General features: G+C 71.9%; 101 protein-coding genes, 1 tRNA gene and 1 riboswitch (2 of these 103 cut by a window edge). Of the genes, 79 read left to right on the top strand and 23 right to left on the bottom strand.

Going from position 1 to position 115,343, the window contains the following annotated elements:
* The 6 genes from J8403_RS09275 to J8403_RS09250 all read left to right on the top strand — a co-directional run.
* Nucleotides 1-592: the 3' portion of a carbohydrate ABC transporter permease gene (locus tag J8403_RS09275; protein ID WP_425519888.1), read on the top strand. The gene continues 287 nt to the left of window position 1, outside the view; only the last 592 of its 879 coding nucleotides appear in the window; its start codon lies beyond the left edge, outside the window; it ends in the stop codon at nt 590-592.
* A 7-nt stretch (nt 593-599) separates the two neighbouring features.
* Nucleotides 600-1,211, top strand: a complete 612-nt coding sequence (locus tag J8403_RS09270; RefSeq protein WP_211122754.1) for a DUF624 domain-containing protein — start codon at nt 600-602, stop codon at nt 1,209-1,211.
* A 100-nt stretch (nt 1,212-1,311) separates the two neighbouring features.
* Nucleotides 1,312-4,059, top strand: coding sequence for an exo-rhamnogalacturonan lyase family protein (locus J8403_RS09265; protein WP_211122753.1), 2,748 nt, complete (start codon nt 1,312-1,314; stop codon nt 4,057-4,059).
* Nucleotides 4,060-4,091: 32 nt separating this feature from the next.
* Nucleotides 4,092-4,580: an SRPBCC family protein gene (locus J8403_RS09260; RefSeq protein ID WP_211122752.1), complete on the top strand. Its 489-nt coding sequence runs from the start codon at nt 4,092-4,094 to the stop codon at nt 4,578-4,580.
* Between the two features lie 67 nt (nt 4,581-4,647).
* Nucleotides 4,648-4,722, top strand: a tRNA-Val gene (locus J8403_RS09255).
* A gap of 135 nt (nt 4,723-4,857) precedes the next feature.
* Entirely contained in the window at nt 4,858-5,229 is a 372-nt protein-coding gene (locus tag J8403_RS09250) for a VOC family protein (protein ID WP_211122751.1), read from the top strand.
* Between the two features lie 88 nt (nt 5,230-5,317).
* Here the strand turns inward: J8403_RS09250 and J8403_RS09245 are convergent, their stop codons facing one another.
* Nucleotides 5,318-6,043, bottom strand: a complete 726-nt coding sequence (locus J8403_RS09245) for a 3'-5' exonuclease (protein WP_211122750.1) — start codon at nt 6,041-6,043, stop codon at nt 5,318-5,320.
* 162 nt (nt 6,044-6,205) lie between these two features.
* Here J8403_RS09245 and J8403_RS09240 point away from each other — a divergent pair, with 162 nt between their 5' ends.
* The 4 genes from J8403_RS09240 (at nt 6,206) to J8403_RS09225 (ending at nt 10,756) form a co-directional block, all read left to right on the top strand.
* Nucleotides 6,206-6,784, top strand: coding sequence for a DUF4365 domain-containing protein (locus tag J8403_RS09240; RefSeq protein ID WP_137968300.1), 579 nt, complete (start codon nt 6,206-6,208; stop codon nt 6,782-6,784).
* Complete coding sequence (locus J8403_RS09235) at nt 6,784-7,986, top strand: serine/threonine-protein kinase (protein ID WP_211122749.1); 1,203 nt, start codon at nt 6,784-6,786, stop codon at nt 7,984-7,986. Before J8403_RS09240 ends, J8403_RS09235 begins: the two co-directional genes overlap by 1 nt.
* Before the next feature lie 132 nt (nt 7,987-8,118).
* Nucleotides 8,119-10,098, top strand: a complete 1,980-nt coding sequence (thrS, locus tag J8403_RS09230; protein WP_211122748.1) for a threonine--tRNA ligase — start codon at nt 8,119-8,121, stop codon at nt 10,096-10,098.
* Between the two features lie 91 nt (nt 10,099-10,189).
* On the top strand, nt 10,190-10,756 hold the full coding sequence (locus J8403_RS09225) for an HIT family protein (RefSeq protein ID WP_211122747.1): 567 nt from the start codon (nt 10,190-10,192) through the stop codon (nt 10,754-10,756).
* Nucleotides 10,757-10,836: 80 nt separating this feature from the next.
* Here J8403_RS09225 and J8403_RS09220 read toward each other — a convergent pair whose 3' ends face one another.
* Both J8403_RS09220 and J8403_RS09215 read right to left on the bottom strand, forming a co-directional pair.
* The gene (locus tag J8403_RS09220; RefSeq protein ID WP_211122746.1) at nt 10,837-12,489 is read right to left on the bottom strand and encodes a hypothetical protein; all 1,653 of its coding nucleotides are present in this window, start codon (nt 12,487-12,489) and stop codon (nt 10,837-10,839) included.
* 234 nt (nt 12,490-12,723) lie between these two features.
* Nucleotides 12,724-14,931 (bottom strand): elongation factor G-like protein EF-G2, encoded by a 2,208-nt coding sequence (locus J8403_RS09215; protein WP_211122745.1) that lies wholly within the window; start codon nt 14,929-14,931, stop codon nt 12,724-12,726.
* 206 nt (nt 14,932-15,137) lie between these two features.
* On the opposite strand from J8403_RS09215, the gene pgsA reads away from it, so the two are divergent.
* From pgsA to J8403_RS09140, 15 genes are all read left to right on the top strand, one after another.
* Nucleotides 15,138-15,806 carry a phosphatidylinositol phosphate synthase gene (pgsA, locus tag J8403_RS09210; protein WP_093466127.1) on the top strand — a complete coding sequence of 223 codons (669 nt, stop codon included), beginning with the start codon at nt 15,138-15,140 and terminating at the stop codon, nt 15,804-15,806.
* Nucleotides 15,803-16,720: a phosphatidylinositol mannoside acyltransferase gene (locus J8403_RS09205; RefSeq protein WP_211122744.1), complete on the top strand. Its 918-nt coding sequence runs from the start codon at nt 15,803-15,805 to the stop codon at nt 16,718-16,720. The genes pgsA and J8403_RS09205 overlap by 4 nt, the downstream gene beginning before the upstream one ends.
* Nucleotides 16,717-17,877, top strand: coding sequence for a glycosyltransferase family 4 protein (locus J8403_RS09200; RefSeq protein ID WP_211122743.1), 1,161 nt, complete (start codon nt 16,717-16,719; stop codon nt 17,875-17,877). Before J8403_RS09205 ends, J8403_RS09200 begins: the two co-directional genes overlap by 4 nt.
* A gap of 144 nt (nt 17,878-18,021) precedes the next feature.
* Entirely contained in the window at nt 18,022-18,579 is a 558-nt protein-coding gene (locus J8403_RS09195; RefSeq protein ID WP_211122742.1) for a hypothetical protein, read from the top strand.
* Nucleotides 18,580-18,826: 247 nt separating this feature from the next.
* Entirely contained in the window at nt 18,827-19,747 is a 921-nt protein-coding gene (pdxS, locus tag J8403_RS09190) for a pyridoxal 5'-phosphate synthase lyase subunit PdxS (RefSeq protein WP_211122741.1), read from the top strand.
* A 90-nt stretch (nt 19,748-19,837) separates the two neighbouring features.
* Complete coding sequence (gene pdxT / locus J8403_RS09185; protein ID WP_246585767.1) at nt 19,838-20,458, top strand: pyridoxal 5'-phosphate synthase glutaminase subunit PdxT; 621 nt, start codon at nt 19,838-19,840, stop codon at nt 20,456-20,458.
* A gap of 222 nt (nt 20,459-20,680) precedes the next feature.
* On the top strand, nt 20,681-21,433 hold the full coding sequence (locus J8403_RS09180; RefSeq protein WP_211122740.1) for a YebC/PmpR family DNA-binding transcriptional regulator: 753 nt from the start codon (nt 20,681-20,683) through the stop codon (nt 21,431-21,433).
* 159 nt (nt 21,434-21,592) lie between these two features.
* Complete coding sequence (ruvC, locus tag J8403_RS09175; RefSeq protein WP_211122739.1) at nt 21,593-22,189, top strand: crossover junction endodeoxyribonuclease RuvC; 597 nt, start codon at nt 21,593-21,595, stop codon at nt 22,187-22,189.
* Complete coding sequence (ruvA, locus tag J8403_RS09170; RefSeq protein ID WP_211122738.1) at nt 22,186-22,806, top strand: Holliday junction branch migration protein RuvA; 621 nt, start codon at nt 22,186-22,188, stop codon at nt 22,804-22,806. The genes ruvC and ruvA overlap by 4 nt, the downstream gene beginning before the upstream one ends.
* Nucleotides 22,807-22,873: 67 nt before the next feature.
* Nucleotides 22,874-23,962, top strand: coding sequence for a Holliday junction branch migration DNA helicase RuvB (gene ruvB, locus J8403_RS09165; protein ID WP_211122737.1), 1,089 nt, complete (start codon nt 22,874-22,876; stop codon nt 23,960-23,962).
* Between the two features lie 223 nt (nt 23,963-24,185).
* Complete coding sequence (gene yajC, locus J8403_RS09160) at nt 24,186-24,713, top strand: preprotein translocase subunit YajC (protein ID WP_211122736.1); 528 nt, start codon at nt 24,186-24,188, stop codon at nt 24,711-24,713.
* A 152-nt stretch (nt 24,714-24,865) separates the two neighbouring features.
* Nucleotides 24,866-26,650: a protein translocase subunit SecD gene (gene secD / locus J8403_RS09155; RefSeq protein ID WP_211122735.1), complete on the top strand. Its 1,785-nt coding sequence runs from the start codon at nt 24,866-24,868 to the stop codon at nt 26,648-26,650.
* A 1-nt stretch (nt 26,651) separates the two neighbouring features.
* Entirely contained in the window at nt 26,652-27,773 is a 1,122-nt protein-coding gene (gene secF, locus J8403_RS09150; RefSeq protein WP_211122734.1) for a protein translocase subunit SecF, read from the top strand.
* A 16-nt stretch (nt 27,774-27,789) separates the two neighbouring features.
* The gene (locus tag J8403_RS09145) at nt 27,790-28,386 is read left to right on the top strand and encodes an adenine phosphoribosyltransferase (protein WP_211122733.1); all 597 of its coding nucleotides are present in this window, start codon (nt 27,790-27,792) and stop codon (nt 28,384-28,386) included.
* Between the two features lie 272 nt (nt 28,387-28,658).
* Nucleotides 28,659-31,190: a RelA/SpoT family protein gene (locus J8403_RS09140; protein WP_210566421.1), complete on the top strand. Its 2,532-nt coding sequence runs from the start codon at nt 28,659-28,661 to the stop codon at nt 31,188-31,190.
* Between the two features lie 102 nt (nt 31,191-31,292).
* Here the strand turns inward: J8403_RS09140 and J8403_RS09135 are convergent, their stop codons facing one another.
* Together J8403_RS09135 and J8403_RS09130 are read right to left on the bottom strand one after the other, a co-directional pair.
* Complete coding sequence (locus tag J8403_RS09135; protein ID WP_211122732.1) at nt 31,293-32,522, bottom strand: DUF349 domain-containing protein; 1,230 nt, start codon at nt 32,520-32,522, stop codon at nt 31,293-31,295.
* Nucleotides 32,523-32,730: 208 nt separating this feature from the next.
* Nucleotides 32,731-33,597, bottom strand: coding sequence for a peptidylprolyl isomerase (locus tag J8403_RS09130; protein ID WP_211122731.1), 867 nt, complete (start codon nt 33,595-33,597; stop codon nt 32,731-32,733).
* A 152-nt stretch (nt 33,598-33,749) separates the two neighbouring features.
* Here J8403_RS09130 and J8403_RS09125 point away from each other — a divergent pair, with 152 nt between their 5' ends.
* Both J8403_RS09125 and hisS read left to right on the top strand, forming a co-directional pair.
* A complete protein-coding gene (locus J8403_RS09125) occupies nt 33,750-34,466 on the top strand; it encodes an MBL fold metallo-hydrolase (RefSeq protein WP_211122730.1) in 717 nt (238 codons plus the stop codon).
* 13 nt (nt 34,467-34,479) lie between these two features.
* Complete coding sequence (gene hisS / locus J8403_RS09120; RefSeq protein WP_211122729.1) at nt 34,480-35,742, top strand: histidine--tRNA ligase; 1,263 nt, start codon at nt 34,480-34,482, stop codon at nt 35,740-35,742.
* A gap of 55 nt (nt 35,743-35,797) precedes the next feature.
* Here the strand turns inward: hisS and J8403_RS09115 are convergent, their stop codons facing one another.
* Genes J8403_RS09115 through J8403_RS09100 form a run of 4 tightly spaced genes read right to left on the bottom strand, consistent with a single transcriptional unit; the run spans nt 35,798 to nt 39,426 of the window.
* Nucleotides 35,798-36,418: a response regulator gene (locus tag J8403_RS09115; protein WP_211128151.1), complete on the bottom strand. Its 621-nt coding sequence runs from the start codon at nt 36,416-36,418 to the stop codon at nt 35,798-35,800.
* A 43-nt stretch (nt 36,419-36,461) separates the two neighbouring features.
* Nucleotides 36,462-37,739, bottom strand: coding sequence for a sensor histidine kinase (locus tag J8403_RS09110; protein ID WP_211122728.1), 1,278 nt, complete (start codon nt 37,737-37,739; stop codon nt 36,462-36,464).
* Complete coding sequence (locus tag J8403_RS09105; protein ID WP_211122727.1) at nt 37,697-38,557, bottom strand: ABC transporter permease; 861 nt, start codon at nt 38,555-38,557, stop codon at nt 37,697-37,699. Before J8403_RS09105 ends, J8403_RS09110 begins: the two co-directional genes overlap by 43 nt.
* The gene (locus J8403_RS09100; protein WP_211122726.1) at nt 38,554-39,426 is read right to left on the bottom strand and encodes an ABC transporter ATP-binding protein; all 873 of its coding nucleotides are present in this window, start codon (nt 39,424-39,426) and stop codon (nt 38,554-38,556) included. Before J8403_RS09100 ends, J8403_RS09105 begins: the two co-directional genes overlap by 4 nt.
* Nucleotides 39,427-39,610: 184 nt before the next feature.
* Between J8403_RS09100 and J8403_RS09095 the strand changes: the two genes are divergently transcribed.
* Both J8403_RS09095 and J8403_RS09090 read left to right on the top strand, forming a co-directional pair.
* Nucleotides 39,611-40,258 (top strand): vitamin K epoxide reductase family protein, encoded by a 648-nt coding sequence (locus tag J8403_RS09095; protein WP_211122725.1) that lies wholly within the window; start codon nt 39,611-39,613, stop codon nt 40,256-40,258.
* Between the two features lie 96 nt (nt 40,259-40,354).
* Nucleotides 40,355-41,743: a replication-associated recombination protein A gene (locus tag J8403_RS09090; protein ID WP_208520579.1), complete on the top strand. Its 1,389-nt coding sequence runs from the start codon at nt 40,355-40,357 to the stop codon at nt 41,741-41,743.
* A 102-nt stretch (nt 41,744-41,845) separates the two neighbouring features.
* Here J8403_RS09090 and J8403_RS09085 read toward each other — a convergent pair whose 3' ends face one another.
* On the bottom strand, nt 41,846-42,610 hold the full coding sequence (locus tag J8403_RS09085; RefSeq protein ID WP_211122724.1) for a DUF2470 domain-containing protein: 765 nt from the start codon (nt 42,608-42,610) through the stop codon (nt 41,846-41,848).
* 193 nt (nt 42,611-42,803) lie between these two features.
* Here J8403_RS09085 and rpsD point away from each other — a divergent pair, with 193 nt between their 5' ends.
* From rpsD to nusB, 14 genes are all read left to right on the top strand, one after another.
* Nucleotides 42,804-43,415 carry a 30S ribosomal protein S4 gene (rpsD, locus tag J8403_RS09080; RefSeq protein ID WP_059146792.1) on the top strand — a complete coding sequence of 204 codons (612 nt, stop codon included), beginning with the start codon at nt 42,804-42,806 and terminating at the stop codon, nt 43,413-43,415.
* A gap of 279 nt (nt 43,416-43,694) precedes the next feature.
* Nucleotides 43,695-44,141: a DUF948 domain-containing protein gene (locus tag J8403_RS09075; protein WP_059146791.1), complete on the top strand. Its 447-nt coding sequence runs from the start codon at nt 43,695-43,697 to the stop codon at nt 44,139-44,141.
* Nucleotides 44,142-44,149: 8 nt separating this feature from the next.
* Nucleotides 44,150-44,479: a DUF6167 family protein gene (locus J8403_RS09070; RefSeq protein WP_093466156.1), complete on the top strand. Its 330-nt coding sequence runs from the start codon at nt 44,150-44,152 to the stop codon at nt 44,477-44,479.
* Nucleotides 44,479-47,148: an alanine--tRNA ligase gene (gene alaS, locus J8403_RS09065; protein WP_211122723.1), complete on the top strand. Its 2,670-nt coding sequence runs from the start codon at nt 44,479-44,481 to the stop codon at nt 47,146-47,148. The genes J8403_RS09070 and alaS overlap by 1 nt, the downstream gene beginning before the upstream one ends.
* 5 nt (nt 47,149-47,153) lie before the next feature.
* The gene (gene ruvX / locus J8403_RS09060; protein WP_211122722.1) at nt 47,154-47,618 is read left to right on the top strand and encodes a Holliday junction resolvase RuvX; all 465 of its coding nucleotides are present in this window, start codon (nt 47,154-47,156) and stop codon (nt 47,616-47,618) included.
* Between the two features lie 91 nt (nt 47,619-47,709).
* Nucleotides 47,710-49,506, top strand: coding sequence for an endolytic transglycosylase MltG (gene mltG / locus J8403_RS09055; RefSeq protein WP_211122721.1), 1,797 nt, complete (start codon nt 47,710-47,712; stop codon nt 49,504-49,506).
* A 6-nt stretch (nt 49,507-49,512) separates the two neighbouring features.
* Nucleotides 49,513-50,340 carry a shikimate dehydrogenase gene (locus J8403_RS09050; protein WP_211122720.1) on the top strand — a complete coding sequence of 276 codons (828 nt, stop codon included), beginning with the start codon at nt 49,513-49,515 and terminating at the stop codon, nt 50,338-50,340.
* A 204-nt stretch (nt 50,341-50,544) separates the two neighbouring features.
* On the top strand, nt 50,545-51,729 hold the full coding sequence (gene aroC / locus J8403_RS09045) for a chorismate synthase (RefSeq protein WP_211122719.1): 1,185 nt from the start codon (nt 50,545-50,547) through the stop codon (nt 51,727-51,729).
* Nucleotides 51,730-51,863: 134 nt separating this feature from the next.
* The gene (locus J8403_RS09040; RefSeq protein WP_093470630.1) at nt 51,864-52,346 is read left to right on the top strand and encodes a shikimate kinase; all 483 of its coding nucleotides are present in this window, start codon (nt 51,864-51,866) and stop codon (nt 52,344-52,346) included.
* Nucleotides 52,343-53,446 carry a 3-dehydroquinate synthase gene (aroB, locus tag J8403_RS09035; protein WP_211122718.1) on the top strand — a complete coding sequence of 368 codons (1,104 nt, stop codon included), beginning with the start codon at nt 52,343-52,345 and terminating at the stop codon, nt 53,444-53,446. Before J8403_RS09040 ends, aroB begins: the two co-directional genes overlap by 4 nt.
* 290 nt (nt 53,447-53,736) lie before the next feature.
* Nucleotides 53,737-54,639 carry a Pro-rich N-terminal domain-containing protein gene (locus tag J8403_RS09030; RefSeq protein WP_211122717.1) on the top strand — a complete coding sequence of 301 codons (903 nt, stop codon included), beginning with the start codon at nt 53,737-53,739 and terminating at the stop codon, nt 54,637-54,639.
* 64 nt (nt 54,640-54,703) lie between these two features.
* Entirely contained in the window at nt 54,704-55,828 is a 1,125-nt protein-coding gene (locus J8403_RS09025) for an aminopeptidase P family protein (protein ID WP_211122716.1), read from the top strand.
* A gap of 63 nt (nt 55,829-55,891) precedes the next feature.
* On the top strand, nt 55,892-56,458 hold the full coding sequence (gene efp / locus J8403_RS09020; protein WP_059146782.1) for an elongation factor P: 567 nt from the start codon (nt 55,892-55,894) through the stop codon (nt 56,456-56,458).
* Between the two features lie 2 nt (nt 56,459-56,460).
* On the top strand, nt 56,461-56,913 hold the full coding sequence (gene nusB, locus J8403_RS09015) for a transcription antitermination factor NusB (RefSeq protein WP_161559374.1): 453 nt from the start codon (nt 56,461-56,463) through the stop codon (nt 56,911-56,913).
* A gap of 170 nt (nt 56,914-57,083) precedes the next feature.
* Here nusB and bldD read toward each other — a convergent pair whose 3' ends face one another.
* Nucleotides 57,084-57,584, bottom strand: a complete 501-nt coding sequence (gene bldD, locus J8403_RS09010) for a transcriptional regulator BldD (RefSeq protein ID WP_014056259.1) — start codon at nt 57,582-57,584, stop codon at nt 57,084-57,086.
* 222 nt (nt 57,585-57,806) lie between these two features.
* Between bldD and pyrR the strand changes: the two genes are divergently transcribed.
* The 14 genes from pyrR (at nt 57,807) to J8403_RS08940 (ending at nt 74,671) form a co-directional block, all read left to right on the top strand.
* Complete coding sequence (gene pyrR / locus J8403_RS09005; protein ID WP_198271584.1) at nt 57,807-58,388, top strand: bifunctional pyr operon transcriptional regulator/uracil phosphoribosyltransferase PyrR; 582 nt, start codon at nt 57,807-57,809, stop codon at nt 58,386-58,388.
* A 137-nt stretch (nt 58,389-58,525) separates the two neighbouring features.
* The gene (locus tag J8403_RS09000; protein ID WP_211122715.1) at nt 58,526-59,506 is read left to right on the top strand and encodes an aspartate carbamoyltransferase catalytic subunit; all 981 of its coding nucleotides are present in this window, start codon (nt 58,526-58,528) and stop codon (nt 59,504-59,506) included.
* Between the two features lie 2 nt (nt 59,507-59,508).
* Nucleotides 59,509-60,804 carry a dihydroorotase gene (locus tag J8403_RS08995; RefSeq protein WP_211122714.1) on the top strand — a complete coding sequence of 432 codons (1,296 nt, stop codon included), beginning with the start codon at nt 59,509-59,511 and terminating at the stop codon, nt 60,802-60,804.
* The gene (locus J8403_RS08990; RefSeq protein WP_211122713.1) at nt 60,801-61,415 is read left to right on the top strand and encodes a PH-like domain-containing protein; all 615 of its coding nucleotides are present in this window, start codon (nt 60,801-60,803) and stop codon (nt 61,413-61,415) included. The genes J8403_RS08995 and J8403_RS08990 overlap by 4 nt, the downstream gene beginning before the upstream one ends.
* Nucleotides 61,412-62,551, top strand: coding sequence for a glutamine-hydrolyzing carbamoyl-phosphate synthase small subunit (gene carA / locus J8403_RS08985; protein WP_211122712.1), 1,140 nt, complete (start codon nt 61,412-61,414; stop codon nt 62,549-62,551). The genes J8403_RS08990 and carA overlap by 4 nt, the downstream gene beginning before the upstream one ends.
* Nucleotides 62,544-65,855 (top strand): carbamoyl-phosphate synthase large subunit, encoded by a 3,312-nt coding sequence (gene carB, locus J8403_RS08980; protein WP_211122711.1) that lies wholly within the window; start codon nt 62,544-62,546, stop codon nt 65,853-65,855. Before carA ends, carB begins: the two co-directional genes overlap by 8 nt.
* A 110-nt stretch (nt 65,856-65,965) precedes the next feature.
* Nucleotides 65,966-67,066 (top strand): quinone-dependent dihydroorotate dehydrogenase, encoded by a 1,101-nt coding sequence (locus J8403_RS08975; RefSeq protein ID WP_211122710.1) that lies wholly within the window; start codon nt 65,966-65,968, stop codon nt 67,064-67,066.
* Nucleotides 67,067-67,173: 107 nt separating this feature from the next.
* The gene (gene pyrF / locus J8403_RS08970) at nt 67,174-68,037 is read left to right on the top strand and encodes an orotidine-5'-phosphate decarboxylase (protein WP_211122709.1); all 864 of its coding nucleotides are present in this window, start codon (nt 67,174-67,176) and stop codon (nt 68,035-68,037) included.
* A gap of 204 nt (nt 68,038-68,241) precedes the next feature.
* Nucleotides 68,242-68,565, top strand: a complete 324-nt coding sequence (locus J8403_RS08965; protein ID WP_009713618.1) for an integration host factor — start codon at nt 68,242-68,244, stop codon at nt 68,563-68,565.
* Between the two features lie 48 nt (nt 68,566-68,613).
* Nucleotides 68,614-69,180 carry a guanylate kinase gene (gmk, locus tag J8403_RS08960; RefSeq protein ID WP_211122708.1) on the top strand — a complete coding sequence of 189 codons (567 nt, stop codon included), beginning with the start codon at nt 68,614-68,616 and terminating at the stop codon, nt 69,178-69,180.
* 58 nt (nt 69,181-69,238) lie between these two features.
* Complete coding sequence (gene rpoZ, locus J8403_RS08955) at nt 69,239-69,499, top strand: DNA-directed RNA polymerase subunit omega (RefSeq protein WP_020867048.1); 261 nt, start codon at nt 69,239-69,241, stop codon at nt 69,497-69,499.
* Nucleotides 69,500-69,627: 128 nt separating this feature from the next.
* Nucleotides 69,628-70,836 carry a bifunctional phosphopantothenoylcysteine decarboxylase/phosphopantothenate--cysteine ligase CoaBC gene (gene coaBC / locus J8403_RS08950; protein ID WP_211122707.1) on the top strand — a complete coding sequence of 403 codons (1,209 nt, stop codon included), beginning with the start codon at nt 69,628-69,630 and terminating at the stop codon, nt 70,834-70,836.
* A gap of 332 nt (nt 70,837-71,168) precedes the next feature.
* A complete protein-coding gene (metK, locus tag J8403_RS08945) occupies nt 71,169-72,392 on the top strand; it encodes a methionine adenosyltransferase (RefSeq protein ID WP_211122706.1) in 1,224 nt (407 codons plus the stop codon).
* Between the two features lie 101 nt (nt 72,393-72,493).
* Entirely contained in the window at nt 72,494-74,671 is a 2,178-nt protein-coding gene (locus J8403_RS08940; RefSeq protein WP_211122705.1) for a primosomal protein N', read from the top strand.
* Between the two features lie 187 nt (nt 74,672-74,858).
* Here the strand turns inward: J8403_RS08940 and J8403_RS08935 are convergent, their stop codons facing one another.
* A complete protein-coding gene (locus tag J8403_RS08935; protein ID WP_211122704.1) occupies nt 74,859-75,371 on the bottom strand; it encodes a hypothetical protein in 513 nt (170 codons plus the stop codon).
* 299 nt (nt 75,372-75,670) lie between these two features.
* Between J8403_RS08935 and fmt the strand changes: the two genes are divergently transcribed.
* From fmt to J8403_RS08920, 3 genes are all read left to right on the top strand, one after another.
* Complete coding sequence (gene fmt / locus J8403_RS08930; RefSeq protein WP_211122703.1) at nt 75,671-76,603, top strand: methionyl-tRNA formyltransferase; 933 nt, start codon at nt 75,671-75,673, stop codon at nt 76,601-76,603.
* A 191-nt stretch (nt 76,604-76,794) separates the two neighbouring features.
* Nucleotides 76,795-78,780, top strand: coding sequence for an ABC transporter ATP-binding protein (locus tag J8403_RS08925; protein ID WP_211122702.1), 1,986 nt, complete (start codon nt 76,795-76,797; stop codon nt 78,778-78,780).
* A 44-nt stretch (nt 78,781-78,824) separates the two neighbouring features.
* Nucleotides 78,825-80,294: an RsmB/NOP family class I SAM-dependent RNA methyltransferase gene (locus J8403_RS08920; protein WP_211122701.1), complete on the top strand. Its 1,470-nt coding sequence runs from the start codon at nt 78,825-78,827 to the stop codon at nt 80,292-80,294.
* A 146-nt stretch (nt 80,295-80,440) separates the two neighbouring features.
* Here J8403_RS08920 and J8403_RS08915 read toward each other — a convergent pair whose 3' ends face one another.
* The gene (locus tag J8403_RS08915; protein ID WP_211122700.1) at nt 80,441-81,373 is read right to left on the bottom strand and encodes a serine hydrolase; all 933 of its coding nucleotides are present in this window, start codon (nt 81,371-81,373) and stop codon (nt 80,441-80,443) included.
* A 182-nt stretch (nt 81,374-81,555) separates the two neighbouring features.
* Between J8403_RS08915 and rpe the strand changes: the two genes are divergently transcribed.
* Nucleotides 81,556-82,230: a ribulose-phosphate 3-epimerase gene (gene rpe, locus J8403_RS08910; RefSeq protein WP_211122699.1), complete on the top strand. Its 675-nt coding sequence runs from the start codon at nt 81,556-81,558 to the stop codon at nt 82,228-82,230.
* 135 nt (nt 82,231-82,365) lie between these two features.
* On the top strand, nt 82,366-83,355 hold the full coding sequence (locus tag J8403_RS08905; protein ID WP_203348700.1) for a sugar-binding transcriptional regulator: 990 nt from the start codon (nt 82,366-82,368) through the stop codon (nt 83,353-83,355).
* Between the two features lie 93 nt (nt 83,356-83,448).
* Here J8403_RS08905 and J8403_RS08900 read toward each other — a convergent pair whose 3' ends face one another.
* The 3 genes from J8403_RS08900 to J8403_RS08890 form a co-directional block, all read right to left on the bottom strand.
* Nucleotides 83,449-84,744: a lanthionine synthetase C family protein gene (locus J8403_RS08900; RefSeq protein ID WP_246585766.1), complete on the bottom strand. Its 1,296-nt coding sequence runs from the start codon at nt 84,742-84,744 to the stop codon at nt 83,449-83,451.
* A gap of 38 nt (nt 84,745-84,782) precedes the next feature.
* A complete protein-coding gene (locus J8403_RS08895; RefSeq protein ID WP_211122697.1) occupies nt 84,783-87,935 on the bottom strand; it encodes a lantibiotic dehydratase in 3,153 nt (1,050 codons plus the stop codon).
* A gap of 110 nt (nt 87,936-88,045) precedes the next feature.
* Nucleotides 88,046-88,204 carry an FDLD family class I lanthipeptide gene (locus J8403_RS08890; RefSeq protein WP_161500536.1) on the bottom strand — a complete coding sequence of 53 codons (159 nt, stop codon included), beginning with the start codon at nt 88,202-88,204 and terminating at the stop codon, nt 88,046-88,048.
* A 473-nt stretch (nt 88,205-88,677) separates the two neighbouring features.
* On the opposite strand from J8403_RS08890, the gene J8403_RS08885 reads away from it, so the two are divergent.
* A complete protein-coding gene (locus J8403_RS08885) occupies nt 88,678-90,141 on the top strand; it encodes a GuaB1 family IMP dehydrogenase-related protein (protein WP_211122696.1) in 1,464 nt (487 codons plus the stop codon).
* Nucleotides 90,142-90,243: 102 nt separating this feature from the next.
* On the opposite strand, the gene J8403_RS08880 is transcribed toward J8403_RS08885, so the two are convergent.
* Nucleotides 90,244-90,894, bottom strand: coding sequence for a DUF2637 domain-containing protein (locus tag J8403_RS08880; RefSeq protein WP_425519761.1), 651 nt, complete (start codon nt 90,892-90,894; stop codon nt 90,244-90,246).
* Between the two features lie 614 nt (nt 90,895-91,508).
* On the opposite strand from J8403_RS08880, the gene J8403_RS08875 reads away from it, so the two are divergent.
* The 4 genes from J8403_RS08875 (at nt 91,509) to J8403_RS08860 (ending at nt 96,355) form a co-directional block, all read left to right on the top strand.
* Nucleotides 91,509-92,981, top strand: coding sequence for an amino acid permease (locus J8403_RS08875; protein ID WP_211122694.1), 1,473 nt, complete (start codon nt 91,509-91,511; stop codon nt 92,979-92,981).
* A 10-nt stretch (nt 92,982-92,991) separates the two neighbouring features.
* Nucleotides 92,992-93,447 carry an Lrp/AsnC family transcriptional regulator gene (locus tag J8403_RS08870; protein ID WP_059145749.1) on the top strand — a complete coding sequence of 152 codons (456 nt, stop codon included), beginning with the start codon at nt 92,992-92,994 and terminating at the stop codon, nt 93,445-93,447.
* Nucleotides 93,448-93,733: 286 nt separating this feature from the next.
* The gene (locus J8403_RS08865; RefSeq protein WP_211122693.1) at nt 93,734-94,534 is read left to right on the top strand and encodes a carbon-nitrogen hydrolase family protein; all 801 of its coding nucleotides are present in this window, start codon (nt 93,734-93,736) and stop codon (nt 94,532-94,534) included.
* A 111-nt stretch (nt 94,535-94,645) separates the two neighbouring features.
* Nucleotides 94,646-96,355: a flavin monoamine oxidase family protein gene (locus tag J8403_RS08860; protein ID WP_211122692.1), complete on the top strand. Its 1,710-nt coding sequence runs from the start codon at nt 94,646-94,648 to the stop codon at nt 96,353-96,355.
* Nucleotides 96,356-96,398: 43 nt separating this feature from the next.
* On the opposite strand, the gene J8403_RS08855 is transcribed toward J8403_RS08860, so the two are convergent.
* Nucleotides 96,399-97,124, bottom strand: coding sequence for a DUF5995 family protein (locus J8403_RS08855; protein ID WP_425519887.1), 726 nt, complete (start codon nt 97,122-97,124; stop codon nt 96,399-96,401).
* A 95-nt stretch (nt 97,125-97,219) separates the two neighbouring features.
* Nucleotides 97,220-98,104, bottom strand: a complete 885-nt coding sequence (locus tag J8403_RS08850) for an NAD-dependent epimerase/dehydratase family protein (protein WP_211122690.1) — start codon at nt 98,102-98,104, stop codon at nt 97,220-97,222.
* Nucleotides 98,105-98,233: 129 nt separating this feature from the next.
* Between J8403_RS08850 and J8403_RS08845 the strand changes: the two genes are divergently transcribed.
* A complete protein-coding gene (locus J8403_RS08845; protein WP_211122689.1) occupies nt 98,234-99,115 on the top strand; it encodes a helix-turn-helix transcriptional regulator in 882 nt (293 codons plus the stop codon).
* Between the two features lie 12 nt (nt 99,116-99,127).
* On the opposite strand, the gene J8403_RS08840 is transcribed toward J8403_RS08845, so the two are convergent.
* The 3 genes from J8403_RS08840 to J8403_RS08830 all read right to left on the bottom strand — a co-directional run bounded on the left by J8403_RS08840 (nt 99,128) and on the right by J8403_RS08830 (nt 102,769).
* The gene (locus tag J8403_RS08840; protein WP_211122688.1) at nt 99,128-100,510 is read right to left on the bottom strand and encodes a uracil-xanthine permease family protein; all 1,383 of its coding nucleotides are present in this window, start codon (nt 100,508-100,510) and stop codon (nt 99,128-99,130) included.
* A gap of 69 nt (nt 100,511-100,579) precedes the next feature.
* Entirely contained in the window at nt 100,580-101,467 is an 888-nt protein-coding gene (locus J8403_RS08835) for an isocitrate lyase/PEP mutase family protein (protein WP_211122687.1), read from the bottom strand.
* Between the two features lie 69 nt (nt 101,468-101,536).
* On the bottom strand, nt 101,537-102,769 hold the full coding sequence (locus J8403_RS08830; protein ID WP_211122686.1) for an MFS transporter: 1,233 nt from the start codon (nt 102,767-102,769) through the stop codon (nt 101,537-101,539).
* Between the two features lie 112 nt (nt 102,770-102,881).
* On the opposite strand from J8403_RS08830, the gene J8403_RS08825 reads away from it, so the two are divergent.
* The 11 genes from J8403_RS08825 (at nt 102,882) to J8403_RS08775 (ending at nt 114,605) form a co-directional block, all read left to right on the top strand.
* A complete protein-coding gene (locus tag J8403_RS08825; RefSeq protein ID WP_211122685.1) occupies nt 102,882-104,108 on the top strand; it encodes an ROK family transcriptional regulator in 1,227 nt (408 codons plus the stop codon).
* 218 nt (nt 104,109-104,326) lie between these two features.
* On the top strand, nt 104,327-105,631 hold the full coding sequence (locus J8403_RS08820; protein ID WP_211122684.1) for an alginate lyase family protein: 1,305 nt from the start codon (nt 104,327-104,329) through the stop codon (nt 105,629-105,631).
* Between the two features lie 486 nt (nt 105,632-106,117).
* Nucleotides 106,118-106,248, top strand: a riboswitch (FMN riboswitch).
* A gap of 154 nt (nt 106,249-106,402) precedes the next feature.
* Entirely contained in the window at nt 106,403-107,512 is a 1,110-nt protein-coding gene (ribD, locus tag J8403_RS08815) for a bifunctional diaminohydroxyphosphoribosylaminopyrimidine deaminase/5-amino-6-(5-phosphoribosylamino)uracil reductase RibD (RefSeq protein WP_211122683.1), read from the top strand.
* A 1-nt stretch (nt 107,513) separates the two neighbouring features.
* A complete protein-coding gene (locus J8403_RS08810; RefSeq protein ID WP_211122682.1) occupies nt 107,514-108,221 on the top strand; it encodes a riboflavin synthase in 708 nt (235 codons plus the stop codon).
* Nucleotides 108,218-109,549, top strand: a complete 1,332-nt coding sequence (locus J8403_RS08805) for a bifunctional 3,4-dihydroxy-2-butanone-4-phosphate synthase/GTP cyclohydrolase II (protein WP_246585765.1) — start codon at nt 108,218-108,220, stop codon at nt 109,547-109,549. Before J8403_RS08810 ends, J8403_RS08805 begins: the two co-directional genes overlap by 4 nt.
* Nucleotides 109,550-109,603: 54 nt before the next feature.
* Nucleotides 109,604-110,089 carry a 6,7-dimethyl-8-ribityllumazine synthase gene (ribH, locus tag J8403_RS08800; RefSeq protein WP_211122681.1) on the top strand — a complete coding sequence of 162 codons (486 nt, stop codon included), beginning with the start codon at nt 109,604-109,606 and terminating at the stop codon, nt 110,087-110,089.
* A gap of 36 nt (nt 110,090-110,125) precedes the next feature.
* Nucleotides 110,126-110,398, top strand: a complete 273-nt coding sequence (locus tag J8403_RS08795) for a phosphoribosyl-ATP diphosphatase (RefSeq protein WP_014056301.1) — start codon at nt 110,126-110,128, stop codon at nt 110,396-110,398.
* A 48-nt stretch (nt 110,399-110,446) separates the two neighbouring features.
* Nucleotides 110,447-111,295, top strand: coding sequence for an ATP phosphoribosyltransferase (hisG, locus tag J8403_RS08790; RefSeq protein ID WP_211122680.1), 849 nt, complete (start codon nt 110,447-110,449; stop codon nt 111,293-111,295).
* A gap of 53 nt (nt 111,296-111,348) precedes the next feature.
* Nucleotides 111,349-111,801, top strand: coding sequence for a PH domain-containing protein (locus J8403_RS08785; RefSeq protein WP_211122679.1), 453 nt, complete (start codon nt 111,349-111,351; stop codon nt 111,799-111,801).
* A gap of 315 nt (nt 111,802-112,116) precedes the next feature.
* Nucleotides 112,117-113,490, top strand: coding sequence for a hemolysin family protein (locus J8403_RS08780; protein WP_211122678.1), 1,374 nt, complete (start codon nt 112,117-112,119; stop codon nt 113,488-113,490).
* Nucleotides 113,487-114,605, top strand: coding sequence for a hemolysin family protein (locus J8403_RS08775; RefSeq protein ID WP_211122677.1), 1,119 nt, complete (start codon nt 113,487-113,489; stop codon nt 114,603-114,605). The genes J8403_RS08780 and J8403_RS08775 overlap by 4 nt, the downstream gene beginning before the upstream one ends.
* A gap of 137 nt (nt 114,606-114,742) precedes the next feature.
* On the opposite strand, the gene J8403_RS08770 is transcribed toward J8403_RS08775, so the two are convergent.
* Nucleotides 114,743-115,343, bottom strand: partial view of an AAA family ATPase gene (locus J8403_RS08770; RefSeq protein WP_211122676.1) — the end only. The gene runs 1,289 nt beyond the window's last position; the window shows 601 of its 1,890 coding nt (coding positions 1,290-1,890); its start codon lies off the right edge, out of view; the stop codon is at nt 114,743-114,745.

Raw genomic sequence — 115,343 nt, 5'->3', positions numbered from 1 at the left:
GATCGGCGTGCTGTTCTCCTGCTCACTGGCGGCCTATGCCTTCGCCAGGATCCGCTTCGCGGGGCGCGACGCGCTCTTCACGCTCATGATCTCCACCCTGCTGCTGCCGTTCCAGGTGCTGATCATTCCGCAGTACATCCTGTTCCAGAAGCTGGACCTGATCAACACGTATGTGCCGCTGCTGCTCGGCAAATACCTGGCGGCGGACGCCTTCTTCGTCTTCCTGATGGTGCAGTTCATGCGCGGTCTGCCCCGGGAACTGGACGAGGCGGCCCGGCTGGACGGCTGTGGCCATCCGCGCATCTACTGGAACATCGTGCTGCCGCTGTGCCGCCCGGCCCTGATCACCAGCGCGATCTTCACCTTCATCTGGTCCTGGAACGACTTCATCGGGCCCCTGCTCTACCTCAACGAACCGGACAAGTACACGGTCTCGCTGGGCCTGAAGCTCTTCATCGACCAGGACTCCGTCGCCGACTACGGAGGCATGGTCGCCATGTCGCTCGTCGCCCTGCTGCCGGTGCTGCTGTTCTTCCTGGCCTTCCAGCGCCATCTGGTCGAGGGCGCGGCCACCTCCGGGCTGAAGGGCTGAGGCGGCCATGGGAAGCGCTAGGGACCAAGCCGCCGTACGACGCACCGCGCGGCGGCCCGCCCGCGGCACACCGCGCTTCGCGCTGTTCGCCGAATGCCTGCTGACCGGCGTCTGGATGGTGCTCGCCGCCTTCCCGGTGATCACCCTGCTGCCCGCCTTCGCCGCCGGCTGTACGCACCTTCGCCGCCATCTGGACGGTGAGCGGTCCACCTGGCGGGACTTCCTGACCGGGCTGCGGGAGGCCACCCGCAGCGGCTGGCGGTTCTCCCTGCTGTGGTGGGCGGCGCTCGCGCTGCTCGCCTTCGATCTGCGGGTGGCCCGGACCGGAACCCTGCCCGGCGGGCCCGCGCTGATCGCCGTCAGCGTGGCCGGTCTGCTCGCGGTGCTCGTCCTCGGGCTGCGGACGGCGACCGTACGGCGGCCCGGCACCGCATGGTGGGCCGCCGCCCGTACCGCCTCACGCCAGGGCCTGGCCGCCGACCCCGGTGGATCGCTGCTGCTCATCGGCGGGCTCGCGGTGCTCGCCGTCGCCGCCTGGCAGCTGCTGCCGCTGATCGCCCCGGCGGCGGGCGCCCTCGCGGGCTGTGCGGTCGCCGTGGAACGCCGCGCCGGCGTCTGACCCGGACGCCGCCTGCCACCCGCCCTCAGCGCCACCCGCCCCCGGCGCTGGCGCTGCCACTCATGTCATGCACCTGCCCCGTACGAAAGGTGAAGCCGACATGCCCCCGATCGCCCGACGCAACCTCCTCAAGGCCGCAGCCGTCACCGGCGCCGCCATACCGTTCTCCTGGCTGCTCGCCGAGAACGCCCCGCAGGCCGCCGCCGACAGCCCCGCCGCGAAGTCCGCCGACGAGCCCGTGGACATCACCTGGCTGGAGGACGGTGGCCTCGGCGCGGCCGCGGGCTCCACCTTCGGCGTCCCCTGGCCCAAGGGCGCCCACCCCGGCGACCGGACCTTCGCGCTGACCACCGCCGACGGCAAGGAGGTGCCCCTGCAGACCTGGGCCACCGCCCACTGGCCCGACGGCTCGCTCAAGTGGACCGCGCACGCGGCGGGGGAGGGGCTCACCGGCAGCGCCCACAAGCTCACCACCGGCACACCCGCCGCACCGGCCAAGAAGGTCACCGTCGCCGAGAGCGGCGGCAGGATCACCGTCGACACCGGGGTGATACGGGCCGTGATCGGCAAGGACGGCGAGCGGCTCGTACGCTCCGTGACCCGCGGCTCCACCGAGATCGCCCGCGACGGCCGGCTGGTCCTGCTCCGCCAGGGCGACCTCGACGACGGCGACCACGGCAGTGCCGCGTGGGAGCGGTTCGACGGCGAGATCAGCGGCGCGAAGGTCGAGCAGCGGGGCCCCGTACGCGCCGTCGTCCGCATCGACGGCAAGCACCGCAGGGGCCGCCGGGCCTGGCTCCCCTTCAGCGTCCGGCTCTACTTCTACGCGGGCGCCGACTCGTTCCGCATGGTGCACACCATCACCTACGACGGCGACCAGAACAGAGACTTCATCCGCGGCCTCGGCGTCCGCTTCTCCGTACCGATGCGCGACCAGGCGTACGACCGCCACATCCGCATCGCGGGCGAGGGCAAGGGATTCCTCACCGAGGCCGTCAAGGGCATCACCGGGCTGCGCCGCGACCCCGGCGCGAAGATCCGCACCGCCCAGGTCAGGGGCGAGAAGCTGCCCGACCCGGCCACTTGGGACCAGCGCGTCACCTCCCGGCTCCACCTCGTCCCCACCTGGGGCGACTACACCCTCTCCCAGCTCTCCGCCGACGGCTTCACCCTGCGCAAGCGCACCAAGCCCGGCCACGGCTGGATCGCGGCGGGCGGCGGCGGCCGCGCGAGCGGCTTCGGCTATGTGGGCGGCGTCAGCGGCGGACTCTCCTTCGGACTGCGCGACTTCTGGGAGAAGTTCCCCGCCCAGCTCGACATCCGCGGCGCCGCCGGGGACGCGGCCGAGGTCACCCTGTGGCTCTGGTCGCCCGAGGCCCAGCCCATGGACCTGCGCTTCTACCACGACGGCATGGGCCAGGACACCTTCCCCGAACAGCTCGAGGGCCTGGAGATCACCTACGAGGACTACGAGCCGGACTTCGGCACCCCGTACGGCATCGCCCGCACCAGCGAACTCACCTTCTGGGCCAACGCGGCCACCCCCGACGCCGACACCCTCGTCCGGCAGGCGGCCGCCGTACGCACCCCGCCCCAACTGGCCGCGGGCCCCGCCGACATCGCCCGCGCCAAGGTCTTCGGCGGCCTCTTCGCCCCTGTCGACCGCTCCACCGCCGCCAAGGCGAAGATCGAGGACCGGCTGGACTTCCTCTTCGACTACCACAAGGGCCAGGTCGACCAGCGCCGTTGGTACGGCTTCTGGGACTTCGGCGACATCATGCACACCTACGACGGGGACCGCCACCAGTGGCGGTACGACGTCGGAGGCTACGCCTGGGACAACTCCGAGCTCTCGCCCGACCTGTGGCTATGGCTGGCGTATCTGCGCTCCGGCCGCTCCGACATCTTCCGCTTCGCCGAATCCATGACCCGGCACACCGGCGAGGTCGACGCCTACCACCTCGGCGAATGGGCCGGGCTCGGCACCCGGCACGGCGTCCAGCACTTCGCCGACAGCGCCAAACAGCAGCGCATCTCCACCGCCCTGTACCGCCGCTACTACTACTTTCTCACCGCGGACGAGCGGACCGGCGACATCATGCACGCCCTCGTCGACTCCGACGAGACGTTCCTCGTCCTCGACCCCCTGCGCAAGGTCCGCGAGGACCCCGACTACGAGCCCGATCCGCACGCCCTGTCCATCGGCTTCGGCACCGACTGGAGCGGCCTCGCCGGCGCCTGGCTCACCGAATGGGAGCGGCGCGGCCCCAAGGCTAAGAAGGCGGAGGCGCGGCTGCGCTCCACCATGGAGACCATCGCCGCTCAGCCCAACGGCTTCGTCCAGGGCAGCGGGCTGTACGACCTCGACACCGGTAAGTACGCCATCGAGGACGAGCCCAAGGTCAGCGTCTCCCATCTGTCCGCGGTCTTCGGCCTGGTCGAGGTCTGCGCCGAGGTGATCGACCTCATCGACATGCCGAAGTTCAAGGAGGCGTGGCTGGACTACTGCCGCTACTTCAACGCCACCAAGGCCGAGCAGAAGGCCCGCTACGGCACCGACTTCGGCTCCCTGATCCTGGTCCAGGGCCACTCACGGCTCGACGCCTACGCCGCCGTCCAGCTGAAGGACGACAAGCTGGCCGCCCGCGCCTGGCAGAAGTTCGCCGAGTACCACGAGGGCGACGGCTACCCCGACGCCACCACCAGCTGGCGGACGGTCGAGCTGGAGGGCCCGCGGGTGCTGGAGCCCGGCGTGGAGGCGGCCTGGGTGAGCACCAACGCCACCGCCCAGTACGGCCTCGCCGCGATCCAGAACCTCGCGCTCGTCGGCGACAAGCTGCCGGGCTAGCCACGCGGTGACGGCCGGACCACACTGAGGGCATGGACTGGTGCCATTACCGCTTCCACAGCCGATGGGACCTCGACGCCGCACCCGCCGCCGTCTTCGCGGCGCTGGCGGACGGCGACGACTATCCGCGGTGGTGGCCCCAGGTCCGTGAGGTCCGGCGGATCGACGAGCGCAGCGGCGCCGCCCGCTTCCGCTCCCTGATCCCGTACGACCTGCGGGTGATCGTCAGCGAGGCACGCCAGGACCCGGCGGACGGCGTGCTGGAGATCGGCTTCTCGGGCGATCTGGAGGGCTGGGCGCGCTGGACGGTGCTGCCCCAGGGGACCGGCACCCGCGCCCTCTTCGAACAGGAGGTGGTGGCCCGCAAGCCGCTGCTGCGCCGCCTCGCGCTCCCCGGCCGTCCCGTCTTCCGGGCCAATCACGCCCTGATGATGCGCTCCGGACGGCGGGGGCTGCGGGCGCATCTGGCGGCGCGGCCCACCGGTCCGGCCTCGCCGCCCTCCGGCGGACATTCGGTTTGAACCAAACCCGCCGCGACCTGTATTGTTCAGGTCGTTCCGCCGGGGGAGACCCCGATGAGGACAACCCGGGCGATTAGCTCAGTGGGAGAGCGCTTCGTTCACACCGAAGAGGTCACTGGTTCGAACCCAGTATCGCCCACCACCCCATGAGGCCGGGCCGCCAGCAGGCGGCCCGGCCTCATGTCTGTGCGCTGGTAACGCCGGTCCGTGTGCTTGTCCGGCCAAGAGCTGGGTATCCGGATAAAACTTCCGTGGGTGACGATGTGGAGGGGAACTCATGGCCGTAGCCAGCGCAGCCGTCCTGACCCTGGACTGTGCCGAACCCGAAGAACTCGCCGACTTCTACGCCCGGGTGCTCGGCGCCGAGATCCAGCCGATGACCACCCCCGACCGGCTCGAGATCGTCGCACCCGGCGGGTCGCGGATGGCGTTCCTGCGGGACCACGGCTTCGCCCCGCCGAGCTGGCCGCGGCCGGACGACTCCCAGCAGGCCCATCTGGACCTGCTGGTGGAGGACATCGACGCCGCGGAGCGCCAGGTCATCGACCTGGGCGCCCGCCCGCTGGACACCAAGAACAACGGTGGCCTGCGCGACACCCGGGTCTACTCCGACCCGGCGGGCCATCCCTTCTCGCTCCGCCGCACCTGAGCCCCCTCTCGCTCCGCCGCCCCGAGTGGCAGGCCGCGGCCACGAGCGTCAGGCCGCGGCCGCGAGGTCGGGACGCAGCCGGCGAGCGTCAGGCCGCGGCCGCGAGGTCGGGACGCAGCGGCCAGGCCGGATCGCAGACCTCGTCCGAGCCGTTGAGCGCGAACCACGCCTGCAGCCCCCGGGCCTGCGCCGCGTACCAGATCGTCTGGCGGGCGTGCAACTCGGCGGGTGTGAGCGTCTCCAGCCGCGAGGCGAACCGGCGGCCCACCGCCCGCACCACCTGCAGGGAGGCCGCCGCGTCCGCCGCCGCGTCATGCGCGCCGGTCAGCTCCACTCCGTAGTGCGCGCACAGATCGAGCAGGGTGCGGCGGCCCTTGCGATAGCGGTCCAGATGCTTGTCCAGCACGCGTGGATCCAGCACGCTCATCGAGCGCAGTGAAAGATAGCCCGCCAGGCTGGAGTTGCGATGCCGCTTCAACTCCCGGTCCAGCAGGGTCAGATCGAACGGCGCGTTCATCACCACCAGCGGGGTGCCCCGCGCGGTCTGCTCGGCTATCGCCCGCGCCATCTCGTCCATCACCGGCGCCGGCCATCTGCCGTGACGCTGCAGATGGGCATCGGTCAGGCCGTGTATCTCGGTGGCGGCCGGCGGCACCGGCACCCCCGGACTCACCAGCCAACGCCGGATCTCCGGCAGACTTCCGGTCCCGCGCTGCACCACCAGCGCCGCCGACACGATCCGGTCATGCTCGACATCGACACCCGTGGTCTCCGTGTCAAAGGCGGCAAGCGGCCCCTCGAACCAGGACGGCATGGCCCCAACTCCTCGTGCTTTTCCCGTCGATGACTCCTGCATCCCGCCCCGACCAGGTGATACCCGGAGCGAGCACCTCGAACCGCCGCTGTTTGCCGAGGTCCTGACGCGGAGACAACACAGGTGTACGTATGCCGGCGACGACCGGAAGGCGTCACGGACATGACGCTCGCAAAACCCGACCCGGCCCCGACGGTGAGCGGCCTTGCCCTGAGCGGAACACCCCCCGTGCGTGGCCAGATCGCGACCACCGCCTGCATGGAGACCCTGCAAGTGGGGTATCTGCACGCGGTCGCCGCCGCCGCGGGCTGCTCACTGGCCCAGCCCTTTCCCGACCACGGCATCGACTGGCATGTCAGCCACAGCGCGCCCGGCCACGCCGTGGACGACGAGGTCACCATCAAGGTGCAGCTCAAGGCCACGTACCAGATCGCACCGGACCCTCCGGGCCCGACCTTCGCCTTCACCCTCGACAACGACCACCTGATCAAGCTGGCCCGCAGCCCGGTCTCCGTGCACAAGATCCTCGTGGTGATGATCGTGCCGCGCAGCCAGGAGGACTGGCTGCGCGCCGGACATGACCGACTGTCCCTGCGCCACTGCTGCTACTGGATCAATCTGGCCGGCCACCCGATCACGGGCCGTCGCCGGACCACCGTGCGGATCCCGACCTCGCGGGTCTTCGACGACCGCGCGCTCTGCGAGATCATGACCCGGGTCGGGGCGGGAGGGAGACCGTGATGGACCGACCGTGGCCCCAGGACGACCCGGCACCCCCGTCGGTCCCGCACCCCGACGAGACCGATCCGGCCGTCCTCGGCGCCCTGCTCGCCCGGCACGGCTGGCGCCGCCGCGGCGGCACCCCGGGGCGCTACGCCCGCTGGACGCCGCCGGGCCGGACCGCGGGCGCCACCAGCCTGCTGGTGCCCGAGAGCCGGGACTTCCCCGACAGCGGCGATCTGCTCGCCGAGGCGTTGATGGCGCTCAGCCGCAGCGCCGCCCCCTCCGCCCGCGAGGTGCTCACCGGCCTCGCCGTGCCCAGCGATGAGATCCGCTGGCGGCGCGAGGTGCCCGAATCGCCCGGCGGCACCTCCGCCTGGACCGCGCAGGAGCGGCTGCGCGCCGCCGCCCGCGACACCCTGCTGGCCGCGGCGCTCGCCGCCCGCGGCCGGGCGGGCTACTACGGCGCCCGGCACCGCCGCGCCGCCGAGGCGTCCCTGGAGCGGGTGCTGACCGGGCCCCCGGGAGCGGATTCCGGCGGCCGTGAGCTGACCGTCTTCGTGCCCGTCGAGGAGGACGGCCGCGCCACCGCCGTCACCCTGCTGCGCGCCCTGTACGCCCTGCGTGACGCCGCCGACTACCACCGGACGACCGGCGGCATGGAGGTGTACGACGCGGCGGTCGCGGCGGGGGCCAGCCGGGAGCTGACCGAGGCGGTGGTCGCGCTGGTCCAGGGCACGGAGGGGGCGCGGGTGGCACTGGAGTGGTCACCGGCCGCCGGTCCGCCGCCGGGGTTCGCGGCCCGGCCCGATCCGGTGGAATTCTCGCCCGGCGATCTGCCGGGGCTGCGGGAGGCGGGCGCCCGCTATGTCCGGGACGAGCCGTCGGTGCCCGTATGCCTCACCGGTGCGGTGGTGCGGCTGCGCCGTACCGGCCCCGGCGGTCCCGGCACGGTGCGGCTGCGGGTGCTCTCCGGGGCGGAGGTCTCACAGGTGCGGATCACCCTGGACGAGGAGGACTACCGGATCGCCGGCCACGCCCATCTGGTGGGACTGCCGATCCGGGTGCGGGGGCGGCTGGAGAGCCGCGGCGGCTTCCGGCGGCTCAGCGGGGCCACCGGCGTCACCCCGGTCCAGGTGGACGAGGCCGAGCGGGACCGGCTGGTCAAATCGCTCCAGGAGAACCTGGACTTCTTCGAGGAGGCATGCGGCGGCGGTCCCTGACCGCCGCCCCCGCCCGTGACGGCGCCCGGCGACGGCGGGCACAACCGTTTCGCGGTCCCGCCCGTCGGCTCGGTACGATTCACGCTGCGCCGCATGAGCCGCGGTGAGCCATCCATCAGTCAGGAGAGACCGGTGTCAGACGTCCGTGTGATCATCCAACGCGATTCCGAGCGGGAAGAACGCGTGGTGGCCACGGGCACTACGACGGCGGACCTCTTCTCCGGCGACCGCTCGATCGTCGCCGTGCGCGTGGCCGGACAGCTCAAGGACCTGGCGTACCAGCCGGCCGAGGGCGACGAGATCGAGCCCGTGGAGATCACCAGCAAGGACGGCCTGGACATCCTGCGCCACTCCACCGCGCATGTCATGGCCCAGGCGGTGCAGGAGCTGTTCCCCGAGGCCAAGCTGGGCATCGGCCCGCCGATCAAGGACGGCTTCTACTACGACTTCGACGTCGAGACCCCGTTCCACCCGGACGATCTCAAGCGCATCGAGAAGAAGATGCAGGAGATCCAGAAGAGGGGGCAGCGGTTCTCCCGCCGCGTGGTCACCGACGACGAGGCGCGCGAGGAGCTGTCCGCCGAGCCGTACAAGCTGGAGCTGATCGGGCTCAAGGGATCGGCCGCGGACGCCGCCGAGGGCGCGTCGGCCGAGGTCGGCGCGGGCGAGCTGACCATCTACGACAACCTCGACGCCAAGTCCGGCGAGCTGTGCTGGAAGGACCTGTGCCGCGGTCCGCACCTGCCGACCACGCGGAACATCCCGGCCTTCAAGCTGATGCGCAGCGCCGCCGCGTACTGGCGGGGCAGTGAGAAGAACCCCCAGCTCCAGCGGATCTACGGCACCGCCTGGCCGACCAAGGACGAGCTGAAGGCGTACCTGGACTTCCTCGCCGAGGCCGAGAAGCGCGACCACCGCAAGCTGGGCGCCGAGCTGGACCTGTTCTCCTTCCCCGACGAGCTGGGCTCGGGCCTCGCGGTGTTCCACCCCAAGGGCGGGGTGATCCGCAAGGAGATGGAGGAGTACTCGCGCAAGCGGCACGAGGAGTCGGGGTACGAGTTCGTCAACACCCCGCACATCACCAAGGCGCGCCTTTTCGAGACCTCGGGCCACCTGCCGCACTACATGGACGGCATGTTCCCGCCCATGGAGTTCGAGGGCCAGGACTACTACCTCAAGGCCATGAACTGCCCGATGCACAACCTGATCTTCAGGGCGCGCGGGCGGTCGTATCGCGAGTTGCCGCTGCGGTTGTTCGAGTTCGGCACGGTCTACCGGTACGAGAAGTCCGGCGTCGTCCACGGCCTGACCCGGGCCCGGGGCTTCACCCAGGACGACTCGCACATCTACTGCACCAAGGAGCAGATGGCCGATGAGCTGGACAATCTGCTCACCTTCGTGCTGAATCTGCTGCGCGACTACGGTCTGAGCGACTTCTATCTGGAGCTGTCCACCCGGGACGACTCCGACAAGTTCATCGGTGGGCCGGAGCAGTGGGAGGAGGCCACCGAGGAGCTGCGCAAGGCGGCCGAGAAGCAGGGCCTGGAGCTGGTCATGGACCCGGGCGGCGCGGCCTTCTACGGCCCCAAGATCTCGGTCCAGGCCCGGGACGCGATCGGCCGTACCTGGCAGATGTCGACCATCCAGGTCGACTTCAACCAACCGGAGCGGTTCGAGCTGGAGTACACCGCGGCCGATGGCTCGCGTCAGCAGCCCGTCATGATCCACCGGGCGCTCTTCGGCTCGATCGAGCGCTTCTTCGCGGTCCTGCTGGAGCACTACGCGGGCGCCTTCCCGGTGTGGCTCGCCCCGGTCCAGGCGGTCGGCATCCCGATCGGCGACACCCATGTCCCGTACCTGGAGGAGTTCGCCGCGCAGGCCAAGGCGAAGGGCCTGCGGATGGAGGTCGACTCGTCCTCGGACCGGATGCAGAAGAAGATCAGGAACTCCCAGAAGTCCAAGATCCCGTTCATGGTGATCGTCGGTGACGAGGACGTGGCCAACAACGCGGTGAGCTTCCGCTACCGCGACGGCTCGCAGAAGAACGGCATCCCGGTCGACGAGGCGCTGGCCGAGATCGCCGACGCCGTGGAGCGCCGGATCCAGGTCTGATCCACCGCGGTCTCCCACGGAGGCCGGGATTCCGAGGGGCGGCCCTGACCAGGGCCGCCCCTCGGCTCTTCCTCACCGCGGCCGGGCGAATATGCTGGCCCGCATGACGAGTGAGCCGGAACAGCAGATCGGAGTGGGGACGCCTGACGCGTTCCAGCGCCTGTGGACGCCCCATCGGATGGCCTACATCCAGGGGGAGAACAAGCCGACCGGCCCGGGCGCGGGCGATGGCTGTCCGTTCTGCTCCATTCCGGAGAAGTCGGACGAGGATGGCTTGATCATCGCTCGAGGCGCCTCTGTGTACGCGGTGCTCAATTTGTACCCGTACACCGGCGGCCATCTCATGGTCGTCCCGTTCCGGCACATCGCCGACTACACCGAGCTCACCGCCGAGGAGACCATCGAGCTGGCGGAATACACCAAGGCCGCCATGACCGCGCTCCGTACCGCCTCGGGTGCGCACGGTTTCAATATCGGCATGAACCAGGGCACCGTCGCCGGAGCCGGGATCGCGGCGCATCTGCATCAGCATGTGGTGCCGCGCTGGGGCGGGGACACCAACTTCATGCCGGTCATCGGCAACACCAAGGTGCTGCCGCAACTTCTCGCCGACACCCGTCAGTTGCTGGCCGACGCCTGGCCGAAGGCCCAGGCATAGCCACGCCGCATGCCGCATACCGTATGGGGAGGGCCCCGGCCGCACGGCCGGGGCCCTCCCCATACGGTGCGTACGGCGGATTACGCGTCGTACAGGTCGGCCTTCTTCGGGGCCGCCTCCTGGATCTGGCCGCTGAGCGCCAGCGAGCGGTTGCCGAAGCGCTCGGTGTCCACGCCGTGGTGCTTGAGCACTCCGAGGGCCGCCTCATGGACCACCCGCAGCACCGGGGTGGCGGTGCGCAGCGCGTCGTCCGCCATGAAGCGGTGCCGCCAGGGCTTGTCCGCCCAGGCGTGCCGCAGACCGAACGGCTCGGGCAGGACCAGCTTGCCCCCGAGGTGGTCCAGTATCGGCGGATACCAGGTGAAGGGGGCGCGCGCGGTCAGCCGCACGACCTCCTTGGCGTTCACCAGCGGCAGCGGGACGGACTTGGTCTCCCAGAACCGGAAGGTCTTGGCGACCGTCTTGCTGGGCGCCGACGGCTTGTTGTGGAACAGCGGATGGATCGGCCCCAGCGCATGCCCGGTGACCTCGATCCGCAGCGTCTTGTGCAGCAGGGTCACCGTGATCATCAGGGTGATCACCAACTGGCCGTCCCAGAGCACGAACTGCACACCCAGGTAGTGCCGGTCTCCGGAGCCGAACTGCTGCTTGTCGCAGATCCGCTGCAGCTCGACGCCCTTTATCTGGAAGCCCTCCTCCTCGGAGGTGCCGCCGCGCTCGACCGACTTGGCTCCCTCGCCGATCGGTGAGACCACCCAGTGGCGCACGGAGGGCTTGGGGAAGCCGCCGGTGTGCAGCGGGGTGCGCTCCAGCATGCGCAGCTGGTCATGGATCGCCCGTATGACGTCCCAGCTGCGGAAGGGGTCGATCTCCTTGTCGGGGTCGGCCGAGACCAGGTCCTCGGCCAGCTGCCAGCTGCCCCAGCGGGTGCCCATGCCCAATATGCCCTTGGGGCCGGCGTAGAAGACCACATTGCTGTGCTGCTCGGCGGTGAGCTTGTGGAGCGCCTTGCGCAGCTCCTCGGCGGCGGTCTGGCCCGGGTGGTTGGGCACCGTCTCGGGCACCTTGGCGCCGACGCCGCCGCCCGCGACCAGCCCGCCCCAGGAGTCCCGGAGCTCCTTGGCGGTGCGCTCGCAGATCTGCTTGGCGATGTACCAGCCGATCACGGGGGCGACCACGACGCCGCGCAGATATATCCCCCAGAAGCCGCCGAAGGGCAGCTTGACCAGGAAGATGACGACCATCACGCCGAGCGCCAGCAGCAGCGCCGTGCCGAGTGCCCCCATCCGCTTGTCCTGCGCCCCGGCGACCGAGCGGCGCAGCTGGAAGACGCCGAGCCAGAGCAGCGTCCCGGGCAGGAACAGCAGCCCGAAGATCACCATGACGGCGGTGAGCCGGGCGTCGCGGTTCTTGCGGATGCGGTTGGCGGCCAGACAGTGCTCGACGACCGTCTGCGGCTCTATGCCGAAGGACTGGATCACCTGGCCCCGGCCGCCGCCGAGCATTCTCATCTGGACGGCGCGCGCGAACGCCTCGCCCAGATTCGGCTCGAAGAGCGACATTCTCGGCGCCTTGACCTCGGAGACGGTCCACTCCGAGTTGGCGTCGAGCAACTTTGCCACGGGGTCGTCGCGGTAGGCGGCCGAGGCGAGTGCCTGGGTCGCCGCCGTCTGTCCCGCCGCTCCCGAGAGGGGAACCTGCGCCCCGGGACTGAAGTCGAATCCGTCCGTCACCAACGCCCCCAATACGGCACGCTCTTGCGCTGCGACCTCAGCGTATCCGGGGTGTGCACCGCCTGTCGCCAGTGCGTGTGCGCCCTGTGGAAAACCCTGGTGGTGCGGGCCGCCCGCGGAACGGCCGCTGGACGGCGGACGGTGAAGGCCCGCCCGCCCCGGCGCGGTGGGGGCGGGCGGGCCGTGAAATACGCCCCGGACCGACCGTGAGATACGCCACGGGCGGGCCGTGAACTACGCCTCGGCGGTCACCTGTTCGCGCATCCGCTCGGCCAGCTGATGGGGCATCGCCTCATGCCGGGCGTAGCAGCGGCTGAACCGTCCCGTGCCGTGTGACAGCGATCGCAGATCGACCGCGTACCGGCCGATCTCGATCTCCGGCACATCCGCCTTGATCAGGGTCTGTCCGCCGCCCGACTGTTCGGTGCCGACGACCCGGCCGCGCCGGCCGGACAGATCGCTCATGACGGCGCCGACATAGTCGTCCGAGACCAGTACGCCCAGCTCGACCACCGGTTCCAGCAGGTCGATCCGGGCGTCGGCGGCCGCCTCGCGCAGTGCGAGCGCGCCCGCCGTCTGGAAGGCGGCGTCGGAGGAGTCCACCGAGTGCGCCTTGCCGTCCAGCAGCGTGACCCGCACGTCGACCAGGGGGTAGCCGGCCGCGACGCCGCGTGCCGCCTGGCCGCGTACGCCCTTCTCGACGGACGGGATGAACTGCCGGGGCACCGCGCCGCCGACGACCTTGTCCACGAACTCGATGCCCGAGCCCTCCGGCAGCGGCTCCACCTCGATCTCGCAGATCGCGTACTGCCCGTGCCCTCCGGACTGTTTGACATGGCGGCCGCGCCCGGCCGACTTCCCCGCGAAGGTCTCGCGCAGCGAGACCTTGTAGGGCACCGCGTCCACCTGGACCCCGTAGCGGCTGCGCAGCCGTTCCAGCGCGACGTCCATATGCGCCTCGCCCAGGCACCACAGCACCACCTGGTGGGTGTCCGGATTCTGCTCCAGGCGCATCGTCGGGTCCTCGGCGACCAGCCGGGACAGGCCCAGCGACAGCTTGTCCTCGTCCGGTTTGCTGTGCGCGCGGATGGCCACGGGCAGCAGCGGATCGGGCATCTGCCAGGGCTCCATGAGGAGCGGCTCGTCCTTGGCCGAGAGCGTGTCGCCGGTCTCGGCGCGGGTCAGCTTGGCCACGCAGGCCAGATCGCCCGCGATGGCCTGGGCGAGGGTGCGCTGCTGCTTTCCGAAGGGCGCGGACAGGGCGCCGACCCGCTCGTCCACGTCGTGGTCCTCATGGCCGCGGTCCTCCATACCGTGGCCGGAGACATGGACGGTCTCGTCGGGGCGGAGCGTGCCGGAGAAGACCCGCACCAGGGAGATCCGGCCGACATACGGATCGGAGGAGGTCTTGACCACCTCGGCGGCCAGCGGACCCTCCGGATCGCAGCTCAGCGGCGGGCGTGCGGCCCCCTGGGGGGTGGTGACGGCGGGCGTCTCGCGCTCCAGCGGGGAGGGGAAGCCGCCGGTCACCAGGTCCAGCAGTTCGACGGTGCCCAGGCCCTGCTTGGAGCCCTCGGCGGCGGGCGCCGCCGCCAGCACGGGGTGGAAGCTGCCGCGCGCGACGGCCTTCTCCAGGTCCTCGATCAGCGTCTTGACGTCGATCTCCTCACCGCCGAGATAGCGGTCCATGAGGGTCTCGTCCTCGCTCTCGGCGATGATCCCCTCGATGAGCCGGCCGCGGGCCTCCTCGACCAGCGGGAGCTGGTCCTCCCGGGGCGGCGATTCGGTGCGCACCCCCGAGGAGTAGTCGAAGACCCGCTGGGTGAGCAGCCCGATGAGCCCGGTCACGGGCGCGTGCCCGTCGGGCCCCGGCTCGCCGCGCAGCGGCAGGTAGAGCGGCAGGACGGCGTCGGGGTCGTCGCCGCCGAAGCTGTCCCGGCACAGCTCGGTCATCTCCTCGAAGCTGGCGCGGGCCGCTTCCAGGTGGGTGATCACGAGGGCGCGGGGCATTCCGACCGCGGCGCACTCGTCCCAGATCATGCGGGTGGCCCCGGTGATGCCCAGGGCGTCCTGGGCGGCCGAGACAACGAAAAGGGCCGCGTCCGCGGCTCGCAGACCGGCCCTGAGCTCCCCGACGAAATCGGCGTAGCCGGGGGTGTCCAGGAGATTGATCTTCATCCCGCCCCATTCGACGGGGACCAGGGACAGCTGAATCGAACGTTGTTGCCGGTGCTCGATTTCGTCGTAGTCGGAGAGGCAGCCTCCGTTCTCGACTCTGCCCGCCCGGTTGACCGCGCCCGTCGCCAGTGCCAGAGCCTCCACCAGCGTCGTCTTTCCCGTCCCACTGTGGCCGACCAGAACCACATTCCGCAGGGAGCTGGGCCGGTCGGCCGCCGCTGCCCTTCCGGCGGCCCCTGGGTGCGTACTCGTCTTGTCGCCCATGTGTCTCGCCTCCCGGTCGACACCTTGCGATACTTCGAGCTTTCCACCGCTGTAACGGTGCGTCCATACGTCACACATGCGGCCGTACCGCGCGTGAGGTCACGGAGCTGTCCGACAGGTGCACGGCGCCCCTCCGGGGCGTGGCTACGATGGGCGCGCCGGTGGCCTCTTGACCACCCGGCCCGTATCGACCCCCCGGGAAGGCCATGCTGAACAAGTACGCGCGTGCATTCTTCACGCGTGTTCTCACACCGTTCGCCGCCCTGCTCATCCGTCTCGGGATCAGCCCCGACGCGGTGACCCTCACCGGCACCGCCGGCGTGTGCGCGGGCGCACTGGTCTTCTACCCCCAGGGGGAGTTCTTCTGGGGAACGGTCGTCATCACGCTGTTCGTCTTCTCCGACCTGGTCGACGGCAATATGGCGCGGCAGCTGGGGCGCTCCAGCCGCTGGGGCGCGTTCCTCGACTCCACGCTGGACCGGGTGGCCGACGGCGCGATCTTCGGTGGCCTGGCGTTGTGGTACGCGGGCAGCGGGAACGACAATGTGCTGTGTGCGGTGACGATCTTCTGCCTCGCCAGCGGCCAGGTGGTCTCGTACACCAAGGCGCGCGGCGAGAGCATCGGACTGCCGGTGAACGTCAACGGGCTGGTGGAGCGCGCCGAGCGACTGGTGATCTCCCTGGTGGCCTGCGGCTTCTCGGGTCTGCACAAGTTCGGCGTGCCGCATATCGACATCCTGCTCCCGATCGCGCTGTGGATCGTGGCCGTCGGCAGTGCGGTGACCCTCGTCCAGCGGGTGGTGACCGTGCGCCGGGAGGCCGCCGAGGCGGACGCCGAGGAGCGGGCGGTCCCCCAGGGGGGCGAGACGCGGTGAAGGACAGGCTGACCGACGCGCTGTACGGACTCGGCTGGAGCGCGGTGAAGAAGCTCCCGGAGCCGGTCGCCGTGCGCCTCGGGCAGCGCATCGCCGATCAGACGTGGAAGCGGCGCGGCAAGGGCGTGCTGCGGCTGGAGGCCAATCTGGCGCGGGTGGTCCCGGACGCCTCGCCGCGGCGGCTGGCCGAGCTGTCGCGGACGGGCATGCGCTCGTATCTGCGCTACTGGATGGAGTCCTTCCGGCTTCCGGCCTGGAGTCCCGAGCGCATACGGAGCGGCTTCGACGTCAAGGACCTGCACCATCTGGTGGACGGTCTCGCCGAGGGCCGGGGCGTGGTCCTGGCGCTGCCCCATATGGGCAACTACGACCTCGCCGGGGCCTGGGTGACGACACATCTGGGGGTGCCCTTCACCACGGTCGCGGAGCGGCTGAAGCCGGAGTCGCTGTACGACCGGTTCGTGGCCTACCGCGAGGGGCTGGGCATGGAGGTGCTGCCGCACCAGGGCGGGAGCGCCTTCGGGACGCTGTCGCGGCGGCTGCGCTCGGGCGGTCTGGTGTGCCTGGTCGCCGACCGCGATCTGTCGGCCTCGGGCGTGGAGGTGTCGTTCTTCGGCGAGCGGGCGAAGATGCCGGCCGGGCCCGCCGCGCTCGCCCTGCAGACCGGTGCCCTGCTGCTGCCGGTGACCCTCTGGTACGACGAGTCGCCGGTGATGCGCGGGCGGGTGCATCCGCCGGTCGAGGTGCCCGCGGACGGGAACCGCGCGGAGCGGACCGCCGTCATGACCCAGGAGATGGCCGACGCCTTCGCCTCGGGGATCGCCGAGCACCCGGAGGACTGGCACATGCTGCAGCGCCTGTGGCTCGCGGATCTGGATCGCGGTCCCGGAAGTCCTGGAATGGAGAAGCCTTGAGGATCGGGATCGTCTGCCCGTACTCCTGGGATGTCCCAGGCGGCGTCCAGTTCCACATCCGCGATCTGGCCGACCATCTGATCCGGCGCGGCCACCAGGTCTCCGTGCTGGCCCCGGCGGACGACGAGACGCCGCTGCCGCCGTACGTGGTCTCCGCCGGGCGTGCCGTGCCGGTGCCGTACAACGGCTCGGTGGCCCGGCTGAACTTCGGCTTCCTGTCGGCCGCGCGGGTGCGCCGCTGGCTGCACGACGGCGGCTTCGACGTCATCCACATCCACGAGCCCACCTCGCCCTCGCTGGGGCTGCTGGCCTGCTGGGCGGCCCAGGGGCCGATCGTCGCGACGTTCCACACCTCCAATCCCCGCTCCCGGGCCATGATCGCGGCGTATCCGATCCTGCAGCCGGCGCTGGAGAAGATCAGCGCGCGGATCGCGGTGAGCGAGTACGCGCGCCGGACGCTGGTGGAGCACCTCGGGGGCGACGCGGTCGTCATCCCCAACGGGGTCGACGTGGACTTCTTCGCCGACGCCGGGCCCAAGGAGGAGTGGCAGGGGGAGACGATCGGCTTCATGGGCCGGATCGACGAGCCCCGTAAGGGGCTGCCGGTGCTGATGCGCGCCCTGCCGAAGATCTTCGAGGCCCGGCCGGGGGCGCGGCTGCTGATCGCCGGGCGCGGCGACGAGAAGGAGGCCGTGGCCGCCCTGCCGGCGCCGCTGCGGGAGCGCGTCGAGTTCCTGGGGATGGTCAGCGACGAGGACAAGGCGCGGCTGCTGCGCAGCGTCGATGTCTATGTCGCGCCCAATACGGGCGGCGAGAGCTTCGGCATCATCCTCGTCGAGGCCATGTCGGCGGGGGCCGCGGTCCTCGCCAGCGATCTGGACGCGTTCGCCCAGGTGCTGGACGGGGGAGCGGCGGGTGAGCTGTTCGCCAACGAGGACGCCGACGCCCTGGCGGCGGCCGCGGTGCGGCTGCTGGGCGACGACAAGCGGCTGGCCGAGCTGCGGGAGCGCGGCAGCCGGCACGTACGGCGCTTCGACTGGTCGACGGTGGGCGCGGACATCCTCGCGGTCTACGAGACGGTGACGGACGGCGCGGCGTCCGTGGCGGCGGACGACCGTACGCGGCTGTGGGCGCGCCTGGGGCTCGCCCGGCCCTAGCGGGCCGGGGCCCGCCCGGGAGGGGCGTACGGCGCCGTACACGGCCGCTGCGGGCGACTCCGGCGTTGAGGGCCCTGAGGGTGCTGAGGGCTCTGAGGGCGCGACCCCGGACTCGCGGGGCGGCAGGCGGTAGCGTGGCGGGCCGTGAGCACCTTGATCTGGATCGCGGTCGCGCTGGTCGTCATCGCCGTCTACCTGAGCTGGACCGCCGGACGCCTCGACCGGCTGCACAGCCGGCTGGACGCGGCGCGGGCCGCACTCGACGCGCAGCTGCTGCGGCGTGCCTCCATCGCGCAGGAGCTGGCCACCGCCGGAGTGCTCGACCCCGCCGCGTCGATCGTGCTGTACCAGGCCGCGCACGCCGCCCGGCAGTCCGAGGAGGAGCACCGCGAGGTCGCCGAGAGCGAGCTGAGCCAGGCGCTGCGGGCCGTCTTCCAGGATGGCGCCCAGGCCGAGGCGGTACGGGAGGCGCCGGGTGGCGAGGACGCGCTGGGGGAGCTCACGGAGGCGGTACGGCGGGTGCCGATGGCCCGGCGGTTCCACAACGACGCGGTGCGCGCGGCACGGGCGCTGCGCCGCCATCGCACGGTGCGCTGGTTCCGGCTGGCGGGTCACGCCCCGTTTCCGCTCGCCTTCGAGATGGACGACGAGCCCCCGGCGGCGCTCGGGCGGGTGCCGGGCGCCGAGGAGGCCGAGCGCTGACGGAAGCCGTGGGGTGCGCCCCGGGGGAAGAGCCCGCGCCCTGACGCCTTCCGTGCACTGAGGATTCACCGGCTGTTTCGAGCCACCGGCCTTCGATTGGCCCTTGCCGTGCCCCGCCCCGAGCCGGTTTTGTCATTCGTGTAGCACACACGCTCGTGACCTGGACCAGATGGCCGGGTCATGTTCCGGTATCGAACGGCCCTACGATGGGCTCATCGCACTTTTCATTATCGAGTGAGGTCAAACCGTGTCCATCACGCCCGCCAGCACGCCCAACTCCGACGCCCCCGCGACCGGCACCGCCCGCGTCAAGCGCGGTATGGCCGAGCAGCTCAAGGGTGGCGTGATCATGGACGTCGTCACCCCCGAGCAGGCCAAGATCGCCGAGGACGCCGGTGCCGTCGCGGTCATGGCACTCGAGCGGGTGCCGGCCGACATCCGTAAGGACGGCGGCGTGGCCCGGATGTCCGACCCGGACATGATCGAGGGCATCATCGGCGCCGTCTCCATCCCGGTCATGGCCAAGTCGCGGATCGGCCACTTCGTCGAGGCGCAGGTGCTGCAGTCCCTCGGCGTCGACTACATCGACGAGTCCGAGGTCCTGACCCCGGCCGACGAGGTCAACCACAGCGACAAGTGGTCCTTCACCACCCCGTTCGTCTGCGGCGCCACCAACCTGGGCGAGGCGCTGCGCCGGATCGCCGAGGGTGCGGCCATGATCCGTTCCAAGGGCGAGGCCGGCACCGGCAACGTCGTCGAGGCGGTCCGCCACCTGCGTCAGATCAAGGGCGAGATCGCCCGCCTGCGCGGCCTGGACAACCACGAGCTCTACGCGGCCGCCAAGGAGATCCGCGCCCCGTACGAGCTGGTCGCCGAGATCGCGCAGACCGGCAAGCTGCCGGTGGTGCTGTTCTCCGCCGGCGGTGTCGCCACCCCGGCCGACGCCGCGCTGATGCGCCAGCTGGGCGCCGAGGGCGTCTTCGTGGGCTCCGGCATCTTCAAGTCGGGCGACCCGGCCAAGCGCGCCGCCGCGATCGTGAAGGCCACCACCTTCTACGACGACCCCAAGGTCATCGCGGACGCGTCCCGGGACCTCGGCGAGGCCATGGTCGGCATCAACTGCGACACCCTCCCCGAGTCCGAGCGCTACGCCAGCCGCGGCTGGTAACCGGCGCCCGCACGGCACCACATGGCACCACGCGCCCGGCGTCCCGGCCCGGCGCGTGGTGCTCCTGACGTTCGAGAGGTCTTCGCTTCCGTGACTACGTCGTCCACTTCGTCCGCATCCGCCCCCGACGCGCCCGTGATCGGTGTGCTCGCCCTCCAGGGCGATGTCCGCGAGCACTTCGCCGCGCTCACCGCGGCCGGGGCCACGCCCCGGCAGGTCCGCCGTCCCGAGGAACTCGCCGAGGTCGACGCCCTGGTGATCCCGGGGGGAGAGTCGACCACCATGTCCAAGCTGGCGGTCATCTTCGGGCTGCTGGAGCCGCTGCGCGAGCGGGTCCGGGCCGGAATGCCGGTGTACGGTACGTGCGCGGGCATGATCATGCTCGCGGACAAGATCCTCGACGGCCGGGACGACCAGGAGACCATCGGCGGCATCGACATGATCGTGCGCCGTAACGCCTTCGGCCGTCAGAACGAGTCCTTCGAGGCCCGGGTCGACATCGAGGGCATCGACGGCGGCCCGGTCGAGGGGGTCTTCATCCGCGCGCCGTGGGTCGAGTCCGTGGGTGGCGGTGCCGAGGTGCTCGCGACGTTCGACGGGCACACCGTCGCCGTCCGGCAGGGCAAGGTCCTGGCGACCTCGTTCCACCCCGAGCTGACGGGTGACCACCGGGTGCACAAGCTGTTCGTGGAAATGGTGGGGCGCGCGTAGCGCTCGGTTGAGGGTGGTGGCGGGAGACGGGGGGATGGTGGGGCGCGCGTAGCGCTCGGTTGAGGGTGGTGGCGGGAGACGGGGGGATGGTGGGGCGCGCGTAGCGCTCGGTTGAGGGTGGTGGCGGGAGACGGGAGGGCTGGTCCGCGCCGCGGGCTGAGCCGATCCCGGTAGGATCTCAGGCGTTGGTACAGCATTGGGTAACGCGAAGGAGACAGGCGGATGTCCGGCCACTCTAAATGGGCTACGACGAAGCACAAGAAGGCCGTGATCGATGCCAAGCGCGGCAAGCTCTTCGCGAAGCTGATCAAGAACATCGAGGTCGCGGCCCGCATGGGCGGCTCCGACGTGGAGGGCAACCCGACGCTCTTCGACGCCATCCAGAAGGCGAAGAAGCAGTCGGTTCCGAACAAGAACATCGACAGCGCGGTCAAGCGTGGTGCCGGTCTCGAGGCCGGTGGCGCCGAGTACGAGACGATCATGTACGAGGGCTACGGCCCCAACGGCGTGGCCGTGCTCATCGAGTGTCTTACGGACAACCGCAACCGCGCGGCCTCCGACGTCCGCGTCGCGATGACGCGCAACGGTGGTTCGATGGCCGACCCGGGCTCCGTGTCCTACCTGTTCAACCGTAAGGGCGTCGTCATCGTCCCCAAGGGCGAGCTCGGCGAGGACGACGTGCTGGGCGCGGTCCTGGACGCGGGCGCCGAGGAGGTCAACGACCTCGGTGAGTCCTTCGAGGTGATCAGCGAGGCCACCGACTTGGTCGCGGTCCGTACCGCCCTCCAGGAGGCGGAGATCGACTACGACTCGGCCGAGGCCAACTTCGTGCCCACGATGCAGGTCGAGCTCGAAGAGGACGCCGCGCGCAAGATCTTCAAGCTGATCGACGCTCTGGAGGACAGCGACGACGTGCAGAACGTCTTCGCCAACTTCGACGTCTCCGACGAGGTCATGGCCAAGGTGGACGCCTGACGGCGGATCGGCACGGCGGTCAGCGCCTTCGGCGAACGCCGACGGGCCGGCGGGGCATCACCCCACCGGCCCGTCGGCGTTGTCCGCGCCGGTGTTGTCGGCGGCAGCCGCTAGCCTGCAGGAACAGGTGACCGAAGCAGCGGTGAGGGGAGGGGCGCGGTGCGCGTGCTGGGCGTGGACCCGGGGCTGACCCGGTGCGGCGTCGGCGTGGTCGAGGGGGTCGCGGGCCGGCCGTTGCGGATGCTCGGCGTCGGCGTCATCCGGACCGGGGCGGACCTCGCGATCGGCGACCGGCTCGTCATCGTCGAGCGCGGCATAGAGGAGTGGCTGGACGCCCACCGGCCCGAATTCGTCGCCGTGGAGCGGGTGTTCAGCCAGCACAATGTGCGCACCGTCATGGGCACCGCCCAGGCCAGCGCCGTCGCGATGCTGTGCGCGGCCCGCCGCGGGCTCCCGGTCGCGCTGCACACCCCCAGCGAGGTGAAGGCGGCCGTGACCGGATCCGGGCGGGCTGACAAGGCGCAGGTCGGCTCGATGGTGACCCGGCTGCTGCGGCTGGACGCACCGCCCAAACCGGCCGACGCGGCGGACGCCCTGGCGCTCGCCATCTGCCATATCTGGCGGGCCCCCGCGACCAACCGCCTCCAGCAGGCCGTCGCCGCCCACCGCGGCACGAACAGTGCCCGCACCACGAACAGTGCCCGCACCAAGAACAACACCGGCGCCGCGCGCACCACGAAAGGCCGTATCTCATGATCGCGTTCGTCTCCGGTCCGGTGGCGGCCGTCGCCCCGGACACCGCCGTGATCGAGGTCGGCGGGATCGGGATGGCGCTCCAGTGCGCCCCCGCCACCCTGGCCGGGCTGCGCGTCGGCCAGCAGGCCCGGCTGGCCACCTCCCTCGTCGTCCGTGAGGACTCGCTGACCCTCTACGGCTTCGCCGACGACGACGAGCGCCAGGTCTTCGAGCTGCTCCAGACCGCCAGTGGGGTCGGCCCCCGGCTGGCCCAGGCCATGCTGGCGGTGCACTCCCCGGACGCACTGCGGCTCGCGGTGTCCACCGGGGACGAGAAGGCGCTCACCGCCGTTCCCGGCATCGGCAAGAAGGGGGCGCAGCGGCTGCTGCTGGAGCTCAAGGACCGGCTCGGCGAGCCGCTCGGCTCCGCCGTGCCCGGCGCCCGCTCCGCGGCCGCCCCCGGCTGGAGCGACCAGCTGCACACCGCGCTGGTCGGCCTCGGCTACGCCACCCGGGAGGCCGACGAGGCGGTGGCCGCGGTCACCCCGCAGGCCGAGGAGGCGGTGGCCGCGGGCGGCAAGCCCCAGGTGGCTCAGCTGCTGCGGGCCGCCCTGCAGACCCTGAACCGCACACGGTGAGCCACCGCGGCCGCGGCAGGCCGCGACCGGCGGCACCACTCCAGACGACATCGCGAGGCGAAACGCAGTGAACTGGGACGAGACCCCATCGGCCACCGCCGACGACGCCCCGCCCGGCCCGGGCGGCAGGCTGGTGGGCGCCGACGCCGACGGTGACGACCAGGCGGTGGAGGCCGCGCTCCGCCCGAAGGACCTCGGCGAGTTCGTCGGACAGGAGCGGGTGCGCGAGCAACTGGACCTGGTGCTCAAGGCGGCCCGGCAGCGCGGCGGCACCGCCGACCATGTGCTGCTCTCCGGTGCGCCCGGACTGGGCAAGACCACCCTCTCCATGATCATCGCCGCGGAGATGGCCGCCCCGATCCGGATCACCTCCGGCCCCGCCATCCAGCACGCCGGCGATCTGGCCGCGATCCTCTCCTCCCTCGCCGAGGGCGAGGTGCTCTTCCTGGACGAGATCCACCGGATGTCCCGGCCCGCCGAGGAGATGCTGTACATGGCGATGGAGGACTTCCGCGTCGACGTCATCGTCGGCAAGGGGCCCGGGGCCACCGCCATCCCGCTGGAGCTGCCGCCGTTCACGCTGGTCGGCGCCACCACCCGGGCCGGGCTGCTGCCGCCCCCGCTGCGCGACCGCTTCGGCTTCACCGGCCATATGGAGTTCTACGCCCCGGGTGAGCTGGAGCGGGTCATCCACCGCTCCGCCGGGCTGCTCGATGTGACCATCGAGGCCGAGGGCGCCTCCGAGATCGCGGGCCGCTCCCGCGGCACCCCCCGGATCGCCAACCGTCTGCTGCGCCGGGTGCGGGACTACGCCCAGGTCAAGGCCGACGGCGTGATCACGCGCGAGATCGCCGCCAGCGCCCTCGCCGTGTACGACGTGGACGAGCGCGGCCTGGACCGGCTGGACCGGGCGGTGCTCAGCGCCCTGCTCAAGCTGTTCGGCGGCGGCCCGGTGGGCCTGTCGACCCTGGCGGTCGCCGTGGGGGAGGAGCGCGAGACGGTCGAGGAGGTCGCCGAGCCCTTCCTGGTCCGGGAGGGGCTGCTGGCCCGTACGCCCCGGGGGCGCATCGGCACCCCCGCGGCCTGGGCCCATCTGGGGCTGACCCCGCCGCCGCAGACCGCCGGCGGCGGCCAGGCGGGGCTCTTCGACGCATGACGGGCCATCCCGAGGCATAAGCGCGCGCTTACCCGGCATCATGGCGTAGAGGACCAATAATGGCGGGGTCAGGAACCCCGGTACCGCGCCGGGCGTTGTTCCATTGGCGTGGGCTCGCTTAGACTCCGCCGATGCCGTCCGTATGCCGTCCGCTCACCGTGCGGTATACCCACCCCCGTAGACCAGGCCGCTCCCCGCGGTCGTGTGAAGGAATTTCCGTCCCGTGAATATCGTGACTCTCCTGCCGTTCATCGTGCTTATCGGGGCCATGTTCCTGATGACGCGATCGGCCAAGAACAAGCAGCGCCAGGCCCAGCAGATGCGCAATGACATGCACCCGGGCACCGGCGTGCGGACCATTGGCGGCATGTACGCGACGGTCAAGGAGGTACACGACGAGACGGTCCTCCTCGAGGTGGCCCCCGGCGTGCACGCGTTCTACGCGAAGAACGCGGTGGGAGCCGTCCTGGACGACGCCGAGTACAACCGCATCGTGCACGGCATCGACCCCGACGAGGACGTCGACGCCGCCGACACCCCTGTCGTTCCCGACGACGCCTCCTCGCTGACCGAGGCCGCCGACGCCGGTGACGGCGACTCCTCCGCCGACAAGGCCGACGCGGCCGAAGAAGAGGCTGACGAGAAGGCCGGGAAGACGGACGTCAAGAAGATCGACCTCGGCAAGGACGACGCCGCCGCGGCGAGCACCTCCGAGGACGAGAAGCGGGACGGCGGCACCGACGCGAAGTAAGTCCGACATCCGGGAAACCGCGGCGCGCCCCCGCTTGGTGCGCCGCGGTTCCCTGAACGGTCTAGGCTCCGGCGGGGGCTCGTCCCCACAAGACTTCGTGGCCGCTCCGCGCACACCCCATGCGGGGCGGTTGGACAGGGAGATACGAGAAGGTGGCAGCACCGAAGAAGGGCCGCAGGTCCTCCGGGTCACAGGGCAGGCCCGGGCGCGCCTTGGCCGTCATCCTGATCGCCATCGTGGCGCTGACCGGAGGCATGTTCGTCTCCGGTCACACCACGCCGCGACTGGGTATCGATCTCGCGGGCGGCACCAGCTTCACGCTGGAGGCCAAGAACCAACCGGGCAAGCCCAACGCGATCAACACGGACAACATGAACACCGCCGTGAGCATCATCGAGCGGCGGGTCAACGGTCTGGGTGTGTCCGAGGCCGAGGTCCAGACGCAGGGCGAGAAGCACATCATCGTGAACATCCCCAAGGGGACGAACGCGAAGCAGGCCCGGCAGCAGGTCGGCACCACCGCCCAGCTCTACTTCCGGCCGGTGACCACGACCACCAGCGGCCAGAAGACCCCCGAGCAGCCCAGCTCCACCCCCAGCCCGTCCGGCACCGCCAGCGGCAAGGGCAATGACAAGGGCGGCAAGCCGTCCGGCACCCCCTCGGCCTCCTCGTCGGCTTCCTCGTCCTCCTCGGCCAGCCCCAGCACCCAGGGGCGGGCCCTCTCCGAGGGGCTGAAGGCCGACAAGAAGCCCAGCGAGACCCCCTCGCCGTCGGACACCTCGAAGCCCGACCCGTCCAAGACCCCGCCCGGCTCCGCCGACCAGCAGAAGCTGGCCAAGCAGTTCGCGGCCCTGGACTGCACCAAGCCGGCCGCCCGCGCCGCGGCCGCCGACAAGGCGGCCAACGCCAAGCCGAGCGACCCCGTGCTGGCCTGCAGCGAGAAGGGCGACGCCAAGTTTGTGCTCGGCCCCTCCGAGGTCGAGGGCACCGACGTGGACGACGCCTCCGCGGTCTTCGAGAGCCAGAACGGAGCGGGCTGGATCGTCCAGCTCGACTTCAACGGCAAGGGCTCCAAGAAGTTCGCCAAGACCACCGGCGAGCTCACCACCAAGCAGTCCCCGCAGAACCGCTTCGCGATCGTCCTGGACGGCGAGGTCGTCTCCGACCCCGAGGTCACCCAGGGCGCCATCACCGGCGGCCGGGCCACCATCTCCGGCGGCTTCACCCAGCAGAGCTCCGAGGACCTGGCCAACGTGCTGTCCTACGGTGCCCTCCCGCTGTCCTTCGACATCGCGGACGAGACCACCGTCTCCGCCGCGCTCGGCGGTGAGCAGCTGGACGCCGGTCTGATCGCCGGTGCCATCGGCCTCGCGCTCGTCGTGATCTACCTGGTCGTCTACTACCGCGGTCTCGCCCTCGTGGCCATGGCCAGCCTCGGCGTCTCCGCGATCCTGACGTACACGATCATGGTGCTGCTCGGTCCGGGCATCGGCTTCGCGCTGAACCTGCCGGCGGTCTGCGGTGCGATCGTGGCCATCGGTATCACCGCCGACTCGTTCATCGTCTACTTCGAACGGATCCGCGACGAGATCCGGGAGGGCCGCTCGCTGCGCCCCGCCGTCGAGCGCGGCTGGCCGCGGGCCCGGCGCACCATCCTGGTGTCGGACTTCGTGTCGTTCCTGGCCGCCGCGGTGCTCTACATCGTCACCGTCGGCAAGGTGCAGGGCTTCGCCTTCACCCTGGGCCTCACCACGCTGCTCGACGTCGCCGTGGTGTTCCTCTTCACCAAGCCGCTGATGACGATCCTCGCCCGCCGCCCGTTCTTCGGGAACGGCCATTCGTGGTCCGGACTCGACCCCAAGCGCCTCGGGGTCACGCCGCCGCTGCGCCGTCGTCGTCCCGCCGCCCCCGGCCCCGCCGACACGAAGGAGGCGTGAGATGTCGCGACTCGGCACTCTCGGCGCCAGGCTCTACCGAGGCGAGGTCGGCTACGACTTCGTCGGCAAGCGGAAGATCTGGTACGGCATCTCGATACTGATCACCATCACGGCCATCGTGGGCCTGGCGGTGCGCGGCCTCAACATGGGCATCGAGTTCTCCGGCGGCGCGGTCTTCACCACCCCGAGCACCAAGGTCTCGGCCTCCGACCTGCGCCAGACGGCGGAGGACGCGTCCGGCGGCCACACCGTCGTGGTCCAGGAGCTCGGCCGGGGCGGCCTGCGGATCCAGATCAGCGAGCTGGGCACCAAGGAAGCGCTGCCGGTCCAGGAGAACCTCGCCAAGGAGCTGGGCGTCAAGACCAGCAAGATCGACACTCAGCTGGTCGGCCCGAGCTGGGGCGAGCAGATCGCCAGCAAGGCATGGCAGGGCCTGGCGATCTTCATGGTGCTGGTGGTGATCTATCTCGCCATCGCCTTCGAATGGCGGATGGCGCTGGCCGCCCTGATCGCCCTGATCCACGACCTCACCATCACCGTCGGTGTCTACGCACTGGTCGGCTTCGAGGTCACTCCGGGCACCGTGATCGGTCTGCTGACGATCCTCGGTTATTCGCTCTACGACACCGTCGTGGTCTTCGACGGTCTCAAGGAAGCGTCGAAGGACCTCACCAAGCAGACCCGCTTCACCTACAGCGAAATCGCCAACCGCAGCCTCAACTCGACCCTGGTGCGGTCCATCAACACCACGATCGTGGCGCTGCTGCCGGTCGGCGCGCTGCTGTTCATCGGTGGCGGTCTGCTCGGCGCCGGCATGCTCAACGACATCTCCCTGGCGCTCTTCGTCGGCCTCGCCGCCGGTGCGTACTCCTCGATCTTCATCGCGACCCCGCTGGTCGCCGATCTGAAGGAGCGCGACCCGAAGATGAAGGCGCTGGCCAAGCGGGTCAAGGCCAAGCGCGCCGCGACCGCCAAGGCCGAGGCGGCCGGATCGGCGTCCGACGAGGAGGAAGCCCCCGACCTGGAGGACGCCGCCGCGGCCCCCGCCGGGGTCGTCGGCCAGCGCCGCCAGCCCGCCTCCCGTAACCGGGGGCGCGGCCGGCCGTCCGGCAAGCGGCGATGAGCGGGGGCGTCCGACGATGACCGAGACGACGAAGACCACGGCGGACAGTCCCGACGGATCCGGCGCGGCCGCCGCCGAGGAGCTGCGCACGCTGCTCCTCAGCCGGATCCAGGACGTGCCGGACTACCCCAAGCCGGGCGTGATGTTCAAGGACATCACCCCGCTGCTCGCCGACGCCGCCGCCTTCGGCGCGCTCACCGAGGCGCTCGCCGAGCTGTGCGTCCGGTACCGGGCGGACAAGGTGGTGGGCCTGGAGGCCCGCGGCTTCATCCTCGCCGCCCCGGCCGCCGTCCGCGCCGGAATCGGCTTCGTACCGGTCCGCAAGGCCGGCAAGCTCCCGGGGGCGACGCTCGGTCAGGCGTACGAGCTGGAGTACGGCACCGCCGAGATCGAGATACACGCCGACGCGCTGGAGCCCGGCGACCGGGTCCTGGTGATCGACGACGTCCTGGCCACCGGCGGCACCGCCGAGGCGTCCCTGCGGCTCATCCGGCGGGCCGGCGCCCAGATCGCCGGGGTCGCCGTGCTGCTGGAGCTCGGCTTCCTCGACGGCCGCGGCCGGCTGCTGGCCGCGCTCGACAGCGCCCCGCTGGAGGCCCTGATCACGGTCTGAGCCGGATCACGGGCCCGCACACCGGGTCGAGGCCCGCACACCGGGTCGAGGCCCGCACACCGGGTCGAGGCCCGCACACCGGGTCGAGGCCCGCGCACCGGGCCGAGAGAACCGCCGGAGGGCGGGGACCGCGCACCGCCGGTCCCCGCCCTCCGTCATGCCGCCACATGCCTCCGTCATGCCCGGCTTGGCGGTCGGCAGGCAAGCGGAGTGGCGGGATCGATACCATGGCAGCCTGACCTTTCGAGGTCCGGACCGCTTGAGGAGTGCTCTTGCCAGACGAGGCCCAGCCGCTCTCGCCCAAAGTCCGTCCGGGCGGAACCCCCTCCGCACAGCCGGACGCGCCCACCGCCGCCGAACCGACGGCGGCCTCCGGCGTGCCCAAGAACAGCGGCGACAGCCCGGTCCGGCGCGGCCCCGAGCAGACGAGCCCGAAGCCCCCCACGGGCCGCTCCAGTAACCTGCCCGCCACCACGCCCCCCGCGCGCCCCGTACAGAGCCCCGCGCCCCGCTCCGGCTCGTCCAACCGCGTCCGGGCCCGCCTGGCACGCCTGGGCGTCCAGCGCTCCAGCCCGTACAACCCGGTGCTGGAGCCGCTGCTGCGGATCGTGCGCGCGAATGACCCCAAGGCGGAGGCCTCGACGCTGCGCCAGATCGAGCGCGCGTACCAGGTGGCCGAGCGCTGGCACCGCGGCCAGAAGCGCAAGAGCGGCGATCCGTACATCACCCACCCCCTCGCGGTGACCACGATCCTGGCCGAGCTGGGTATGGATCCGGCCACTTTGATGGCCGGGCTGCTGCATGACACCGTCGAGGACACCGAGTACGGCCTGGACACCCTGCGCCGCGACTTCGGCGACCAGGTGGCCCTGCTCGTGGACGGCGTCACCAAGCTGGACAAGGTCAAGTTCGGCGAGGCGGCCCAGGCCGAGACCGTGCGCAAGATGGTCGTCGCCATGGCCCGGGACCCCCGGGTGCTGGTCATCAAGCTGGCCGACCGGCTGCACAACATGCGCACCATGCGCTACCTCAAGCGGGAGAAGCAGGAGAAGAAGGCCCGCGAGACCCTCGAGATCTACGCCCCGCTCGCCCATCGCCTGGGCATGAACACCATCAAATGGGAGCTGGAGGACCTCGCCTTCGCGATCCTCTACCCCAAGATGTACGACGAGATCGTGCGGCTGGTCGCCGAGCGGGCCCCCAAGCGCGACGAGTACCTGGCCGTCGTCACCGACCAGGTCCAGGGCGATCTGCGGGCGGCGCGGATCAAGGCGACCGTCACCGGCCGGCCGAAGCACTACTACTCCGTCTACCAGAAGATGATCGTGCGCGGCCGCGACTTCGCCGAGATCTACGACCTGGTCGGCATCCGGGTGCTCGTCGACACCGTCCGCGACTGCTACGCGGCGCTCGGGACCATCCACGCGCGGTGGAACCCGGTGCCCGGGCGGTTCAAGGACTACATCGCGATGCCCAAGTTCAACATGTACCAGTCGCTGCACACGACGGTCATCGGGCCCAGCGGCAAGCCGGTCGAGCTGCAGATCCGCACCTTCGACATGCACCGCCGCGCCGAGTACGGCATCGCCGCGCACTGGAAGTACAAGCAGGAGGCGGTGGCCGGCGCCTCCAAGGTGCGCACCGATGTGCCCCGTAAGGCGGGCAAGGACGACGCCATCAACGACATGGCGTGGCTGCGGCAGCTCCTGGACTGGCAGAAGGAGACCGAGGACCCGGGCGAGTTCCTGGAGTCCCTGCGCTTCGACCTGTCCCGCAACGAGGTCTTCGTCTTCACGCCCAAGGGCGACGTCATAGCGCTTCCGGCCGGGGCCACCCCGGTCGACTTCGCCTACGCCGTGCACACCGAGGTCGGTCACCGCACCATCGGGGCGCGGGTCAACGGGCGGCTGGTGCCGCTGGAGTCCACCCTCGACAACGGCGATCTGGTGGAGGTCTTCACCTCGAAGGCGGCGGGTGCCGGACCGTCCCGCGACTGGCTGGGCTTCGTCAAGTCGCCCCGCGCCCGTAACAAGATCCGCGCCTGGTTCTCCAAGGAGCGCCGCGACGAGGCCATCGAACAGGGCAAGGACGCCATCGTCCGGGCGATGCGCAAGCAGAACCTGCCCATCCAGCGGATCCTGACCGGGGACTCGCTGGTCACCCTCGCCCATGAGATGCGCTACCCCGACATCTCCGCGCTCTACGCCGCCATCGGCGAGGGCCATGTCTCCGCGCAGAACGTGGTGCAGAAGCTGGTCCAGGCGCTCGGCGGCGAGGAGGCGGCCAACGAGGACATCGCCGAGACCGCCCCGCCCATCCGCCGCACCAAGCGCCGCTCCAGCGCCGATCCGGGCGTCGTGGTCAAGGGCGTCGAGGATGTGTGGGTCAAGCTGGCCCGCTGCTGTACGCCGGTCCCCGGCGACCCCATCATCGGCTTCGTCACCCGCGGCAGCGGCGTCTCGGTGCACCGCGCCGACTGCGTCAACGTGGACTCGCTCTCCCAGCAGCCCGAGCGCATCCTCGACGTCGAATGGGCGCCCACCCAGTCGTCGGTCTTCCTGGTCGCCATCCAGGTCGAGGCGCTGGACCGGTCCCGGCTGCTGTCGGACGTCACCCGCGTCCTGTCCGACCAGCACGTCAACATCCTCTCGGCGGCCGTGCAGACCTCCCGCGACCGCGTGGCCACCTCGCGCTTCACCTTCGAGATGGGCGACCCCAAGCACCTGGGCCACGTCCTGAAGGCCGTACGGGGCGTCGAGGGCGTCTACGACGTCTACCGGGTCACCTCGGCCCGCGCCCGCTGAGGACCCGCACCCGCTGAAACAGCTCACCACACGGCGGCGGCCCCCGGTGCTCGAGGCACCGGGGGCCGCCGCCGTCGTATCGGCCGGATCAGCGGAACGACATCAGCCGCCGAACTCCTGCAGACCCTTCAGCGCCTGGTCCAGCAGCGCCTGCCGGCCCTCCAGCTCCCTGGAGAGCTTGTCGGCCTTCGCGTTGTTCCCCGCCGCGCGGGCCGCGTCGATCTGGGTACGCAGCTTGTCGACGGCGTCCTGCAGCTGGCCGGTGAGCCCCTGGGCGCGTGCCCGCGCCTCGGGGTTGGTCCGCCGCCACTCCGCCTCCTCGGCCTCCTGGATGGCGCGCTCCACCGCGTGGATCCGGCCCTCGATCCGGGCCCGGGCGTCCCTCGGCACATGGCCGATGGCCTCCCACCGCTCGTTGACCGAGCGGAAGGCCGCGCGGGCCGCCTTCAGGTCCGAGATCGGCAGCAGCTTCTCGGCCTCGACGACGAGCTCCTCCTTACGGGTGAGATTCTCCCGCTGCTCGGCGTCGCGCTCCGCGAAGACCTCGCTGCGCCCCTGGAAGAAGATGTCCTGCGCACCGCGGAAGCGGTTCCACAGGTCCTCCTCGGCCTCCCGCTGCGCACGGCCCGCGGCCTTCCAGTCCGCCATCAGCTCCCGGTACCGGGCCGCGGTCGGACCCCAGTCGGTGGAGCCGGAGAGCGCCTCGGCCTCGGCGACCAGCTTCTCCTTGGTCTGCCGGGCCTCCTCGCGCTGTGCGTCCAGGGCCGCGAAATGGGCCTTGCGGCGCTTGGAGAACGCCGAGCGGGCGTGCGAGAAGCGGTGCCACAGCTCGTCGTCCGTCTTGCGGTCCAGGCGCGGCAGGCCCTTCCAGGTGTCCACCAGGGCGCGCAGCCGCTCCCCGGCCGCCCGCCACTGCTCGCTGGCCGCCAGCTGCTCGGCCTCGGCGACCAGGTCCTCCTTGGCCCTGCGGGCCTCGTCGGCCTGGACCGCCTTGGCCGCCTTGCGCTGCTCGCGGCGGGCCTCGACGTCCCCGGCGAGCTTGTCGAGCCGCTTCCTCAGCGCGTCCAGATCGCCGACCACGTGGTGCTCGTCGACCTGGTGCCGGATGTGGTCGATGGCCGCCGTCGCGTCCTTGGCCGACAGATCGGTGGTCTTGACCCGGCGCTCGAGGAGACCGATCTCGACGACCAGACCGTCGTACTTGCGCTCGAAGTAGGCGAGGGCCTCTTCCGGCGATCCCGCCTGCCACGATCCGACGACCTGCTCACCGTCGGCCGTCCGCACGTATACGGTCCCCGCCTCGTCGACGCGGCCCCAAGGCTCGCTGCTCACAGCGCCTCCTCCACATGATGCCGGGGCGGGCGCGCGGCCCGCCGGCATCGTCCACAGTTTCTTCCGGCCGGGATGCGCCCTGGCCGGTCTCACGGCAGGGTGGCGGCCTCCGGGGCAGGCACCCTACACAACGCCAACATAGGCGACCGGTGCCCCGGCTGTCCGTATCCTGCGCGACCGAAATTTCGCAGTACGCACGTCGGCGACCTCAGGACTTGCCGACCGTCGCCTTGTTGATCACGACGCTGGCGTTGGGGGCGGTGTTCATCGTCTGGTCCGGGGCTCCCGCACCGGCGTCGGCGATCTTCTTCAGGACCTTCATCCCCGCCTTGTCCACGGTGCCGAAGGGCGTGTAGTACGGCGGGAGCTCGCTCTCCTTGTAGACCAGGAAGAACTGGCTGCCGCCGGTGTTCTTGCCCTGCTTGGTCTGCGGGTTGTACTGGTTGGCCATGGCGACGGTCCCGGCCGGGTACTTTCCGCCCTTGATCGAGGGGTCCTTCAGGTTCTCGTCCGGCAGGGTGTAGCCGGGGCCGCCCGCGCCGGTGCCCTGCGGGTCACCGCACTGCAGCACGAAGATCCCCGAGTTCACCAGCCGGTGGCACTTGGTGTGGTCGAAGTAGCCCTTGCCCGCCAGGAAGCCGAAGGAGTTGACCGTGTGCGGCGCCTTGCCGGCGTCCATGGCCACGGAGATGTCCCCGCAGGTCGTCTCCAGCTTCATCGTGTAGGAGGCCGACTCGTCGACCGTGAGCGCAGGCTCCTTCTTCCACGACAGCTTCTTCGGCTTCTTGTCCGCGACCGCCTTCGCCTCCTTGGCACAGGGGTCCGGCGCCTTGCTGGTGGGGGCGGCCGAGGGGGTGCCGGACGCGGCGGCGTCGTCCTTCGTCTTGTCCTTGTCGCTCCCGGACAGCGCGCCCGTGGCCGCGATGGCACCGCCACCGGCCAGGACCACGGCCAGCACGGCGGCGATCACGACATTGCGCTGGCGCGTCTTGTGCCGGGCGGATTCGCGCCGCTGCTGCTGGCGAAGGTACTTCTCCCGGGCGAGTTGCCGCCGCCGCTGCTCGTTACTGACCACCGGGTCGTCTCCTCAAGGCGTGTGCCGTCAGTGTCCTGCTGTTGTGCGTGAGGGCTCGGCCGTACCGTATACGGGTTCGCTGTGGTGGGGGCGCCGCCGGTAGGCTCTGAAGCCGCCGACAATCTTCCACCGGACGACTTCTAAGGACGATCGTGCTCATTGCCGGGTTCCCTGCCGGGGCCTGGGGGACCAATTGCTATCTGGTCGCCCCCGCCGCCGGTGAGGAGTGCGTGATCATCGACCCGGGCCATCAGGCGGCCCAAGGCGTCGCGGAGGCGGTCGCCAAGCACCGGCTCAAGCCCGTCGCCGTCGTCCTCACCCACGGCCATATCGACCATGTCGCCTCGGTCGTCCCGGTCTGCGGCGCGCATGACGTACCGGCCTGGATCCACCCGTCCGACCGCTACATGATGAGCGACCCCGAGAAGGCCCTCGGACGCTCCATCGGCATGCCGCTGATGGGCGAGCTCACCGTGGGCGAGCCGGACGACGTCAAGGAGCTGGCCGACGGCGCCGAGCTGAAGCTGGCCGGTCTCGACCTCACCGTCGCGCACGCCCCGGGCCATACCAAGGGGTCGGTGACCTTCCAGATGCCCGAGCAGGCGGACGTCCCGTCCGTCTTCTTCGCGGGCGATCTGCTCTTCGCCGGCTCCATCGGACGCACCGATCTGCCCGGCGGCGATCACGCCGAGATACTCGAATCGCTGGCCCGTGTGTGCCTGCCGCTCGACGACTCGACCGTGGTGCTGTCCGGCCATGGCCCCCAGACCAGCATCGGCCGTGAGCGCGCCACCAACCCGTATCTGCGCGAGGTGGCCGCCGGCCTGGGAGACGGCGCGCAGCGCCCGGCTCCGCGACGAGGAATGTGACGAGAGACTTCCGTTGAGCACCTTCAAAGCCCCCCGGGGCACGTATGACCTGATCCCGCCGGCCTCCGCGGCGTACCTGGCGGTGCGCGAGGCGATCGCCGCACCGCTCAAGCGCTCCGGCTACGGCTATGTCGAGACCCCCGGTTTCGAGAACGTGGAGCTCTTCGCGCGCGGCGTCGGCGAGTCCACCGACATCGTGACCAAGGAGATGTACACCCTCACCACCAAGGGCGGCGACGAGCTCGCGCTGCGCCCCGAGGGCACCGCCTCGGTGCTGCGCGCCGCCCTGGAGGCCAATCTGCACAAGGCCGGATCCCTGCCGGTCAAGCTCTGGTACTCGGGCTCGTACTACCGCTACGAGCGGCCGCAGAAGGGCCGCTACCGCCACTTCTCGCAGGTCGGGGCGGAGGCGATCGGCGCCGAGGACCCGGCCCTGGACGCCGAGCTGATCATCCTGGCCCACGACGCGTACCGCTCGCTGGGGCTGCGGAACTTCCGCATCCTGCTGAACTCGCTGGGCGACGCCACCTGCCGCCCCGTCTACCGGGCCGCCCTCCAGGACTTCCTGCGCGGCCTCGACCTGGACGAGGACACCCGGGCACGCGTCGAGATCAACCCGCTGCGGGTGCTGGACGACAAGCGCGAGGCGGTACGCGAGCAGCTGACCGGCGCCCCGCTGCTGCGCGACTACCTGTGCGAGGAGTGCAAGGCGTACCACGCGGAGGTCCGTGAGCTGATCACCGCGCGGGGCGTGACCTTCGAGGACGACGCGAAGCTGGTGCGCGGCCTGGACTACTACACCCGGACCACCTTCGAGTTCGTCCACGACGGGCTGGGCTCGCAGTCCGCGGTCGGCGGCGGCGGCCGCTACGACGGGCTGTCCGAGATGATCGGCGGCCCGGCGCTGCCCTCGGTGGGCTGGGCGCTCGGCGTGGACCGTACGGTGCTGGCACTGGAGGCCGAGGGCATCGAGCTGGACCTGCCCGACGCCGTCAGCGTCTTCGCGGTGCCGCTGGGGGAGGAGGCCAGGAAGGTCCTCTTCGGCGTGGTCGGCGAGCTCCGCACGGCGGGAGTCGCCACGGACTTCGCCTACGGCGGCAAGGGCCTCAAGGCCGCGATGAAGGCGGCCAACCGCAGCGGCGCGCGCTACGCGATCGTGGCGGGCGAGCGCGACCTCGCGGAGGACGTCGTCCAGCTGAAGGACATGGAGTCCGGCGAACAGGCGCCGGTGCCCCTGGCCGAGGTGGTCGAGGCAATCCGCTCGCGCCTCGCCTGAGCGGGAATCGAAGGGGGCCCGGGGATTCCCCGGGCCCCCTTCGCTTGCGCTGCCCCTACAGCAGGCCCAGCCGCATCGCGCTGGTGACCGCCGCGGTGCGGTCGTCCACGCCCAACTTGCCGAAGGCCCGCAGCAGATGGGTCTTCACCGTCGATTCGCCGATGAACAGACGTCGTCCGATCTCCGCGTTGGTGCACCCCTGCGCGACCAGCCGCAGCACGGCCGTCTCCCGCTCGGAGAGGCGGGGGCGCTCGGGCCGGTCGCGCAGCTGGTCCATGAGCCGGGCGGCGACGGACGGGGCCAGGACCGTCTCGCCGCGAGCGGCGGAGCGTACGGCCTCGGCCAGCTCGGCGCGGGCCATGTCCTTGAGCAGATAGCCCGCCGCGCCCGCCTCCACCGCGCGCAGGATGTCCCCGTCCGTCTCGTACGTGGTCAGCACGATCACGCGGGACGGCAGCCCGGCGGCGGTCATCCGGGCGATCGACTCCACCCCGCCACCGCCCGGCATCCGCAGGTCCATCAGCACCACGTCGGGCCGCAGCGAGGCGCACAGCGCCTCCGCCCGCGGCCCGCTGTCCGCCTCGCCGACGACCGTCAGATCGGGTTCGGCGCCGAGCATGCCGCGCAGCCCCTCCCGCACCACCGGGTGGTCGTCCGCGATCAGAATCCGGATCACCGTGCGCTCCTCGTTCATACCCTCGGCGTTCATGTGGCGGAGTTCATTGCGTCGGCCGGGCTGGATGGGGGGACGGGGCGGTCGGCTGGACGGGCAGTTCGAGCGCGACCGTCGTGCCCTCGCCCGGGGCGGCGGCCACCTCCGCCGTGCCGCCCACCTCGCCCGCCCGTGCGCGCAGCCCGGCCAGGCCGTAGCCCTCGCGCGGGGCGCGCGGGTCGAAGCCACGGCCGGAGTCCCGGACCCGCAGCCGCAGCGCGTCCTCGCCGTAGCCGAGCGCGATGGTGACGGCGGCGCCCGGCCCCGCGTGCCGGCGGGCGTTGGACAGCGCCTCCTGGCAGCCGCGCAGCGCCACCACCTCCACGGCGGCGGGCAGCGGCCGGACCGCCCCCGAGACCTCGACACGGGCGGGAGTGCCGGTCCGCTCCCCGTGCCGCGCGGCCAGCCGCCGCAGCGCGTCGGGGAGCGAACTGCCGTCCAGGTCGGCCGGGCCGGCGCCGGCGACCAGGGCGCGGGCCTCCGCGAGGTTCTCCCGGGCCGTAGCGGCCATGAGGCCCAAGTGCCGGCGGGCCAGCGGCATGTCGTGGTCCAGCTCCGACTCCACGGCCTGAACGAGCATCAGCAGGCTGGTGAAGCCCTGGGCGAGGGTGTCGTGGATCTCCCGGGTCAGCCGCTCCCGCTCCGCGAGGGCGCCGTGCGCGGCCGACAACCGGGCCACCTCCTCGCGGCTGGCGTCCAGCTCGGCGATCAGCCGGGCGCGCTCGGCGCTCTGCTGGAGCACCATGATGATCCAGCTGCCGATGATCAGCGAGAAGGCCCAGGAGACGGCCGCGAAGAGGGAGTTGAAGAACAGATCCCCGGAATCCGGCCGCTCCACGAGCGCCCAGACCACCACCGGGACCACGTTGATCACGGTGACGGCGATCAGCGCCCCGCGCATCCGCAGCAGCATGAAGCACTGGGGCGTCAGCGCGAAGATGGCGATCCGGGTCTCCCCGACCAGCGCCGAGGGCACCACGAACAGCAGGAACAGCCCCACCAGATAGACCAGCGCGCGGGGCTGATCCTCGCCTTCCGCCAGCAGTACCGGCCGGCCCACCAGCACGTACCAGGGCGCGGTCGCGGCGAAGAAGGCCGCCGCGACCGCGCGCGGTCCGGTGCCGGGGTCCGACCCGCCCAGCACGAACAGGAAGGTGGCCGCGAACACGATCGCGAAGTAGACGTCCCAGCGACGGTAGGTGCGGTGGTACACGTCCGGATCGCGGGGCCCGGCCGGTTCGCTCAGCCGTCCCGGTGGCTCTTCCAACGGAAGGTCAGCAGACACAGCACCAATCCTCCGACGCACCACGCGCCCAGCACCAGGGCGATCCGCCCGTACTCCCAGGAGCCCGCCTGCTCCAGCACGGCCGCCGAATCCGGCAGGAACACCCCGCGGAATCCCTGGCACATCCACTTCAGCGGGAAGAGGGCGGCCACGTTCAGCATCCAGCCGGGCAGCGTGTCGATCGAGATGAAGACGCCGGAGATGAACTGCAGCACCAGGAACGGCAACACCACCACCGAAGTGGCGCTCCTACCGGAGCGCGGCACACTGCTGATCGCGATGCCCAGCAGCGCACAGCCGGTCAGCCCGAGGGCGAAGACCCAGCCGAAGGTGAACCACGTGGCCGCGCCCGTGGGCAGATCGAGGTCGAAGAGCGCCGCGCCGACGGCCAGCAGCAGCACCGTCTCGGCGATCCCGGAGACCAGGACCAGCCACAGCTTGCCGAGGAAGTACGCGGCCGGGGGCATCGGCGTACCGCGCAGCCGCCGCAGCACCTTCTCGTCCCGTTCGAGCGCGATGGAGACGCCCAGCGACTGGAAGCTGGTCGACATCACCCCCGACGCGATCATCGCCGCGGCGTACAGCTGGGAGGCGGTCACACCCGCGCCCCGCACATCGTTGCGGAAGATCGAGGCGAACAGGGACAGGAAGACGACGGGGAAGGCGAAGGTGAAGACCACCTGTTCGCGCCGGCGGAAGAACTGCCTGAGCTCGAGGCCGCCCCGGTGCAGCCCGAGGGTCCAGGCGCCGGGCAGCCGGGCGGGGGCGTCCGCGGCGGCGGGTCCGGCACCGGAGGAGGTGGTGCTCGTGGTGGTCATCGCGCGCCCTCCCCGGGCTGGTCGTCGAGTTGTCCGGTGAGCCGCAGATAGACGTCCTCCAGGGTCGGCCGGGAGATCCGCAGCCCCGGAATCTCCCCGTCGAAGCGGCGCGTCAGCTCCGCGACGGTACGGGTCGGGGTCTCCGTCTCCTCATGGCGCGCCCCGTCGCCGGGCTCGACCCAGTGGACCGTCGCCCGGCTGCCGTACCGCTCGCGCAGCTCGGCGGGTGCGCCCTCGGCGACGACCTTGCCCGTGGCGATGACCGCGAGCCGGTCGGACAGCGCCTCCGCCTCGTCGAGATAGTGCGTGGTGAGCACGATCGTGGTGCCCTCGTCCGCCAATCGCCGGATCAGCTCCCAGAACCGCCGCCGCGCCGCCGGATCGAAGCCCGTCGTCGGCTCGTCCAGCAGCAACAGCTCCGGATCGCCGATCACCCCGAGGGCCACGTCCAGCCGGCGCCGCTGGCCGCCCGACAGCGCCTTGATCCGGCTGCCCGCCTTGGCCTCCAGTCCGACCAGGCCGATGACCTCGTCGGGGTCGCGCGGGCGCGGGTAGTAGCGGGCGAAGTGCCGCACGGTCTCCCGCACCGTCAACTCGGCCGGGGCGGATTCATCCTGCCAAACGACGCCGATCCGGGAACGCCATTCCCGTCCCCCGGAGGCGGGGTCCCGGCCCAGCACCGTGACCTCCCCCGCGTCCCGGCTCCGATGGCCCTGGAGGATCTCCACCGTGGTGCTCTTGCCCGCCCCGTTGGGCCCCAGGACGCCGAACACCTCACCCTGCCGGATGCCCAGGTCAACGCCGTCCAGCGCGGTCACCGCGCCGTAGCGCTTGCGCAGTCCGCGCACCCGTATCGCTTCGTCTGCCATATCCATGAGCGTGACGGTGCCGCGCCGGACAGGGGGACGACCGGGAAGCCCGTCTTATGTCCTCCGAACGGGGGACACGGCACCATGGCATGACCTGGATAAGCGGGCCGTACGGCGGGGGCGGTGCGGCACAATGGCCGTGCCCGACGGGGCTGGACACGGTGGAGAGCGACGGACGGCGAGTATGGCGACGACAGTGATGGACGACGTGGAGTCCGGCGAGGCGCGGGAGGGCGTGCGGACCGGGACGGGGGGCAGCCGCGCCTTCGCCCTGCTGCTCGTGATCACCGGTGCGCTGGGGCTCCTCGCCGCCTGGGTCATCACGATCGACAAGAACAAGATCCTCGAGTACAAGGCCGACGGTAAGGTCTTCACGCCCGGCTGCAGCCTCAACCCCGTCGTCTCCTGCGGCAACATCATGGAGAGCGACCAGGCGCAGGCGTTCGGCTTCCCGAACCCGATGCTCGGCCTGGTCGCCTACGGCATCGTGATCTGCGTGGGCATGTCCCTGCTGACCGGGGCCCGCTTCCCGCGCTGGTACTGGCTGACCTTCAACGCGGGCACGCTCTTCGGCGTCGGCTTCGTGACCTGGCTCCAGTACGAGTCGCTGTACGTGATCGGCTCGCTGTGCCTGTGGTGCTGCCTCGCCTGGGTCGCCACCATCGTGATGTTCTGCTACGTCACCGGCCACAACCTCAAGCACGGATACCTTCCCGCGCCCGACGGGTTGCGGCGCGGGCTCATGGAGTTCCACTGGGTGGTCCCGGTGATGTGGATCGGGGCCATCGGGATGCTGATCCTGACCCGCTGGTGGGACTTCTGGACCGCTTAGTTTCCATGGGCTGAGCCCGGCTGAGCCCGGCGGCCGAACCCCGGGCCCGGCGGCGGCCCGGCGGCGTTGTCAGAGCATTGGCATAGGCTTCCCGTCGTGGAGCCAGACCTGTTCACCGCCGCCGCAGAGGACCGCCAGGAGAAGGATCCGGCCAGCAGCCCGCTGGCCGTGCGGATGCGTCCGCGCACCCTCGACGAGGTCGTGGGCCAGCAGCATCTGCTGCGCCCCGGATCGCCGCTGCGCCGGCTCGTGGGCGAGGGCGGCGGCGGTCCGGCCGGGCCGTCGTCGGTGATCCTCTGGGGCCCGCCGGGGATCGGCAAGACGACGCTGGCGTATGTGGTCAGCCAGGCCACCCAGAAGCGCTTCGTCGAGCTGTCGGCCATCACCGCCGGGGTCAAGGAGGTCCGGGCCGTCATCGACGGCGCGCGCCGCTCCTCCGGGGCGTACGGGCGGGACACCGTCCTCTTCCTGGACGAGATCCACCGCTTCAGCAAGGCCCAGCAGGACTCGCTGCTGCCCGCGGTGGAGAACCGCTGGGTGACGCTGATCGCGGCCACCACCGAGAATCCGTACTTCTCCGTGATCTCCCCGCTGCTCTCCCGCTCGCTGCTGCTCACCCTGGAGCCGCTGACCGACGACGATCTGCGCGGGCTGCTGCGGCGCGCGCTCACCGACGAGCGCGGGCTCGGCGGAGCGGTCACCCTCCCCGAGGACGCCGAGGCGCATCTGCTGCGCATAGCGGGCGGTGACGCCCGGCGGGCGCTCACCGCGCTGGAGGCGGGCGCCGGGGCGGCCCTGGACAAGGGCGAGGCCGAGGTCACCCTCACCTCGCTGGAGGAGGCGGTCGACCGGGCCGCGGTGAAGTACGACCGCGCGGGCGACCAGCACTACGACGTGGCCAGCGCCCTCATCAAGTCCATCCGCGGCTCGGACGTGGACGCGGCGCTGCACTATCTGGCCCGGATGATCGAGGCGGGGGAGGACCCGCGGTTCATCGCCCGCCGGCTGATGATCTCGGCCAGCGAGGACATCGGCCTCGCCGATCCGACCGCCCTGCCCACCGCCGTGGCGGCGGCGCAGGCGGTCGCCCTGATCGGCTTCCCGGAGGCCGCGCTCACCCTGAGCCACGCCACGATCGCCCTGGCACTCGCGCCCAAGTCCAACGCCGCGACCACGGCGATCGGCGCGGCGCTGGCGGATGTGCGGGCGGGCCTGGCCGGGCCGGTGCCGCCGCATCTGCGCGATGGCCACTACCAGGGCGCCAAGAAGCTCGGCCACGCACAGGGCTATCTCTACCCGCACGATCTGCCGGGCGGGATCGCGGCGCAGCAGTACGCACCGGACAAGATCCACGGCAAGCGGTACTACGAGCCCACGCGGTACGGCGCCGAGGCGCGGTACGCGGATGTGGTGGAGCGGGTGCGGGCGCGGCTGCGGGGCGACCCGCCGCCGTCCGCCGACGGTCCGGCCCCGGCCTCGTCGTAACGGCCCGGCCCGCGGCCTTGTCGTAACGGTCCGGCCCCCGGCCTCGTCGTAACGGTCCGGCCCGCGGCCGCCGCACCCGCGCCGATCACCCCACGCGCGGGCTCAGCTCGTCGCCGCGTCGAACAGGGCGTGCATCGCGTACCGCAGCTCGGTCACGTTCCGCACCGGCTCGGGGAAGTCGAAGCGCGCGTCGAACGGCCGGTCCGCCTCGTCCGTGAAGCGCACCCGCAGGCCGAAGCGGTCCAGCGCCACCGGGGTGGCCGCGCCCCGGGTGCAGACCACGTCGGAGCGGTCGCCGAGCAGGGCGCACAGCCCGCGCACCTGCTCGCTGTGGGCGGCGTGCAGATGCTGGAGCAGATCGGCCTCGTGCCGTACGAGCGGATCGGGGTCGGCGGTCGTGAAGTCGTCCGGTTCGACGCCGTCCGCGCCCCACAGGTCGTCCACGCACGCCTCGCCGACCTCCAGCCGCAGCAGCGTCCAGGCGGCTCTCCCGGCGGGCCCCACGCCGGCGGCCGGTCCACCGGACCGCCGGGGCCGCGGCTCCTGGTCGAGGCCGAGCAGTTCGCCCACCGGATGCCGCTCGGCCAGCAGCGTCGCCGCGGCGCGTGTGCGCTCGCCGCAGGGGACGAGGGTGAGCCAGCCGGCCACCCAGCCGCGGCCGCGGATCCGCTGGGGCATCGCGACGGGAGCGACGTCGGTGATCTCCATCACGCAGGTCAGCTCGTCGTCCTGGGCGTGTGCGGCGGCCCGGGCGGCGGGGGAGCCGCTGGGGACCAGCAGCAGCACATCTCCGTCCGGGGCGACCGTCCGGGCGGCCGGACAGTCGGCCCCCAGGTCGTCCAGGGCCTCGATTCCGGGAATCGTCAACGAAGCCGTAGCCTTGGATTCAACGAGAGTACGTACGCGCTCTGCCGGCGACGGCCGCAGGGCGTCTTCCTTGGGACGCGGCTGACCCTCCTCGGGGCTCTGACCAGTGCTGGGCAGGGGGATCCCAGGTCGAAACATGCGTTCTCCTCGGCTAAGGTAAGGCTCACCTAACTTACATGGAGGTTCGTTCCCCGTGAACCAGTCGCGTCCCAAGGTCAAGAAGTCGCGGGCGCTGGGCATCGCTCTGACCCCGAAGGCCGTCAAGTACTTCGAGGCCCGCCCGTACCCGCCGGGCGAGCACGGCCGTGGCCGCAAGCAGACCAGTGACTACAAGGTCCGGCTGCTGGAGAAGCAGCGCCTGCGCGCCCAGTACGACATCAGCGAGCGCCAGATGGCGCGTGCCTACGACCGCGCCCGGAAGGCCGGCGGCAAGACGGGCGAGGCTCTGGTCATCGAGCTCGAGCGCCGTCTGGACGCGCTCGTGCTGCGGTCGGGCATCGCCCGCACCATCTACCAGGCCCGCCAGATGGTCACCCACGGCCACATCGAGGTCAACGGCCGCAAGGTCGACAAGCCGTCCTTCCGGGTCCGCCCGGACGACGTGGTGATGGTCCGCGAGCGCAGCCGCGACAAGCACCCCTTCCAGGTGGCGCGCGAGGGTGGTTACGCCCCCGACGGCGAGACCCCGCGCTACCTCCAGGTCAACCTGATGGCGCTCGCCTTCCGCCTCGACCGGGACCCCAACCGCAAGGAGATTCCGGTCATCTGCGACGAGCAGCTCGTCGTCGAGTACTACGCCCGCTGATCCAGCGGAGCGGACCGTACCCAGCCAAGCCCGCGGGTTCCCCCTCGACACGGTCGACGGGGAACCCGCGGGCTTGTCCGATGGCGGATCCGGAAGCGCGCCCGGCGGCCGTTATCCGTTTCGGGTGCGCGTCCGTGGCGCGATAAGGTCGATACCTGCCGCCCGCGCCCGGATACCGCCCGAGAGCGGCGGGCGACGAACGACCCGAACGACGGGCGATCACGACGAGCACGACCAACACGAACAACGACGACGAGCGGCGACAGGGAGCGGTGCGACGTGTCCGGTGGAGAGGTGGCCGGGATCCTCGTGGCCGTCTTCTGGGCGATCCTGGTGTCCTTCCTCGCGCTGGCGCTGGTGAGGCTGGCCCAGACGCTCAAGGCGGCCACCAGGCTGCTGGCGGAGGTCACCGACCAGGCGGTTCCGCTGCTCAGCGAGGCGTCCGCGACCGTGCGCGAGGCGAACACCCAGCTCGCCCGGGTGGATTCGATCGCCTCCGACGTCCAGGAGGTCACCTCCAACGCCTCCGCGCTCTCCTCGACCGTCTCCACCGCCTTCGGCGGTCCGCTGGTCAAGGTGGCCGCGTTCGGCTACGGCGTCCGGCGGGCGATCGGCCGCAAGGGGCGGGCGCAGGACGAGCCCGCGCCCGCGCGCACCGTCGTCATCGGCAAGACCCTGCCGTCCGCCCGCTGGGGCGGCCGTCGCAACCGTGGATCGAAGGGCTGACAGACCGGATGTTCCGCCGCACATTCTGGTTCACCACCGGCGTCGCCGCCGGAGTGTGGGCCACCACCAAGGTCAACCGCAAGCTCAACCAGCTCACCCCGGAGAGTCTGGCGGCGCAGGCCGCCGACCGCGCGGTGCTGGCGGGCCGGCGGATCAAGGTCTTCGCCCTCGACGTACGGGACGGCATGGCCGACCGCGAGGCCGCGCTCAAGGACGCGCTCGGGCTCTCGGCGCCACCGCCGGACGACCGCAAGCAGCTCCCGGCCCAGCGGGGCCGGGCCCAGCTCACCCACACCACTCCCCACAAGCTCCACAAAGCCGGAAATGAGGACCACTGATGGAGTCGGCTGAAATCCGCCGCCGCTGGCTGCGCTTCTTCGAGGAGCGCGGGCACACCGTCGTGCCGTCGGCGTCGCTCATCGCGGACGACCCGACGCTGCTGCTGGTCCCCGCGGGCATGGTCCCCTTCAAGCCGTACTTCCTCGGCGAGGTCAAGCCGCCCTTCGACCGCGCCGTCAGCGTGCAGAAGTGCGTGCGCACCCCGGACATCGAAGAGGTCGGCAAGACCACCCGCCACGGCACCTTCTTCCAGATGTGCGGGAACTTCTCGTTCGGCGACTACTTCAAGGAAGGCGCCATCAAGTACGCCTGGGAGCTGCTGACCAGCTCCCAGGAGGAGGGCGGCTACGGCCTCGACCCCGAGCGGCTGTGGATCACCGTCTACGAGCAGGACGACGAGGCCGAGCGCATCTGGCGCGAGGTGATCGGCGTCCCCGCCGAGCGCATCCAGCGCCTGGGCATGGGCCCCAACTACTGGTCCATGGGCGTCCCCGGCCCCTGCGGCCCCTGCTCCGAGATCAACTACGACCGTGGTCCGGAGTTCGGCGAGGAGGGCGGCCCGGCCGTCAACGACGAGCGCTACGTGGAGATCTGGAACCTGGTCTTCATGCAGTACGAGCGCGGTCCGGGCGAGGGCAAGGAGAACTTCCCGATCCTCGGCGAGCTGCCCAGCAAGAACATCGACACCGGCCTCGGCCTCGAGCGCCTCGCGATGATCCTGCAGGGCGTGCAGAACATGTACGAGACCGACACCCTGCGCGTCGTCATGGACAAGGCCACCGAGCTGACCGGGGTCGCCTACGGCGCCGCCCATGACACCGACGTCGCGCTGCGCGTGGTCGCCGACCACATGCGCACCTCCGTCATGCTCATCGGTGACGGCGTCACCCCCGGCAACGAGGGCCGCGGCTATGTGCTGCGCCGCATCATGCGCCGCGCCATCCGCAACATGCGCCTCCTCGGCGCCACCGAGCCGGTCGTCGGCGAGCTGGTCGACGTCGTCCTCAAGACGATGGGCCAGCAGTACCCGGAGCTGCTGACCGACCGCAAGCGCATCGAGACCGTCGCCCTCGCCGAGGAGTCGGCCTTCCTCAAGACGCTCAAGGCCGGCACCAACATCCTCGACACCGCCGTCACCGACACCAAGGCCGCCGGTGGCAGCGTGCTCGCCGGCGACAAGGCGTTCCTGCTCCACGACACCTGGGGCTTCCCGATCGACCTCACCCTCGAGATGGCCGCCGAACAGGGCCTCTCGGTGGACGAGGCGGGCTTCCGCCGGCTGATGAAGGAGCAGCGGGAGCGCGCCAAGGCCGACGCCAAGGCCAAGAAGACCGGCCACGCCGACCTGTCCGCCTACCGCGAGGTGGCCGACAGTTCCGGCCTGACCGAGTTCACCGGCTACAGCCACACCGAGGGCGAGTCCACCATCGTCGGCCTGCTGGTCGACGGGGTGTCCTCGCCCGCCGCCACCGAGGGCGACGAGGTCGAGGTCGTCCTGGACCGCACCCCGTTCTACGCCGAGGGCGGCGGCCAGCTCGCCGACACCGGCCGGATCAAGCTGGACACCGGCGCCGTGGTGGAGGTCCGGGACGTCCAGCAGCCGGTGCCCGGCGTCAGCGTGCACAAGGGCGTCGTCCAGGTCGGCGAGGTGACGGTCGGCGCCGGTGTCCACGCCCGGATCGACGTCACGCGCCGCCGGGCCATCGCCCGCGCCCACAGCGCCACCCACCTCACCCACCAGGCGCTGCGCGACGCCCTGGGCCCGACCGCCGCCCAGGCCGGTTCGGAGAACTCGCCCGGCCGCTTCCGCTTCGACTTCGGCTCGCCGGCCGCCGTGCCCGGCGGGGTCCTCATGGACGTCGAGCAGAAGATCAACGAAGTGCTCTCGCGGGAACTCGACGTCTCCGCCGAGGTGATGAGCATGGACGAGGCCAAGAAGCAGGGCGCCATCGCCGAGTTCGGCGAGAAGTACGGCGACCGGGTGCGCGTGGTGACCATCGGCGACTTCTCCAAGGAGCTGTGCGGTGGCACGCATGTGCACAACACCGCCCAGCTGGGTCTGGTGAAGCTGCTCGGCGAATCCTCCATCGGCTCCGGTGTGCGCCGGGTCGAGGCCCTGGTGGGCGTGGATGCCTACAACTTCCTGGCCCGTGAGCACACGGTCGTCTCCCAGCTCACCGACCTGGTCAAGGGCCGCCCCGAGGAGCTCCCGGAGAAGATCTCCGGCATGCTGAGCAAGCTCAAGGATGCCGAGAAGGAGATCGAGCGGTTCCGCGCCGAGAAGGTGCTGCAGGCCGCCGCCGGTCTCGCCCAGGGCGCCAAGGACGTCCGGGGCACGGCCCTGGTCGCCGCCAAGGTGCCGGACGGCACCTCCGCCGACGATCTGCGCAAGCTGGTCCTGGACGTGCGCGGGCGCATCCCTGGTGACCGTCCCGCCGTCGTCGCCCTCTTCACCGTGGCGGGCGGCCGTCCGCTGACCGTGATCGCCACCAATGAGGCCGCCCGTGAGCGCGGTCTGAAGGCCGGTGACCTGGTCCGCACCGCCGCCAAGACGCTCGGCGGCGGAGGCGGCGGCAAGCCGGACGTGGCCCAGGGCGGCGGCCAGAACCCGGACGCCGTCGGCGAGGCCATCGAGGCCGTCGAGCGGCTCGTCGCGGAATCGGCCTGATCACCGTGCGACGCGGCAGGCGGATCGCCATCGACGTCGGGGACGCCCGGATCGGGGTCGCCTCGTGCGACCCCGACGGGATCCTCGCCACCCCCGTGGAGACCGTGCCGGGACGCGACGTCCCGGCCGCCCACAAGCGGCTCGCGGCGCTCGTCGAGGAGTACGAACCACTCGAGGTGGTGGTCGGCCTGCCGCGCTCGCTCAGCGGGCGCGAGGGGCCGGCCGCGGCCAAAGTGCGCACCTTCGCGCGCGAGTTGGCGCGCCGGGTCGCCCCGGTGCCGGTACGGCTCGTCGACGAGCGTATGACCACTGTCACAGCGTCCCAGGGGCTGCGCGCCTCCGGGGTGACGTCGAAGAAGGGCCGCTCGGTCGTTGACCAGGCGGCCGCCGTGGTGATCCTGCAGAGTGCGCTGGAGACCGAGCGGGTCTCGGGCAGGGCCCCCGGAGAAGCCGTCGAAGTGGTCATCTGATCGCGGTACGGTAACGTTCCGCGCGACATGGCCGCCGCCACCCGTGCCACGAACACGCCGAGCGGTGACCACCTCCGTCGCTAGGGGATCGATGACTGAGTACGGCCGGGGACCCGGCTCCCAACCGTGGCATCCCGAGGATCCGCTGTACGGGGACCGGGAGTGGAGCGGCCGGCCCACGGTGGCCGGTCAGGATCCCTATGCGCAGGCCCCCTACGCTCAGGAGCCGTACGCGCAGGACCCCTATGCGCAGGAGGCCTACGGACAGGATCCGTACGCTCAGGGCTCCTACGCCCAGGACGCGTACGCCCAGGATCCCTACGGGCACCAGCAGTATCCGCATGGATACCAGCAGGATCCCCAGCAGCATCAGCAGCCCCAGTGGGACGGGCAGGACGCCGGCTACCCGCATCAGCGGCACCCGCAGGAGTACCCCGGCCAGGGTGTGCCCTACCCGCCCCAGGACGGCTCGTACGGGGGCATGGACCCGCAGGATCCCTACGGGGGTCAGGGCGCGTCTTACCCGGCCCAGGACGTCTACCAGGGACAACAGCAGTCACCGCAGGCCCCCTCGGGGCCCCAGGGCGCCCATGTGCCCGCGCAGACACAGCAGATGCCCACGGTGCCCGCGGAGCACCAGGTGCCGCGCCAGCGTGAGTCCCCCGAGGAGCCGTCCGCCCGGGCGGACGCCGAGGACGACCATCCATTCTTCACGGACGGCGGCGGCCGGGGCCTGGACGACGCGGCGGACGACGACGATGACGACGACGAGCCCGGCGCGCGCGGCGGCAAGAAGGGCAAGGGCAAGAAGCCCAAGAAGCGACGCAGCGGCGTGGCGTGCCTCTTCGTCACCGTCGTCCTGGTGGGTGCCGTCGGCGGAGGCGGCTACTACGCCTACGACTTCTGGCAGACCCGCTTCGGCCCCGCACCCGACTACTCCGGCGACGGCACCGGGCGGATCGAGGTGGAGGTTCCCTCCGGCTCCGGCAATGCCGAGATCGGCTCGATCCTCGCCGACAAGGGCGTGGTCAAGAGCAGCGGCGCCTTCGTCGAGGCCGTGGAGGACAGCGGCAAGTTCGTCCAGCCGGGCACCTACAGCCTGCGCAAGGAGATGTCCGGCGCGGCGGCGGTCAAGCTGATGCTCGACCCCACCAGCAGCAACGCCCTGATCGTCACCGAGGGCATGCGCGACGCCGCGATCTACGCGGCGATCGACAAGAAGGTCGGCGTCAAGGCGGGAACCACCGCGGGCATCGCCAAGAAGGAGGCGAAGAGCCTCGGGCTGCCCTCCTGGGCCAACGACAACAGCAAGATCAAGGATCCGCTGGAAGGCTTCCTCTACCCGTCCCGCTACAGCGTGGGCAAGGGCGCCAAACCCGCGGACGTGCTGCGGAAGATGGTCGCCGAGGCCAACCGGAACTACGGCAGCCAGGATCTGGAGGGCAAGGCGAAGGAGCTGGGCCTCAAGTCCCCGCTCCAGCTGATCACCGTGGCCAGCCTGGTCCAGGCGGAGGGCGTCACCCACGACGACTTCCGGAAGATGGCCGAGGTCGTCTACAACCGGCTCAAGCCCGCGAATCCCGAGACGTACGGCAAGCTGGAATTCGACTCCACGTACAACTACATCAAGAACCAGAGCAAGCTGGATATCCCGATCAGTGAGATCAAGGGATACAACAATCCGTACAACACCTACTTCTACAAGGGGCTCCCGCCGGGCCCGATCGGCAATCCGGGTGCGGACGCGCTGAAGGCGTCGCTGAACCCGACCTCCGACGGGTGGTACTACTTCGTCGCGGTCAGCGGCAAGAGCGAGTTCTCCAAGACCTACGCGGACCATCAGAAGTGGGTCGACAAGTTCAATAAGCAGCGCACGAACAACGGCTGAGGAAAGATGTCGGAAAACCGCAGGGCAGCGGTGCTCGGTTCGCCGATCGCCCACTCCCTGTCACCGGTGCTGCACCGCGCGGCGTACCGGGAGCTGGGCCTGAGCGGCTGGACGTACGACCGCTTCGAGGTGGACGAGACCGCGTTGCCGGACTTCTTCAAACACCTCGGCGAGGACGGGGGACCGGCCTGGGCCGGGCTGTCCCTGACCATGCCGCTCAAGCGCGCCGTCATCCCGCTGCTGGACGAGATCACCGAGACCGCGGCATCGGTGGAGGCCGTCAACACGGTCGTCTTCACCGACGACGGCCGCGGGCACGGGGACAACACCGATATCCCGGGCATGCTGGCGGCGCTGCGGGAGCGCGGTGTCGGGCGCGTGGCGCGCGCCGCCGTGCTGGGCGCCGGCGCCACGGCCTCCTCGGCGCTGGCCGCGCTCTCCCGGATCTGCGACGGCGAGGTCACCGCGTACGTCCGCAGCGAGGCCCGCGCCGCCGAGATGCGGCAGTGGGGCGAGCGGCTGGGCGTGGCGGTGCGCACGGCGGACTGGGGCGACGCGGCCGAGGCGCTCGGCGCGCCCCTGGTGATCGCCACCACCCCCGCGGGCACCACCGACGCGCTCGCCGCGTCCGTACCGGACCGCCCCGGCGCGCTCTTCGACGTCCTCTACGAGCCCTGGCCGACCCCGCTCGCCGCCGCCTGGGCGGCCCGCGGCGGCTCGGTCGTCGGCGGCCTGGACCTCCTGGTCCACCAGGCGGTGCTCCAGGTCGAGCGGATGACGGGGCGCGCCCCCGCGCCCCTGGCCGCGATGCGCGAGGCGCTGGCGGCCCGCTGACCCGCCTCATGGGCCGCTCGTCGGCCCCCGCCCGGCCCGCGGCGACCGTTCCCGCGGGGCGCCCCCGGCCCGCCGCGACCGTCCACCCCATGGACCACGCACCGATGAGACTCCCGGGTCGTGGGAGGATCGGAGGTGCGGGCCGGAGTCGCGCGGACCGGGTCGCGCCGCAAGACGTCGAGGCACGCGCATGAGGGAGCACCGTTGAGCAGGTTGCGCTGGCTGACCGCGGGGGAGTCGCACGGCCCCGCACTCGTGGCGACGCTGGAGGGGCTGCCCGCCGGGGTGCCGATCACCACCGACATGGTGGCGGACGCCCTGGCCCGACGGCGGCTCGGCTATGGCCGCGGTGCCCGGATGAAGTTCGAGCGCGACGAGGTCACCTTCATCGGCGGCGTACGGCACGGACTGACCCTCGGCTCCCCGGTCGCCATCATGGTCGGCAACACGGAGTGGCCGAAGTGGGAGCAGGTCATGGCCGCCGACCCGGTGGACCCCGAGATCCTCGAGGGACTCGCCCGTAACGCCCCGCTGACCCGCCCCCGCCCCGGCCACGCGGACCTGGCCGGGATGCAGAAGTACGGGTTCGACGAGGCCCGGCCGATCCTGGAGCGCGCCAGCGCCCGCGAGACCGCCGCCCGGGTGGCCCTGGGCACCGTCGCCCGCTCCTACCTCAAGGAGACGGCCGGGATCGAGATCGTCTCGCACGTGGTGGAGCTGGCCGCCGCGCGGGCGCCGTACGGCGTCTACCCCAAGCCCTCCGACGTCGAGAAGCTGGACGCCGACCCGGTGCGCTGCCTGGACGCCGACGCGAGCAAGGCGATGGTGGCCGAGATCGACCAGGCCCACAAGGACGGCGACACCCTCGGCGGTGTCGTCGAGGTGCTCGCGTACGGCGTGCCGGTGGGCCTCGGCTCCCATGTGCACTGGGACCGCCGGCTCGACGCACGGCTGGCCGGTGCGCTGATGGGCATCCAGGCCATCAAGGGTGTCGAGGTCGGCGACGGCTTCGACCTCGCCCGGGTGCCCGGCTCCAAGGCCCATGACGAGATCGTCTCCACGGACGAGGGCATCCGGCGCTCCTCGGGCCGCTCGGGCGGCACCGAGGGCGGGCTGACCACCGGCGAGCCGCTGCGCGTGCGGGCCGCGATGAAGCCGATCGCGACCGTGCCGAAGGCGCTGGCCACCATCGATGTGACCACCGGCGAGCCGACCAAGGCCCACCACCAGCGCTCCGACGTCTGCGCCGTCCCGGCGGCCGGGATCGTCGCCGAGGCGATGGTCGCGCTGGTCCTGGCGGACGCGGTCGCCGAGAAGTTCGGCGGCGACTCGGTCGCCGAGACGCGGCGCAATGTGCGGAGCTTCCTCGAGAACCTGGCCATCCGGTGAGCGACGCACGCGAGGCCGCCGGGCGGCAGACGGACGACGACGCGCGCCTTCGCCGAGTGGGCGGAGAAGCGAACGATTCAGCAGGGCTGAGCGGGCAGGTGGGGGAGGGCCCCGTCGTCGTGCTGGTCGGGCCCATGGGCGTCGGGAAGACCACCGTCGGGCAGGTGCTCGCCCAGCGGCTCGGCACCACCTTCCGCGACAGCGACACCGACATCGTCGCCACGGCCGGCAAGGAGATCTCGGAGATCTTCATCGACGAGGGCGAGCCGCACTTCCGTGAGCTGGAGCGGCAGGCCGTACGGACCGCCGTCGCCGAGCACCGGGGCGTGCTCGCGCTGGGCGGCGGCGCCGTCCTCGACGAGGGCACCCGTGAGCTGCTCGTCGGCCTCCCCGTCGTCTTCCTGGAGATGGGCGTCGCCGAGGCCGTCAAGCGCACCGGTCTTGACGCCCCCCGCCCGCTGCTCACGGTCAACCCGCGCCAGCGCTGGCGCGAGCTGATGGAGCAGCGCCGCCCGCTGTACACCGAGGTCGCGCGCGCCGCCGTGTCGACCGAGGACCGCACCCCCGAGGACGTCGCCGAGGCCGTCCTGGACGTACTGGAGCTGAAGAACGCATGACACCCCCTGTGGCCGAGACCCCTACGCGCATCCAGGTCGGAGGCACCGCGGGCACCGCGCCGTACGAGGTGCTGATCGGCCGGCAGCTCCTCGGTGAGCTCCCCGGGCTGATCGGCGCCGGGGCCAAGCGCGTCGCCGTCCTGCACCCCGAGGCGCTGGCCGAGACGGGTGAGGCCATCCGCCAGGACCTCGCCGAGCAGGGGTACGACGCCGTCGCGATCCAGCTGCCCAACGGCGAGGAGGCCAAGACCGCCGAGGTCGCCGCGTACTGCTGGAAGGCGCTCGGGCAGACCGGCTTCACCCGCAGCGATGTGATCGTCGGCGTGGGCGGCGGCGCGACCACCGACGTCGCGGGATTCGTCGCCGCGTCCTGGCTGCGCGGTGTGCGCTGGATCGCCGTCCCCACGACCGTGCTCGGCATGGTGGACGCCGCCGTCGGCGGCAAGACCGGGATCAACACCGCCGAGGGCAAGAACCTCGTCGGCGCCTTCCACCCCCCGGCCGGGGTGCTGTGCGATCTGGCCGCGCTGGACTCGCTGCCGGTCAACGACTACATCAGCGGGCTCGCCGAGATCATCAAGGCGGGCTTCATCGCCGACCCGGAGATCCTGGAGCTGATCGAGCGGGACCCGGCCGCCGCCCGCACCCCCGCCGGCCCGCACACCGCCGAGCTGATCGAGCGCTCCATCCGGGTCAAGGCCGAGGTCGTCTCCAGCGACCTCAAGGAGTCCGGACTGCGGGAGATCCTCAACTACGGGCATACGCTCGCCCACGCCATCGAGAAGAACGAGCGCTACAACTGGCGCCATGGCGCGGCCGTTTCCGTGGGCATGGTCTTCGCCGCCGAGCTGGGGCGGCTGGCGGGCCGTCTGGACGACGCCACGGCCGACCGCCACCGCGCCGTCCTGGAGTCCGTGGGACTGCCGCTCACCTATCGCGGCGACCAGTGGCCCAAGCTGCTGGAGACCATGCGGGTCGACAAGAAGTCCCGCGGTGACCTGCTGCGCTTCATCGTCCTGGACGGTCTCGCCAAGCCCACCGTCCTGGAGGGCCCGGACCCGGCGGTGCTCCTCGCGGCGTACGCGGAGGTCTCCCGCTGACCCGGGGCGCATCCGTCGTCCGCTGTAGTCGTCGCGTCACAACTGCGTCATCGCCCTCGAAGCCCGCGGCACCGCCGCGGGCTTTCGAACGGCTCCCCAGCCCCTCGCAGTTGCGGCCCTGGCCGGACGAATTGCCTGGCTGGCAAGGGGTAGCGGGCACACAACGGGTTTGCGGGGCGTTCACACAGCGGCGCTCTGGGCAGGTACCGTTCGGTAGGAGCGGCCTCACCGCCGTATCAACGTGACAGTTGTCGGATGAGAACTGCCTGTACGAGACGGAGTGCCACCGGATGCAGCATGCAGTGGGAGCTCCGCTGCCACCGCCCCACCAGCCGGGGCCGGTGCCCGGTCCGCAGGGTGCGGGCTGGGCCCAGGGCGCGAGTGCGAACCATCACCCGGGACCTCACCCCAATCCCCCCGCCCCGCCCGCGCCTCCGGTGCCCGGGCACCACGCACCGCCCGCGCAGCACCCCGGACCGCCCGCCCAACCTCCGGTATCGCCTCCGCCGGCCCCGCCCGCGCATCCCGGGGCGCCGCTGGAGACGGTGAACACCACCGGCCATATCCAGCTGCCGCCCGGCGGGCCGGTGCCGCTGCCGCACCCCCCGGCCGACCCGTCGCTCGCCGATGTCTCGCAGGCGGCGGTGGCGGTCCTGCTGATCGGACCGGCCGGGGCGGGCAAGACGACGGTCGCGCGCCACTGGGCCGACCGCCGCCGGGTGCCGACCGCGCACATCAGCCTGGACGATGTGCGGGAGTGGGTCCGGTCCGGTTTCGCCAACCCCCAGTCGGGGTGGAACGAGAACTCCGAGGCGCAGTATCGTCTCGCCCGCCGCACCTGCGGCTTCGCCGCCCGTAACTTCCTGGCCAACGGGATCTCCTGCATCCTCGACGACGCCGTCTTCCCGGACCGCCCGGTCGTCGGCCTCGGCGGCTGGAAGCGCCATGTCGGTCCCGGTCTGCTGCCGGTGGTGGTTCTTCCGGGCCTGGAGATCGTCCTGGAGCGGAACGCGGCCCGCACCGGCAACCGCCGCCTCAGCGACGAGGAGGTGGCGCGGATCCACGGCCGGATGGCCGGGTGGTACGGCTCCGGCCTGCCGATCATCGACAACTCCACGTATGACGTGGAGACCACGGCCCGCATGCTCGACGAGGTCGTCACCCGCTCCATCGCGAGCCCACCGAGCTGGTGAGCAAGGACCCCATCCGGACCCGTTCGACCGGCCGTCCTCCCCGAGCGTGCGTACGCTCGGGGACATGTCCGAGGTGTACGCGGCCCGACGTGCCCGTCTGCACGATCAGTGCACCGCGGCCGGGAGCGCGGCGGCGCTGGTGTCCCGGCCCGCCAATGTGCGCTACCTGTGCGGCGCCGTGCCGCCCGGGGCGGTGCTGCTGCTCGGCCCCGTCCAGGATGTGCTGGTGGCCGCGGAGGTCCCGTCCGCCCCGCCGCTCTCCCCACACCTCTCCTCGGGCCCGACGCGTTCGGAGGAGCCGCGGCTGCTCGTCCTGCCCGGCGCGGACGGCGATCCGGCGGTGGCCGCCGCCGATCTGGCCGCGGCGGACGGCGCCGACTCGCTGGCCGTCGAGGAGCACGATCTGACCGTGGCCCGCCATCGGGCGCTCGGCACCGCCGCCCCCCGGGTCCGGCTGGCCGATCTGGACCGCGCCGTCGAGCAGTTGCGGCTCGTCAAGGACGACGAGGAGATCTCCTGTATGCGGATCGCCGGGGAGCTGGCCGACCAGGCGCTCGGCGAGCTGCTGGAGTCGATCCTGGTGGGCCGCACCGAGCGGCATCTGGCGCTGGAGCTGGAGCGCCGGCTGGTGGACCACGGTGCGGACGGCCCGGCCTTCCCCACCGTCGTCGCGGCGGGGCCCAACGCGGGGCGCCCCGGCCATCTGCCCACCGACCGGCGGGTCGAGGAGGGCGACTTCCTCACCATCTGCCTGGGCGCCGACTACCGCGGCTACCGCTGCCAGGTGGGCCGTACCTTCGTCATCGGACCCTCGCCCGCGGACTGGCAGGTCGAGTTGTACGATGCCGTCTTCGCCGCCCAGCGCGCCGGGCGGGAGGCGCTGTTGCCGGGCCGGGCCTACTGCGATGTGGACCGGGTGACCCGCCAGGTGCTGACCGCGGCGGGCTACGGAGACGCCCTCGAACCGTGCACCGGACACGGTGTGGGCCTGGAAATCGACGAGGACCCTCGGCTCACACCGTCCGCCATGGGTAAACTGGACGCTTGTGTGCCGGTCACCGTCGAGCCGGGGGTCCACCTCCCGGGACGGGGCGGTGTCCGGATCGATGACACGCTCGTCGTCCGCCCCGAGGCGGACGGCGGACCCGAGCTACTCACCATCACGACCAAAGAGCTGCTCGCACTCTGAGGAACAGGGCGCGCCGGCGGCTTTCTGGTCTCCGCCAGCTGTAGTCCAGGAGAACCCGCAACCGTGGCATCCACGAACGACCTCAAGAACGGCTTGGTGCTCAAGCTCGAAGGCGGCCAGCTGTGGTCCGTCGTCGAGTTCCAGCACGTCAAGCCCGGCAAGGGCCCCGCCTTCGTGCGCACCAAGCTCAAGAACGTGCTGTCCGGCAAGGTGGTCGACAAGACCTTCAACGCCGGCGTGAAGGTCGAGACGGCCAATGTCGACAAGCGCGGCATGCAGTTCTCGTACAAGGACGGCGAGAGCTTTGTGTTCATGGACATGGACACTTTCGACCAGATCTACATCACCCCCGAGGTCGTGGGCGACAACGCCCGCTATCTGCTGGAGGGCTTCGAGGCCGTCGTGGCGATGTACGAGGGCAACCCGCTGTACGTCGAGCTCCCCGCCGCCGTCGAGCTCGTGATCGAGTACACCGAGCCGGGCGTCCAGGGCGACCGCTCCACCGGTGGCACCAAGCCCGCCAAGCTGGAGACCGGCTACGAGATCGGCGTGCCGCTGTTCATCACCACCGGTGAGAAGATCAAGGTCGACACCCGCTCCGGCGAGTACCTCGGTCGGGTGAACAACTAACCGTGGCTGCCCGCAACAAGGCCCGTAAGCGTGCCTTTCAGATCCTTTTCGAGGCCGATCAGCGCGGCGCCACCGTGCAGATCGTGCTCGCGGACTGGATCCGGCTCGCCCGGACCGACGACCGGCAGCCGCCGGTCAGCGAATACACGATGCAGCTCGTCGAGGGATATGCGCAGCACATCGACCGGATCGACGAGCTGATCGCCACCTATGCGGTCGGCTGGACGCTGGACCGGATGCCGGTCGTCGACCGGAACATCCTGCGGCTGGGCGCGTATGAGCTGGTGTGGGAGGACGAGACCCCGGACGCGGTGGTGATCGACGAGGCGGTGCAGCTCGCCAAGGAGTTCTCCACCGACGACTCCCCGGCCTTTGTCAACGGTCTGCTGGGCCGTATCAAGGAGCTGAAGCCGAGTCTGCGTCGCGATCAGGAGCACCCGGAGCACCGGGCATAGCCGCGACGGGGCCGTCACGCCGGACCACGAGCCGGGCCGCCGGGCCATACGACGGACGCCGCACAGGCGCGTCATACGACAAAGCCGCCGGGGGCGGTGGAGGACCCAGAAGGGCTCCACCGCCCCCGGCGGCACGTTTCTGCTGGTGAAGAGGGAAAAGGGACGGAGACTCAGACGTCCTCGTGCTGGACCGCGCGGCGGGCGTCGGCGCCCAGCACGCCCCAGCTGATCAGCTGTTCGGTCAGCACGGACGGCGACTGGTCGTAGATGACGGCGAGGGTGCGCAGGTCGTCCTGGCGGATCGAGAGCACCTTGCCGTTGTAATCGCCACGCTGGCTCTGGATCGTCGCGGCATACCGCTGCAGCGGGCCTGCCTTCTCGACCGGCACATGGGCCAGTCGCTCAAGGTCCAGTACCAGCTTCGGCGGCGGCTCGGCGGCCCCGGCCGGGCTCGTGCCCGGAAGCAGCTCCTGCACCGGGACGCCGTAGAAGTCGGCCAGCTCGGCGAGACGCTGCACGGTCACGGCGCGGTCGCCGCGCTCGTACGATCCCACCACCACGGCCTTCCAGCGGCCCTGGGACTTCTCCTCGACACCGTGGAGGGAGAGGCCCTGCTGGGTGCGGATGGCGCGGAGCTTGGCCCCGAGCTGTTTGGCGTATTCGCTGGACATAAAGCTCCCCGGACGCTGTATCGACGTGCGGCTGTGCCGCGCGGCTGGTCACTCACTGTGAGGTTACGCAGCGTAATTTCCATTCGTCAAGCCGAACGGAGCGGAGGGGCTCCGGCCAGGGGTGATGACGGGAGCACCCGGGACCCCTGCTAGTGTGAATGGCGCAAATCCGACCGTCCTTTAAGGTCCGTCCCGTGAGGCGGAGAAGGAGGTCCGTTTCGTATGGACGCCCGAACCTCGGACGCCGCGCGACCCGTGCTGGAAGCACCGGATATCGCGCGCGTTCTCACCCGCATCGCCCACGAGATCGTCGAGCGCGCCAAAGGCGCCGATGACGTGGTGCTGCTCGGCATTCCCACCCGTGGTGTCTTTCTCGCCCGGCGGCTGGCCGCCCGGCTCGAAGAGATCACCGGCAAGCCCGGCCGGATCCCGGTCGGCTCGCTCGACATCACGATGTACCGCGACGACCTGAGGCTGCGCCCGGCCCGCGCACTCGCCCGCACCGAGATCCCCGACGACGGCATCGACGGCCGTCTGGTGGTCCTCGTCGACGATGTGCTCTTCTCCGGCCGCACCATCCGCGCCGCGCTCGACGCCCTCGGTGACATCGGGCGGCCGCGCGCGGTCCAGCTCGCGGTCCTCGTCGACCGTGGTCACCGTGAACTGCCGATCCGCGCCGACTATGTCGGTAAGAACCTCCCCACGTCGCTGCGGGAGACGGTCAAGGTCCAGCTCACCGAGGAGGACGGCCGCGACAGCGTGCTCCTCGGGCTGCGCGAGACCACCCCCGCGGACGGGAAGTAGCGCCCTCACCGACGGCGAGTGCCGCCCCGGCGACCCCGGGGGACCCGCCCGACGGACCACCGGTGCCGCCATGACACCGGTCCCCGCGCCTGCCCGCCCGTACGCCCGCACACCTCCTTCACCCACGGAGCAACCGGATGAAGCGCCACCTCATCTCGGCCGCCGACCTCTCGCGCGACGATGCCGTCCTGATCCTCGACACCGCCGAGGAACTGGCCCGGCTCGCCGACCGGCCGATCAAGAAACTGCCGACCCTGCGCGGCCGTACCGTCGTCAACCTCTTCTTCGAGGACTCCACCCGCACCCGCATCTCCTTCGAGGCGGCCGCCAAGCGGCTGTCCGCCGACGTCATCAACTTCTCCGCCAAGGGCTCCTCGGTCTCCAAGGGCGAGTCCCTGAAGGACACCGCGCTCACCCTGGAGGCGATGGGCGCCGACGCCGTGGTGATCCGCCACCACGCCTCCGGCGCCCCGCACCGGCTCGCCACCTCCGGCTGGATCAACGGCGCCGTGGTGAACGCGGGCGACGGCACCCATGAGCACCCCACCCAGGCGCTGCTCGACGCCTTCACCATGCGCCGCCATCTGATCCCGGACGCCTCCGGCGTCGGACAGGACCTGGCCGGGCGCCGGGTCACGATCGTCGGCGACATCCTGCACAGCCGGGTGGCCCGCTCCAACGTCCATCTGCTGGCCACCCTGGGCGCCGAGGTCACCCTGGTCGCCCCGCCGACGCTGGTCCCCTTCGGCGTGGAGAGCTGGCCCTGCGAGGTCGCCTACGACCTGGACGCGGTGGTCGGCAAGACCGACGCCGTGATGATGCTGCGCGTCCAGCGCGAGCGGATGAACGCCGCGTTCTTCCCCACCGAGCGGGAGTACGCCCGCCGCTACGGCCTGGACGGCGACCGCATGGCGCGGATGCCGGAGCACGCCATCGTGATGCACCCCGGCCCCATGAACCGCGGCATGGAGATCACCGCGGAGGTCGCGGACTCCGACCGCTGCACCGCCGTCGAGCAGGTCGCCAACGGCGTCTCGATCCGCATGGCCGTCCTGTATCTGCTGCTCGGCGGGAACGAGTCCGCCGTCGCCGCCGCCCGCACCGAGGAGAGCAAGTGACCATGAGCGACACCCACAAGACGCTGCTTCGCGGGGCGAAGGTGCTCGGCGGTGAGCCGCGGGACGTGCTGATCGAGGGGGAGCGCATCGCCGCGGTCGGCACCGGGCTGGACGCGGACGGCGCCACCGTGATCGACGTCGCCGGGCAGATCCTGCTGCCGGGCCTGGTCGACCTCCACACCCATCTGCGCGAGCCCGGCCGCGAGGACTCCGAGACGGTCCTCACCGGCACCCGGGCCGCCGCGGTCGGCGGCTTCACCGCGGTCCACGCCATGGCCAACACCTTCCCCGTCGCGGACACCGCGGGCGTCGTGGAGCAGGTGTGGCGGCTGGGCCGGGAGTCCGGCTACTGCGACGTCCAGCCGGTGGGCGCGGTGACCGTGGGCCTGGAGGGCAAGAAGCTCGCCGAGCTGGGCGCGATGCACGACTCCGCCGCCGGGGTGCGGGTCTTCTCCGACGACGGCAAATGCGTGGACGACGCGGTGATCATGCGCCGCGCGCTGGAGTATGTGAAGGCGTTCGACGGCGTCATCGCCCAGCACGCCCAGGAGCCCCGGCTCACCGAGGGCGCCCAGATGAACGAGGGCGTCGTCTCCGCCGAGCTGGGCCTGGGCGGCTGGCCGGCCGTCGCCGAGGAGTCGATCATCGCCCGCGATGTGCTGCTCGCCGCGCACGTCGGCTCCCGGGTGCACATCTGCCATCTGTCCACCGCGGGCTCGGTCGAGATCGTCCGCTGGGCCAAGTCCAAGGGCTGGAACGTGACCGCCGAGGTCACCCCGCACCATCTGCTGCTCACCGACGAGCTCGTACGCTCCTACGACCCCGTCTACAAGGTGAACCCGCCGCTGCGCACCGAGGCCGATGTGATGGCGCTGCGCGAGGCGCTCGCCGACGGCACCATCGACTGCGTGGCCACCGACCACGCCCCGCATCCGCACGAGGACAAGGACTGCGAGTGGGGCGCCGCGGCCATGGGCATGGTCGGCCTGGAGACGGCGCTGTCCGTGATCCAGCACACCATGGTCGACACCGGGCTGCTGGACTGGACGGGCGTCGCCGACCGGATGTCGGTGCGGCCCTCGGCCATCGGCCGGCTGACCGGCCACGGCCGTCCCGTCGCCGCCGGGGAGCCCGCCAACCTCACCCTGCTCGACTCCGCTTACCGTGGTGTGGTGAACCCCGCGGGCTTCGCCTCCCGCAGCCGCAACACCCCCTACGAGGGCCGCGAACTGCCGGGCCGCGTGACATACACCTTCCTGCGGGGCCGGGCGACGGTTGTGGACGGGAAGCTGGCGTGACATCTGTGAACCATCCGGTGGCGGGCCTCGCGGGATTCGCGGGCCTGGCCGCCGAGCAGAAATCGCAGGACGTGACGGACTGGGCCGCCCGGATCGGCTGGGTCGTCGGGCTGCTGCTGGTCATCGCGCTGGTCTACTGGCTGATGCGCGAGGGCTGGAAGTGGCGCGGCACCCTCCAGGGCGACCTCCCCGAGCTGCCCCAGACCCCGTCCGAGCCCGGTGAGCCCAAGCTCAGGACGAGCGGCCGCTACCACGGCTCCACCACCGCCGGGCAGTGGCTGGACCGGATCGTCGCCCACGGCCTCGGCACCCGCAGCCGGGTCGAGCTCACCCTCACCGACCAGGGCGTGAGCGTGGTGCGGCCGGGCGCCCGGGACTTCTTCATCCCCGCCGCCCAGCTGCGCGGCGCCCGGCTCGACAAGGGCATCGCCGGCAAGGTCCTCGCCGAGGGCGGGCTGCTGGTGATCACCTGGCAGCTGGGCGAGAAGCTGATCGACTCGGGCTTCCGCTCCGACCACGCCGCCGAGCACCCGGCCTGGGTCGATGCCCTCACCACCTCCGACAGCGACCAGAACAACCCCAGCAACCAGACGGAAGGCGCCGAACGATGACGACCTCCACCCGGGGCGCCAGCGCCCCTGCCGTACTCGTCCTGGAGGACGGCCGCACCTTCCGCGGCCGGGCCTACGGGGCCGTGGGGGAGACCTTCGGCGAGGCCGTGTTCTCCACCGGAATGACCGGCTACCAGGAGACCCTGACCGACCCCTCCTACCACCGCCAGGTCGTCGTGATGACCGCCCCGCACATCGGGAACACCGGCGTCAACGACGAGGACCCGGAGTCGAAGCGCATCTGGGTCTCCGGCTATGTGGTGCGCGACCCGGCCCGTACGCCCTCCAACTGGCGCTCGCGCCGCTCGCTCGACGAGGAGCTCACCGCCCAGGGCGTCGTCGGCATCAGCGGGATCGACACCCGCGCCCTCACCCGCCATCTGCGCGAGCGCGGCGCCATGCGGGTGGGCATCTTCTCCGGCGCCGCCGTCGCCGACGAGGCCACGCTGCTCGCCAAGGTGCAGGCCGCCCCGCAGATGGAGGGCGCCGACCTCAGCGGCGAGGTCGCCACCGCCGAGGCCTATGTCGTCCCGGCGATCGGCACCAAGCGGTTCACCGTCGCCGCGATCGACCTGGGCATCAAGGGCATGACCCCGCACCGGATGGCCGAGCGCGGCATCGAGGTGCACGTCCTGCCCGCGACCGCCACCGCCGAGGACATCTACGCGGTCGACCCGGACGGGGTCTTCTTCTCCAACGGCCCGGGCGACCCGGCCACCGCCGACCACCCGGTCGCCCTGATGCGGGCCGTGCTGGAGCGCTCCACACCGCTGTTCGGCATCTGCTTCGGCAACCAGATCCTCGGCCGCGCACTCGGCTTCGGCACCTTCAAGCTGAAGTACGGCCACCGCGGGATCAACCAGCCGGTGCAGGACCGCACCACCGGGAAGGTGGAGGTCACCGCCCACAACCACGGCTTCGCCGTGGACGCCCCGCTCGACGCGCCGTCCGACACCCCCTTCGGCCGCGCCGAGGTCTCCCACGTCTGCCTCAACGACAACGTGGTCGAGGGGCTTCGGCTGCTCGACCGCCCCGCGTTCAGCGTCCAGTACCACCCCGAAGCCGCCGCGGGTCCGCATGACGCCGCGTACCTGTTCGACCGCTTCGTGTCCCTGATGGAGGGCCAGCGTGCCTAAGCGCACCGACATCCAGTCCGTCCTGGTCATCGGCTCCGGCCCGATCGTCATCGGCCAGGCCGCCGAGTTCGACTACTCCGGCACCCAGGCCTGCCGGGTGCTGAAGTCCGAGGGCCTGCGGGTCATCCTGGTCAACTCCAACCCGGCCACGATCATGACCGACCCGGAGATCGCCGACGCCACCTATGTCGAGCCGATCACCCCGGAGTACGTCGAGAAGATCATCGCCAAGGAGCGCCCCGACGCGCTGCTGCCCACCCTCGGCGGCCAGACCGCGCTCAACACCGCCATCTCCCTGCACCAGGCGGGCACCCTCGACGAGTACGGCGTCGAGCTGATCGGCGCCAATGTCGAGGCGATCCACAAGGGCGAGGACCGCGACCAGTTCAAGACCGTCGTCGAGGCCGTCCGCGCCAAGATCGGCCACGGTGAGTCCGCCCGCTCGGTCATCTGCCACTCCATGGACGACGTCCTCGCGGGCGTCGAGGAGCTCGGCGGCTACCCCGTGGTGGTCCGCCCCTCCTTCACCATGGGCGGCGCGGGCTCCGGCTTCGCCCACGACGAGGACGAGCTGCGCCGCATCGCCGGCCAGGGCCTGGCCCTCTCGCCGACCACCGAGGTGCTCCTGGAGGAGTCCATCCTCGGCTGGAAGGAGTACGAGCTGGAGCTGATGCGCGACCGCAACGACAACGTCGTGGTCGTCTGCTCCATCGAGAACTTCGACCCCATGGGCGTGCACACCGGTGACTCGATCACCGTCGCCCCGGCGATGACGCTCACCGACCGCGAGTACCAGATCCTGCGGGACATCGGCATCGCCGTCATCCGCGAGGTCGGCGTCGACACCGGCGGCTGCAACATCCAGTTCGCGGTCAACCCCGACGACGGCCGGGTCATCGTCATCGAGATGAACCCGCGCGTCTCCCGCTCCTCGGCGCTCGCCTCCAAGGCCACCGGCTTCCCCATCGCCAAGATCGCCGCCCGGCTGGCCGTCGGCTACACCCTCGACGAGATCCCCAACGACATCACCGAGCAGACCCCGGCGTCCTTCGAACCCACGCTCGACTACGTCGTGGTCAAGGTGCCGCGCTTCGCCTTCGAGAAGTTCCCGGCCGCCGACGCCCGGCTCACCACCACCATGAAGTCGGTCGGCGAGGCCATGGCCATCGGCCGCAACTTCACCGAGGCGCTGCAGAAGGCGCTGCGCTCGCTGGAGAAGAAGGGCAGCCAGTTCGACTTCACCGGGGAGCCCGGTGACAAGGCCGAGCTGCTGGCCCGGGCCACCGTCCCGACCGACGGGCGGATCAACACCGTGATGCGGGCGATCCGCGCCGGGGCCACCCAGCGGGAGGTCTTCGACGCCACCCGGATCGACCCCTGGTTCGTGGACCAGCTCTTCCTGATCAACGAGATCGCGGACGAGGTCGCCGCCGCCGACAAGCTCGTCCCCGAGCTGCTCGCCGAGGCCAAGCGGCACGGCTTCTCCGACGCCCAGATCGCCGGCATCCGCTCGCTGCGCGAGGACGTGGTCCGCGAGGTGCGGCACGCGCTCGGCATCCGGCCCGTCTACAAGACGGTCGACACCTGCGCCGCCGAATTCGCCGCCAGGACCCCGTACTTCTACTCCTCCTACGACGAGGAGTCCGAGGTCGCCCCGCGCGAGACCCCCGCGGTGATCATCCTCGGCTCGGGCCCCAACCGCATCGGCCAGGGCATCGAGTTCGACTACTCCTGCGTCCACGCCTCCTTCGCGCTGCATGACGCGGGCTATGAGACCGTCATGGTCAACTGCAACCCGGAGACCGTCTCCACCGACTACGACACCTCCGACCGGCTCTACTTCGAGCCGCTCACCCTGGAGGACGTACTGGAGATCGTTCATGCCGAGCAGCAGGCGGGCCCGGTCGCCGGTGTGATCGTCCAGCTCGGCGGCCAGACCCCGCTGGGTCTCGCCCAGGCGCTCAAGGACAACGGCGTGCCCATCGTCGGCACCTCGCCCGAGGCGATCAACCTCGCCGAGGAGCGCGGCGCCTTCGGCCGGGTGCTCACCGAGGCCGGGCTGCCCGCGCCCAAGTACGGCACCGCCTTCTCCTTCGCCCAGGCCAAGGGCATCGCCGCCGAGATCGGCTACCCGGTCATGGTCCGCCCCTCCTACGTCCTCGGCGGCCGCGGCATGGAGATCGTCTACGACGAGCCCTCGCTCGCCGCCTACCTGGAGCGGCACGCCGGGCTGATCTCCGAGCACCCCGTGCTCATCGACCGCTTCCTCGACGACGCCATAGAGATCGACGTGGACGCGCTCTACGACGGCGAGGAGCTCTACCTCGGCGGCGTCATGGAGCACATCGAGGAGGCCGGGATCCACTCCGGCGACTCGGCCTGCGCCCTGCCCCCGATCACCCTCGGCGGCTTCGACATCAAGCGGCTGCGCGCCTCGACCGAGGCCATCGCGCGCGGGGTGGGCGTCCGCGGGCTGATCAACATCCAGTTCGCGCTGGCCGGAGACATTCTCTACGTGCTGGAGGCCAACCCGCGCGCCTCCCGTACCGTCCCCTTCACCTCCAAGGCCACCGCCGTACCGCTGGCCAAGGCCGCCGCCCGGATCTCGCTGGGCGCCACCGTCGCCGAGCTGCGCGCCGAGGGGCTGCTGCCCTCCAGCGGCGACGGCGGCACGCTGCCGCTGGACGCGCCGATCTCCGTCAAGGAGGCCGTGATGCCCTGGTCGCGGTTCCGGGACGCCTCCGGGCGCGGGGTGGACACCATCCTCGGCCCGGAGATGCGCTCGACCGGTGAGGTCATGGGCATCGACTCGGTCTTCGGCGCGGCCTACGCCAAGTCGCAGGCCGGGGCGTACGGCGCGCTGCCGACCAAGGGGCGCGCGTTCGTCTCCGTCGCCAACCGCGACAAGCGTTCGATGATCTTCCCGGCCCGGGAGCTGGTCGGCCTCGGCTTCGAGCTGCTGGCCACCTCGGGCACGGCGGAGGTGCTCAAGCGCAACGGGATCAACGCGACCGTGGTGCGCAAGCACAGCGAGGGCGAGGGCCCCAACGGCGAGAAGACCATCGTCCAGCTCATCCACGAGGGCGAGGTCGACCTGATCGTCAACACCCCGTACGGCACCGGGGGCCGGCTGGACGGCTATGACATCCGTACGGCGTCCGTCGCCCGCGGGGTGCCCTGCCTGACCACCGTCCAGGCGCTCGCGGCCGCCGTCCAGGGCATCGAGGCGCTGGGCCGGGGCGCGGTCGGCGTCCGATCGCTCCAGGAACACGCGGAACATCTGACCGCCGCCCGCGAGGAGTGAGGCGAGGGAGGGGGACACCGGCCGGTGTCCCCCTCTTCATGAGCCCACCCTTCTCATGAGCCCTTGAGCCCTTCATGAGCCCACCCCTTCTTCCGCGCAGAAAGCCCTCCATGTACGCGCTCCTGTTCAACCTGATCTTTCGGCGCATGGACCCGGAGAAGGCCCATCACCTGGCCTTCTCCTGGATCCGGCTGGCCGCCCGCGTCCCCGTCCTGCGGACGTTCGCCGCCGCCGTCCTCGCCCCCCGCCACACGGCGCTGCGCACCGAGGCGCTGGGCCTGCGGATGCACGGGCCCTTCGGGCTCGCCGCCGGATTCGACAAGAACGCCGCCGGAATCGACGGCATGGCCATGCTGGGCTTCGACCATGTCGAGATCGGCACGGTCACCGCCCAGCCGCAGCCCGGCAACCCCAAGCGGCGGCTCTTCCGGCTGGTCGCCGACCGTGCCCTGATCAACCGGATGGGCTTCAACAACGAGGGCTCGGCGGCGGTCGCGGCCCGCCTCGCCGCCCGGCGCCCGGCCTTCGCCACGACGCTGGGCGTCAACATCGGCAAGACCAAGGTCGTCCCGGAGGAGGAGGCCGTCGCCGACTACGTGACCTCCACCGAGCGGCTCGCCGCCCACGCCGACTACCTCGTCGTCAACGTCTCCTCGCCCAATACCCCCGGACTGCGGAATCTCCAGGCCGTGGACCATCTGCGGCCGCTGCTGACCGCCGTCCGCGAGGCCGCGGACCGTACGGTCACCGATCGCCGGGTGCCACTTCTGGTCAAAATCGCGCCGGATCTCGCCGACGAGGACGTGGACGCGGTCGCCGATCTGGCGGTCGAGCTCGGCCTGGACGGCATCATCGCCACGAACACGACCATCGCCCGCGACGGCCTCGGCCTCACCTCCGACTCCCGGCTCACCGCCGAGACCGGCGGCCTGTCCGGCGCCCCCCTGAAGGCGCGCTCCCTGGAGGTGCTGCGCCGCCTGTACGCCCGTGTGGGGGACCGGCTGACCCTCGTCGGGGTCGGCGGGATCGAAACCGCCGACGACGCCTGGGAGCGGATTCTGGCCGGTGCCACGCTGGTGCAGGGCTACAGCGCCTTCATCTACCGGGGCCCGTTCTGGTGCCGTGAGATCCACCGCGGCCTCGCGGACCGCCTGGCCGCGAGCCCGTACGCCACCCTTGCCGAGGCCGTGGGCGCCGAGGCCGCCGCGTAACGCCCCCGGCGGCGTTGTTCCCCGCCCCGCCCCGCCCGTTCCCGAACAGCTGGGAGATTGGGCCGGAGGCTGCCCCCGGAGGGGCTGAATTTCCTGAGGAGAGACCCATGACGACCCCTGCCCCCACCCCCTTCGGTACGCGGCTGCGCGCCGCCATGGACGCCCGCGGCCCGCTGTGCGTCGGCATCGACCCGCACGCCTCCCTGCTCGCCGACTGGGGCCTGGGGGACGACGTCGCGGGGCTCGAGCGGTTCACGAGGACCGTCGTGGACGCCCTCGCCGAGCGGGTCGCCGTCCTCAAGCCGCAGTCGGCGTTCTTCGAGCGGTTCGGCTCCCGCGGCATCGCGGTGCTGGAGCGGGCCGTCGCCGACGCCCGCGCCGCCGGGGCGCTGGTCCTGATGGACGCCAAGCGCGGCGACATCGGATCGACCATGGCCGCGTACGCCTCCGCCTATCTGGATCCGGCCGGCCCGCTGTTCTCGGACGCGGTCACCGTCAGCCCCTACCTCGGCTTCGGCTCGCTGCGCCCGGCGCTGGACGCGGCGCGGGCGGCGGGAGCGGGCGTCTTCGTGCTGGCGCTGACCTCCAACCCGGAGGGCACCGAGGTGCAGCACGCGGTGCGGCCCGACGGTTCGACCGTCGCGGCCACCGTGCTGAGGGCGCTCAAGGCCGAGAACGCGGCCGAGGCCGCCGAGGGCCGCCTCGGCTCGTACGGCGCGGTCGTCGGCGCGACGCTGGGCCGGGCGCCGGAGGAGGCGTGCGTCGATCTGACGATCGACGGGCCGCTGCTGGCCCCCGGCATCGGCGCCCAGGGCGCGACCCCCGCCGATCTTCCGGCGGTCTTCGGCCCGGCGATCAAAAATGTCGTGCCGAGTGTCAGCCGGGGGGTGCTCCGGCACGGTCCGGACGCCGCGTCGCTGGTCGCGGCGGCCTCCCGAATGGCTGAGGAAGTGCGTGCCGTGGCCGAATAACCCGGCTACTTTGTCCGTAAATGTCCGAGTCGAGCGAGTCTGACCAGGACTTTTCGTCTGTTCTCGCTGACTGGAGCGGGATCGGCCGCTAGTCTCCGACGAGAGCGAACGCGCTGCTGCGTTGCGCGTTGCTCCCCAGGTGAGGGGCGACTAGGTTCCTCACCGGTCCATATCCGACAGTTCGACATCCGAGGTGACGTAGGCGTGGCTCTTCCGCCCCTTACCCCTGAACAGCGCGCAGCCGCGCTCGAAAAGGCCGCCGCGGCTCGCCGGGAGCGCGCCGAGGTCAAGAATCGACTCAAGCACTCCGGCGCGTCCCTGCACGAGGTCATCAAGCAGGGCCAGGAGAACGACGTCATCGGCAAGATGAAGGTGTCCGCTCTCCTCGAGTCCCTGCCCGGCGTCGGCAAGGTCCGCGCCAAGCAGATCATGGAGCGGCTCGGCATCTCCGAGAGCCGTCGTGTGCGGGGTCTGGGCTCCAACCAGATCGCGTCGCTCGAGCGTGAGTTCGGCGGCGCCGCCGGCTGACGCCGCCCGGCGTTTCCAGGCACTCCCGGGAACCTGGATAATCGCTCCATGGCAGCACACTCCGCACGACCGCGACTGACCGTGCTCTCCGGCCCCTCAGGGGTCGGTAAGAGCACGGTCGTCGCTCATATGCGCAAAGAACATCCCGAGGTCTGGCTCTCGGTCTCCGCCACGACCCGCCGCCCGCGCCCCGGCGAGCGGGACGGCGTCCACTATTTCTTCGTGGACGACGGAGAGTTCGACAAGCTCATAGCCAATGGTGAGCTGCTGGAGTGGGCCGAATTCGCGGGCAACCGCTACGGCACCCCGCGCGAGGCGGTCATGGAGCGGCTCGGCGCGGGCGAGCCGGTGCTGCTGGAGATCGATCTGCAGGGCGCACGGCAGATCCGCGAGTCCATGCCGGAGGCGCAGCTGGTCTTCCTCGCGCCGCCGAGCTGGGAGGAGCTGGTGCGCCGGCTCACCGGCCGGGGCACCGAGGCGCCCGAGGTCATCGAGCGGCGCCTGCAGGCCGCTCGAACCGAGCTGGCGGCCGAGTCCGAGTTCGATACGACCTTGGTCAATACCTCCGTCGAGGACGTGGCGAATGAGCTGCTAGCCTTGATGCGAGTGGCTTGATCTTCGATTCACTCCTGCCATGAGGCGTAATAAGGAAGGCTAGAGAGTGTCCTCTCCCATGACCGCGCCCGAGGGGATCATCAACCCTCCGATTGATGAGCTGCTCGAGGCCACCGACTCCAAGTACAGCCTGGTGATCTACGCGGCCAAGCGCGCGCGGCAGATCAACGCGTACTACTCGCAGCTCGGTGAGGGCCTGCTCGAGTACGTCGGTCCCCTCGTGGACACCCACGTCCACGAGAAGCCCCTCTCGATCGCGCTCCGCGAGATCAACGCGGGCCTGCTGACCTCCGAGGCCATCGAGGGCCCCGCCCAGTAGGTTTCGATCGCTTCACCCACGGCCCGGCAGTCACTGCCGGGCTCGTGGTGTGTCATGGGTACGTGACCCGACCCGGCGTACCGTGACTGGACGTACGACGGACGACGTACCCGGTGGGGAGCCGAGCGATGGACAAGCCCAAAGTGGTCCTGGGTGTCAGTGGCGGGATCGCCGCCTACAAGGCGTGCGAGCTGCTGCGCCGCCTCACCGAGTCCGGCCATGACGTACGCGTCGTGCCGACCGCCTCGGCGCTGCACTTCGTCGGCGAGGCGACCTGGTCGGCGCTGTCCGGACATCCGGCGGCGACCGAGGTGTGGGACTCCGTCCACGAGGTGCCGCACGTCCGCATCGGCCAGTCCGCCGATCTGCTCGTGATCGCCCCCGCCACCACCGACCTGCTCGCCAAGGCCGCCCATGGCCTGGCGGACGATCTGCTCACCAATACGCTGCTCACCGCGCGCTGCCCGGTCGTCTTCGCGCCCGCGATGCACACCGAGATGTGGGAGCACCCCGCCACCCAGGAGAACGTGGCGACGCTGCGCCGCCGCGGCGCGATCGTCATCGAACCCGCCGTGGGGCGGCTCACCGGTGTGGACACCGGCAAGGGGCGACTGCCGGACCCCGGGGAGATCTTCGAGGTCTGCCGCCGGGTGCTGGCCCGCGGCGCCGAGGCGCGGACCACCGACCTGGCCGGCCGCCATGTCGTGGTCAGCGCCGGAGGCACCCGCGAGCCGCTGGACCCGGTGCGCTTCCTCGGCAACCGCTCCACCGGCCGGCAGGGGTACGCCCTGGCCCGTGCCGCCGTCGCCCGGGGCGCGCGGGTGACTCTTGTCTCGGCCAACAGCGAGCTGCCCGACCCGGCCGGCGCCGATGTGGTGCGCGCGGGCACCGCCGCACAGCTGCGGGAGGCCGTGCTCAAGGCCGCCGCGGACGCCGACGCCGTGGTCATGGCCGCCGCCGTCGCCGACTTCCGCCCCGCGCACTACGCCGAGGGGAAGATCAAGAAGCGCGACGGCCAGGAGCCCGAGCCGATCGCCCTGGTACGGAATCCGGACATCCTCGCCGAGATCTCCGCGGAGCGCGCCCGCCCCGGCCAGATCGTGGTCGGCTTCGCCGCCGAAACCGACGATGTGCTGGCCAACGGCCGAGCCAAGCTGGCGCGCAAGGGCTGCGATCTGCTGGTGGTGAACGAGGTCGGGGAGCACAAGACCTTCGGCGCCGAGACCAACGAGGCCGTGGTGCTCGGCGCCGACGGCACCGAGACGCCCGTGCCGTACGGTCCCAAGGGCGCGCTCGCCGACACCGTCTGGGACCTGGTGGCCGACCGCCTGGGATGAGCGGCCCGGGCGTCCGGCGGGTCTCACGCAGAGCCCGGCGGACGCCCTCGGCAGAGCCCGCTGGACGCCCTGGGCAGGGGCCGCTGGACGCCCTCGACGGGGGCCGTACTGCGGCCGATCGGGCTCATGACACGTGCCTGCCACGGCGGGGTGGGGCTGTATTTCGGCTTGAGGCAAGGTATGTTCCCGGTCACGGGCCTGCCCGTTCTGTGGGACGGGGATGCTTGACCGGTGGACGTGCCGGATAAACTGGCCCAGGAACCGCACCGGGCGCAGCTCCCGAGCGGTCCGACCATGATCAGCCAGCAGCCGCTGCAACCCCAGGGAGCGATGTGTCCCGCCGCCTGTTCACCTCGGAATCCGTGACCGAGGGCCACCCCGACAAGATCGCTGACCAGATCAGCGACACCATCCTCGACGCCCTCCTCAAGGAGGACCCGACCTCCCGGGTCGCCGTCGAGACGTTGATCACCACCGGCCTGGTGCACGTGGCCGGCGAGGTGACCACCAAGGCGTACGCCCCGATCGCGACGCTCGTGCGGAACAAGATCCTCGACATCGGCTACGACTCGTCGAAGAAGGGCTTCGACGGCGCCTCCTGCGGCGTCTCGGTGTCGATCGGCTCACAGTCCCCCGACATCGCCCAGGGTGTGGACTCCGCCTACGAGCTCCGGGTCGAGGGTGCCGCCGCAGGTGAAGAGGAAGACGAGCTGGACAAGCAGGGCGCGGGCGACCAGGGCCTGATGTTCGGGTACGCCTGCGACGAGACGCCCGAGCTGATGCCGCTGCCGATCAACCTGGCGCACCGGCTCTCCCGCCGGCTGTCCGACGTCCGCAAGAACGGGACCATCCCCTACCTGCGCCCCGACGGCAAGACGCAGGTCACCATCGAGTACGACGGCCACAAGGCGGTCCGCCTGGACACCGTCGTCGTCTCCTCGCAGCACGCCTCCGACATCGACCTGGACTCGCTGCTGGCGCCCGACATCCGGGAATTCGTGGTCGAGCACGTGCTGAACGAGCTGGTCGAGGACGGCATCAAGCTCGACACCGAGGGCTACCGCCTGCTGGTCAACCCGACCGGGCGCTTCGAGATCGGCGGCCCGATGGGCGACGCCGGCCTCACCGGCCGCAAGATCATCATCGACACCTACGGCGGCATGTCCCGCCACGGCGGCGGCGCCTTCTCCGGCAAGGACCCGTCCAAGGTCGACCGCTCCGCCGCCTACGCCATGCGCTGGGTCGCCAAGAACGTGGTGGCCGCCGGCCTCGCCCAGCGGTGCGAGGTGCAGGTCGCGTACGCCATCGGCAAGGCCGAGCCGGTCGGCCTCTTCGTCGAGACCTTCGGCACCGCCGCGGTCGACGCCGAGAAGATCGAGAAGGCCATCTCCGAGGTCTTCGACCTCCGCCCGGCCGCGATCATCCGCGACCTCGACCTGCTGCGCCCGATCTACGCCCAGACCGCGGCGTACGGCCACTTCGGCCGCGAGATCCCCGACTTCACCTGGGAGCGCACCGACCGCGTCGACGCCCTCCGCGCGGCGGCGGGCCTGTAGGACCCCCGCTTCGGTCACGGTTTCCGCGAAGGCCCGGACGCCCCTCGGCGTCCGGGCCTTCGCGTCCGTCGCTGTCCGTGCGGTCTGCTAAGACTTGATCTGTGAGCAGGGACAACGAGCGGCCGAAGGATCCGGCGGAGGCGTCGGAGGGGGAGCAGCTCGCGCTCATTCGGGAGACCGTGCGCAAGGCCAAGGGGGAGCGGGCCAGGCCGCGGACCTGGCGGGGGGCCAAGCTGGCCGGGGAGCTGCCCGTGGCGCGGGTGCTGGTGGACAAGGGGCCGGTCCACCTCGACAAGCTGTGGGATTACGCGGTGCCGGCCGAGATGGACGCCGAGGCCCGGCCCGGGGTGCGGGTGCGGGTGCGGTTCGGGGCCGGGACGGGGAAGGTGCGCGAGGGGCGGCGCGAGGGCGGCGGGCTGCTCGACGGGTACATCATCGAGCGCGTCGCCGAGTCCGACTACCGGGGCCCGCTGGCCGCGCTCGCGCAGGTGGTCTCGCCGGAGCCGGTGCTGGGGCCCGGGCTGCTGGCGCTGTGCCGGGCGGTCGCCGACCGGTACGCCGGATCGCTCGCCGACGTGCTGCAACTGGCCATGCCCAAGCGCAACGCCCGCGCCGAGGGCGAGCCGTCACCGCCGCCGCTGCCGCCGCCCGAGCCGCCCGCGCCCGGGAGCTGGGCGCGCTATCCGGCCGGGCCCGGGTTCCTGGAGGCGCTTGCCCGCGGTGACCGGCCGCGGGCCATATGGACCGCGCTGCCCGGGCCGCACTGGCCCCGCGAGTGGGCCACCGCCGTGGCCGCCACGCTCGCGTCCGGGCGCGGGGCGCTCGTCGTCGTCCCCGACGGGCGGACCGCCGAGCGGGTGGACGCGGCGCTCACGGAGGTGCTCGGCGGCCCGGGGCGGCATGTGCTGCTCACGGCCGACCTCGGGCCCGAGGAGCGCTACCGCCGCTGGCTGGCGGTCAGCCGGGGCTCGGTCCGGGCCGTGGTGGGCACCCGGGCGGCGATGTTCGCACCGGTCCGGGACCTCGGCCTGGTGGGGATCTGGGACGACGGGGACCGCAGCCACAGCGACGACCGGCTGCCGCAGCCGCACGCCCGCGATGTGCTGCTGCTCCGCGCCGTCCATGAGAAGACGGGCTTTCTGCTGGGTGACCTCGGCCGCACCGTCGAGGCCGCCCAGCTGGTGGAGAACGGCTGGGCCCGGCCGCTCGAAGCCGACCGCGAACAGGTCCGCGCGGCCGCCCCGCTGATCCGTACCGTCGACGAGGGCGAGGTGGCCCGGGACGCGGAGGCCCGTGCCGCCCGGTTGCCCACACTCGCCTGGCAGACCGTACGGGAGGCGCTGACCCGGGGCCCGGTGCTGGTGCAGGTGCCGCGCCGGGGCTATGTGCCGAAGCTGGCCTGCGAGCGCTGCCGGGAGCCCGCGCGCTGTGCGCACTGTTCGGGCCCGCTGGAGGCGCGGGACGCGGAGCACCTGGTGTGCGGATGGTGCGGGCGGGACGAACCCGCCTGGCACTGCCGTGAGTGCGGGGGCGTCCGGCTGCGGGCGTCCGTAGTCGGCGCCCGGCGCACCGCCGAGGAGCTGGGCCGCGCCTTTCCGGACGTGCCCGTGCGCACCTCCGGCCGCGACCATGTGCTGACCTCCGTCCCCGACCGTCCGGCGCTCGTCGTGAGCACTCCGGGCGCCGAGCCGGTCGCCGAGGGCGGTTACGCCGCGGCGCTGCTGCTCGACGGCTGGGCCCTGCTCGGCCGCCCCGATCTGCGCGCCGGTGAGGACGCGCTGCGCCACTGGCTGGAGGCGGCCTCGCTGGTCCGCGGCCACGGTGACGGGGGCGGGGGCGAGGGGGGCGACGGCCGGGGCGGCACCGTGGTGATCATGGCCGAGCCGACGCAGCGGCCCGTCCAGGCGCTGGTGCGCTGGGACCCGGCCGGTTATGCGGCGCGTGAGCTGGCCGAACGGTCCCAGCTGGGCTTTCCGCCGATCTCCCGGATGGCGGCGGTGACCGGCCCCGCGGAGGCGGTGGCCGAGCTGATCGCCTCGGCCGGGCTGCCCGAGGGGGCCGAGACCCTGGGCCCGGTCCCGCTGCCCCCGGCGCCTCCCGGACGCCCGCGCCGCCCCGGAGACCCGCCGCCGGGCGAGGTCTGGGAGCGCGCGCTGTTGCGGGTACGCCCCGGCCAGGGCAGCGCTCTGGCGGCGGCCCTCAAGGAGGCGAAGGCGGGCCGTTTGGCGAGGGGGGAGAAGGATCCCGCGGTGCGGGTGGATCCCTTGGACATCGGCTGACCTGGGCTGATCCTGGTTTGGGCGTTGGTCTGCCCTGGCCCCGGTTCGGGTAGTGGCCGGCCCCGGTCTGGTCGTTGGCTGACCTCGGCCCCGGCTCCGGCCTGGGCATTGGCTCGCCTCGACAGCCAGAGCGAGTGGCAGGGTGCCGCGGAGTTTTCCGGGGCTTGGGCTTGCTGGGGGCGCCCAATCAGCCGTGGCGGGGGCTGGGGAAGGGGCTGGGGCGGTGGTCCTCGCGGAGGGACGGCGTCGACTGCGGCGGGACCGTGCGCGCGGCGGGCACCGAGGGGACGGCGGCGGGCTCGGCCGGGCGGCCCGGGGTCGGTTCGCCGCCCTCGGGGGCGTTCTGCGCGGCGGCCCGGCGCGAGCCGTAACGGCGGTGCACCGCCTGCTTGGTGACGCCGAGTGCGGAGCCCACCGCGTCCCAGGAGAAGCCCAGCGAGCGGTCGAAGTCGACGGCGGCGGTGACCAGCGTCTCGACGCTGTCGCGCAGCTCCTGGGCGAGCCGCACGGTGGGGGCCGGAGCGCGTCCGTAGACCACGAAACCGGCGGACGGGCCGGTGCGCCGGGGGCGGTAGACATTGCCGAGCTGGGCGGTGAGCGTGCGCAGCGCGTCCACCTGCCGGCGGACCCGCTCGATGTCCCGGACCAGGAGGTGCAGGCTGGCCCGTGCCTGGGCGTCATGAGTTGCGTGGTCGGCCATGGAGAAGCCTCTCGAACGGGCGTTGACGGGGGATGGGGATTGGGGGAGGGGGATGGGGATGGGGGATCGGAGGGGGCTGATGCCGGATCGGGGGAGTCGAGCGGGCGGCGGGAAACGCATCGGGCCGCGGCAGCGGCCCGATGCGGTCAATCTGCCTTGACCAACGCGGCACCCGCCCGTCGGTCACGGTCCGGGGCGTGCGGGAGTCCGCCCGTACGCCCCCTCGGCCGGCGGACCATAGACTGCAGAGCTGTCCGAGGTTCCGCCGTATCCGCTGTGTGAGAGGTAGTTCGCCACCTATGAGGCTCGTCTTCGCCGGTACCCCCGAGGTCGCCCTGCCCGCTCTGGACACGCTGATCGCGTCGGAGAAGCACGAGGTGGTGGCCGTGGTGACGCGTCCCGACGCGCCCGCCGGGCGCGGTCGCAGGATGGTCGCCAGCCCGGTCGCCGAGCGGGCCGAGGAGGCGGGTATCGAGGTGCTCAAGCCCGCCAAGCCGCGCGATCCGGAGTTTCTCGCCCGGCTCGGCGAGATCGCCCCCGACTGCTGCCCGGTGGTGGCCTACGGCGCGCTGCTGCCCAAGGCCGCGCTGGAAATCCCCGCGCACGGCTGGGTCAATCTGCACTTCTCGCTGCTCCCCGCGTGGCGGGGCGCGGCTCCCGTGCAGCACTCCGTGCTCGCGGGCGACGAGATGACCGGCGCCTCGACCTTCCAGATCGAGGAAGGGCTGGACTCCGGGCCGGTGTTCGGGGTGGTGACGGAGGAGGTGCGGGCCACCGACACCAGCGGCGATCTGCTGACCCGGCTCGCGTTCGCCGGTGCGGGGCTGCTCGAGGCGACGATGGACGGCATCGAGAACGGCACCCTGCTCCCGGTGCCGCAGCCGGCCGAGGGCATCTCGCTCGCCCCGAAGATCACCGTCGAGGACGCGGAGATCGACTGGACGGCGCCCGCGCTGCGCGTCGACCGGCTGGTGCGGGCGTGCACCCCCGCCCCGGGTGCGTGGACCACGTTCCGCGAGGAGCGGCTGAAGGTCGTCTCGGCGCGGCCGGTGGCGGACCGTACGGATCTGGAGCCCGGCCGGCTGGCCGCGACCAAGAAGGCCGTGTACGTGGGCACCGGCAGCCATGCCGTCGAGCTGACCTGGGTGCGGCCGCAGGGCAAGAAGCCGATGCTCGCGGCGGATTGGGCGCGCGGGGTGCGGATCGCGGAGGGCGAGCGGCTGGGAGGCTGAGCGGGCCGGGCCACACGGCTGAAGCCGCGCCGGCGGGACACGCCACGGGGCCGAGGCCCGGCCCGGCGGCACGGCGATCCTCGGGACGTCCCCAGGGCCGATAGGCGGCCATCGGGCGCGCCGGGGCGGCGGATGTTGACTTCAACCTATGTTGAAGTCCTACGTTCCTCACGAGACCTCGGAGGTACGTGATGGACATCGAAGTGACCGCCTGGCATTCCCTGTATCAGGCGTCCAATGCCAGCGACGACCGGCGGCCCTTCTCCCGCGAGACACTGCGCCGCATCGGCGGCTTTGCCCGTCCGCACCGCCGTCAGCTGCAGCTTTTCCTGGTACTGAGCACGGTCACGGCCGTGCTCGCGGTGGCGACACCGCTGCTGGCCGGCCGGGTGGTGGACGCGATCGTCCACCATTCGGGACAGGACACGGTGCTCGGGCTGGCCGGGCTCATCGCCGCGATCGCCGTGGCGGAGGCGGCTCTCGGGCTGCTGACCCGCTGGCTGTCGGCGAACATCGGCGAGGGGCTGATCCTCGATCTGCGCACCGCCGTCTTCGACCACGTCCAGCGGATGCCGGTGGCGTTCTTCACCCGGACCCGCACCGGTGCGCTGGTCAGCCGGCTCAACAACGACGTCATCGGCGCACAGCGGGCGTTCAGCGACACCCTCTCCGGGGTGGTCGGCAATATGGTCACGCTGCTGCTCACCCTGGTCGTCATGATCGGGATCTCATGGCAGATCACCCTGCTGACGCTGGTGCTCCTGCCGCTCTTCCTGCTGCCCGCGCGCCGGGTGGGCGGACGGCTGGCCAAGCTGCGCCGCGAGGCGGCCGCGCACAACGCCGCGATGAGCACCCAGATGACCGAGCGCTTCTCCGCGCCCGGGGCCACTCTCGTCAAGCTCTTCGGCCGGCCCGCCGACGAGTCGGCCGAGTTCGCCGCGCGGACCCGGCGGGTGCGGGACATCGGGGTGCGGACCGCGATGGTCCAGGTCTCCTTCGTGACCGCGCTGACCCTCGTCTCCGCCCTGGCCCTCGCCCTGGTCTACGGCCTCGGCGGCTGGTTCGCGCTGCACGGGCGGCTCGACCCCGGCGCCGTCGTCGCGCTCGCGCTGCTCCTCACCCGGCTGTACGCGCCGCTGACCGCGCTGGCCGGGGCGCGGGTCGAGGTGATGAGCGCCCTCGTCAGCTTCGAGCGGGTCTTCGAGGTGCTCGACCTCGAGCCGCTGATCAAGGAGAAGCCGGACGCCCGGGAGGTCCCCGACGGGCCCGTGTCCGTCGAGTTCGACCGCGTCGACTTCGGCTACCCGGCCGCGGACAAGGTCTCCCTCGCCTCCCTGGAGGAGGTCGCCACCCTGGACACCCGCGGTGGCGTCCAGGTCCTGCACCAGCTGTCCTTCCGGGCCGAACCGGGCCAGATGGTCGCGCTGGTGGGCTCCTCCGGCGCCGGGAAGTCGACCATCGCGCAGCTCCTGCCCAGGCTCTACGACGCCGACGGCGGCGCCGTACGGCTCTCCGGGGTGGACGTCCGCGATCTGACCGCCGATTCGATCCGCGCCACCCTCGGCATGGTCACGCAGGACGGCCATCTCTTCCATGACTCGATCCGCGCCAATCTGCTGCTGGCCCGGCCGGAGGCCACTGACGAGGAGCTGTGGGAGGTGCTGCGCCGGGCCCGGCTGGAGGGGCTGATCGCGTCCCTGCCCGACGGCCTTGAGACCGTCGTGGGCGAGCGCGGCTACCGGCTCTCCGGCGGTGAGCGCCAACGGCTGACCATCGCCCGGCTGCTGCTGGCCCGGCCCCGGGTGGTGATCCTCGACGAGGCCACCGCGCATCTGGACTCCACCTCGGAGGCGGATGTGCAGGAGGCGCTCGGCGAGGCGCTGGAGGGGCGCACCGCGGTGGTGATCGCCCACCGGCTGTCCACGGTCCGGGCGGCGGATCTCATTCTCGTCGTCGAGGACGGCCGGATCGTGGAGCGCGGTACGCACACCGCGCTGCTGGCCGCCGGAGGCCGCTACGAGGAGCTGTACCGCACCCAGTTCGAGCAGCCGGACGCGACGGGCGACGGATGCGCCGCGGACGGAGCGAGCGCAACCGGCATGGCCGCGGAGGTGGCGGCCGTGGACGGAGTGGCCCTGGACGGCGGCCCCACGGCCGCCGGGGCCCCGGCGACGTAGGCTGGTCCCTTCACGCCCGATCCGTCCCCCGGAGCACATTTCCCGTGACCGACCAGCCCCGTCGTAGCCGTCCCCACGCCCCGAACCGGCCAGGCAAGCCGTACCGCCGCCCGCAGAAGGACCCCGTGCGGATCCTCGCCTTCGAGGCGCTGCGGGCGGTCGACGAACGGGACGCGTACGCCAACCTCGTTCTCCCGCCCCTGCTGCGCAAGGCGCGGGAGAGCGCGGAGGCGGGCGGGCCGCGGTTCGACGCCCGGGACGCGGCGCTCGCCACCGAGCTGGTCTACGGCACCCTGCGCCATCAGGGCACCTACGACGCGATCATCGCCGAATGCGTGGACCGCCCGCTGCGCGAGGTGGATCCGCCCGTGCTCGACGTGCTGAACCTCGGCGCCCATCAGCTGCTGGGGACCCGTATCCCCACCCACGCCGCCGTCTCGGCGAGCGTCGAGCTGGCCCGGGTGGTGCTCGGCGACGGGCGGGCCAAGTTCGTCAACGCGGTGCTGCGCAGGATCGCCGCCCATGACCTCGACGGCTGGCTGGAGCGGGTGGCCCCGCCCTACGACGAGGACCCCGAGGAGCATCTGGGCGTCCGCCACTCGCATCCGCGCTGGGTCGTCTCCGCCCTGTGGGACGCGCTCGGCGGCGGCAGCTCCGGGATCGAGGAGCTGCTGGCCGCGGACAACGAACGGCCCGAGGTCACCCTCGTCGCCCGGCCCGGCCGGTCCACGGCCGGGGAGCTGCTGGACGCGGTCGGCGAGGGGTCCGCGGTGCCGGGCCGCTGGTCCCCGTACGCGGTGAAGCTCACCGAGGGCGGCGAGCCCGGGGCGCTGGAGGCGGTGCGCGAGGGGCGGGCCGGGGTGCAGGACGAGGGCAGCCAGCTGGTGGCCCTCGCGCTGGCGAACGCGCCGCTGGAGGGGGAGGACCGGCGCTGGCTGGACGGCTGTGCGGGCCCCGGCGGCAAGGCCGCGCTGCTCGCCGCGCTCGCCGCGGAGCGCGGCGCCGCGCTGCTGGCCGCCGAGAAGCAGCCGCACCGGGCCCGGCTGGTGGCCAGGGCCCTGGCCGGCAACCCCGGCCCGTACCAGGTGATCGCCGCGGACGGCACCCGCCCGCCGTGGCGGCCGGGCGCCTTCGACCGGGTGCTGGTGGATGTGCCGTGCACCGGGCTCGGTGCGCTGCGCCGCCGCCCCGAGGCGCGCTGGCGGCGCCGCCCCGAGGACCTCGACGGCTTCGCCCCGCTGCAGCGCGGGCTGCTGCGGGAGGCCCTGGCCTCGGCGCGGATCGGCGGCGTGGTCGGCTATGCGACCTGCTCCCCGCATCCGGCCGAGACCAGGGCCGTGGTCGAGGACGTCCTCAAGGGGCGTGGCGGCCCGGCCGTCGCCGCGGAGTGGATCGACGCCCGTCCGCTGCTGCCCGGGGTGCCGGAGCTGGGCGACGGGCCGGACATCCAGCTGTGGCCGCACCGGCACGGTACGGACGCCATGTATCTGGCCCTGCTGCGCCGCACGGGCTGACCGCGCCCGTTCGCGCCGTAGCCGCTGACCGCGCCCGTCCTTCTCGCGCGTTCCCCGAAGTGTGCGCCCCGAGGCTCAGCGTCCCGGGGCTCAGCGTCCCGGGGCTCAGCGTCCCGGGGCGTCGCGCAGCCGCGCCGGGCGGCGCGTCAGTCCTTGGGCACCGCCGGAAGCGCCTCCTGCGGCCGGTCGGTCGGGGCGTAGACGGTGGCCGCGTGGGCGGCGGGGTTGAGGTCCTTGTGCACCGCGCGCGCCACCGCCTCGATGGTGGCCACGCCCGCCTTCATGGTGCGGTTGTCCTGGGTGAGCACGGTGAGGGTGTAGTTGTGGCCGCCGCCGGTGAAGGCGCCGATGCTGTGCACCCGCCAGCCGTGGGTGGCCCGCTCCAGCCAGCCGTTCTTCACCTGGATCCGCACCCCGCCCGGGGCGCCGGCCGGGGTGCCCCAGCGCTGTTCGCGGATGACCTTGCCCATCAGCGAGAGGATGTAGCGGCGGGAGGCGTCGCTCAGCACCGTGTTCGGGTGGGTGATCAGGTCCAGGAGCCGTTCCTGGTCGTTCGCGGTGATCCGGGTGAGGCCCCAGTAGCCGTTCTTGCCGGGCACGGTGGCGTCCATGCCCGCCGCCCGCAGGAACGCCTTGACCCGGGAGGCCTTGAGCTTCTTCCACAGCTTGCTGGTCGCGGCGTTGTCCGACTTGGTGATCATGGCCTTGGCGAGGGTCCTCTCGGCCTTGGTCAGCGGCCGGTGGTGGCGCTGCGCGTCCCACAGCAGCGTCGCCAGGACCGTCGCCTTCACCACGCTCGCGGAGTCGAACCGCTGGTTCGCGCGCAGCGTGCAGCGGGTGTGGGTGGCGTCGTCGCGGAGGCTGATCGCGGTGGTGCCGGGCCGGTGGCGCAGCGCCGCGGCGATGTCCTTGGACAGCTTGCCGGCCAGCCCGGACTGGTGCGAGACGCAGACCGGCCGCGGTGCCGCGGCCGCGGCGGAGGCGGGTCCGGCTCCGGCGACCGGCGATACGACGACGGCCGCGGTGAGCGCCGCGCACACCGCGGTGCGGGGACGCCGGGGTATTGGGTCTCTCGTCATGGTGGGTTGCCTGTGCGCAGATGAGGTCTAGTGGAGGTCTAGGGGTTTCCTTCGACTTCTTCATGGTCCTGGCTCCGTCGGCGTGCGTCGATCGGAGCGGATACCCAAGTGATCACAGCGGTGCGGGCCGTCGCGATGATCCCGGCTCCATGGACCGGCGCGGGCCGTGGGAGGCTGGGGGCATGGCCTTGCAGATCAACCCCAGCATCCTGTCCGCGGACTTCTCCCGCCTCGCGGATGAGGCGAAGGCGGTCGAAGGTGCCGACTGGCTCCACGTCGACGTCATGGACAACCACTTCGTTCCCAACCTCACCCTCGGGGTTCCGGTGGTCGAGTCGCTGGGCAAGGCCACGGAAACCCCGCTGGACTGCCATCTCATGATCGACGACCCGGACCGCTGGGCGCCGCAGTACATCGAGGCGGGCGCCGGTTCGGTCACCTTCCATGTGGAGGCCGCGGCCGCGCCGGTGCGGCTGGCGCGGGAGATCCGGGCCAAGGGCGCGCGGGCCTCGATGGCGCTCAAGCCGGCCACGCCCATCGAGCCGTACGAGGATCTGCTGCCCGAGCTGGACATGCTGCTGGTGATGACCGTGGAACCGGGCTTCGGCGGCCAGGCGTTCCTGGACATCATGCTGCCGAAGATCCGCCGCACCCGGCAGCTCATCGACAAGCATGGGCTTCAGATGTGGCTCCAGGTGGACGGCGGGGTCTCGGCCGCCACCATCGAGCGGTGCGCCGAGGCGGGCGCCGATGTGTTCGTGGCGGGCTCGGCGGTCTACGGCGCCGACGACCCGGCCAAGGCCGTACAGGCACTGCGCCGGCTCGCCGAGAAGGCAACCGGCATCCCCGGAACATGAGGCGACGTAGCTACCGGTCGGTGAACTCAAGGGTGAAGGGCGAACCAACTCCGCCGTTTCTGACAGGATGAACGGTGAGTCCGGACAGTGAATAGTGAGGAGACCGCGGTGTCGACGGGCCGTTCAGCCACGCGGATGGGACCCGCCGAACTGGTGCAGGCGGCGGCCATGGCGCGCCGCTTCTACCTCGAGGGCAAGTCCAAGATCCAGATCGCCGAGGAGTTCGGCGTCAGCCGCTTCAAGGTCGCGCGGGTGCTGGAGACGGCGCTCGAGCGCGATCTGGTGCGCATCGAGATCCGGGTTCCCGCCGAGCTCGACGCGGAGCGCTCCGACGCCCTGCGCGCCCGCTACGGGCTGCGCCACGCGGTCGTCGTGGAGTCCCCGGCCGACGCCGAGGCGGACACCCCGGACCCGGAGAACCTCGGCGAGGTCGCCGCGGACCTGCTGGGCGAGCTGGTGACCGAGGGCGATGTGCTCGGGCTGGCCTGGGGGCGGTCCACGATCCACATGGCGGCGGCGCTGCACCGGCTGCCCCCGTGCACCGTCGTCCAGCTCACCGGCGTGTACGACGCGGGCACGGCCGAGCGCGGCTCGGTCGAGGCGGTGCGCCGCGCCGCCGCCGTCTCGGGCGGTGAGGCGCACCCCATCTACGCGCCGATGCTGCTGCCGGACACGGCCACCGCGGACGCCCTGCGCGGCCAGACCGGTATCGCCCGCGCCTTCGAGTACTTCGACAAGGTCACCGTGGCCTGCGTCTCCATCGGCTCCTGGGAGGCCGGGATCTCCACGGTCTACGACATGCTGACGGAGAAGGAGCGGGCGCACTACGAGAGCCTGGGCGCCGCCGCCGAGATGTCGGCCCACCTCTTCGACGCCGAGGGCCGCCGCATCGGCCGCGACCTGGGCGAGCGCTGCATCACCGTGGAGGCCGACCGGCTGCGGCGGATCCCCGAGGTGGTGGCCATCGCGGGCGGCCGCCGCAAGGCCGAGGCGATCGGGGCGGTGCTGAGGTCCGGCCTGGTCACCAGCCTGGTGACGGACACCGCCGCCGCGGACTATCTGCTCGCCGAAACCACCCCCGCCGCCCACCCCGCCCTGGACCGCGCCGACCCGGACGGCGTGTAGCGGGCCGGACGCGGCCAGTATCGGTCGCGGCGGGCAAGGGGGAACGGCGGGCAAGGGGAAAATGGCGAGCGGCCCGCCGCTCGCCACCTCGCATCACGCCAGAAGCAGGGCGGCGTCCCACGGCACAGCACCCTCGGCGGTCCCGGCGGGCGGTGTGCTCCGGCCGAGCAGCACGAGGGCGACGCCCGCCGCGCCCTCCAGGAACGTCGGCGCGTCCAGCGGTTCCGGCCGCAGCGGCAGCACCGGCGCGGTGGGAAAGCCGAAGGCCGTGCCGGGGTCGAAGCGGGCGCACAGCCGCTCGGCGAGCTCGTCCGCCCGCGCGGACAGCCACCCGTCGTCCAGGTCGTCGGCGATGCGCCCGGTGATCCGGGCCAGCCCCGCGAGGCCATGGCACAGCCCGGGATCGTCCAGCGCCCGCAGTCCGTCGGGGCGGGCGAACACCGCCCTCATCGCCTGCGCCGCGGTGTTCACCCACGCCTCCTCGCCCAGTGCGACTCCGGCGAGCTGGAGCGCGCGGGCGATGCCCGGAGCGCCGTAGCACCAACTCACGCGCCCCGGCCCCAGGGCGGGCCGGGTGGCGGCCAGCTCCTGGTCGGCGGAGACCGTACCGGGCCAGCCGGGGCCCGCGCCCGGGTCCTCCTGGCGCCAGCTCATCAGCCACCGGGCGATACGGCGGATGGCCGTGTCGTGGCCGTGGACGCGCGGTCCGCGCGTCCAGCACAGGGACAGCAGCCCGAGCGGCCCGGCGATGCCGTGGGCGAGGCCGAGGTCGAGCACCCACTCCCGGCGCCGCGGGTCCAGCGCGGCGGGCCACGGGGGGCTGAACCAGCCGGGCAACGGCCTGGCCGCGGCCCTGACGGGCTCGGTGAGGGCGACCAGATACCGCAGCACGTCGTGGACCGCTTCGGGGTCGGACGGCTCGGCGAGAAAGTACCGGCCGAGGCCGGTCACACCGGAGATGACGTCGAAGTGTTCCCGGTCCGCCCCGGGGACACCGGATTCCATTCGCTCATGCTCGGCATCGAGAACCGTTTTGAGGCGATGCCGCAGGGTCGTGTCCACCCGGCCCCGTACGGTGGCGTAGTCCCGGGGCGAGCGGGCGGCGTGCTTGGCGGCGAAGCCGAGACTGCCCAGGCCCGTGATCAGCCCGGGACCTCTGGCACCGGCGTACCCGGCCTCCGCCGCCAGCAGGGCGTGGACGGTCGGGCGCAGGCCCGGGTCGTTCCTGCTCAGCTCGCTGAGCAACAGCGCCGCCCCCGAGGCACCCATGCCGAGCCCGGCAGCGGAAAAGTCCCCGGTGCCGGTGTCGGTGACGTGGTCGCGGATACGGGCGGAGATCTCGGCCACCACCGTGTCGGGATCCCACCGCCCGGCTGGTGCCGCCGCCATCCGAGATGCCTCCGCCGCCATCCGAGATGCCTCCGCCGTCATCCGAGGTGCCTCCGCCGTCCGTGGTCGGCCTGGGCGAGGCCACGCGCCACCGCCAGCGAACGGGCTTCGGAGCTGCGTGAAGTGCCGATCAGCCGGTTGTGGTGCATATGCAACACACTCGCCAGCACCGATGGGTCGGCGGCCACGGAGGCATAGGCGCGCATGGCGACCGCCCTGGCGTCGACGGCGGCGAGCGCCGTGGCCGCGCCCTCGGCGGGGAGCGTCGCCCGGAACCCGCCGTCCAGCAGGCGGAGTGCCGCCCCACGGCGTTCCCGGAAGTAGGCGTGGTGCTCCTCGTCCCGCGGGTCGCGCAGCCACCAGCCGGTCCACCGGTCGCCGTGGACCTGGCGGGTGAGGTCGAGGTAGTTGGCGGCGGCGAGCACCTGCGGCTCGACGGTGACCGCGCCGGCCGCCCGCAGCCGGAGCTGTTCGAGGGCGGCCACGCTGTCGTGGTGGAAGACCGTCTCGGCGGCCTCGATGGCCTCGTGGCCGCCGTAGCGGTGGGTCTCGGGTTCATAGCCGTCGATGACGAACGCCCCGGCCAGGCGCAGATCGCGTAACCGCTCCACCCAGTCGAGGACGCCCGGTGTCAGCTCGCCGTGGAGCGTGGCGGGGTCGCCGTGGAACCGCAGCCGAAGATGCGCGCCGCCCGGATCGGCATAGCGGATGAAGAACCAGCGGTCCACCGCGGGCGGCAGGGCCGCCAGCAGCCGGGGCAGATGCTCGGCCAGCACCTCGTCCTGGCGGCCCGCGTAGGTGTAGAGCCTGCCGTAGAGCCAGTCGCGGCTGTGCCGTGGGACGGGCGGACCGACCGGGCGGATCCGCCGCGCCGGAGCCCGGACGGCCGGAGCCCGGACGGCCGGGGACGCGCCGGGCGCCGGTCGGGCGGGCAGCAGCGGTATCACCAGTTCGCTGCTGAACGCCCCCGAGTCGGTGGCGAGCCAGCCGTCGCCCGCCCCCGCGTCCTCGGGAGTCTCGTACGCCGTCACGTCCTTGCCGCGGCCGAGTTCGCGCCGCAGCACCATGCGGTGGAGCGGGGCGGTCAGGTCCAGCTCCACCCGGTGGTCGCCGCCGCCGACGGCGACCCGGTCGGGCACCTTCCAGCGCGCCCGCCAGTCGTCCAGGCGGCGCTCCCACTCCGCGTCGGGGAGGGCGGAGTCGAACAGGCCGGGGTCGGTCAGCCGCCATCGGGCGGGGGCGAGGACCGTCCTGCCGTACCGGACGCGGGGCAGGTGGGGGAGGGTGGAGAGGCGCCCCCATGTCCATACGCACGAGGGCCAGATGCCCATCGTCGGCACCTCGCGCAGCAGTCGGACCGCCGCGGGGGCGCGCCGCGGGTCGAGCATGGTCGGAACCCGCGGGTTGATCTCCTCTCCGGTGGAGGCGTCCACGAGATACAGCCGGTCCGGGTCGGCGGCCAGTGCGAGATCGCCCATTCCCCGCACGGCGGGCGAGGCGCGGTCCGCGAAGCAGCCCACCGCGACCCGCTCGGTCCAGAACGGCCGGACGCGGGCCACATTGGCGTCGCGCCCCCTCAGGGGCAGGAAGTCCAGGTGTGCCTGGAGCGCGCCGTCCCGTGCCGAGTCGGCGGCGGAACGGCGCGCCAACTCGCCCACCTCCTCCACGTCGTCGAGGAGATAGGCGAACCGGCCGAAGAGCGCGCCCGGGGCCGGCGATCCCGTCGACGGGGAGAGCACGAGCGTGAAGTCGCCCTCGTCGAGGGATCGCCGCGAGGGGGCGGTCAGATGGGCGCAGAGTTCCAGCGCGGCCGGGGGCGGTGCTCCGGAGCCGCGCAGCCGGTCGAGCGCCGCGTCGTCGAGCACCACCTCGCGGTCGCCCGACGCGATCGCGGTGAGGGCCAGCTCGGCCAGGAACTCGTTCCGGGCCCGGTCGCGTTCGCTCGGCTCACCGGCTTCCGCCGTGCGCCGTTCGCTTTTGGGATGGTCGTAGCCGGCCGGCGGGCCCAGGCCGGTGTGCGGGTCGAGGACGTCGGCGAGCGGCACGGCCCGGCCGGTGCCGTAGCGTTCGACGAACGCGTCACGGTACTCCCGCAGGTCCGGCGTCGGCATCGTGTCGGGCGCGGCGAGACACAGCGCCATGGCCGCGCGCTCCGCCTCCCGCAACACCTCCCGGTCCAGGGTGACTTCGGCGTCCAGCCGCATGTCGACCTGGATCGGCCGGTCATCGGCGCGCAGACCGCCCATCGCGTCCAGGGCCTTCTTCCAGCGGCCGAGCCCCGCACCGAGGCCCTCCGCGCCGTATTCCTCCAACAGGTCGCCGATGGCGGCCAGTTCGCCCGCCTTGTCGGCATGGCCGACGGACTTGAGGACCTCCACCGCGTACCGCAGCGGGTCGGTCTCGCCGAGCGGGGGGCGCAGCTCGGTGAGGAGGAAGCCCTGGCGGACGAGCTCGACGAGAAGCCCTTCCTTGGCGGACGCGGGGACGTTCGGGTACGCCTCGTCGAGGGTCTTCAGCAGGCCCCCGGCCGGGCGGGGGTGCCGGGTGGCCGCGAGGATGGTCCGCACGGCCGCCGTGTGGCGTACGGAGATCTCCTGGGCGGTCCGCCCCTCGCGCCGCCGTTCGTCGGTGGCCGGCTCGTCGGAGCCGGCGGGGTCCTTCGCGTCGTAGCCGCAGGGGAGCACCCAGCGCTGCCCGCGTGCGAAGCCCAGGTCGTTCGCCACGACGCGCAGCGCCCGCAGCACCTCGAGGTCGCCCTCCCAGGCGGTGAGCACGCCGGTCAGCCAGCCGCCGTCCGGGCGCACCGCCTTGCGGTGCCGGGTGCCCAGCCGGACCTGGTAGCCCTCGCCGAAGGACACCGGGGCGACACCCGCCAGGAGTCCGAAGGGGGTGGCGCGGCTGGCGCCCCGCAGGACGTAGCGCGTCGCCGAGAGGGTGAGCTTGCGCAGGGCGCCGGGTTTCATCGGGGCGCCCGCGCGCAGCGCCTCGACGGTCCGGTGCAGCGAGGGGCTGGAGACGGCGAGGGCTTCCTCGACCCGTTCGTCGGTCAGGAGCGCGTCGATGTACCGGCGGACCTGTTCGCGGTCGCGCGGGTCGAGGTGTGCGCGGGTCTCGGTGGCCGAGTGGGGAAGGAGGGGGACGCGGAGCATCCCGGTGGGCTCCGCGTGGAACATCGCGTGGTCTCCGGACATGGGGCCGTCTCTCCCGTCTCTCCCGTTCACGTTCGGCACCGGCGAGAATTCCGCCGTCGGCGAGCCGCGCGGGGCCCGGGCTCGGCCCGGGCCCCGCGCGGTCCTGGCTGCTAACAGGCCGGCGCGACCACGGTGCACCAGATGATGGACGCCGCGGGCGTGCCGGTGGAGGCGCTGTGCGCGGCCGTCGGCTCGTCGAGCTCGACACGCACGTCCAGGTCGAACTCCGACATCTCCTTGGCCGACTCGGCCGGTACGGCAACAGACATGGTCAACTCCTTCGATAGAGGGGGCGACGGCAGCCGTTCGCACCCAGTGCCGCTCACACACACCTCAGCGGATGGGCGTGCGCGGCTCCCGTTCGCGGTTGACGCGGGGCACTCGTGTCGAGCGCCCCGCACTTCCTGTGTATGCGCACCGCCAGTGATTCCGGAACTGCGGACAGCGAGATCTAAGGCTTGCCTCAGAAAGTCGCGGGCGGCGGAACGAACGGCGTCATCGCGCCCTCTCATGGCTTCTGGCCGGGCCCCGGCCGCTCAGGGACGGGCCGAGCGGTGTGCCGTCGCATGGGGTCACTCGCCCTGGAGCGGGCGCTCGGGTAACGTTTCGACGTAAGGCAGGTTGCCTGTCGGCACCCAGCAGCCCCCGCAGTGCCTCTTTGGAGGACTCTACGAACGCGGGGGTGTTTTGTTGTGCCGCTGTGGGAGTGACCTGCGTCGTTTCGCGTGAAAATGTGAGACTCATGCGTTTCCTCGAGCCCGGTACGGGGCGCCACGTGGAATCTTCCCCGGTTCCCTACGACCTGACGTACGACGATGTGTTCATGGTGCCGAGCCGCTCCGCGGTCGGCTCCCGCCAGGGGGTGGACCTGGCCTCACCCGACGGCACCGGCACCACCATTCCGCTCGTCGTCGCCAACATGACCGCGATCGCCGGCCGCCGCATGGCCGAGACGGTCGCCCGTCGTGGTGGCCTCGTCGTCATTCCGCAGGACATCCCGATCGACGTCGTCACCGACGTGATCCGCTGGGTCAAGAGCCGCGATCTGGTGCTGGACACCCCGATCGTCCTCGCCCCGACCGGCACCGTCGCCGACGCGCTGTCGCTGCTGCCCAAGCGGGCACACGGCGCGGGCGTGGTGGTCGAGGACGGGCGTCCGGTGGGCGTGGTGACCGAGTCCGACCTGACCGGGGTGGACCGCTTCACGCAGCTGTCCGAGGTGATGTCGCGCGAGCTGATGGTGCTCGACGCCGACATCGACCCCCAGGAGGCGTTCAACCGCCTCGACGCCGCCCACCGCAAGCTCGCCCCCGCCGTCGACGCGGACGGGAAGCTGGCGGGCATCCTGACCCGTAAGGGCGCGCTGCGCGCGACGCTCTACAAGCCCGCGGTGGACGCGGGCGGCCGGCTGCGGATCGCGGCCGCCGTCGGGGTCAACGGCGATGCGGAGGGCCGTACGAAGGCGCTCCTGGACGCCGGGGTGGACGCCCTCGTCGTGGACACCGCCCACGGCCACCAGGAGTCGATGATCACCGCGCTCAAGGCGGTCCGCGGCCTGGGCCCGCGGGTGCCGGTGGTGGCGGGCAACGTGGTGGCCGCCGAGGGCGTGCGCGACCTCATCGAGGCCGGTGCCGACATCGTCAAGGTCGGCGTCGGGCCGGGCGCGATGTGCACCACCCGCATGATGACCGGCGTGGGCCGGCCGCAGTTCTCCGCGGTGCTGGAATGCGCCGCCGAGGCACGGAAGTTCGGCAAGCACATCTGGGCCGACGGTGGCATCCGGCACCCCCGCGACGTCGCCATGGCGCTCGCCGCCGGGGCGTCCAACGTGATGGTCGGCTCCTGGTTCGCGGGGACGTACGAGTCGCCCGGCGACCTCCAGCACACCGCCGACGGCCGGCCGTACAAGGAGAGCTTCGGCATGGCGTCGGCGCGCGCGGTGCGCAACCGCACCAGCGACGAGTCGGCGTACGAGCGGGCCCGCAAGGGGCTGTTCGAGGAGGGCATCTCCACCTCGCGGATGTTCCTGGACCCGGCCCGGCCGGGGGTCGAGGACCTGATCGACTCGATCATCGCGGGCGTGCGCAGCTCCTGCACCTACGCGGGCGCCGGATCGCTGGAGGAGTTCCACGAGCGGGCCGTGGTGGGCGTGCAGAGCGCCGCGGGCTACGCGGAGGGCAAGCCGCTCCACGCGTCCTGGGACTGAGGTTCGGGTTCGGCTCGCCCGGAGGCGAATCGAGCCCAGAACCACCACAGCCCCACTCGGCTCGGGTGAGTGGGGCTGTGGTGGTGTGTCGCGACGGGGTCTTCACCTCGCCAGTCCGCGCTCACCCCGGGTGCGGGGCAGCGCGTGGCGCGGCGGGCTGGTGAGGGTGATCTGCCGGACCAGCTGGTGGAACGAGACCAGCGCGGCGACCGGGGGAAGACCGGCCACGGCCATGCTGGGCGCGTTCCTCGGGGCGTGTGCGACGCACAGGAACACCGCGATGGTGGAGAAGAGCACCACCACGGCCCATGAGTGCGCCGCGCCCCGGCGGTGCAGGGCGGCCCGCAGCACCGACAGCGAGGCGACCAGCCAGGGTCCGTAGACCAGCAGGGGCCACCACGCCGCCATGGACTCCGAGGTGCTCGGGGAGGCCAGATAGCGCAGCGGGCGGTAGGAGATCATCCCGCCGAGCACGCTCAGCATCGCGACGATGACCGTGGTGACCGCCGCGAAGATCAGGCTGATCACATGCAGCCACGGCAGCGTCGGCAGCCGGAAGCGGACCCGGCGGCGCTTGCCGCGCCCCCGCACATGCGTGGGGGAGGGGGCGTGGACGGGGGTCACCGGTCCGATGGGGCCGGTGGTGTGCACCGACTCCTCGGGGGCGGTCGTCTGCAGCAGCCGGGCCAGGTCTCCCTCCAGGTCCCAGCGGCCCTCGATGGTCTCCGGGTCGGGCAGGGGGAAAGGATTCATCTCATAATCGGCTGCCGCCTCGTACCGCTCTCCGGGAGGGGGCGCGGGGGCGTGCCGGTGGCCGGTGGGTGGGGGCCCGTAGCCGCCCGGCCTCGGCTCGGTGTACGTCATGCCTTGACGCCCGGTTCCGGTGTATCGGACCGCTGGAGGAAGTCCGCCTCGATCCGGCCCAGCGCCCGGATGAAGTCCTCCCAGACTCTCGCGCAGTATTCGAGCGGGTAGCGCTCGCTGTCACCCCCCTGGTCTCGGGGCCGGAACACGGGTTCGGCACTGAGGCGGGAGTGATCGGGTGGTTGCAGACTGTCAGTGGTCACGTCCCCACCAACGACCGCTAAAATGGTGCAGTATCGCGGCATTCGGGTGAAACGAGCGCTGACTCGCGCAGTGTCTCGCAACGATTCCCCGCCGTGCGCCCCCGCGCGCAACGTTGCCACGGGTATGCGCAACCATGGTGCATTACGGCCGTCGGCGGACGGCTCATAGGGTCTTGCGCTGACGTGGAGTGGCGGGGACCGACTGCTCGGCGATTCCCACCTGCGGGTTTGCTCTTCGGGCGCCCGTATGTCCGCAGTCGGTCGCCACCACCTGATGGCAGCGAATAAGGAGCCACCCCTGTGTTGGAGCACGGCGCAGCACCGCCCGCCACCCAGCAACCGGAACCAGACCCTCCGGTCGGCGGACTGGGCACCCGGCTGATGCGGCGCAAGCCGGTCGAGCGGCTGGTCGCCGAGGGCGGCCAGGGCGCCGGCGGCAGCCTGCGGCGCTCGATGGGCATGTGGCAGCTCACCATGATCAGCATCGGGGCCACCCTGGGCACCGGCATCTTCGTGGTGCTCGGCGAGGCCGTACCGGACGCCGGTCCCGCGGTCATCGTGTCGTTCGTCATCGCCGGGCTCACCGCGCTGTTCTCCGCGCTGTCCTACGCCGAGCTGGCGGGCACCATCCCGGTCTCCGGCTCCTCGTACTCCTACGCCTACGCCACGATGGGCGAGCTGATCGCCTGGATCTGCGGCTGGTGTCTGATCCTGGAGTACGGCGTCTCGGTGGCGGCCGTCGCCGTCGGCTGGGGCGAGTACCTCAACGAACTGCTCGACGGCACCCTCGGCGTCACCATCCCCGACGCCCTGGCCGCCCCGCCCGGGGACGGCGGGATCTTCAATCTGCCCGCCCTGCTCGTGGTGCTGCTGGCCATGGCGTTCCTGCTGGGCGGCGCCAAGGAGAGCGCCCGCGCCAACGCGGTCATGGTGGCGGTGAAGATCGCGGCCCTGATCCTCTTCTGTGCCGTCGCCTTCACCGGCATCCGGGCGGGCAACTACACCCCGTTCATGCCGCTGGGCATGGCGGGCGTCAGCGCCGCCGGCGCCACCCTCTTCTTCTCCTACATCGGCTTCGACGCCGCCTCCACGGCCGGTGAGGAGGCCAAGAACCCCCAGCGCGACCTGCCCCGCGCGATCATGCTCTCGCTGATCATCGTCACCGCGCTGTACTGCCTGGTCGCCGCCGTGGCGGTGGGCGCCCTGCCGTGGAAGAAGTTCTCGGGCTCCGAGGCCGCGCTCGCCTCGATCATGAAGGATGTCACCGGCCAGGACGCCTGGGCCGTGCTGCTGGCCGCCGGAGCGGTCGTCGCGATCGCCTCCGTGGTGCTGACCGTGCTCTACGGCCAGACCCGCATCCTCTTCGCGATGTCCCGGGACGGGCTGGTGCCCAAGGTCTTCTCCACCGTCCACGCCAGGACCGGGGTGCCCCGCGCCAACACCGTGATCGTCTCGCTCTTCTGCGGGGTCCTGGCCGCCGCGATCCCGCTCGGTCAGCTCGCCGACGCCACCAGCATCGGTACCCTCTTCGCCTTCGCGCTGGTCAACATCGCCGTGATCGTGCTGCGCCGGACCCGGCCCGAGATGCCCCGCACCTTCCGGGTGCCGCTGTCGCCGCTCTTCCCGGTGATCGGCTTCGCGCTGTGTCTGTGGATGATGGGCAGTCTGCAGTTCGTCACCTGGGTGGTGTTCGGCTGCTGGATGGCCGTCGGCCTTGTGCTGTACTTCGCATACGGCTTGCGCCGATCCCGACTGGCCACAGCAGAGAAGTGATTGCCCCCCAGTGCGACTGAATGATCTCGACGAACGCATCGTCCACGCCCTCGCCGAGGACGCCCGCCGCTCCTACGCCGACATCGGCGAGCTGGTAGGACTGTCCGCGCCCGCCGTCAAACGGCGGGTGGACCGGCTGCGCGCGGAGGGAGCCATCACCGGCTTCACGGTGCGGGTCGACCCGGTGGCGCTGGGATGGGAGACCGAGGGCTTCATCGAGCTCTACTGCCGCCACAACACCTCGCCGGACGCCATCCGCCGGGGTCTGTCGCGCTATCCCGAGGTGGTGTCCGCGTCGACCGTCACCGGCGACGCGGACGCCGTCGTCCAGGTCTTCGCCTCCGATATGCGCCACTTCGAGCGGGTGCTGGAGCGGATCGCGGGGGAGGCGTTCGTGGAGCGCACCAAGTCGGTGCTGGTGCTCTCGCCCCTGCTGCGAAGGTTCAGCTCGGGCGCGCCCACGTAGGCGCTCCGCCGGGGGCGCCTGATCGGCGGGGGTGCCCTGGTCCGCCGTTGCCCGGCCGCGGCTCCGTCGTGGCCGGGCGCGCCCACGCGGCGGAGCCGCACATCCACACAGCCCCGCGCCCCTTCGGGGCCCGCACACGCCCGGACCCCAGCGTGCGCAATGAATCGACGCGGACCGATCCTCATGCGTCATGAATCGACGCCGGACGCAATGAAGCCGTCTTGTTGGGCGATCCGGAGGCAACGTACTGTTTTTAGTGCCCGTACTCCTCCCCTCAAGGTCTGCCATGTCGCCGCTGCGCACCGCTCTGCTCCAGAACTCCGGTCACCCCGGCGATCCCGCCGGGAACCTCAAGGTCCTCGACGAGGCCGCCGCCGGCGCGGCCGCCGACGGGGCCGGGCTGCTGGTCACAGCGGAGATGTTCCTCACGGGCTATGCGATCGGCGGCGGCGGCGTACGGGACCTGGCCGAGCCCGCCGACGGGCCGAGCGGCCGGGCCGTGGCCGAGATCGCCGCGACACACGGTCTCGCCATCCTCTACGGCTACCCCGAGAGCCACGAGGGCGCCGTCTACAACTCGGCACGGCTCGTGGGCGCGGACGGCACCGAGCTGGCCAACTACCGCAAGTCCCATCTCTACGGCTGCTTCGAGCGGGCGTCGTTCACCCCCGGTGACACGCCCGTCGTCCAGGCCACCATCGGCGAGCTGACCGTCGGCATCCTGATCTGCTACGACGTGGAGTTCCCGGAGAACGTACGGGCCCATGCCCTGGCCGGGACCGATCTGCTGCTGGTGCCCACCGCGCAGATGCACCCCTTCGAGTTCGTGGCCGAATCCGTGATTCCGGTGCGGGCCTTCGAGAGCCAGATGTACATCGCGTACGTCAACCGCAGCGGTGTCGAGGGCGAGTTCGACTTCGTGGGCCTGAGCTGTCTGGCCGGGCCGGACGGCGCCACCTGTCTGCGCGCCGGCCGCGGTGAGGAACTCCTCCTCGGCGATGTCGCCCCCAAGCTGCTGACCACCTCGCGCCGGATCAACCCGTATCTGCGCGACCGCCGCCCCGGTCTGTACTCCTCCCTCAGCTGATCCGTCCTCGCCTGATCCGTCCTCGGCTGATCAGTCCTCTGCTGATCCGTCCGGCCCCGCCGTGCCCGAAACGCCCCCTTTGAGCACCAACCAGCAAGGAATCCGTACCCCATGACGTCCACGGTGCCCACCGCCGTCCATGACGAGCAGGAAACGCAGGCCCAGCAGGCCCTTCCGCCCATGACCATGTTCGGCCCGGACTTCCCCTACGCCTACGACGACTTCCTCGCCCACCCGGCGGGCCTGGGCCAGATACCCGCGACCGAGCACGGCAACGAGGTCGCGGTCATCGGCGGCGGTCTCTCCGGCCTCGTCACCGCGTACGAGCTGATGAAGATGGGCCTGCGGCCCGTGGTCTACGAGGCCGACCGGATCGGCGGACGGCTGCGCACCGTCGGCTTCGACGGCTGTGACGACGCGCTGACCGCCGAGATGGGCGCGATGCGCTTCCCGCCGTCCTCCACCGCCCTCCAGCACTACATCGACCTGGTGGACCTGAAGACCCAGCCGTTCCCCAACCCGCTGGCCCCCGACACCCCCTCGACCGTCGTCGACCTCAAGGGCGAGTCCCACTACGCCCGCACCATCGACGATCTGCCGCCGGTCTACCGCGAGGTGGCCGACGCCTGGAACGCCTGTCTGGAGGAGGGCGCGGACTTCTCCGACATGAACCGCGCCATCCGCGAGCGGAACGTCCCGCGGATCCGGGAGATCTGGGCGCGGCTGGTCGAGAAGCTGGACAACCAGACCTTCTACGGCTTCCTGTGCGACTCCTCGGCCTTCACCTCCTTCCGCCACCGGGAGATCTTCGGCCAGGTCGGCTTCGGCACCGGCGGCTGGGACACCGACTTCCCCAACTCCATCCTGGAGATCCTGCGGGTCGTCTACACCGAGGCCGACGACCACCACCGCGGCATCGTCGGTGGCAGCCAGCAGCTGCCGCTGCGGCTGTGGGAGCGCGAGCCCGAGAAGATCGTCCACTGGCCCCAGGGCACCTCGCTGTCCTCGCTGCACGGCGGTGAGCCCCGCCCGGCCGTGACCCGGCTGCACCGGGCCGCGGGCGACCGCGTCGTGGTGACGGACGCGAGCGGTGACATCCGCTCGTACCGGGCGGTGGTCTTCACCGCGCAGTCCTGGATGCTGCTCTCCAAGATCGACTGCGATGACTCGCTCTTCCCGATCGACCACTGGACGGCCATCGAGCGCACCCACTACATGGAGTCCAGCAAGCTCTTCGTGCCGGTGGACCGGCCGTTCTGGCTGGACAAGGACGAGATCACCGGCCGGGACACGATGAGCATGACGCTCACCGACCGGATGACCCGCGGCACCTATCTGCTGGACGACGGCCCGGACCGGCCCGCCGTCATCTGCCTCTCCTACACCTGGTGCGACGACAGCCTCAAGTGGCTGCCGCTGTCGGCGAACGAGCGGATGGAGGTCATGCTCAAGTCGCTCTCGGAGATCTATCCGAACGTCGACATCCGCAAGCACATCATCGGCAGCCCGGTCACCGTGTCCTGGGAGAACGAGCCCTACTTCATGGGCGCGTTCAAGGCCAATCTGCCCGGCCACTACCGCTACCAGCGCCGGCTGTTCACCCACTTCATGCAGGACCGGCTGCCCGCCGACAAGCGCGGCATCTTCCTCGCGGGCGACGACATCTCCTGGACGGCGGGCTGGGCCGAGGGCGCCATCCAGACCGCGCTCAACGCCGTATGGGGCGTGATGCACCGGTTCGGCGGCGCCACCGACCCGAAGAACCCCGGGCCGGGCGATCTGTACGACGAGATCGCGCCCGTCGAGCTCCCCGAGGACTGAGCCGGTCCCAGGGCCGCTACGCCGCGACGGCAGGCCGGTTACGTCAAGGGCGGGCCGTGGCGTCGTCGGCGGGCCGTTGCGCCGATGGCAGAGGGGTGAGCAGAAAGCGCCCGACCAGACCCACGGTCGCGTCCACGCGCTCGGCGAACTCCTCCGCCAGCTCCGGCACCCCGCGCAGCCCCCACAGCGCGCGGAACGCCGCAAATGCGGCGTCCCGCGCCTTCTCCAGGCTCCAGGAGCCCACGAGATGGGTGAGCGGATCGGCCACGTCCAGCAGGTCGGGGCCGGGCATCAGCTCCTCCCGGATCCGCTCCTCCATCCCGGTGAGCAGCGCGCCGATCCGGTCGAAGTCGCCCTCCAGGGCGTCCGGTTCGAGGTCCCGGGCCCGGCAGGTGTCCAGCAGCGCGAGCGCCAGGTCATGGCCGATATGGGCGTTGATCCCGGCGAGCGCGAACTGCACCGGGCGCACCCCCGGATGGCGCCGGAGCTGGAACAGCGGCCGCCAGCAGGCGGGCGGCCGCCCGCCCCGGGTCACCGCGTCGACCGCTCCCAGATAGCGCTCGGCGAACCGCACGTCCAGCTCCTGGGTGGCGGACGGGTCGTGGAAGTACCCGTCCCCGAGCCGGCGGCCGACCTCCTCGGTGACCGAGAGGTACACCCCGTTGAAGACCGCCACCCCGTCCCTGGGCGGCAGCGCCGCGCCGAGCGCGCTCATGCGCGCCACGACGTTCTGCACGGTGCGCGGGGCGTGCCGCGCCTGCGTGGGCATCGTCATGGACGCCAGGGTGGCAGGCCGGAACGGTGCGGTCCCCGCCGTACGCCGCCGCTTCCCCTGGACGGTCTAACGCCCCGTCAACCGGCGTATCACAGCACCCCCGCGTCGCGGGCCGTCCAGATCGACGGATACAGCGGCCGCCAGCCCAGCTCGTCGCGGAGCCGGAGGTTGGAGGTGATCCCGGACCAGGGGTCGTCGTCCGTCCGCCCGGTCATGCCCTCGGGCAGCGGCACACCGCCGATCCGGTGCAGTTCGACGGCGGTCGCCGGGGCGTCGTCGACGATGTTGTACTTACGGCCCGACACCGAGCCGCCGGCCGTGCCGCCCGGTGCGCGCAGCAGCCGCAGCAGCGCCTGGACGACATCCGCGTGGTGGACCATGGCGAGCCGCCTGCTCCCGGGCCAGTTCGCGGCGTACGGCAGGAAGTTCGCCACATGCGGATCGCCGTCCCCGTACACGAAGGCCAGGCTGCCGATCCGCAGATCCAGGCCGTGCTCGCGGTGCAGCGCCAGCAGCTCCCGCTCCGCCTCCGCCTTCGAGGCGGGGTAGGCGCCCCACAGCGGACCGCCGGGCACGCTCTCGTCGTCCTCCGTGAACGGCCGGCCGCGCGAGGCGCCGTACACCAGATTGGTGCTGACCTGGAGGAACCGGCTCGTCCCTGCCTCCACCGCGGCCCGCCCGAGGGCGACCGCCGCGTCCCGGTTGACCGCCCACGCCTCCTCGTCCGGCACCCCGCGGAAGGCCGCCGCGATGTTGACCACCGCATGCACCCCTTCCATGGCCCTCCGCAGATCCTTCTCCTCGCGCAGATCGCCCACCGTGAGCCGCGCGCCCTGGGCCGCGAAGGGCGCACCGCGCTCCTCGTCGCGTACCAGCACCCGTACCTCGGTACCGGCCGCGGCCCGCTCCAGCAGCCGCTTGGTGAACCGCCGTCCCACCTGGCCGGTCGCACCCGTCACCAGAATCAAGGGCATCAGCATCCGCCTTTCGTCTCGTTCGCTCGGGCTCAGCCTGCGACGGTCTCGGCGGGGCCGGGAGAGACCTCCGCATCCAGGGATCGGCAGACCCTGGATACCCGGCGCGGGCACGGCGACCATGGGAGCGTGCATCGATCGGAGCTCGCCGACTTCCTGCGCCGCTGCCGGGCCCGTCTCGGCCCCGCCGAGGTGGGGCTGACGCCCGGCCCCCGGCGCCGTACGCCCGGACTGCGCCGGGAGGAGGTGGCCCAGCTCGCGGGCATGTCGCCGGACTACTACACCCGGCTGGAGCAGGCCCGCGGCCCGCGCCCGTCCCGCCAGATGCTGACCGCGCTGGCCCGGGCGCTGCGGCTCACCGACGACGAGCGCGACCATCTCTTCCACCTGGTGGGGGAGGAGCCGCCGCGCGACCGCAGCACCTCGGGCCATGTGCGGCCCGGTCTGCTCAGGGTGCTGGACCGGCTGTTCGACACCCCGGCCCAGGTGATCACCGACTGGGGGGAGGTGCTGGCGCAGAACGCGATGGCGGCCGCGCTGGTCGGCGACATCACGGCGCGGCCGCCCGGCGACCGCAATATCGTCCGGAGCTTCTTCACCCGGCGGGGCGACGACTCCGGCACTCCCGGGATCTTCCCGAGCGAGGAGATCGAGGAGCACGCCCGGCTCCATGTGGCCAACCTCCGCGCCGTGTTCGCGGCCCGCCCCGACGATCCGGGCCCGGCGGCCCTGGTGGCCGAACTGCTGTCGGTGAGCGCGGAGTTCGCGGCGCTGTGGGAGGCCCATGAGGTGGCCGTACGGCACTCCTCGGTCAAGCGGTTCGTCCACCCGGTGGTGGGCGTGATGGAGCTGGACTGCGAGGTCCTGCTGAGCTCGGAACACGCCCAGCGGCTGATCGTGCACACCGCCCGCCCCGGCAGCGAGTCCGCCGAGCGGCTCGAACTGCTCCGGGTGCTGGGCCTGCAGGACCTCGCCCCGCGGGGAGGACAGGACCTCGCCCCGCGGGGGTAAGTCCTCCGGCGGTCAGGCCGGGCGGTCGTCGTCGTATTCGCTGGTGCCCGCGTCCAGCAGGGGTTCCCGCGGCTTGAGATGGGCCGGGGCCAGGGCGCGCAGCACGTGGTAGCCGAGCAGCACCACGATCGTGCCGAGGGCGATCCCGCCCAGCTCGAAGTTCTGGCTGACCTTCAGGCTGACGCCGCCGACGCCGATGATGACGCCCGCCGCGACCGGCACCAGATTGAGCGGATTGCGCAGGTCCACCTTGTTGTGCACCCAGATCTGCGCACCGAGCAGCCCGATCATGCCGTAGAGGATGACGGTGATCCCGCCCAGCACCCCGCCCGGCACCGCCGCCACCACCGCGCCGAACTTGGGGCACAGCCCGAAGAGCAGCGCGAAGCCCGCGGCCGCCCAGTACGCGGCGGTGGAGTAGACCCGGGTGGCCGCCATGACCCCGATGTTCTCGGAGTACGTGGTATTGGCCGGGCCGCCGACCGAGGTGGAGATCATGGTCGCCGCGCCGTCCGCGGCGATCGCCGTGCCCAGCTGGTCGTCGAGCGGATCGCCGATCATCTCGCCGACCGCCTTCACATGTCCGGCGTTCTCGGCGATCAGCGCGATCACGACCGGCAGCGCCACCAGCACCGCCGACCAGTGGAAGCTGGGCGCGTGCAGGGACGGCAGACCGATCCAGTCCGCCTTGGCCACACCGGACAGATCCAGCCGCCAGTGGTCGGTGACCCGCCCGCTGCCGTCGATCGAGTGGATCCTGCCGAAGACGCGGTCGAAGACCCAGGAGACCGCATAGCCGAAGACCAGCCCCAGGAAGATCGCGATCCGCGACCAGAAGCCCCGCAGACAGACCACCGCCGCCCCGGTGACCAGCATCGTCAGCAGCGCGGTCCACTGATCGGCGGGCCAGTACGTACCGGCGGTCACCGGCGCCAGATTGAACCCGATCAGCATGACCACCGCGCCGGTCACCACCGGCGGCATCGCCGCGTGGATGATCCGGGCGCCGAATTTCCGTACCGCCAGACCGCTCAGCAGCAGCACCCCGCCGACCACCAGGATCGCCCCGGTGACGGCGGCGCTGCCGCCGCCCTGCGCCCTGATCGCGGCGGCCACCCCGACGAAGGACAGGCTGCACCCCAGATAGCTGGGGATCCGGCCGCGGGTCGCCAGCAGGAAGAGGATGGTCGCGACGCCGGACATCATGATCGCGAGGTTGGGGTCGAGCCCCATCAGCACCGGGGCCACAAAGCTGGCCCCGAACATGGCGACGACATGCTGTGCGCCGAGCCCCGCCGTCCTGGGCCAGGACAGCCGCTCATCCGGCTTGACGACGGCGCCCGGGGCGGGGGTGCGCCCATCGCCGTGCAGGGTCCAGCGCACGCCGAGGCCCATGACTGCTCCACTTCATCGCTACGGGGAATTCGCAGCAATGTTAGTTGGCCGAAATTGTGCGTCCTGCAGCTATGTGCGGTTGCCCTCGGTGACGTCCTCGGTGACGTCCATGGTGAAGTCCTCCGCCAGTGACTGCGCCTCGGCGTAGGAGGGCAGGTCGGCGGCCCGATGGGCCGGGGCGGGGGCCTCGGGGTGGGCGATCGTCCAGGCCAGCTCGACGGCGCGGTCCAGGGCGGCCCGGAAGAGCAGCGAACCGCAGCTGATCCGCCGCACCCCGAGCTCCGCCAGCCGCTCATAGGTGTGGCGGCCGGGGGCGAAGAGGATGTTCAGCGGGGTTTCGCCGAGGTCGTCGGCCAGGGCGCCGATGTCCTGCTCATCGGTGAGCGCGGGCACGAAGATCCCGTCCGCGCCCGCCCCCAGATACGCCTCGATCCGCTCGGCGGCGGCGGACAGCGAGGGCGGGGTGTCACCACCGATCGCGGCGAGCCAGTGGGTGTCGGTCCGCGCGTTCACGAACAGCCGGGGCACCCGCTCCTTGACGGCAGCGAGCACCGCGCACTGCCGGGCCAGGGGCGCGAGGGTGCCGTCCGGGCGGCCGTCCTCGATGTTCACACCGACCACCCCGGCCCGGTCCAGCTCGGCCGCGAGCGCCGCGACCTCCTCGGGCCGCTCGCCGAACCCGCCCTCGATGTCGACGCTCACCAGCGCCGGGAGCCGGGCGATGCCGCGGGCGAGGGCGAGGGTCTCGTCGCGGGCGGCGCCCGTCGCGTCCGGCAGCCCGGCCGCCGCGGCCACGCCGAGGCTGGTGGTGCCGATGGCGGGGAAGCCGCGCCGGACCAGGGCGGCGGCGGAGGCATGGTCCCAGGCGTTGGGCAGCAGCAGCGGCCGCTCGCCGCGGTGGAGCCGGCGGAAGGCGGTGTGGCGCTCGGGCGCCGGGACGTCGCTCGTGTCGCTCATATCACCGACCGTAGGGCCGGATCGCTTCGGCGCTCACCGAACAGTGGCCCTGGCCCCGCCCCCGCCCCGTCAGGGAAGCGTGGCCCGGGAGGCGGACGGGTCGGGCTGCGAGGCGGGGTCCGCCGTGTCCGTATCCGCCGGGGTCCGCAGCACCCCCGCCCCCGCCACCAGCCCCAGCGTCAACGTCGTGACCAGGCAGAACGAGATCGTCAGCGAGGTCAGGTCCGCGATCGAGCCCATGGCCGCCGGAGCGATCAACCCCGAGGTGTACGTGATCGTGGCGACGCCCGCGATGGCCTGGCTCGGGGCCGGGCCGCTGCGCCCGGCGGCGGCGAAGGCCAGCGGCACCACGACCGCGATGCCCAGGCCGATGAGGCCGAATCCGGCGATGGCGAGGCCGGCACCGGGAGCGGTGACCACGAGGAGGCCGCCGGCGGTGGCGAGGAGGCCGCCGGTCCGTACGGTCCGCACCGGCCCGAAGCGGCCCACCACCGCGTCCCCGATGAGCCGGGCACCGGCCATCGTGCAGGAGAAGGCGGTGGTGCAGGCGGCGGCGACACCGGGGGAGGAGTCCATGACATCGCGCAGATAGACCGCCGACCAGTCCAGGCTCGCCCCCTCGGCGAAGACCGCGCAGAAACCCACCGCGCCGATGATCAGCGCGGAGCGGGGCGGGAGGGCGAACCGGGGCGGCGGATGCTCCTCGGGGGCGCTGCGCAGGTCGAGGACCCAGTGGCAGGCCACCGCGCCGAGCACCGTGAGGACCCCGGCGGCGATGCCGAGGTGGAGCCGGGCGTCGGCCTCGGTGTGCGCCGCGATCGTGCCCGCAGCCGAGCCGGTGAGCGCTCCCGCGCTCCACATGCCGTGCAGCCCGGACATGATCGAGCGGCCGAGGCGGTTCTCGACCTCCACCCCGAGGGCGTTCATGGCGACGTCGGACGTCCCGGCGGTCGCCCCGAAGACGAAGAGCGCACCGCACAGCCAGACCAGACCGGGCGCCAGCGGGGGCAGCACCAGCCAGGCGGTCCACAGGGCGAGCAGTCCGCGCAGCGCCGCGCGGGCGCCGAAGCGGTGGCTGATCCGCCCGGCCAGGGGCATCGCGACCGAGGCCCCGATGGCGGGAAAGGCGAGCGCGAGGCCGAGTTGACCGGCGCTGAGGTCCAGCCGCTCCTGAATCCAGGGGATACGGGTGGCGAAGTTGCCGGTCACCGCCCCGTGCACGGCGAACACGGCCGCCACGGCGATCCGCGCCCGCCGTACGGGGCGCATCTCGGACGCCCCCGCTTCCTTGAGCCTGCCCATACCTGTCGCACCCTCCCCGTAGCGCCGGCCCGTGCCGTGGTCCACGGGAAACTATCAGGAAGGGTCCCTGATAGATAGGGCTTTTCCCGTGGCCTTCTGGAAGGATCCCGGCATGACGTCGACGAGCGTGTCCGTGGCGGGCCGCACCGCCTCACCGAGTACGGCGCGGGCCATCAACGACCGCCTCGCCCTGCAGCTGCTCAAGGACGAGGGGCCGCTGACCGCGGGTCAGCTCAAGTCGCTGACCGGGCTGTCCCGTCCCACCATCGCGGACCTGGTCGAGCGGCTGCGGCAGACCGGGCTGGTGGCGGTCGTGGGGGAGGCGGGGGCCGAACGCCGGGGGCCCAACGCGCGGGTGTACGGGATCGTCGCCGACAGCGCGCATGTGGCCGGGGTCGACGTCCGTACGGACAGCGTGGCCGTATGCGTGGCCGATCTGCTGGGCCGGACCAAGGCGGAGGAGTCGCTTCCGGTGGCCCCGGACGGGGATCCGGCGCACACCGTCGCGGCCGCGGTGGCCCTGGTGGAGCGGGCCGCCGAGCGGGCCGGGGCGGCGCGGCTGCACCACATCGGCATCGGGGTGCCCGGTCTCATCGACCCCGCCACCGGGGAGCTCAACTCCACCGGCGGACTGCCCTCCTGGCACCGTGAGCTGGCCACCGCGCTCCACCGCGACCTCGCGGCACCGGTGCTGCTGGAGAACGAGGTCAATCTCGCGGCCGTCGCCGAACAGCGGATGGGCACGGCGCGCGACCGCGACACCTTCGTCCTGCTGTGGCTCGGCCATGGCATCGGCGCGGCCGTGGTGCTCGACCGGGTGCTGCGGCGCGGTGCGTCCGGCGGCACCGGGGAGATCGGCTTTCTGCCGGTGCCGGGCACCTCGGGGCTGCCCTCCGCCACCGGCTGCGACGGCGGGTTCCACTCCCTGGTGAGCAGCGGCGCGGTCTGCGAACTCGCCCAGGAGCACGGTCTGGAGGGCGCGGCGGGCGGCGAACGCGGGGCGGGTACGGAGGGCTCCGGCGCGGCGGAGGCGGCGATCCGCGCGGCCCTCGACGCGGGGGAGCGCGGCGAGGCGTTCCTGGACACGCTGGCGGCCCGTATCGCGCTGGGCGTCGCGGCGATCTGCGCGGTGCTCGACCCGGGGTGCGCGGTGCTCGGCGGTGAGGTCGGGCGGGCCGGGGGCGAGGGGCTCGCGCGGCGGGTGGAGGGTCATGTCGCTCGGCTGTCGCCGCTGCGGACGCGGGTGCGGGCGGGGGTCGTGGGCGGCGGCGGGGTGTTGCGGGGCGCCGTGCTGACGGCGCTGGACGCGGCGCAGAACGAGCTGTTCGGCGCGCCGTAGCCGTCGGTCACCCGCCCTTCTGGGGTGAGGGCGTTCGCCGTTCTGGGTGGGGGCGTTCGCCTCCTGAGGTGGGGGCGTTCGCCCTTCCGAGGTGTGGGCATTGGCCCTTCTGAGGTGAGGGCATTCCTGTGCGATCTCTTGTCGTGCCCATGGGGTCGTCCTACTCTGAGCCCGATCTCAAGTCTGAATAGCGTTCAGGTATCTGATTGGAGTGCTCAATGGGTGCACCTCCAGCGGGACGCGGGCGGTTCGCCCGGGCGATCGTCACCGCCTCCGCCCTCCTGGCCGTCCTGGCGATCCCCGCCGCCCCCTCCGCGCAGGGCGCGGAGTCCGTGCGGCATTCCGGCTCGGTGCCCCGGACGGTGGTGCTCGACGGGCCCCGGCTGTCCCTCACCAAGCTGAAACTGCAGCTGGGAGACCGGAATCTGCGGCGGACCGTACGGGATCTGACCGCCCAGGCCGACCAGTGGCTGGACCAGGGCCCCTGGACCGTCACCGACAAGGACCAGGTGCCGCCCAGCGGCGACAAACACGACTACTTCAGCCAGGCCCCGTACTGGTGGCCCAGCAAGCCCAAGACCGACGACAATCCGTACGGCTGCCCTTACGTTCAGAAGGATGGCCAACGGAACCCCGACGTGGACAAGATGACGGACCGTCCCGAGGTCGGCAAGGTCTTCGAATCCGCCTACGAGCTCTCCCTGGCCTGGTACTACACCGGTAGGCGGGCCTATGCCGAGCACGCCGCCGACATCCTGCGCACCTGGTTCGTCACCCCGGCGACCCGGATGAACCCGAGCCTGAACCACGCCCAGTTCATCCCCTGCATGTACGACGGCCGCTCGATCGGGATCATCGACTTCTCCCAGGGCTTCACCAGCCTCCTGGACGCCGCCGCCCTCCTCGACACCGGCGCCCCCGGCTGGTCCAAGAGCGACCACGAGGGCTTCCGCACGTGGAACAAGCAGTTCCTGGACTGGCTGGTGAACAGCGACTTCGGCAAGGAGGAAGGCGCCGCCGAGAACAACCACGGCACCTTCTACGACATGCAGGTCGCCGCCATCGCCACCGCCGTGGGTGACCGGGATCGCGCCCGCCAGGTGCTCCGCGACGCCCGCACCAAGCGCATCGACACCCAGATCGCGGCCGACGGCACGCAGCCGCAGGAGCTCGAGCGCACCCGCAGCTTCCACTACTCGACGTTCAACCTCGTCGCGTACACCCGGATGGCCGCCATCGGCAAGCACGTCGGCGTGGACCTGTGGCACTACACCGGGCCCACCGGCGCGAACCTCTTCAAGGCGGTCGACGTCCTGCTCCCCGCGGCCACCGGCGCCGCGCCCTGGCCGTACCCGGAGCTCGACCTGCGCGCCTACGCGGCGAGCGACATCGTCCACGCGGCGGCCGACGCCGGGGACCGCAAGGCCCGCGCGGCGGTGAACAAACTCCAGGCCCCGCCCGGCGGCGACCTGTGGGCCCTGCGGCCGGCGGTGGAGCAACTGGACAGCATCGCGCAGGGGTAGGGGGCGGTGGGTTTTCTCCCCCACCCCGCCCCTTCCCGTAACCGGGGGCAAGCCCCCGGCCCCCCCGCTCCTGGATCGGAGCTGACGTACCTGCCGCGGAGCCTGTCGAGGCTCGCCCGCCCCGCGGGTGGAGGGGCGGGGCGGCCTCGCGGCGGGCGTTGGGCCACTCGTGACGGGGGCCCGGGGCGTGCCGTTGGCCCGGGAGGGGTGTGATCGGGGGTACCCCCCTGGCCTCCGTTCGGGGCCGGTGTGGATGCCGACGAGGGCCCGGCGTCCCCGCGGGTCGCCGGGGTGGGCGTGGGCCCGCGGTCGGCGGCGGTGGCGTCCCGGGGGTGCCGGGGGCCGGGGGCCTGCCCACGGTTTCGGGGAGGGGCGGGGTGGGGGATCTGACCCGGCCCGGGGACCTGGCGGGTGAGGGAGGCCACATGGGGCTTGCCTCCCACCTGCGCTGATGGCCATGGCACACTAGGGGCGTACCAGTGACGTCAGCGCACTCCGGGGTCGGTGAAAATCCGAACCGGCGGTTACAGTCCGCGACCCGTCCGCCGCCAGCGGCCGGTTGACCAGGTGAAATTCCTGGACCGACGGTGAAAGTCCGGATGGGAGGCAGTGCGCGGCGGTAGCGACATCACCGGTGCGCCGCCTCGGCGGTCCGTCCTTGCGCAGGCAGGGCGGGCCCTTTGCCGAACCTGGCGTGCCGGCGGCGGCGTTCCCGTTCCTTTGTCATCTCGACAGCCCCGGAGTCCGTGCCCGAAGAGGCAGGAGGACCCGGTGGCCACCGCAGCCGAAGCCCAAGCGATGCGCCATGCCGTCGCGCTCGCCGCCCGCGGCCTCGGCCACACCAGCCCCAACCCCGTCGTCGGCTGCGTCATCCTCGACGCCGGCGGCCGCGTGGTCGGTGAGGGCTGGCACCAGCGGGCCGGCGGTCCGCATGCCGAGGTCCACGCGCTGCGCGCGGCGGGGGAGCGGGCCCGTGGCGGCACCGCCCTCGTCACCCTCGAACCGTGTGACCACACCGGCCGCACCGGCCCCTGCTCCCAGGCCCTGATCGCCGCCGGGATCACCCGCGTCCACTACGCCGTCGGCGACCCCACCGCACAGGCACGGGGCGGGGCCGCCACCCTCGCCGCGGCCGGGGTCGAGGTCGAGGCCGGGCTGCTGGCCGAGGAGGCCGAGGCGGTCAACGAGCCCTGGCTGACCGCGATGCGCCGCGGCCGCCCCTTCGTACTGTGGAAGTTCGCCGCGACCCTGGACGGCCGCAGCGCCGCCGCCGACGGCACCAGCCGGTGGATCACCTCCCCCGAGTCCCGCGCCGATGTGCACCGGCTGCGCGCGGAGGCCGACGCCGTCGTCGTCGGCTCCGGCACCCTGCGCGCCGACGACCCCCACCTGGCCGTACGGGGCCGGGAGGGCGTCACCCAGCCGCTGCGGGTCGTCGTGGACACGGCCGCGACCATCAAGCCCGGCGCCCGGGCCCTGGACGACGCCGCGCCCACGCTGCTCGCCGTCGCCGAGGACGCCAGTACCGCCCATCTGCCCCGGCGGCCGGGCGTGGAGACCGTAAGGCTGCCCCGCGCGGCCGGCGGGCTCGCGATCCCCGCGCTCCTGGCCGAGCTCGACGCCCGCGGCGTGCGCTCCGTCCTGCTGGAGGGCGGGCCCACCCTCGCCGGCGCGTTCCTCGCCGCGGGCGCCGTCGACAAGGTCATCGGCTATCTCGCCCCCGTCCTGCTCGGCGCGGGCCCCGCCGCCCTCGCCGACGCCGGAATCACCACCATCGCGCGGGCGTTGCGCCTCGAGACGGCCGACGTCACCCGGCTCGGTCCCGATCTGCGCGTCACCGCCGTTCCCGTCGCCCCCGCCCCCCTCGCCGAGGAGAACTGAAGTGTTCACCGGAATTGTCGAAGAACTGGGTGAGATCGTCGCCATCGAGCACCTGGGCGACGCGTCCCGCTTCCAGGTGCGCGGCCCCGTCGTCACCGAGGGGGCGAAGCACGGCGACTCCATCGCCGTCAACGGCGTCTGTCTCACCGTCGTCGACCTCATCGAGGACGCGGAGGGCACCCGGTTCAGCGCCGACGTCATGGCCGAGACCCTGGACCGCTCCAGCCTCGGCGCGCTCGACATCGGCTCCCGGGTCAACCTGGAGCGCCCCATGGCGCTGGGCGGACGGCTCGGCGGCCACATCGTGCAGGGCCATGTGGACGGCACCGGCGCCATCGTGGACCGCAAGCTCTCCGAGCACTGGGAGATCGTGAAGATCTCGCTGCCCGCCGAGCTGAGCCGCTATGTCGTCGAGAAGGGCTCCATCACGGTCGACGGCATCAGCCTGACCGTGGTCGACGCGGGCTTCGACTACTTCACCGTCAGCCTCATCCCGACGACCCTCGCGCTCACCACGCTCGGCGTCAAACAGGCCGGGGACCCGGTCAACCTCGAGGTGGACGTGCTCGCCAAGTACGTCGAGCGGCTGCTGGGACGGGACAGCGGCGCGCAGGACAGCGGCTCGCAGAGCGACGGCCCGCGGGTCGACGCCCTGCGGAACATCGGTTTGCCGGACAACGGCACGCAGGACAAGGAGGCCACAGCATGAGCGAGGCATACGCGGTCACCGAACCGCTTCCGAGTGGCCCGGCCGCTCCCCTGCGAGCCGCGCACTGGCCCGACGAACTGGCCCTGGACCCCATCGAGCGGGCCATCGCCGACATTGCCGCGGGCCGCCCCGTCGTCGTCGTGGACGACGAGGACCGGGAGAACGAGGGCGACCTCGTCGCCGCCGCCGAGATGATCACCCCGGAGATCGTCGCGTTCATGATGAACGAGTGCCGGGGACTCATCTGCGCGCCCATGGAGGGCGCCGACCTCGACCGGCTCCGGCTTCCCCAGATGGTCGAAGAGAACACCGAGTCCATGCGGACCGCCTTCACCGTCTCGGTTGACGCCACCGCCGAACACGGCGTCAGCACCGGGATCTCCGCCGCCGACCGGGCCACCACCCTGCGGCTGCTGGCCGACCCGGCCACCGTCCCCGGCGACCTGGTGCGCCCAGGCCATATCTTCCCGCTGCGCGCCCGCCCCGGAGGTGTGCTCGCCCGCGACGGCCACACCGAGGCCGGGGTCGACCTGGCCCGGCTGGCCGGACTGCGCCCGGCGGCCGTGATCTGCGAGATCGCGGGCGAGGACGGTGTGATGCTGCGCCTGCCCGACCTGGTCGCCTTCGCCCGCAAGCACGACCTGGCGATCGTCTCCATCGCCGATCTGATCGCGTACCGCAAGCCCGCCGAGCCGCTGGTGCGGCGCGAGGCCGAGACCCGGCTGCCCACCGCCTTCGGCGACTTCCGGGCGTTCGGCTACCGCGCGTCCGACGGCGTGGAGCACATCGCGCTGGTCCAGGGCGAGATCGGGGACGGCGAGGACGTGCTGGTCCGCGTCCACTCCGAATGCCTCACCGGCGATGTCTTCCACTCGCTGCGCTGCGACTGCGGCCCCCAGCTGCACGCCGCGCTGGAGCGGGTCACCGCCGAGGGCCGTGGCATCGTCCTGTATCTGCGCGGCCACGAGGGACGCGGTATCGGGCTGCTGTCCAAGCTGCGCGCGTACGAGCTGCAGGAGCTGGGCCGGGACACCCTGGACGCCAATCTGGAGCTCGGCCTGCCCGCCGACGCGCGGGACTACGCCGCGGGCGCGGAGATCCTCGCCGATCTCGGCGTGCGCTCGCTGCGGCTGATGACCAACAACCCGGACAAGACCACGGGGCTGGTCCGGCACGGGCTGCGGGTCACCGGCCGGGAGCCGATGCCCGTCCAGGCCGGCGAGCACAACCTCCGCTATCTGCGGACGAAGCGGGACCGGATGGGGCACGACCTGCCCTGGCTGGACGGCGACCGCGCCGAGCCCGTCTCCGCCTGCGGCAACCAGTGACCACCTCGAGTACCCCCGTACACCAGCACATCAGAGAAAGCACCGAGGAGAGACGTGAGCGGTAAGGGCGCCCCCGAACTGTCCGTGAAGAACTGCGGGGACCTGCGCGTCGCCGTCATCGCCGCACAGTGGCACGAGAAGGTGATGGACGGGCTGGTCGACGGCGCCCTGCGCGCCCTCGGAGAGCTGGGCATCGACGAGCCCACCGTGCTGCGGGTGCCGGGCAGCTTCGAGCTGCCGGTGGTCGCGAAGGTGCTCGCGGGCCGCGGCTATGACGCGATCGTGGCCCTGGGCGTCGTCATCCGCGGCGGCACCCCGCACTTCGACTATGTGTGCCAGGGCGTCACCCAGGGGCTGACCCAGGTCAGCGTGGACACCGGCGTGCCGATCGGCTTCGGCGTGCTGACCTGCGACACCGAGGAGCAGGCCCTGGACCGGGCCGGGATCGCGGGCTCCAGCGAGGACAAGGGCCATGAGGCGGTCACCGCGGCCGTCGCCACCGCCACCACGCTGCGCTCGGTCGCCGAACCCTGGCGCTGAGGGGTGTCGCACGGCCCAAGTAGGATGACGGACACCATGCCCAAGAAGACGTTCGAGGAGCTCTTCACCGAGCTCCAGCAGAAGGCCGCCACGGCCGACCCCGCCACCTCCCGCACCGCCGAACTGGTCCACTCCGGTGTGCACGCCATCGGCAAGAAGGTCGTGGAGGAGGCCGCCGAGGTGTGGATGGCCGCCGAGTACGAGAGCGACGAGGCGACCGCCGAGGAGATCTCCCAGCTCCTGTACCACCTTCAGGTGATGATGGTCGCCAAGGGGCTGACCCTCGACGACGTCTACGCCCACCTCTGACACCCCCCGCCCACACCCTCACCCTCGCAACCGAAGGAAAGAGCACTCATGCTGCGCATCGCCGTCCCCAACAAGGGTTCACTGTCCGAGCCTGCGTCGGCGATGCTCCATGAGGCGGGCTACCGGCAGCGCAAGGACCGCCGGGAGCTGGTCCTCGTCGACGTGGAGAACGAGGTGGAGTTCTTCTTCCTCCGCCCCCGCGACATCGCCGTGTACGTGGGCTCCGGCCGGCTCGACATCGGCATCACCGGCCGCGATCTGCTGCTGGACTCCGGCTCCCAGGCCGAGGAGATCATGCAGCTCGGCTTCGCCGGGTCCACCTTCCGCTACGCCACCCGTCCCGGCACGGCCAAGGACGTCAGCGAGTTCGGCGGAATGACCGTGGCCACCTCCTTCTCCGGACTGGTCACCAAGCACCTCGCCGACAACGGGGTGGACGCCGCCGTGGTCCACCTCGACGGCGCCGTCGAGACCGCCATCCAGCTCGGTGTCGCCGAGATCATCGCGGATGTGGTCGAGACCGGCACCACCCTGCGCAACGCCGGGCTGGAGATCATCGGCGAGCCCATCCTGGAGTCCGAGGCGGTCGTCATCCGCCGCACCGGCGACCCCAGCGACGACCCCAAGGTCCAGCAGTTCCTCCGCCGGATGCAGGGCGTCCTGGTCGCCCGGCGGTACGTGATGATGGACTACGACATCCGGGTGGAGCAGGTGGAGCGCGCCGTCGCGCTCACCCCGGGCCTGGAGTCGCCCACCGTCTCCCCGCTGCACCACGAGGGCTGGGTCGCGGTCCGCTCGATGGTCCCCGCCAAGGACGCCCAGCGGATCATGGACGAGCTCTACGACCTGGGGGCCCGGGCCATCCTCACCACGGGCATCCACGCCTGCCGCCTCTGACGGCACGCCCCGCCCTCCCTCCCGTTCCCTCCTCATCCGAGAGGCCGACCCACGTGTCCGCCGCGCCCCCGCCCGCCCTGCCCGTCACCTTCCGGCCGACCAGGACCCGGGCCGTCCTGATGACCGTGGGCATCGCCGTCCTGGTCGTCCTCACGGTCGTCGCCCTGCTGCTGGAGCGGCTGGGGCCGGGGGAGAAGGCCAGCTTCATCATCACCGGACTGCTGTTCTTCGGGGTGCTGACGCTGCTCAGCCGCCCCAAGGTGGTGGCCGAGGAGGACGGCGTGACCGTCGTCAACCTCACCACCAAGCGGCGGCTGGAGTGGGCGGAGGTGGTCCGGGTCAATCTGCGCCCCGGCGACCCATGGGTCTATCTGGACCTCGCGGACGGCACCAGCCTGCCCGCGATGGGCATCCAGCCGGGCATCGCCAAGGCGCGGGCCATCAGCGACGCGCGGGCCCTGCGCGCCCTCGCCGAGCAACACGGCACGGGACGTGCCGTGGACTGAGCCGCCCGGCCGGCCCGCCCGGCCCCAGCAGTGCTGAGCTGCCCCTTTGTGCCCGTTTCCGCCCCTTCCGGGTGGTTCTCCCGGGACCGGTCGGCCCCTTGATCGGCACTCCAACGGCGTGAGGGGCCTGCCCGTCACGCCCCATCCTTGATTACCCTGTTGCCGGGGCCGAACGGTGCCCCGCCCCGCCTCTCCCTGTGCGTACGCACCCCGTGCGCCCCGGCGGGCTCCCCTGCGACCCGAGGAGTGACTCCCTCCGCAGATGGACGGATCGTCCTGTAGTACCTGCGCCGCCGCCGACCACAAGGCGGCGGCATGAGCACCACCCTGTCCCTTCTGCTGCTCTCCGCGGCACTTGTCCTGATCCTCGCCAACGGCTTCTTCGTGGCCGCCGAGTTCGGCCTGGTCACCGTCGAGCGGCCGGACGCCGAGCGAGCCGCCGACGAGGGCGACAAGCGCGCCCGTACCGTCGTCGAGGCGCTGCGCGAGCTGTCCTTCCAGCTCTCCGGCACCCAGCTCGGCATCACCATCACCTCGCTGATCGTCGGCATGCTCGCCGAGCCCGCGCTCGGCCATCTGCTGACCGCGCCGCTGGAGGCGGTCGGACTGCCGCACGGCGCCGTCTCCGGTGTCGCCGTCGTCCTCGGCATGCTGCTGGCCTCCGCGGTCCAGATGGTCATCGGTGAGCTGGTGCCCAAGAACTGGGCGGTCTCCCGGCCACTGCAGGTCGCCCGCTTCGTCGCGGGCCCGCAGTACGCCTTCGCCCGCTTCTTCCGGCCCGTGATCGCCCTGCTCAACACCGTGGCCAACCGGCTGGTGCGGGCGCTGGGCGTCGAGCCCACCGAGGAGCTGGCCTCCGCCCGCACCCCCGGTGAGCTGGTCTCGCTGGCCCGCCACTCGGCGCGGGCCGGCGCGATCGAGCAGGACACGGCGGATCTGTTCGTCCGCACCCTGTCCCTGGGCGAACTGACCACCCAGCATGTGATGACCCCGCGGGTGCGGGTCAGCGCGCTGCACTCCTCGGCGACCGCCGTGGATGTGCTCAACCTCACCCGGGCCACCGGGCTGTCCCGCTTCCCCGTCTACCGCCACCGGCTGGACGAGGTCATCGGGATGGTGCACCTCAAGGACGCCCTCGCGGTGCCCTCGGGAGACCGGCTGCGCACCTCCGTCAGCCGGATCGCCCAGCCCCCGCTGCTGGTCCCCGAGACGCTGCCGGTCCAGCCGCTGCTGGAGCGGCTGCGCAGCGAACAGCCGATAGCCGTGGTCGTCGACGAGTACGGCGGCACGGCCGGGGTGGTCACCCTGGAGGACATCGTCGAGGAGCTGGTCGGCGAGGTGCGCGACGAGCACGACGACGAGGCGTCGGAGACCCCGGACCTGGTGCAGGCCGTCACCGAGGACGGCCGCGCCGCCTGGGACGCCGACGGCGGCTGCCGCGTCGACACCCTGCGCCGGATCGGCCTCGACGCGCCCGACGGGCCGTACGAGACCGTGGCCGGGCTGATGGCCGATCTGCTGGCGCGGATCCCCGTCCCCGGCGACACCGCCGAGCTGCCCGGCTGGAAGCTGGCCGTCCGCCAGGTCGGCCACCACCGGGCGGAGCTGGTGCGCATCGTCCGTACGAAGCCGGGTACGCCGCTGAAGGTGACTGCCGGCGCCGCCGCCGGGGAGGGGACCGGACGATGAGTGTCGTACAGCTTCTCTTTGCCGCCCTGCTGGTCCTGGTCAACGGCTTCTTCGTGGGCGCCGAGTTCGCCCTGGTCTCGGTGCGCCGCAGCCAGATCGAACCGCGCGCGGCCGAGGGCTCCGGGCGCGCCCGTACGGTCCTGACCGGCCTGGAGAACCTGCCGCAGATGATGGCGGCCGCGCAGTTCGGCATCACCGTCTGCTCGCTGACGCTCGGCGCGGTCGCCGAGCCGACCGTCGCCCAGCTGCTGGAGCCGGTCTTCCACACCGTCCATCTGCCCGAACAGCTGGTGCACCCCCTCGGCTACGCCATCGCACTCGCCGTGGTCGTCTGTCTCCATCTGCTCATCGGCGAGATGGTGCCGAAGAACCTGGCCATGGCGGCGCCGGCCAAGACCGCGCTGTGGCTCGGCCCCGGGCTGGTCGGCTTCGCGCGGCTGTGCCGGCCGGTCACCGCGCTGCTGGGGGCGTGCGCCCGGCTGGTGCTGCGGCTGTTCCGGGTGGAGCCCAAGGACGAGGTCGAGGCCGTCTTCACCAGCGAGCAGCTGACCCATCTGGTCGAGGACTCCCGGCAGGCCGGGCTGCTCGACCCCGGTGAGCACGAGCGGCTCGCGGACGCCCTGGAGCTGGGCAGCCGCCCGATCACCGATGTCCTCCTGGACCCGGCCGGTCTGGTCACCGTCGACCCCTCGGTCACCCCCCGGGAGATCGAGGAACTGACCGTGCGCACCGGCTACTCGCGCTTTCCGGTGCGCGGCTCCGGCGGCGCCTTCATGGGCTATCTGCATGTGAAGGACGTCCTGGAGCTGGAGTTCCCGGAGCGGGCCGTGCCGCAGCGGGTCTGGCATCCGATCGAGACGCTCCGGGCGGAGCTGCCGCTGGACGACGCGCTGACCGCGATGCGGCGGGCCGCCTCCCATCTGGCGGCGGTCGCCGACGGGTCCGGCACGGTGCTGGGGCTGGTGGCCCTGGAGGACGTCCTGGAGAAGCTGGTGGGCGAGGTGCATGACCCTGCGCACCGTCGTGGTGGGGGAGGGGCCCGGGAGCGGGTGGCCGAGCCCAGGGGCGAGGCGGCGGCCTCCCTCTCCAAGGAGGAGCGAGCGATGGTCGGCTGACCGCGCGGTAGCGCCCGCGGTGGGCCTTCCCCGACCCGCATCAAATCAGCCCCTCCGGCGCTTGAGGAGCGGGGTCCGGGGCGGAGCCCCGGTTGTGGGAAGGGGCGGGCAGGGGAAAAGCCCGCCGCAGGCGCGCGCTACCCCAGGGGCGGGTCCTGGGGGTCGCGGTACATGGGGCCGCGACCGGACAGGACCTCCCCGTACGCCTGCATCAGATCCGGCAGCCGCAACGTCGCGAGGTCATCCCGCGTCGGAGTCCCACTCCACCCGGAGAGCCGCAAATCCCGATAGGCACAGCTCTTCTCGTACAGCGTGCGAAGAAACCGCCCGTTCCCCAACTCGTCGATCCAGCTCTGGTCCACCACATGGCCGCTGATGCTCCGCAGCTCCTCCACGGCCTCCTCGTCCCACACATCCCCGTTCTCCGCCGCCAGCACCTCACCGATGCGGGTGAGCTCCAGCGGGCGGTAGCTGGGGAAGTCGACGCGGGTGGTGAAGCGGGAGCCCAGGCCGGGGTTGGCGGCCAGCAGCCGGTCCATGCCCTCGGGGTAGCCCGCGAGGATCACCACGAGCCGGTCGCGGTTGTCCTCGGCGCGCTTGAGCAGCACCTGAAGCGCCTCGTCGCCGTACGCGTCGCCCTTGCTGTAGCCCGAGTTGGACAGGGAGTACGCCTCGTCGACGAAGAGCACTCCGCCGAGCGCCGAGTCGATCAGCTCATTGGCCTTCACCGCCGTCTGG

This window comes from Streptomyces yatensis (assembly GCF_018069625.1).
Lineage (GTDB): Bacteria > Actinomycetota > Actinomycetes > Streptomycetales > Streptomycetaceae > Streptomyces > Streptomyces yatensis.
Note: the sequence above shows the minus strand (reverse complement) of the source record. Positions and strands in the feature narration are given on the sequence as shown.

Bases quoted from the DNA above. Each gene is read 5' to 3' on its own strand.
- J8403_RS09240 (WP_137968300.1), top strand. From the start codon at position 6,206: ATGACGCTCGCAAAACCCGACCCGGCCCCGACGGTGAGCGGCCTTGCC.
- J8403_RS09250 (WP_211122751.1), top strand. From the start codon at position 4,858: ATGGCCGTAGCCAGCGCAGCCGTCCTGACCCTGGACTGTGCCGAACCC.
- J8403_RS08880 (WP_425519761.1), bottom strand. From the start codon at position 90,894: ATGAATCCTTTCCCCCTGCCCGACCCGGAGACCATCGAGGGCCGCTGG.
- J8403_RS09145 (WP_211122733.1), top strand. From the start codon at position 27,790: ATGACCGAGACGACGAAGACCACGGCGGACAGTCCCGACGGATCCGGC.
- J8403_RS08860 (WP_211122692.1), top strand. From the start codon at position 94,646: ATGACGTCCACGGTGCCCACCGCCGTCCATGACGAGCAGGAAACGCAG.
- mltG (WP_211122721.1), top strand. From the start codon at position 47,710: ATGACTGAGTACGGCCGGGGACCCGGCTCCCAACCGTGGCATCCCGAG.
- J8403_RS08935 (WP_211122704.1), bottom strand. From the start codon at position 75,371: ATGGCCGACCACGCAACTCATGACGCCCAGGCACGGGCCAGCCTGCAC.
- J8403_RS09105 (WP_211122727.1), bottom strand. From the start codon at position 38,557: ATGACCACCACGAGCACCACCTCCTCCGGTGCCGGACCCGCCGCCGCG.
- J8403_RS09000 (WP_211122715.1), top strand. From the start codon at position 58,526: ATGAAGCGCCACCTCATCTCGGCCGCCGACCTCTCGCGCGACGATGCC.
- J8403_RS08865 (WP_211122693.1), top strand. From the start codon at position 93,734: ATGTCGCCGCTGCGCACCGCTCTGCTCCAGAACTCCGGTCACCCCGGC.
- J8403_RS09070 (WP_093466156.1), top strand. From the start codon at position 44,150: ATGTTCCGCCGCACATTCTGGTTCACCACCGGCGTCGCCGCCGGAGTG.
- alaS (WP_211122723.1), top strand. From the start codon at position 44,479: ATGGAGTCGGCTGAAATCCGCCGCCGCTGGCTGCGCTTCTTCGAGGAG.
- fmt (WP_211122703.1), top strand. From the start codon at position 75,671: ATGAGGCTCGTCTTCGCCGGTACCCCCGAGGTCGCCCTGCCCGCTCTG.
- J8403_RS08885 (WP_211122696.1), top strand. From the start codon at position 88,678: ATGCGTTTCCTCGAGCCCGGTACGGGGCGCCACGTGGAATCTTCCCCG.
- J8403_RS08855 (WP_425519887.1), bottom strand. From the start codon at position 97,124: ATGCCCACGCAGGCGCGGCACGCCCCGCGCACCGTGCAGAACGTCGTG.
- coaBC (WP_211122707.1), top strand. From the start codon at position 69,628: ATGGACAAGCCCAAAGTGGTCCTGGGTGTCAGTGGCGGGATCGCCGCC.
- J8403_RS08795 (WP_014056301.1), top strand. From the start codon at position 110,126: ATGCCCAAGAAGACGTTCGAGGAGCTCTTCACCGAGCTCCAGCAGAAG.
- J8403_RS08995 (WP_211122714.1), top strand. From the start codon at position 59,509: ATGAGCGACACCCACAAGACGCTGCTTCGCGGGGCGAAGGTGCTCGGC.
- carA (WP_211122712.1), top strand. From the start codon at position 61,412: ATGACGACCTCCACCCGGGGCGCCAGCGCCCCTGCCGTACTCGTCCTG.
- J8403_RS08905 (WP_203348700.1), top strand. From the start codon at position 82,366: ATGGGACCCGCCGAACTGGTGCAGGCGGCGGCCATGGCGCGCCGCTTC.
- J8403_RS09265 (WP_211122753.1), top strand. From the start codon at position 1,312: ATGCCCCCGATCGCCCGACGCAACCTCCTCAAGGCCGCAGCCGTCACC.
- J8403_RS08975 (WP_211122710.1), top strand. From the start codon at position 65,966: ATGTACGCGCTCCTGTTCAACCTGATCTTTCGGCGCATGGACCCGGAG.
- J8403_RS09180 (WP_211122740.1), top strand. From the start codon at position 20,681: ATGTCCGGCCACTCTAAATGGGCTACGACGAAGCACAAGAAGGCCGTG.
- rpoZ (WP_020867048.1), top strand. From the start codon at position 69,239: ATGACCGCGCCCGAGGGGATCATCAACCCTCCGATTGATGAGCTGCTC.
- J8403_RS08775 (WP_211122677.1), top strand. From the start codon at position 113,487: ATGAGTGTCGTACAGCTTCTCTTTGCCGCCCTGCTGGTCCTGGTCAAC.
- J8403_RS08925 (WP_211122702.1), top strand. From the start codon at position 76,795: ATGGACATCGAAGTGACCGCCTGGCATTCCCTGTATCAGGCGTCCAAT.
- J8403_RS09260 (WP_211122752.1), top strand. From the start codon at position 4,092: ATGGACTGGTGCCATTACCGCTTCCACAGCCGATGGGACCTCGACGCC.
- rpe (WP_211122699.1), top strand. From the start codon at position 81,556: ATGGCCTTGCAGATCAACCCCAGCATCCTGTCCGCGGACTTCTCCCGC.
- aroB (WP_211122718.1), top strand. From the start codon at position 52,343: ATGACACCCCCTGTGGCCGAGACCCCTACGCGCATCCAGGTCGGAGGC.
- J8403_RS08780 (WP_211122678.1), top strand. From the start codon at position 112,117: ATGAGCACCACCCTGTCCCTTCTGCTGCTCTCCGCGGCACTTGTCCTG.
- pyrF (WP_211122709.1), top strand. From the start codon at position 67,174: ATGACGACCCCTGCCCCCACCCCCTTCGGTACGCGGCTGCGCGCCGCC.
- J8403_RS08915 (WP_211122700.1), bottom strand. From the start codon at position 81,373: ATGACGAGAGACCCAATACCCCGGCGTCCCCGCACCGCGGTGTGCGCG.
- J8403_RS09235 (WP_211122749.1), top strand. From the start codon at position 6,784: ATGGACCGACCGTGGCCCCAGGACGACCCGGCACCCCCGTCGGTCCCG.
- J8403_RS08835 (WP_211122687.1), bottom strand. From the start codon at position 101,467: ATGAGCGACACGAGCGACGTCCCGGCGCCCGAGCGCCACACCGCCTTC.
- J8403_RS09040 (WP_093470630.1), top strand. From the start codon at position 51,864: ATGGGCGTCGGGAAGACCACCGTCGGGCAGGTGCTCGCCCAGCGGCTC.
- J8403_RS08850 (WP_211122690.1), bottom strand. From the start codon at position 98,104: ATGCCCTTGATTCTGGTGACGGGTGCGACCGGCCAGGTGGGACGGCGG.
- gmk (WP_211122708.1), top strand. From the start codon at position 68,614: ATGGCAGCACACTCCGCACGACCGCGACTGACCGTGCTCTCCGGCCCC.
- J8403_RS08820 (WP_211122684.1), top strand. From the start codon at position 104,327: ATGGGTGCACCTCCAGCGGGACGCGGGCGGTTCGCCCGGGCGATCGTC.
- J8403_RS09095 (WP_211122725.1), top strand. From the start codon at position 39,611: ATGGCGACGACAGTGATGGACGACGTGGAGTCCGGCGAGGCGCGGGAG.
- pgsA (WP_093466127.1), top strand. From the start codon at position 15,138: ATGCTGAACAAGTACGCGCGTGCATTCTTCACGCGTGTTCTCACACCG.
- J8403_RS09270 (WP_211122754.1), top strand. From the start codon at position 600: ATGGGAAGCGCTAGGGACCAAGCCGCCGTACGACGCACCGCGCGGCGG.
- J8403_RS09215 (WP_211122745.1), bottom strand. From the start codon at position 14,931: ATGGGCGACAAGACGAGTACGCACCCAGGGGCCGCCGGAAGGGCAGCG.
- J8403_RS08825 (WP_211122685.1), top strand. From the start codon at position 102,882: ATGACGTCGACGAGCGTGTCCGTGGCGGGCCGCACCGCCTCACCGAGT.
- J8403_RS08805 (WP_246585765.1), top strand. From the start codon at position 108,218: ATGAGCGAGGCATACGCGGTCACCGAACCGCTTCCGAGTGGCCCGGCC.
- J8403_RS08830 (WP_211122686.1), bottom strand. From the start codon at position 102,769: ATGGGCAGGCTCAAGGAAGCGGGGGCGTCCGAGATGCGCCCCGTACGG.
- secF (WP_211122734.1), top strand. From the start codon at position 26,652: ATGTCGCGACTCGGCACTCTCGGCGCCAGGCTCTACCGAGGCGAGGTC.
- hisG (WP_211122680.1), top strand. From the start codon at position 110,447: ATGCTGCGCATCGCCGTCCCCAACAAGGGTTCACTGTCCGAGCCTGCG.
- J8403_RS08840 (WP_211122688.1), bottom strand. From the start codon at position 100,510: ATGGGCCTCGGCGTGCGCTGGACCCTGCACGGCGATGGGCGCACCCCC.
- J8403_RS09025 (WP_211122716.1), top strand. From the start codon at position 54,704: ATGTCCGAGGTGTACGCGGCCCGACGTGCCCGTCTGCACGATCAGTGC.
- pyrR (WP_198271584.1), top strand. From the start codon at position 57,807: ATGGACGCCCGAACCTCGGACGCCGCGCGACCCGTGCTGGAAGCACCG.
- J8403_RS08900 (WP_246585766.1), bottom strand. From the start codon at position 84,744: ATGGCGGCGGCACCAGCCGGGCGGTGGGATCCCGACACGGTGGTGGCC.
- J8403_RS09245 (WP_211122750.1), bottom strand. From the start codon at position 6,043: ATGCCGTCCTGGTTCGAGGGGCCGCTTGCCGCCTTTGACACGGAGACC.
- J8403_RS09050 (WP_211122720.1), top strand. From the start codon at position 49,513: ATGTCGGAAAACCGCAGGGCAGCGGTGCTCGGTTCGCCGATCGCCCAC.
- J8403_RS09100 (WP_211122726.1), bottom strand. From the start codon at position 39,426: ATGGCAGACGAAGCGATACGGGTGCGCGGACTGCGCAAGCGCTACGGC.
- J8403_RS08895 (WP_211122697.1), bottom strand. From the start codon at position 87,935: ATGTCCGGAGACCACGCGATGTTCCACGCGGAGCCCACCGGGATGCTC.
- ruvA (WP_211122738.1), top strand. From the start codon at position 22,186: ATGATCGCGTTCGTCTCCGGTCCGGTGGCGGCCGTCGCCCCGGACACC.
- J8403_RS08890 (WP_161500536.1), bottom strand. From the start codon at position 88,204: ATGTCTGTTGCCGTACCGGCCGAGTCGGCCAAGGAGATGTCGGAGTTC.
- bldD (WP_014056259.1), bottom strand. From the start codon at position 57,584: ATGTCCAGCGAATACGCCAAACAGCTCGGGGCCAAGCTCCGCGCCATC.
- J8403_RS09225 (WP_211122747.1), top strand. From the start codon at position 10,190: ATGCTGGCCCGCATGACGAGTGAGCCGGAACAGCAGATCGGAGTGGGG.
- J8403_RS09030 (WP_211122717.1), top strand. From the start codon at position 53,737: ATGCAGCATGCAGTGGGAGCTCCGCTGCCACCGCCCCACCAGCCGGGG.